The organism is Ferroplasma sp. (genome assembly GCF_031200575.1).
Taxonomy (GTDB): Archaea; Thermoplasmatota; Thermoplasmata; order Thermoplasmatales; family Thermoplasmataceae; genus Ferroplasma.
Genome location: NZ_CP133597.1, coordinates 1,380,636 through 1,495,978, shown reverse-complemented (window position 1 = coordinate 1,495,978; position 115,343 = coordinate 1,380,636). Strand labels below are relative to the sequence as shown.

The 115,343-nt window shown below is 39.2% G+C and carries 98 protein-coding genes, 3 tRNA genes, 2 pseudogenes and 1 CRISPR repeat array (2 of these 104 cut by a window edge); of the genes and pseudogenes, 57 read left to right on the top strand and 46 right to left on the bottom strand.

The window, feature by feature from the left end; all coding sequences use genetic code 11:
- Together RE471_RS07915 and RE471_RS07910 are read left to right on the top strand one after the other, a co-directional pair.
- A protein-coding gene (locus RE471_RS07915; RefSeq protein ID WP_309214305.1) for a TldD/PmbA family protein crosses the window boundary here: on the top strand, window positions 1-220 show its end. 1,160 nt of this gene lie to the left of the window's left edge; the window shows 220 of its 1,380 coding nt (coding positions 1,161-1,380); the start codon falls outside the window, past its left edge; it ends in the stop codon at window positions 218-220.
- A 4-nt stretch (window positions 221-224) separates the two neighbouring features.
- Window positions 225-1,514, top strand: a complete 1,290-nt coding sequence (locus RE471_RS07910; protein WP_309214304.1) for a TldD/PmbA family protein — start codon at window positions 225-227, stop codon at window positions 1,512-1,514.
- Here RE471_RS07910 and RE471_RS07905 read toward each other — a convergent pair.
- On the bottom strand, window positions 1,511-3,904 hold the full coding sequence (locus RE471_RS07905; RefSeq protein ID WP_309214303.1) for a M1 family metallopeptidase: 2,394 nt from the start codon (window positions 3,902-3,904) through the stop codon (window positions 1,511-1,513). The two genes, RE471_RS07910 and RE471_RS07905, sit on opposite strands and share 4 nt — an antisense overlap.
- A 149-nt stretch (window positions 3,905-4,053) precedes the next feature.
- On the opposite strand from RE471_RS07905, the gene RE471_RS07900 reads away from it, so the two are divergent.
- The 9 genes from RE471_RS07900 to RE471_RS07860 all read left to right on the top strand — a co-directional run bounded on the left by RE471_RS07900 (window position 4,054) and on the right by RE471_RS07860 (window position 16,708).
- Window positions 4,054-5,100 carry an L-threonylcarbamoyladenylate synthase gene (locus tag RE471_RS07900; RefSeq protein ID WP_309214302.1) on the top strand — a complete coding sequence of 349 codons (1,047 nt, stop codon included), beginning with the start codon at window positions 4,054-4,056 and terminating at the stop codon, window positions 5,098-5,100.
- Window positions 5,090-6,007 (top strand): GNAT family N-acetyltransferase, encoded by a 918-nt coding sequence (locus RE471_RS07895; RefSeq protein ID WP_309214301.1) that lies wholly within the window; start codon window positions 5,090-5,092, stop codon window positions 6,005-6,007. Before RE471_RS07900 ends, RE471_RS07895 begins: the two co-directional genes overlap by 11 nt.
- A 103-nt stretch (window positions 6,008-6,110) precedes the next feature.
- Window positions 6,111-7,055 carry a hypothetical protein gene (locus RE471_RS07890; protein WP_309214300.1) on the top strand — a complete coding sequence of 315 codons (945 nt, stop codon included), beginning with the start codon at window positions 6,111-6,113 and terminating at the stop codon, window positions 7,053-7,055.
- Between the two features lie 61 nt (window positions 7,056-7,116).
- A tRNA-Gly gene (locus RE471_RS07885) sits at window positions 7,117-7,189 on the top strand.
- A 90-nt stretch (window positions 7,190-7,279) separates the two neighbouring features.
- Window positions 7,280-7,615: a Rieske (2Fe-2S) protein gene (locus RE471_RS07880; protein WP_309214299.1), complete on the top strand. Its 336-nt coding sequence runs from the start codon at window positions 7,280-7,282 to the stop codon at window positions 7,613-7,615.
- Window positions 7,616-8,036: 421 nt separating this feature from the next.
- On the top strand, window positions 8,037-8,891 hold the full coding sequence (locus RE471_RS07875; protein ID WP_309214298.1) for a xanthine dehydrogenase family protein subunit M: 855 nt from the start codon (window positions 8,037-8,039) through the stop codon (window positions 8,889-8,891).
- Window positions 8,888-9,367: a 2Fe-2S iron-sulfur cluster-binding protein gene (locus tag RE471_RS07870; RefSeq protein WP_309214297.1), complete on the top strand. Its 480-nt coding sequence runs from the start codon at window positions 8,888-8,890 to the stop codon at window positions 9,365-9,367. Before RE471_RS07875 ends, RE471_RS07870 begins: the two co-directional genes overlap by 4 nt.
- Window positions 9,364-11,370: a xanthine dehydrogenase family protein molybdopterin-binding subunit gene (locus RE471_RS07865; RefSeq protein ID WP_309214295.1), complete on the top strand. Its 2,007-nt coding sequence runs from the start codon at window positions 9,364-9,366 to the stop codon at window positions 11,368-11,370. Before RE471_RS07870 ends, RE471_RS07865 begins: the two co-directional genes overlap by 4 nt.
- 241 nt (window positions 11,371-11,611) lie before the next feature.
- Complete coding sequence (locus RE471_RS07860; RefSeq protein ID WP_309214294.1) at window positions 11,612-16,708, top strand: ATP-dependent helicase; 5,097 nt, start codon at window positions 11,612-11,614, stop codon at window positions 16,706-16,708.
- A 20-nt stretch (window positions 16,709-16,728) separates the two neighbouring features.
- Here the strand turns inward: RE471_RS07860 and RE471_RS07855 are convergent, their stop codons facing one another.
- Window positions 16,729-16,890, bottom strand: coding sequence for a hypothetical protein (locus RE471_RS07855; protein ID WP_298277717.1), 162 nt, complete (start codon window positions 16,888-16,890; stop codon window positions 16,729-16,731).
- A gap of 29 nt (window positions 16,891-16,919) precedes the next feature.
- Window positions 16,920-18,194, bottom strand: a complete 1,275-nt coding sequence (locus RE471_RS07850; protein WP_309214292.1) for a DUF4147 domain-containing protein — start codon at window positions 18,192-18,194, stop codon at window positions 16,920-16,922.
- Window positions 18,195-18,375: 181 nt separating this feature from the next.
- Here RE471_RS07850 and RE471_RS07845 point away from each other — a divergent pair, with 181 nt between their 5' ends.
- On the top strand, window positions 18,376-19,887 hold the full coding sequence (locus RE471_RS07845) for an APC family permease (protein ID WP_309214291.1): 1,512 nt from the start codon (window positions 18,376-18,378) through the stop codon (window positions 19,885-19,887).
- On the opposite strand, the gene RE471_RS07840 is transcribed toward RE471_RS07845, so the two are convergent.
- The 4 genes from RE471_RS07840 to RE471_RS07825 form a co-directional block, all read right to left on the bottom strand.
- Entirely contained in the window at window positions 19,888-21,042 is a 1,155-nt protein-coding gene (locus RE471_RS07840; RefSeq protein ID WP_309214290.1) for a nicotinate phosphoribosyltransferase, read from the bottom strand.
- Window positions 21,035-21,586 carry an isochorismatase family cysteine hydrolase gene (locus tag RE471_RS07835; protein ID WP_309214289.1) on the bottom strand — a complete coding sequence of 184 codons (552 nt, stop codon included), beginning with the start codon at window positions 21,584-21,586 and terminating at the stop codon, window positions 21,035-21,037. The genes RE471_RS07840 and RE471_RS07835 overlap by 8 nt, the downstream gene beginning before the upstream one ends.
- Before the next feature lie 71 nt (window positions 21,587-21,657).
- Window positions 21,658-23,028: a cysteine--tRNA ligase gene (gene cysS, locus RE471_RS07830; RefSeq protein WP_309214288.1), complete on the bottom strand. Its 1,371-nt coding sequence runs from the start codon at window positions 23,026-23,028 to the stop codon at window positions 21,658-21,660.
- A gap of 67 nt (window positions 23,029-23,095) precedes the next feature.
- Window positions 23,096-24,214 (bottom strand): glycosyltransferase, encoded by a 1,119-nt coding sequence (locus RE471_RS07825; RefSeq protein ID WP_309214287.1) that lies wholly within the window; start codon window positions 24,212-24,214, stop codon window positions 23,096-23,098.
- Between the two features lie 397 nt (window positions 24,215-24,611).
- On the opposite strand from RE471_RS07825, the gene RE471_RS07820 reads away from it, so the two are divergent.
- From RE471_RS07820 to RE471_RS07770, 11 genes are all read left to right on the top strand, one after another.
- On the top strand, window positions 24,612-24,983 hold the full coding sequence (locus tag RE471_RS07820; protein ID WP_309214286.1) for an ABC transporter substrate-binding protein: 372 nt from the start codon (window positions 24,612-24,614) through the stop codon (window positions 24,981-24,983).
- 132 nt (window positions 24,984-25,115) lie between these two features.
- The gene (locus RE471_RS07815; protein WP_309214285.1) at window positions 25,116-26,606 is read left to right on the top strand and encodes an ABC transporter substrate-binding protein; all 1,491 of its coding nucleotides are present in this window, start codon (window positions 25,116-25,118) and stop codon (window positions 26,604-26,606) included.
- A 72-nt stretch (window positions 26,607-26,678) separates the two neighbouring features.
- Window positions 26,679-27,947, top strand: a complete 1,269-nt coding sequence (gene lysA / locus RE471_RS07810) for a diaminopimelate decarboxylase (RefSeq protein WP_309214284.1) — start codon at window positions 26,679-26,681, stop codon at window positions 27,945-27,947.
- Between the two features lie 76 nt (window positions 27,948-28,023).
- Entirely contained in the window at window positions 28,024-29,823 is a 1,800-nt protein-coding gene (locus RE471_RS07805; RefSeq protein WP_309214282.1) for an amino acid permease, read from the top strand.
- A 91-nt stretch (window positions 29,824-29,914) separates the two neighbouring features.
- Window positions 29,915-31,594, top strand: coding sequence for an AMP-binding protein (locus RE471_RS07800; RefSeq protein ID WP_309214281.1), 1,680 nt, complete (start codon window positions 29,915-29,917; stop codon window positions 31,592-31,594).
- An 11-nt stretch (window positions 31,595-31,605) separates the two neighbouring features.
- Window positions 31,606-31,812, top strand: coding sequence for a hypothetical protein (locus tag RE471_RS07795; protein ID WP_309214280.1), 207 nt, complete (start codon window positions 31,606-31,608; stop codon window positions 31,810-31,812).
- 527 nt (window positions 31,813-32,339) lie between these two features.
- Window positions 32,340-32,555 carry a transposase gene (locus RE471_RS07790; RefSeq protein ID WP_309214279.1) on the top strand — a complete coding sequence of 72 codons (216 nt, stop codon included), beginning with the start codon at window positions 32,340-32,342 and terminating at the stop codon, window positions 32,553-32,555.
- Between the two features lie 10 nt (window positions 32,556-32,565).
- Window positions 32,566-32,964 (top strand): transposase, encoded by a 399-nt coding sequence (locus RE471_RS07785; RefSeq protein WP_309214278.1) that lies wholly within the window; start codon window positions 32,566-32,568, stop codon window positions 32,962-32,964.
- 43 nt (window positions 32,965-33,007) lie between these two features.
- Window positions 33,008-33,136 (top strand): hypothetical protein, encoded by a 129-nt coding sequence (locus RE471_RS07780; RefSeq protein ID WP_309214277.1) that lies wholly within the window; start codon window positions 33,008-33,010, stop codon window positions 33,134-33,136.
- Window positions 33,137-33,140: 4 nt separating this feature from the next.
- Complete coding sequence (locus RE471_RS07775) at window positions 33,141-33,437, top strand: transposase (protein WP_309214276.1); 297 nt, start codon at window positions 33,141-33,143, stop codon at window positions 33,435-33,437.
- A gap of 143 nt (window positions 33,438-33,580) precedes the next feature.
- A complete protein-coding gene (locus RE471_RS07770; RefSeq protein WP_309214275.1) occupies window positions 33,581-34,468 on the top strand; it encodes a DDE-type integrase/transposase/recombinase in 888 nt (295 codons plus the stop codon).
- An 85-nt stretch (window positions 34,469-34,553) separates the two neighbouring features.
- On the opposite strand, the gene RE471_RS07765 is transcribed toward RE471_RS07770, so the two are convergent.
- The 6 genes from RE471_RS07765 to RE471_RS07740 all read right to left on the bottom strand — a co-directional run bounded on the left by RE471_RS07765 (window position 34,554) and on the right by RE471_RS07740 (window position 39,562).
- Window positions 34,554-37,625: a S41 family peptidase gene (locus RE471_RS07765; protein ID WP_309214274.1), complete on the bottom strand. Its 3,072-nt coding sequence runs from the start codon at window positions 37,623-37,625 to the stop codon at window positions 34,554-34,556.
- A gap of 84 nt (window positions 37,626-37,709) precedes the next feature.
- Complete coding sequence (locus tag RE471_RS07760; protein ID WP_309214272.1) at window positions 37,710-37,874, bottom strand: hypothetical protein; 165 nt, start codon at window positions 37,872-37,874, stop codon at window positions 37,710-37,712.
- 88 nt (window positions 37,875-37,962) lie between these two features.
- A complete protein-coding gene (locus RE471_RS07755; protein ID WP_309214271.1) occupies window positions 37,963-38,709 on the bottom strand; it encodes a DDE-type integrase/transposase/recombinase in 747 nt (248 codons plus the stop codon).
- Window positions 38,642-38,890, bottom strand: a complete 249-nt coding sequence (locus RE471_RS07750) for a hypothetical protein (RefSeq protein WP_309214270.1) — start codon at window positions 38,888-38,890, stop codon at window positions 38,642-38,644. The genes RE471_RS07755 and RE471_RS07750 overlap by 68 nt, the downstream gene beginning before the upstream one ends.
- Window positions 38,891-38,909: 19 nt before the next feature.
- Window positions 38,910-39,179, bottom strand: a complete 270-nt coding sequence (locus RE471_RS07745) for a transposase (RefSeq protein ID WP_309214269.1) — start codon at window positions 39,177-39,179, stop codon at window positions 38,910-38,912.
- Window positions 39,180-39,310: 131 nt separating this feature from the next.
- On the bottom strand, window positions 39,311-39,562 hold the full coding sequence (locus RE471_RS07740) for a hypothetical protein (protein WP_309214268.1): 252 nt from the start codon (window positions 39,560-39,562) through the stop codon (window positions 39,311-39,313).
- A gap of 312 nt (window positions 39,563-39,874) precedes the next feature.
- Here RE471_RS07740 and RE471_RS07735 point away from each other — a divergent pair, with 312 nt between their 5' ends.
- Complete coding sequence (locus tag RE471_RS07735; protein WP_309214267.1) at window positions 39,875-43,735, top strand: ABC transporter substrate-binding protein; 3,861 nt, start codon at window positions 39,875-39,877, stop codon at window positions 43,733-43,735.
- A gap of 262 nt (window positions 43,736-43,997) precedes the next feature.
- Here RE471_RS07735 and RE471_RS07730 read toward each other — a convergent pair whose 3' ends face one another.
- From RE471_RS07730 to RE471_RS07715, 5 genes and pseudogenes are all read right to left on the bottom strand, one after another.
- Window positions 43,998-44,159, bottom strand: a complete 162-nt coding sequence (locus RE471_RS07730) for a hypothetical protein (protein WP_309214266.1) — start codon at window positions 44,157-44,159, stop codon at window positions 43,998-44,000.
- A 66-nt stretch (window positions 44,160-44,225) separates the two neighbouring features.
- A pseudogene (locus RE471_RS09965) lies at window positions 44,226-44,270 on the bottom strand (hypothetical protein); the annotation flags it as partial.
- A 32-nt stretch (window positions 44,271-44,302) separates the two neighbouring features.
- Window positions 44,303-44,899 (bottom strand): transposase, encoded by a 597-nt coding sequence (locus RE471_RS07725; RefSeq protein WP_309214265.1) that lies wholly within the window; start codon window positions 44,897-44,899, stop codon window positions 44,303-44,305.
- Between the two features lie 197 nt (window positions 44,900-45,096).
- The gene (locus RE471_RS07720; protein ID WP_309215755.1) at window positions 45,097-45,591 is read right to left on the bottom strand and encodes a transposase; all 495 of its coding nucleotides are present in this window, start codon (window positions 45,589-45,591) and stop codon (window positions 45,097-45,099) included.
- 11 nt (window positions 45,592-45,602) lie between these two features.
- Entirely contained in the window at window positions 45,603-46,079 is a 477-nt protein-coding gene (locus RE471_RS07715) for a transposase (protein WP_309214264.1), read from the bottom strand.
- A 249-nt stretch (window positions 46,080-46,328) separates the two neighbouring features.
- Here RE471_RS07715 and RE471_RS07710 point away from each other — a divergent pair, with 249 nt between their 5' ends.
- The 7 genes from RE471_RS07710 to RE471_RS07680 all read left to right on the top strand — a co-directional run bounded on the left by RE471_RS07710 (window position 46,329) and on the right by RE471_RS07680 (window position 54,279).
- Window positions 46,329-47,318, top strand: a complete 990-nt coding sequence (locus tag RE471_RS07710) for an ABC transporter permease (RefSeq protein ID WP_309215754.1) — start codon at window positions 46,329-46,331, stop codon at window positions 47,316-47,318.
- A complete protein-coding gene (locus tag RE471_RS07705) occupies window positions 47,315-49,495 on the top strand; it encodes an ABC transporter permease (RefSeq protein ID WP_309214262.1) in 2,181 nt (726 codons plus the stop codon). The genes RE471_RS07710 and RE471_RS07705 overlap by 4 nt, the downstream gene beginning before the upstream one ends.
- Window positions 49,492-51,609 carry an ABC transporter ATP-binding protein gene (locus tag RE471_RS07700; RefSeq protein WP_309214261.1) on the top strand — a complete coding sequence of 706 codons (2,118 nt, stop codon included), beginning with the start codon at window positions 49,492-49,494 and terminating at the stop codon, window positions 51,607-51,609. Before RE471_RS07705 ends, RE471_RS07700 begins: the two co-directional genes overlap by 4 nt.
- Window positions 51,610-52,095: 486 nt before the next feature.
- Entirely contained in the window at window positions 52,096-52,368 is a 273-nt protein-coding gene (locus RE471_RS07695; RefSeq protein ID WP_309214260.1) for a hypothetical protein, read from the top strand.
- On the top strand, window positions 52,356-52,622 hold the full coding sequence (locus tag RE471_RS07690; protein ID WP_309214259.1) for a hypothetical protein: 267 nt from the start codon (window positions 52,356-52,358) through the stop codon (window positions 52,620-52,622). The genes RE471_RS07695 and RE471_RS07690 overlap by 13 nt, the downstream gene beginning before the upstream one ends.
- Window positions 52,585-52,872 (top strand): hypothetical protein, encoded by a 288-nt coding sequence (locus tag RE471_RS07685; RefSeq protein ID WP_309214258.1) that lies wholly within the window; start codon window positions 52,585-52,587, stop codon window positions 52,870-52,872. Before RE471_RS07690 ends, RE471_RS07685 begins: the two co-directional genes overlap by 38 nt.
- A gap of 474 nt (window positions 52,873-53,346) precedes the next feature.
- Entirely contained in the window at window positions 53,347-54,279 is a 933-nt protein-coding gene (locus RE471_RS07680) for a hypothetical protein (protein WP_309214257.1), read from the top strand.
- Window positions 54,280-54,382: 103 nt separating this feature from the next.
- On the opposite strand, the gene RE471_RS07675 is transcribed toward RE471_RS07680, so the two are convergent.
- The 4 genes from RE471_RS07675 to RE471_RS07660 all read right to left on the bottom strand — a co-directional run bounded on the left by RE471_RS07675 (window position 54,383) and on the right by RE471_RS07660 (window position 59,232).
- Window positions 54,383-55,039 (bottom strand): acetate uptake transporter, encoded by a 657-nt coding sequence (locus RE471_RS07675; protein ID WP_309214256.1) that lies wholly within the window; start codon window positions 55,037-55,039, stop codon window positions 54,383-54,385.
- Window positions 55,040-56,962 carry an acetate--CoA ligase gene (gene acs / locus RE471_RS07670; protein ID WP_309214255.1) on the bottom strand — a complete coding sequence of 641 codons (1,923 nt, stop codon included), beginning with the start codon at window positions 56,960-56,962 and terminating at the stop codon, window positions 55,040-55,042.
- 196 nt (window positions 56,963-57,158) lie between these two features.
- Window positions 57,159-58,277 (bottom strand): aminotransferase class V-fold PLP-dependent enzyme, encoded by a 1,119-nt coding sequence (locus RE471_RS07665; RefSeq protein WP_309214254.1) that lies wholly within the window; start codon window positions 58,275-58,277, stop codon window positions 57,159-57,161.
- Between the two features lie 256 nt (window positions 58,278-58,533).
- Window positions 58,534-59,232 (bottom strand): hypothetical protein, encoded by a 699-nt coding sequence (locus tag RE471_RS07660; protein ID WP_309214253.1) that lies wholly within the window; start codon window positions 59,230-59,232, stop codon window positions 58,534-58,536.
- Window positions 59,233-59,300: 68 nt separating this feature from the next.
- Between RE471_RS07660 and RE471_RS07655 the strand changes: the two genes are divergently transcribed.
- Window positions 59,301-60,098 carry a class I SAM-dependent methyltransferase gene (locus RE471_RS07655; protein ID WP_309214252.1) on the top strand — a complete coding sequence of 266 codons (798 nt, stop codon included), beginning with the start codon at window positions 59,301-59,303 and terminating at the stop codon, window positions 60,096-60,098.
- Window positions 60,099-60,101: 3 nt separating this feature from the next.
- Here RE471_RS07655 and RE471_RS07650 read toward each other — a convergent pair whose 3' ends face one another.
- The 4 genes from RE471_RS07650 to RE471_RS07635 form a co-directional block, all read right to left on the bottom strand.
- On the bottom strand, window positions 60,102-60,572 hold the full coding sequence (locus tag RE471_RS07650; protein WP_309214251.1) for a pyrimidine dimer DNA glycosylase/endonuclease V: 471 nt from the start codon (window positions 60,570-60,572) through the stop codon (window positions 60,102-60,104).
- Between the two features lie 114 nt (window positions 60,573-60,686).
- A tRNA-Ala gene (locus tag RE471_RS07645) sits at window positions 60,687-60,758 on the bottom strand.
- Window positions 60,759-60,798: 40 nt separating this feature from the next.
- Window positions 60,799-62,085 (bottom strand): cation:proton antiporter, encoded by a 1,287-nt coding sequence (locus RE471_RS07640; protein ID WP_309214250.1) that lies wholly within the window; start codon window positions 62,083-62,085, stop codon window positions 60,799-60,801.
- 1 nt (window position 62,086) lies between these two features.
- Window positions 62,087-62,806: an NAD+ synthase gene (locus RE471_RS07635; RefSeq protein WP_309214249.1), complete on the bottom strand. Its 720-nt coding sequence runs from the start codon at window positions 62,804-62,806 to the stop codon at window positions 62,087-62,089.
- A 306-nt stretch (window positions 62,807-63,112) separates the two neighbouring features.
- Here RE471_RS07635 and RE471_RS07630 point away from each other — a divergent pair, with 306 nt between their 5' ends.
- Entirely contained in the window at window positions 63,113-63,313 is a 201-nt protein-coding gene (locus RE471_RS07630; RefSeq protein ID WP_309214248.1) for a DUF3311 domain-containing protein, read from the top strand.
- Window positions 63,313-64,812, top strand: a complete 1,500-nt coding sequence (locus RE471_RS07625) for a sodium:solute symporter (protein ID WP_309214247.1) — start codon at window positions 63,313-63,315, stop codon at window positions 64,810-64,812. Before RE471_RS07630 ends, RE471_RS07625 begins: the two co-directional genes overlap by 1 nt.
- A gap of 2 nt (window positions 64,813-64,814) precedes the next feature.
- On the opposite strand, the gene RE471_RS07620 is transcribed toward RE471_RS07625, so the two are convergent.
- Window positions 64,815-65,162 (bottom strand): hypothetical protein, encoded by a 348-nt coding sequence (locus RE471_RS07620; RefSeq protein ID WP_309214246.1) that lies wholly within the window; start codon window positions 65,160-65,162, stop codon window positions 64,815-64,817.
- A gap of 147 nt (window positions 65,163-65,309) precedes the next feature.
- Between RE471_RS07620 and RE471_RS07615 the strand changes: the two genes are divergently transcribed.
- Complete coding sequence (locus tag RE471_RS07615) at window positions 65,310-67,565, top strand: thermopsin family protease (protein ID WP_309214244.1); 2,256 nt, start codon at window positions 65,310-65,312, stop codon at window positions 67,563-67,565.
- An 8-nt stretch (window positions 67,566-67,573) separates the two neighbouring features.
- Here the strand turns inward: RE471_RS07615 and hemA are convergent, their stop codons facing one another.
- Window positions 67,574-68,776: a glutamyl-tRNA reductase gene (gene hemA, locus RE471_RS07610; protein WP_309214242.1), complete on the bottom strand. Its 1,203-nt coding sequence runs from the start codon at window positions 68,774-68,776 to the stop codon at window positions 67,574-67,576.
- Between the two features lie 127 nt (window positions 68,777-68,903).
- Here hemA and RE471_RS07605 point away from each other — a divergent pair, with 127 nt between their 5' ends.
- Window positions 68,904-69,131, top strand: a complete 228-nt coding sequence (locus RE471_RS07605) for a hypothetical protein (RefSeq protein WP_309214241.1) — start codon at window positions 68,904-68,906, stop codon at window positions 69,129-69,131.
- Between the two features lie 43 nt (window positions 69,132-69,174).
- Window positions 69,175-69,247: transfer RNA gene (locus RE471_RS07600), tRNA-Asp, on the top strand.
- 138 nt (window positions 69,248-69,385) lie between these two features.
- Here RE471_RS07600 and RE471_RS07595 read toward each other — a convergent pair.
- From RE471_RS07595 to RE471_RS07570, 6 genes and pseudogenes are all read right to left on the bottom strand, one after another.
- Complete coding sequence (locus tag RE471_RS07595) at window positions 69,386-69,634, bottom strand: hypothetical protein (protein WP_309214240.1); 249 nt, start codon at window positions 69,632-69,634, stop codon at window positions 69,386-69,388.
- Window positions 69,631-69,885: a hypothetical protein gene (locus RE471_RS07590; RefSeq protein WP_309214239.1), complete on the bottom strand. Its 255-nt coding sequence runs from the start codon at window positions 69,883-69,885 to the stop codon at window positions 69,631-69,633. Before RE471_RS07590 ends, RE471_RS07595 begins: the two co-directional genes overlap by 4 nt.
- A 1,779-nt stretch (window positions 69,886-71,664) precedes the next feature.
- Window positions 71,665-71,907 carry a hypothetical protein gene (locus tag RE471_RS07585; RefSeq protein WP_309214238.1) on the bottom strand — a complete coding sequence of 81 codons (243 nt, stop codon included), beginning with the start codon at window positions 71,905-71,907 and terminating at the stop codon, window positions 71,665-71,667.
- A gap of 23 nt (window positions 71,908-71,930) precedes the next feature.
- On the bottom strand, window positions 71,931-72,392 hold the full coding sequence (locus RE471_RS07580; RefSeq protein WP_309214237.1) for a GNAT family N-acetyltransferase: 462 nt from the start codon (window positions 72,390-72,392) through the stop codon (window positions 71,931-71,933).
- A gap of 239 nt (window positions 72,393-72,631) precedes the next feature.
- Complete coding sequence (locus RE471_RS07575; protein WP_309214236.1) at window positions 72,632-74,437, bottom strand: ribonuclease H-like domain-containing protein; 1,806 nt, start codon at window positions 74,435-74,437, stop codon at window positions 72,632-72,634.
- A 103-nt stretch (window positions 74,438-74,540) separates the two neighbouring features.
- Window positions 74,541-75,676: pseudogene (locus RE471_RS07570) on the bottom strand (IS256 family transposase).
- Between the two features lie 153 nt (window positions 75,677-75,829).
- On the opposite strand from RE471_RS07570, the gene cas3 reads away from it, so the two are divergent.
- The 7 genes from cas3 to RE471_RS07535 all read left to right on the top strand — a co-directional run bounded on the left by cas3 (window position 75,830) and on the right by RE471_RS07535 (window position 87,066).
- Window positions 75,830-78,163 carry a CRISPR-associated helicase Cas3' gene (gene cas3, locus RE471_RS07565; protein WP_309214235.1) on the top strand — a complete coding sequence of 778 codons (2,334 nt, stop codon included), beginning with the start codon at window positions 75,830-75,832 and terminating at the stop codon, window positions 78,161-78,163.
- Window positions 78,160-80,430: a type I-U CRISPR-associated protein Csx17 gene (gene csx17 / locus RE471_RS07560; RefSeq protein ID WP_309214234.1), complete on the top strand. Its 2,271-nt coding sequence runs from the start codon at window positions 78,160-78,162 to the stop codon at window positions 80,428-80,430. Before cas3 ends, csx17 begins: the two co-directional genes overlap by 4 nt.
- Window positions 80,423-81,457 (top strand): type I-U CRISPR-associated RAMP protein Csb1/Cas7u, encoded by a 1,035-nt coding sequence (cas7u, locus tag RE471_RS07555; RefSeq protein WP_309214233.1) that lies wholly within the window; start codon window positions 80,423-80,425, stop codon window positions 81,455-81,457. The genes csx17 and cas7u overlap by 8 nt, the downstream gene beginning before the upstream one ends.
- A gap of 15 nt (window positions 81,458-81,472) precedes the next feature.
- Window positions 81,473-82,849: a type I-U CRISPR-associated protein Csb2 gene (csb2, locus tag RE471_RS07550; RefSeq protein WP_309215753.1), complete on the top strand. Its 1,377-nt coding sequence runs from the start codon at window positions 81,473-81,475 to the stop codon at window positions 82,847-82,849.
- 1 nt (window position 82,850) lies between these two features.
- Window positions 82,851-84,473 carry a CRISPR-associated endonuclease Cas1 gene (gene cas1, locus RE471_RS07545; protein ID WP_309214232.1) on the top strand — a complete coding sequence of 541 codons (1,623 nt, stop codon included), beginning with the start codon at window positions 82,851-82,853 and terminating at the stop codon, window positions 84,471-84,473.
- A 6-nt stretch (window positions 84,474-84,479) separates the two neighbouring features.
- Entirely contained in the window at window positions 84,480-84,764 is a 285-nt protein-coding gene (cas2, locus tag RE471_RS07540; protein ID WP_309214231.1) for a CRISPR-associated endonuclease Cas2, read from the top strand.
- A gap of 287 nt (window positions 84,765-85,051) precedes the next feature.
- Window positions 85,052-85,896: a CRISPR direct-repeat array (repeat unit 36 nt; unit sequence GTTTCCATGATAGAAATATTATGGCTCCATTGAAGC).
- 78 nt (window positions 85,897-85,974) lie between these two features.
- A complete protein-coding gene (locus RE471_RS07535; RefSeq protein ID WP_309214229.1) occupies window positions 85,975-87,066 on the top strand; it encodes a TIGR04053 family radical SAM/SPASM domain-containing protein in 1,092 nt (363 codons plus the stop codon).
- 1 nt (window position 87,067) lies between these two features.
- On the opposite strand, the gene RE471_RS07530 is transcribed toward RE471_RS07535, so the two are convergent.
- From RE471_RS07530 to RE471_RS07520, 3 genes are read right to left on the bottom strand one after another with little or no spacing between them, the layout of a single operon-like run.
- Window positions 87,068-88,141 carry a radical SAM protein gene (locus RE471_RS07530; protein WP_309214227.1) on the bottom strand — a complete coding sequence of 358 codons (1,074 nt, stop codon included), beginning with the start codon at window positions 88,139-88,141 and terminating at the stop codon, window positions 87,068-87,070.
- A 5-nt stretch (window positions 88,142-88,146) separates the two neighbouring features.
- Window positions 88,147-88,890 carry a precorrin-3B C(17)-methyltransferase gene (gene cobJ / locus RE471_RS07525; RefSeq protein WP_309214226.1) on the bottom strand — a complete coding sequence of 248 codons (744 nt, stop codon included), beginning with the start codon at window positions 88,888-88,890 and terminating at the stop codon, window positions 88,147-88,149.
- 35 nt (window positions 88,891-88,925) lie between these two features.
- Complete coding sequence (locus tag RE471_RS07520) at window positions 88,926-89,786, bottom strand: DUF929 family protein (RefSeq protein WP_309214224.1); 861 nt, start codon at window positions 89,784-89,786, stop codon at window positions 88,926-88,928.
- A 577-nt stretch (window positions 89,787-90,363) separates the two neighbouring features.
- Between RE471_RS07520 and RE471_RS07515 the strand changes: the two genes are divergently transcribed.
- The 5 genes from RE471_RS07515 to RE471_RS07495 all read left to right on the top strand — a co-directional run bounded on the left by RE471_RS07515 (window position 90,364) and on the right by RE471_RS07495 (window position 95,488).
- Window positions 90,364-91,362: an aldo/keto reductase gene (locus RE471_RS07515; RefSeq protein WP_309214222.1), complete on the top strand. Its 999-nt coding sequence runs from the start codon at window positions 90,364-90,366 to the stop codon at window positions 91,360-91,362.
- 201 nt (window positions 91,363-91,563) lie between these two features.
- Window positions 91,564-92,853: an MmgE/PrpD family protein gene (locus tag RE471_RS07510; RefSeq protein ID WP_309214220.1), complete on the top strand. Its 1,290-nt coding sequence runs from the start codon at window positions 91,564-91,566 to the stop codon at window positions 92,851-92,853.
- Window positions 92,846-93,685: a methylisocitrate lyase gene (prpB, locus tag RE471_RS07505; protein WP_309214218.1), complete on the top strand. Its 840-nt coding sequence runs from the start codon at window positions 92,846-92,848 to the stop codon at window positions 93,683-93,685. Before RE471_RS07510 ends, prpB begins: the two co-directional genes overlap by 8 nt.
- Before the next feature lie 43 nt (window positions 93,686-93,728).
- A complete protein-coding gene (locus RE471_RS07500) occupies window positions 93,729-94,343 on the top strand; it encodes an MBL fold metallo-hydrolase (RefSeq protein ID WP_309214217.1) in 615 nt (204 codons plus the stop codon).
- A gap of 29 nt (window positions 94,344-94,372) precedes the next feature.
- Window positions 94,373-95,488: a citrate synthase gene (locus RE471_RS07495; RefSeq protein ID WP_309214215.1), complete on the top strand. Its 1,116-nt coding sequence runs from the start codon at window positions 94,373-94,375 to the stop codon at window positions 95,486-95,488.
- A 2-nt stretch (window positions 95,489-95,490) separates the two neighbouring features.
- On the opposite strand, the gene RE471_RS07490 is transcribed toward RE471_RS07495, so the two are convergent.
- From RE471_RS07490 to RE471_RS07480, 3 genes are all read right to left on the bottom strand, one after another.
- The gene (locus tag RE471_RS07490; RefSeq protein WP_309214212.1) at window positions 95,491-96,231 is read right to left on the bottom strand and encodes a metallophosphoesterase; all 741 of its coding nucleotides are present in this window, start codon (window positions 96,229-96,231) and stop codon (window positions 95,491-95,493) included.
- A 123-nt stretch (window positions 96,232-96,354) separates the two neighbouring features.
- On the bottom strand, window positions 96,355-97,374 hold the full coding sequence (locus RE471_RS07485) for an S-adenosylmethionine:tRNA ribosyltransferase-isomerase (RefSeq protein ID WP_309214210.1): 1,020 nt from the start codon (window positions 97,372-97,374) through the stop codon (window positions 96,355-96,357).
- Window positions 97,371-98,009: an SDR family NAD(P)-dependent oxidoreductase gene (locus tag RE471_RS07480; RefSeq protein WP_309214208.1), complete on the bottom strand. Its 639-nt coding sequence runs from the start codon at window positions 98,007-98,009 to the stop codon at window positions 97,371-97,373. Before RE471_RS07480 ends, RE471_RS07485 begins: the two co-directional genes overlap by 4 nt.
- 231 nt (window positions 98,010-98,240) lie before the next feature.
- On the opposite strand from RE471_RS07480, the gene RE471_RS07475 reads away from it, so the two are divergent.
- The 3 genes from RE471_RS07475 to RE471_RS07465 all read left to right on the top strand — a co-directional run bounded on the left by RE471_RS07475 (window position 98,241) and on the right by RE471_RS07465 (window position 103,206).
- A complete protein-coding gene (locus RE471_RS07475; protein ID WP_309214207.1) occupies window positions 98,241-99,383 on the top strand; it encodes a pyridoxal phosphate-dependent aminotransferase in 1,143 nt (380 codons plus the stop codon).
- A gap of 30 nt (window positions 99,384-99,413) precedes the next feature.
- A complete protein-coding gene (locus RE471_RS07470; RefSeq protein WP_309214206.1) occupies window positions 99,414-101,714 on the top strand; it encodes a hypothetical protein in 2,301 nt (766 codons plus the stop codon).
- A gap of 259 nt (window positions 101,715-101,973) precedes the next feature.
- Window positions 101,974-103,206, top strand: coding sequence for a glycosyltransferase (locus RE471_RS07465; RefSeq protein WP_309214205.1), 1,233 nt, complete (start codon window positions 101,974-101,976; stop codon window positions 103,204-103,206).
- 16 nt (window positions 103,207-103,222) lie between these two features.
- On the opposite strand, the gene RE471_RS07460 is transcribed toward RE471_RS07465, so the two are convergent.
- The 4 genes from RE471_RS07460 to RE471_RS07445 form a co-directional block, all read right to left on the bottom strand.
- Entirely contained in the window at window positions 103,223-104,386 is a 1,164-nt protein-coding gene (locus RE471_RS07460) for an alpha-hydroxy-acid oxidizing protein (protein ID WP_309214204.1), read from the bottom strand.
- Window positions 104,387-104,440: 54 nt separating this feature from the next.
- The gene (locus RE471_RS07455; RefSeq protein ID WP_309214203.1) at window positions 104,441-105,268 is read right to left on the bottom strand and encodes a radical SAM protein; all 828 of its coding nucleotides are present in this window, start codon (window positions 105,266-105,268) and stop codon (window positions 104,441-104,443) included.
- 5 nt (window positions 105,269-105,273) lie between these two features.
- Complete coding sequence (locus tag RE471_RS07450; protein ID WP_309214202.1) at window positions 105,274-106,503, bottom strand: Nre family DNA repair protein; 1,230 nt, start codon at window positions 106,501-106,503, stop codon at window positions 105,274-105,276.
- A gap of 65 nt (window positions 106,504-106,568) precedes the next feature.
- Window positions 106,569-107,228, bottom strand: coding sequence for a helix-turn-helix transcriptional regulator (locus RE471_RS07445; RefSeq protein WP_309214200.1), 660 nt, complete (start codon window positions 107,226-107,228; stop codon window positions 106,569-106,571).
- A gap of 103 nt (window positions 107,229-107,331) precedes the next feature.
- Between RE471_RS07445 and sufC the strand changes: the two genes are divergently transcribed.
- The 4 genes from sufC (at window position 107,332) to RE471_RS07425 (ending at window position 113,735) form a co-directional block, all read left to right on the top strand.
- On the top strand, window positions 107,332-108,075 hold the full coding sequence (sufC, locus tag RE471_RS07440; protein ID WP_309214199.1) for a Fe-S cluster assembly ATPase SufC: 744 nt from the start codon (window positions 107,332-107,334) through the stop codon (window positions 108,073-108,075).
- A gap of 5 nt (window positions 108,076-108,080) precedes the next feature.
- Window positions 108,081-110,591: a SufD family Fe-S cluster assembly protein gene (locus RE471_RS07435; RefSeq protein WP_309214198.1), complete on the top strand. Its 2,511-nt coding sequence runs from the start codon at window positions 108,081-108,083 to the stop codon at window positions 110,589-110,591.
- A gap of 33 nt (window positions 110,592-110,624) precedes the next feature.
- Entirely contained in the window at window positions 110,625-111,839 is a 1,215-nt protein-coding gene (locus RE471_RS07430) for a SufD family Fe-S cluster assembly protein (RefSeq protein ID WP_309214197.1), read from the top strand.
- 72 nt (window positions 111,840-111,911) lie between these two features.
- Window positions 111,912-113,735 carry an amino acid permease gene (locus RE471_RS07425; protein WP_309214195.1) on the top strand — a complete coding sequence of 608 codons (1,824 nt, stop codon included), beginning with the start codon at window positions 111,912-111,914 and terminating at the stop codon, window positions 113,733-113,735.
- Window positions 113,736-113,737: 2 nt separating this feature from the next.
- Here the strand turns inward: RE471_RS07425 and RE471_RS07420 are convergent, their stop codons facing one another.
- Both RE471_RS07420 and RE471_RS07415 read right to left on the bottom strand, forming a co-directional pair.
- Window positions 113,738-114,703: a hypothetical protein gene (locus RE471_RS07420; RefSeq protein WP_309214194.1), complete on the bottom strand. Its 966-nt coding sequence runs from the start codon at window positions 114,701-114,703 to the stop codon at window positions 113,738-113,740.
- A gap of 201 nt (window positions 114,704-114,904) precedes the next feature.
- Entirely contained in the window at window positions 114,905-115,240 is a 336-nt protein-coding gene (locus RE471_RS07415; protein ID WP_309214193.1) for a winged helix-turn-helix transcriptional regulator, read from the bottom strand.
- 66 nt (window positions 115,241-115,306) lie between these two features.
- Here RE471_RS07415 and RE471_RS07410 point away from each other — a divergent pair, with 66 nt between their 5' ends.
- On the top strand, window positions 115,307-115,343 hold the 5' end (the start) of the coding sequence (locus RE471_RS07410; RefSeq protein WP_309214192.1) for a trypsin-like peptidase domain-containing protein. It continues 923 nt past the right edge of the window; only the first 37 of its 960 coding nucleotides appear in the window; its start codon is at window positions 115,307-115,309; its stop codon lies beyond the right edge, outside the window.

Here is a 115,343-nt window from a genome sequence, read left to right as displayed (position 1 = left end):
AGGAAAGGAGGCGTACCTGATCGAAAATGGAAAAATCACATCTATGGTGCGCAGGCCTGTGCTGGAAACCAATACCGTAAACTTTTATTCATCCCTGGATGGTGCCGGTGATGACCTGGTTTTCCATGCTGGAATATGCGGCAAGGGGGATCCAGAACAGGGTGTGCCTGTGTGGATGGGGGGACCCCATCTCAGGCTCAGAAATATGTATATGAAGTGATCCGGTGGAAATTGATAAATTTGTGAAGAATCTGGGTAAAATATGCGATGAGTTTGCCATAAATGTTACGGATGGTACCACAGAGGAGGTAAGGTTTTCGGAAAACACCATTGACCTGGACAGTGAATGGTCAAACCCATCATACACCGTTTTTGCTGCAAGGGGCAAGAAAATTGTTGAAACATCACTTGACAGCCTTGAATCGTGGGAGGGCAAGCTCAGGGCACTCTCAAATATGCTGGAGAATGCTCCTGAAAATCCAGATTTTTATGGTATAAATCCGGTAAAATTCAGCTATCATAATATTCAGGAATACAGAAATGCAGATATACATGGAATGGCAGGAGATATGATTCATGGTGCCCGGGACGGCGGGGCTGACAGGGCAGCAGGATTAATATATCTTCACAACCTCAGAAACCGTGTAATAACTCCATGGAACGACCAGGAATACTCAGAATCATCACTTGAACTTGTAGTAAGGGCATTTAAGGGAAGCAACAGCGGTCAGGAAGCCCTCCATTATGGAATGGACTCCATGGAATCGGCAAATCCTTATGGGGCAGGCATGTCAGCTGCGAGAACAGCAACACTTACGGATAAAAAAGCATCCATAGATGAGGGGAAATACGATGTTATATTTTCCCCATACACCATGGGGACCGTGCTTTCCTACAATATGGAATTCCTGTCATACTACAGCATAAATGCTGGGCTTAGCCCATTTCTGGATAGGGCGGGACAAGTGGTGGCGTCAAAAAATGTCACCATTTTCGATGATCCCCTGGATAAAAGGGGTGCCGGCTTCACACCGGTAGACCAGGAGGGGACAGCAACATCCCGTGTAAATCTTATAGAAAATGGAATCCTGAAGGGCTACCTGCATTCGTATTCAACAGGAAGGCAATCAGGCAATCAAAGCACCGGTAATGCCGGAATAATTCAACCCATGCCCTGGCAGATTCACATGGCCGGTGGAAGTGGAAATCCGGATGATATGATAGCCGGCATGAAGAAGGGGCTTCTTATTAACAACTCATGGTATGCAAGATTCCAGGACGAGAGCAATGGCACATTCTCAACGGTACCCAGGGATGGCATATTCCTTATAGAAAATGGCGAGGTATCAGGAAGTCTGGAGGGAATCAGGATAAGCGATTCAATTCTGAATATACTGATGCATGTAAGGGAACTGTCCAGGGAAGAAAAATATGTAAAATGGTGGGACGAGATCCATGCATCAATTATGCCATATGCCCTGGTTGAAAATGTAAATATATCAAAGGGATTCTAATTTTTTCCCATTCTTTCTATGAAATTTATGTAGATGTTCAGGTACTCCATGCCTTTTTTGATTCCCCTGCTGATCTCACGTATATTTATTTTGTCCAGTTTTTCCTGGATTTCATCAGGGTGGTTGAGCCCTATAAACGGAACCACTGTTTCTATGACCCTTGATGAATATCCGGAACCTGCAAAAACGTTCTGTATGCCTTCTATGATGTTTTCCAGGTTATTGTATATGTATTCCCTGGCGCCAGGGTTGGCAGCTGCAAGCATATAATACCTGAGGGAATCCTGCATCTTGATTTTTCTATTTTTTATTGCCTCCTCTATTGTTCTGAAATTGTCCTCTCCACCAAGCATGGCCATGGCCTGGATTACCTTCACCCTGTCCTCGTCCTGGTCAAATCCTTCCAGAGTCTCCAGCATTGATTTCGCATCATTGTGCACTATGGCCATGGATGTAAGCACAGCAAGCCTCATATTGGGGTCTGTATCGTTCAGTGATTTCTCAAATCTTGAAAGCTCCTCTGCATAGCCCTTATTTATTATGGCATACCTGTTTGCCAGCACGCCCCTTGCAAGTGAAATATTTATGTTTTCATTTTCCCTTCTCTCTCCCAGGACTTTCAACCTGGAAGAAAGGTATTCCATATTTGCATTAACTATGTCCCTGTTTTCTGGATATATGGAATAAAGGGAAAACAGTTCATTTGATATTTCCCTGATAATAAGCGGGTCAGCCAGTTCCATGAACTTTGCTGTCCTGGATAAATAATCCCCAAATGATATTTTTCCTGCAAGGAGGAATGCATGTAAATCGTTAAGGATTCCAAATATGTCCTTGTTGTCAAGAATCGATATATTTTTTATTATATTATCATATAATGAATCTGAGTACATAACCCTATAAAATCCAGTTTCACTGTCATTGAGTTTGATAAATCCCCTGGCATCATCTATCTCTATTGAGTCAGAATCAAATATCTGGCTCCTGATCCCTGATGTGTATTTCATTGTCAGCGGTATTTTCCACTGTGCGTTCTGTTTCTTTCCATTGAGAAGGAACCTGTACTGGTTCAGCTTTAGTTTTCCATTATCCTCCCTTATCTCTATTACAGGGTAGCCTATATTCTGTATGAACGATTCCATTACCTTCCTTACCGGGCGGTCTGATACCTTGGATATAAATTCCCAGAGGTCGGATCCGGAGGCATTCCTGTACTTGAAATTTTCAAGATACTGGTGTAGACCCTCCCTGAAAACATCATCGGTCACGAAGGCATTTATCATTCTGAGTATGCTGCCTCCCTTGCCATAGCTGATTTCATCGAATATCTGGGAAATATCATCAGGGTGTTTTACCTCAACCTCTATGGGATGTGAATTTACTAGTGAATCCCCTTCCAGTGCTCCTGCAGTTTCACTTACAAGAAAATCGGCAAACATATCGTAATCGGGCTCGAGCTGGTTCATTGCCTTGTATGACATGAAAGTTGCAAAGCTTTCATTGAGCCACAGGTCATCCCACCAGTTCATTGTAACCAGGTCACCGAACCACTGATGTGCAAGTTCATGGGCTATTACCTCCCCAACAGCTTTTTTCACAGACGCGCCTGTGGAGGATGATACATTCAGATAAATTTCCCTGAATGTTAATGCTCCCCAGTTCTCCATTGCACCTGCAGCGAATTCCGGCACGGCTATTAGATGTTCCTTTGGAAGGGGATACTCTATTCCGAAATAATCCTCATAATACTCTATGGATTTTTTGGCGATTTCCAGGGGATAATTAGATTCTGTTAAATGGCCCTTCTGGGCTGCAAGTATTATCTTTTTGCCTCCCGGAATGTCCACTGACCTTTCATCGAATTTTCCGATTCCGAGGTACAGCAGGTATGTTGACATTACCGGAGTTTGCATAAATTTTACCACCTTTTTGCCATTCTTCTCCCCTGTGGAATCAACCGGCATATTGGAAATGGCATCAAGGTCTTTATTGATTGTTACAGCAATATCAAAAGTGGCCTTGTATGCAGGGTTGTCTATGCAGGGAAAAAACCTTCTTGCGCCTGTGGACTCAAACTGCGTTGTAAACATATCGCCACTGCTGGTCTTTGCAAGATAGAATCCCTGAAGCTCCTCAGGTATTTTGCCTGTGAAATCAATTTCAGCCACAGAATCTTTTGTTATTATCCCGTCAACCACAATCTCCTGATTCTGCTTATATTCCTTGAAATTTTTTATGCTGTTGTTAACCTTGATTTTTTTAATGTTCAGATTTACCGAATTGAGTATCAACTTCTCCTCATTGCCCGTGAAGTGTATTATCTCATGGCAAGAATAGGCATATTTTTCACTGTCTATGTCAATATCTAAATCATAACTATAAATCTGCATGGTGCCATATCATATGGTTGCATATAATTTTTGCCAATGCATGAAAACATAAAAATTGTGATTTTTCATGGCTTTTCATGCATAATTAAAAATTTCATTATTCCTGCCCTCCCAGTTTAAGGTTAAATAATATTCTGCAATTTACAAACATGACCGAAATAATAAAAATTAACAGTGAAAATTACCTTAATTCAATAAATAACTGCGCTGAAACAATAAAGTCTGGTGGCACTGTTGTGTTTCCAACAGAGACCGTCTACGGCCTCGGTGCTGACGCATTTAACCCGGATGCATGCAAAAAGATATTTGTGGCCAAGAAGAGGCCTGCGGACAATCCCCTAATAGTTCATATATCTAGTATGGAAATGCTGGATCTGGTAGCTTACATAGATGATGATTTAAGGGATAAAATGAAAAATGTATGGCCATCTCCTCTGACACTTCTCCTGAAAAAGAAAGATGCTGTACCTGACATCGTAAGCGCAGGGCTTGACACGGTCTGCATAAGGTTCCCTGACAACAGGATAGCCCTTGACCTGATCAATGCATCAGGCCCAATAGCTGCACCAAGTGCCAATATTTCAACCAGGCCAAGCATAGTTGATTCCGAAACTGCCATAAAGGAGCTTGATGGCAGGGTGGATGCTATCATAGATGCAGGGAGGGTAAAGTACGGGGTAGAATCCACAATCATAGACTGCACCGTGAAACCCTACAGGCTTCTAAGGGCGGGGGCCTTCACAGTTGAGGATATAGAATCAATGATAGGCCCGGTATATGTGGATCCCCTGGCCAGGGGTTACAGCCAGTCAAAGGTTGCACTTACCCCGGGGCTGAAATACAGGCATTATGCTCCATCAAAGAAAATGTTCCTGATAGAGAATGAAGGCGATTTCATCAGGTTTATTTCATCAGACAGATCTAAAGACTTTCTTGTACTCTGCTCTGAAAAAAATTCACATTATGCATCCGGAGAAACCCTGGTGCTGGGAGATGATATCTACGAGGTTGCTCATAATTTATTCTATGATTTCAGGGTCCTTGACAAATCGGGTAAAAAATACGGTGTAATTCAGTCATTCCCAGAGTCAGGCATAGGCTTTGCTGTTATGAACAGGATAAGAAAGGCCAGCTTCCTCATTATAAAGGATAAAGAAAATATAGATAAAATATATGAGGTAATAAATGAAGCTTGACAATTACAGGTTGAACTGGGACGTTATACTGAAAAAAGAGATCGACTTTCTCTCAAAGAAGTATCCCGATATAGATATAAGAGGAAGCTATACCAGTATAATCAACCTTCTTAATGAAAATAAGATAAAATCCAGAATAATACTGAATAAGAATGAATTTATAGGTTATGCATACGTAATGGATTCCTCGGATAAGAGCGACAGACTCTATGCAGATATAGGATTTATATCCCCGAAAAAAATTACGGAGGCAAGGCTCAAGGAACTTTTTGACTGGCTTATAGAAATAGCCAGGGAATCCAGAAAAAAGCTGATGCTGAACCAGATTTTCAATGGGAATGAAATTAGCGAGAAATATCTTGAAACTTTAGGATTCAAAACCATTATAAGAAAAAGGATGGTGCTTGATTTAAATAAATATTCCTACAGGAAAACTGTAGAAAATTATGACATAACAGGAATAGAGGGCCTTAACATGGACCTTTACTCCGATGCAGAATATGAGGCATTTAAATACACATCTGACAAATACCTGTTCAGCGATAAAAGGGAGGACAGGATTCAAACCGTAAAGAATCTGTTCAATGGAGAATACGGTGAAATTATTCCGGAGGTTTCATTTATCATGAAAAACAAGGGCAGGATAAGCGGTGGCGTTGTATCGTCCAGGCTCGGCTTTGACAGGGCATTCATAGTGTCAATATTTGTGAAAAGGTCCTACAGAAAAAAGGGAATAGGGAAATACCTTCTTTTCACTGCCCTTAACAGGTTCAAGGCACTCTCATTCCATTATGTATTCCTCTGGGTCAACGCCGAAAATTTTGCAAGGGATTTCTATGAACGCTATGGTTTTGTCTATGACGATTATCCTGATGAGGTAATATATTATCTGCCCTATAAAAAGTAATTTGCATTTTCTATGCAGCCGAACACTTTATGGGCTAATCATAATGCAACCAAGCATCTCAAAATAAACAAAAATTTAAGTCCAAGTGATAAATCAGTTTCTTATGGAATTATTCAACTATGCCTATCTTGGCATATTCATGGTCGTACTTGTTTACCTTCTAACCAAAAATCGGGAATCTTTCCTCCTCAAAATAGCCGTGTCCATACCGATTATGGCTATCATGGTGTACCTTACTGGAACCTTTTACATACTGCCAATATACCTTATTTCCTTGATGGTAAGTACATACCTTTACACGGTATTCTTCTACTTTCCATTTGCGGTTGATTTTATACTTATTGTCATGGCAATATTCGGCAATTTTGTTCCTGTAAGGTATGTTTTCGCGGCAATATCAATATCAATCCTTCTATCCATGTTCCTGGATAAGAATATGAAAAAATACGATCTGATGAACAATGAGAAAAAAGGCAAGGATATCAAAAGGGAAACATATAGGGACTACTTTCAAATATCCACCGGTGTAATTACCATATTAATATTTTTTCTGGATGGGATAAAGGGAAGGGTACTGGTACTTCTTGCAGTTCTGCTCATATACCTTGCAGGAAATATTCTGTACCTTAATAATAAAAACAGGCTGGCAGATATTGTGTACCGCATGGAAAGGGAGGACACAAAACTGGGATTAGGATCCATGTACCTCGCAGCAGGATTTTTGCTGGTTCTTGCATTTACAAGGTCACTTCCGTTAATATATATTTCTGCATTCATGATAATGATTGGGGACTCTCTCGCCACAATTATAGGGATGAAAATAAGAAGCAGAAAGCTATTCTACAACAGGAAAAAATCTATAGCGGGCTTTCTGGCAATGTTAATTCCTTCCTTTGTCTTCGGCATATTCTTCTTTATCTATTTCTATTCTGCGATATATGCCCTGGGAGGGACCTTCGCAGAATCCATATCCAATAAAGTGGCAGACGACAACATAACAATCCCTGTATCGATTGTTGTGCTGCATCTAATAATATCAATGCTTTGAAATAGGTACTGCCGCAGGCTAATGTCAAAATATATATACCCTGTTGTATTTTAGAGTTAAAGCGAGTGTGGTGTAGCCTGGCAACACGCGAGCTTGCCAAGCTCGTGCCCCGGGTCCAAATCCCGGCACTCGCATATGAAGTTATTTTTAAGATCCTCTGTTTCTTCTTTTGGATATAAACAGAAGCGCTTAAATACTCAAATTTTTATATTAACTTGATAGTCATGGAATGGAAAACGGTATGCAGCATTGACAAATTAAATAACGGAAGCCACGAAAGTTTTGAAATTGATGGAAAGAAATTCCTTGTATCCCGGATAGATGATAAATTATATGCCATTGACGGCCTCTGTTCCCATATGGGCGGAGACCTGGGAAAGGGCAAAACTGAAAATAACAATGTCATATGTCCAAAGCACCACGCTGTATTCAACCTTAAAAACGGCCATGTGATGAAAAATATCAACGGTTTCTTCCGGGCAATGACCAGAAAGGAGGCCATGGATCTACATGCATATGAAATTAGGGAAGAAAATGGTAATATTGAGATCGGAATTTAATCCCTACTTATTTTAAGATGCCATTATTAAATCATTTAAAATAGATATTATGAATAATTCAAATAACCATTTATACAATTAACTCTTTTCTTGATAATGAAAGCATTGAGAAGCATGAAACTTACCCTGGAAAAAGGATAAAGAGAGGAGTATTCAGGTCAGCAAATGGAATACTTATGCATGCTGACCTACAGGCTTCATACAACATTATAAAAAAAGCAATCCCTGAAGCTTTTGCCAACGGGATAGGGGGTATTGGATTGTATCCAGGAAGTTTGAGCATCAAAGAGATGATAACTTATAAAGAGGTTTGTTAACATGGTTAACAGAAATCGTAACCTTATATAATCACTAAATTCTTCATTTAAAAAATGAAATGGTTCTTCCATAACGTTTTTATACAATTCTCTATTGTATTACTATGTTTCCCGACAAATTTGATTACTATGCTCCGAAAAGCATAGAGGAGGCTGCAAAATTTTTAAGCGGACACGAGGATGCGAAGGTGCTTGCCGGCGGGCAGAGTCTTATACCGCTGCTGAAATTGAGATTTACATCTGTTCCAGAGATTGTGGACATAGGAAGGATAAAGGGCCTGGACGGCATAACATTCCAGGGAAACTACCTGGAGATTGGCTCTATGGTATGCACATCTGAAATAGCTGAGAATTCATCCATAAGGAAGAAGTTTCCAGCCCTCAGTGAGGCTGCGGGGCAGATAGCCGATCCACTTGTAAGGAACAGGGGAACCATAGGCGGTGATATCTGCCACGGCGATCCTGCAAATGATTTTCCGGCTGTAATGCTGGCAATGGATGCAGAATTTGAAATCTCATCAGCCACCAGGAAGAGAACAGTGAAGGCTGAGGACTTTTTCGTTGATACATTCTCAACTGCACTTGAACAGGGTGAAATACTGACAAAAATAAAAATACCCGATACAGGCTCATCAGGGAGATATATGAAATACAAGAAATATGCCGGAGATTTTTCAATTCTGGGAATTGCAGTAAATCTTTCCATGGACGGAAAAAAGGTCAGAAAGGCTGGAATAGGGCTCACAAACTGCGGCCCCACAGCATTGAAGGCTAGGGAGGCTGAAGAGTACCTTGCAGGCAAAGAGCTGAGCGATGACAATCTTGAAAAGGCCTCAGAACTGCTTCTGAAGGTGACGGACTTTGTGGACGATGACAATGGAAGCGTTAAGTTTAAGGAAAAACTGCTCAAATATCTGTTTATAAGGGCAGTTAGGGGAATAGGAGGTGTACCGAAATGATGGTTAATGTTAAGGTGAACGGAAAGGAGTACAAAAAAGATGTTGAGCCAAGAACTCTTCTTGCTACATTTATCAGGGATGATCTTGGCCTCACAGGAACACATATAGGGTGTGATACCACCAACTGCGGGGCATGCACTGTATTAATGGATGGAAAGGCTGTGAAGTCATGCACGGTCCTGGCAGTCCAGGCAGATGGGCATGAGATAGAAACAATAGAGAATGAGGGAGATACAGAACTCACAAAGGTGAAGGAAAGCTTTGTGGAGGAGAACGGGCTACAGTGTGGGTTCTGCACTCCAGGAATGATCATGACAAGCCTTTACATGCTCAGGAAGAACAAAAACCCCAGTGATGATTACATAAAAAGCAGCCTTGCAGGCAATCTATGCAGATGCACCGGCTACGTGTCAATTATAAGCTCCATAAAGAAGGCAAATGAGAAAATAAATGGTAAGGAGGCGGTTGCCAAATGACATATCTTGATAGGTTTGCAAATGGAAAGGGCAGGTACCTTGATGATATAAAGCTCGATAACATGCTCTATATGTCAGTTGTGAGAAGTCCATACGCCAGGGCAAAAATCAGAAGTGTTGAGGGCGGGCTGACCTCGAAGGACCTGAAGGCGTATTACACTATTGCAGAGGGTGACCACAGGGAGCCAGTGCTTGCCATTGACGAGGTGAACTACCAGGGGCAGGCTGTTGCTGCCGTATTCGGGAAAAACAGGTATGAGGCTGAGGATTTGCTTTCAACAGTAACGGTGGATTATGATCCACTTGAAGCAATATCCAGCATTGATGACGCAAAGAAAAAGGCACCGATTTATCCTGACAGAAAGGATAACGTCCTGGCAGTGGAGGATGTCGGGGTAAAGTTCAGTGAAAAGGATATTGATTATGATGTGAAGATAACCGATACAATACTTCTTGACCGCGTATCTGCAAATCCCATGGAAACAAGGGGAATAGTTGCCGATTACAGGGATGGGATACTGAATGTATACCTGCCATCACAGTCTATCGTCAGGTCGAAAACAGGAATAGTAAAATCCCTTGGGCTGCCTCCAGAGAAAGTTAGGGTTTTCCTGATTGACAACGGCGGTGCCTTCGGTGTAAAGGCCCTATTCTATCCGGAATACATAATTGCATGCTACGCATCCATGAAGTATGGAAAACCTGTCAAGTGGCAGGAAACCAGGACAGAGCACCTGCAGGCATGCCATGCCGGGCGTGGAGTTGAAGGCACCCTAACCCTCTATGCAAAGAAGGACGGTACAGTTACAGGGCTGGACGGTGAGGTGCTTCTTGACAACGGGCCATATCTTGTTGATGCTGCGGCTGTTGACCTGGGGAATGTAATACATGAGGTAACCGGCCCGTACCACATAGAAAAGGCACACCTCACAGGAAAGTATGTAATAACAAACAAGGCTCCCAATGGATACTACCGCGGTGCTGGAAAACCGGAGGCATCCATATTGATGGAAAGGATGATGGACCTGCTGGCTGATAAGCTGAACATGGATATAGCAGACATAAGGCTGAAAAATGCACTGGAGAAGCCATTCAAATCACCACTGGGGCTTGAAATGAGATACCCAACAAAGCCATTCCTGGAAGATGCACTCAGATACTTCAATTACAGGGAACTGGCGAAGAAAGAGCACGTGGGCATATCACTTTTCATACTGGATGAGGATACTGCACCTGGCGAAAGTGCAAGAATTATTGTAAAGGATGGAAAGGTGCACACATACCTTGGGGGGAATGTTTCAGGCCAGGGCCATGAAATGTTTGTAAAAAGCATACTCAGCGAGGAGCTGGATATAGAGCAGGACTCCATATCACTGGACCTTCAGGATACCGAAACACTGCCGAAAGGCGTCGGGACATGGGGATCAAAATCCGCCATGACACATGGGTCTGTGCTTATGCAGGCTGCCGAGGAGCTGAAAAAACAGGTTGAGAAAAAATACGGGAAATACTCTCCTGAAATACTGCTATCACATGACTTTGACCAGACATCATTCTATAACTTTGACTACAACGACAACCAGGTAAACTTCAATATTGTTACCTCAAAAATCAATGAAATGGGTGACTTTGAATACCTGAAAATCGGGGCTTACTATGACCTTGGAAAGGTGCTGAACCTTGCAAATGTAATGGGGCAGACAGAGGGAGGCGCACTTCAGGCCATTGGAGAGGTGCTTTCTGAAACACTGAGATACTCTGAGGAGGGGCAGTTAATGACAACCAGCATTACCGATTCCGGTGTACTTACAGCAGAACATACCCCTGAATTTGACATCAAAATCGTGGAAAATCCCTCGGTGCTCAAGGATGGCGCAAAGGGCCTTGGAGAATCTCCCATGATAGGCATACCGGAAGGCCTTGCCAGGTCACTGGAGACACAGATACACAAAAGAATAAATGTAATGCCCATAAGCAGGGAATTGCTCTTCGACAGTTTATAATTTTATTCTTTAACTCTTTTCTTGATACCGTAATTAATCTTCTATGCTTCTGCCGTGCATGGCTGTTTATAGTGAAGGAATCAACAGGCTGATCACCAATTCACAAACTTATGTAATAGGTAAGTTATATCGGTCACTGGTAGATGCAATAGGTTATGCTATATCCTATTAAAGATTCCCAGAAATCCACTTTCTCATAAATGTTAAATATAAATATGAATTATCTTACGGATTATCGCCGATGATATACAGAAATGAATTTAGAGTAGAGGAGGCACTGCCTTTCCTCGATGACATTGTTGCAGAATGGTTCAATAATAAGTACAGTGACCTTAGTGAACCCCAAAAAAAGGCAATTCCACTTATTCATGATAAAAAAAACGTTCTGGTTTCATCCCCAACAGGTACAGGAAAAACCCTTACAGGATTCCTTTCAATAATAAATGAACTGTTCAAGAAGGCCAGGAACGGTGAACTGCAGGAAAAAATATACTGTGTTTATATTTCACCACTGAAGGCTCTGGCAAATGACATTAATAAGAACCTTAATGAACCGCTTGATGAAATTTACGACCTCGCTGCAAGAAAAGGCATCAAGGTTCCACCAATAAAGGTGGCTGTAAGATCTGGGGATACAGCCCAGAGCGATAGAAATAGAATGCTCAAAAAACCGCCCCATATAATCATAACCACCCCTGAGTCCTTTTCCCTGGCCATAACCGCAACAAAGTTCAAGGAAAAATTTACCGGGGTGGAATACGTCATTGTTGATGAAATCCATGAGGTGTCATCCACCAAGAGGGGTTCCCTGCTCTCCCTGAATCTTGAGCGCCTGGAGAACCTATCACCTGGTTTTGTCAGGATAGGATTATCTGCAACCCAGGCCCCGCTGGACCTGATCGGGACATATCTCTGCGGCTATAACGGCGATAAAAGAAGGGAATTCAGCATAATAGAGGTGAATACCAATAAATACCTGGATTTGAAGATCATAACACCGGTAAAGGACCTTACCCTGGTAAGCTATGAGGTGGCAAATGAAAAAATGTACGATATACTGGTTGACCTGGTCAACAGCCATAAAACCACGCTTATATTCACAAACACAAGGAGCTCTACAGAGCATGTTGCCATGAGGCTAAAGGCACGTGGCATAGAAAACATAGAAGCCCACCACTCTTCACTGGGAAAACAGACAAGGATCGAGGTGGAAAACCGCCTTAAGGACGGTGATTTAAAATGCGTAATTACATCCACATCCCTTGAGCTGGGCATAGATATAGGCTATATCGATATGGTCATACAGATAGGAAGCCCGAAATCTGTTTCAAGGGCGCTCCAGAGAATAGGCAGGTCAGGCCATGGTGTTAGGGACCTCTCACTGGGCAGGTTCATTGTTTTCGACCTTGACGACCTCATGGAATGTGCAGTCATGACAAAGGCGGCATATGACCATGAAATAGATAAGGTCACGGTGCCGGTAAACCCACTGGATGTGCTTTCACAGGGAATAATAAGCATGTCCCTGGAAAAGGCATGGGGCGTTGATGAGGCCTATTCTGTAATAAGGAATTCATACGCCTTCCACACCCTGGAATACGAGGATTACCTCTCAACCCTGAGCTATCTCTCCGGAAAGATAGAGGGAAATACCCTTTTCTCCAAGATATGGTATGATGAGGATGAAAAAAAATTCGGCAAGAAGGCAAGCACCAGGATGATTTACTTCATGAACGTGGGAACAATTCCAGAAGAGGCTAATTATAATGTTGTCAATGAAAAGGGCAGGATGCTGGGGCAGCTCAGCGATAAATTTGTTGAGCGCCTGAAGGCTGGGGATATATTTGTCCTGGGCGCAAAAACATACATGTACCTCAGGGTGTCCCGGAACAACATCACAGTAAAAACAGCAACTGGAATGAAGCCCACAGTGCCATCCTGGACCGGAGAACTGCTTCCCAGGAGCTATGACCTGGGGATACTCATCGGGGAATTCAGGAAGGAGCTTTACAGGAGGATACAAAATGGCGAGGAAACAGAACAGTGGCTCATGGAAAATTACCGTGTGGATTCTTTCGGGGCCAGAAGCCTCATATCCTATGTTAAGTCCCAGGGGGAGTTCGCCATACCGGCACATGATTCTCTCTACGTTGAGGGGTATATAGACAACGACCTTTACAGCATTATATTTCATATTCCACTGGGCAGAAGGGTTAACGATGCCCTTTCAAGGGCATACGGCCTTGCTGTATCAAATAAATATGGATTGAATACAAGGATAAGTGTTAATGACAATGGATTTACACTAACCCTGAACAGGAGGGTCCCTATTAAGGACGTTGTCACATTGCTTACCCCTTCAAATTTCAGGGACCTTGTTGACCGTTCAATAGTCAACACAGAACTCTTCAAGCAGCGTTTCAGGTACTGCGCCACAAGATCCCTGATGGTTCTGAGGAAGTACAAGCAGACCGATATATCTGTGGCAAGGCAGCAGCTGCGCAGCGACCGCCTGCTGAGAACCCTTGAGGCAATGAATAATTTTCCGGTAATAAAGGAAGCCTTCAACGAGGTAAAGTATGATGTCATGGACGTTGAACGTGCATCATGGTATGTGGATGACATAATATCAAAAAAGAAGTTTACAGTGCGTGATTATTCCACAGAAACAAGCCCATTCTCATATAACCTCATACTTTCCGGAGTATCAGACATAGTTCTCATGGAGGACCGTTCAAAATTGCTCAAGGATTTAAGGAGCAAATTGCTGGATAAAATCTACGGGACAGAGGGCATTGATTTTCTAATAAAAGATTCCAAGCTGGTTGAAAATTACTTCAAAAATAAAATACCGGCTGTAACTGACAGGGAAAGCTATATGGAATTTGCAAGGCATTTCCTTTACATCGATCCATTCAAGAAAAAGTATAATTCACCAATTGAGTACAGTGATACTGATATTGAGGATATAACTGAGGAATTAATAAAATCCGGCACCATCAATTACTGCTTTATACGATCTGACCAGTGGGTATATTCAGAATATTACCCTGTTGTATACAGCCTGTTTAAAAGGGATGTCCAGCTGACCGAACGGGACATGGAGATTTATAATTCACTAAATGACACGAAGTTCAGTGAAATAAAGAAGTCAGGCTTCAGTGAACAGGAAATCAGGGATAGCCTGATTAAGCTGGAGTCCGCATACATGATTAGAAAGGAAGTACACGGTGACAGGCAGTACTATATAAAGAATGAAACCATTCCGGAGATACCCGGGGATGCCATGGATACCGCAGTTACAAGGATACTTTCCTCATACGGTCCACTCTCCATGGACGAGCTGCTGATCAGGCTACCAGTAAACAGTGAAAGGCTGGAAGAAGCCCTGAATGCCATGGTAAAAAAGGGTAGTGTAATATATGATTACATTACACCAATATTCATGAAGCAGTACATGATGAAATCAGATTTCGATGCCATTGTGAACAGCACCGATGAGGACATTTCCAGAAAGAGAATATTAAACTTCACATCCACCGTTCCTGGCGTTGAGGATTATTTCAGCAAATATGGATTTGCCTTTGACCTCTTCGATATACGTGTCAGGGTTAAAAATTACAGGAGGGAAGAGGTTGAAAGGCTGCTGGCATCAGGTGATATTTACTATGCCAGGGCTATAAAAAACAGGTATGTTTACATATCCAGATGGCTCATGGACGTACTTTACAGCCTCAGGGAGGAAAAAAGCAGTGAGATAGAGGATCAGGTGCTGGCATTGATAGGGCGTGGAATAGACACCGATGATAAGATAATAGAAATGACCGGCATGGATGGAAAAATTATAAAGAGCGTAATAAAAAATCTGGAGTTCCGCATAATGGTAATCCCTGCAAAATCAGGCGCGTGGGAAATTTACAGACCTGAAAAGGATGTTGACACCGGTAAAATTATTGAAAAGTACGGCCCCGTGACATCCAGGGAGCTTTCCAGATTTTTCTGGTTCAACCCTGCCCGCATTGATTATTCCAGATTTCCACCCTACTATTACAGGAACGAAATCTATTACGGCAGTGTGGAAACAAATCCCGAACGTGGATCGCTTATAGTCATGAAAAACGACCCGGTGTCCATATACCTCGGCAGGTACGTAAGGAATGACGACTTCAATGCACGCTTCATTTTTGAGGGAACCGAGGAATCAATGTTCTACATGCAGGAAAAATCTCCAGGAATATGGATCGAAAATTTAGATTTTGAAACAGGGAAGATCACTGAGTTCCTGGAGACACTTGAATCTGTTTCAAATAGAATAGGTGCTGATTCCATAATTATAAACAGCCCTAATCTCGATCTGCTGAGGGAGGGGGAGGCAAGGGGCTACAGAAGATCAGACAATGTAATCTATATAGGCAATTTCGATGTTATAGCTGCAAACACGGATAATCTCCTTTCCATGGCGGTATACCGTTACAACTCATGCAAGACCACCATGAATTACAATGCACTTAGCAGGATATTCCTTGGGATAAGGAGTGATATGGAGGCATACTATACGGGAATCAGGAGCCTGGAGCTGACAAACTACTATAATTCCATGCTTATCTATAATTTTGACGGGCCATTCAATGTACCCGCACTGGGAACCAGGAACGTCATTGCACTTTACAGGGCAATAAAAAGGCGTGACCTCACAGAAGCCGAGGAAGAAGTATATAAATTCCTGATATCTAAAAGCATGTCAGAAAATGAACTTATAAAATCCATGAAAATGAATTCCCTTCTCATCAAGGAGTCCATAAAATCCCTTTACAAAATGAATGCGATTGCCAAGGATAAGGGAAGGCGTTATATAACAATAAATGATGAATACAGCAAGCTTGAGGCAATAGAAATTCTCTTAAGGGAGCTTATAACAAGAATAGGATTTTTTGATATTTCTGTATATACAGAGCTTACAGGCCAGCAGGACTACGCCGAGTATAACCTCTGCGTCAGGAAGCTTTCAAGGGAGAAGGTAATAAGGGAAGCTCTTGTGCCATCGGAGAGCAGGATAATATATATCCCATACGGAATGAAGATGGAAAGCCATATGGGAAATGTCTCACGGATCATACCGCCCAGGGATATCATTGCATTGATATTTGCAGGGTATATCAGGTCTAAATACCATTCAACCAGCAATTACCTGTACTTTACCAACGGTGCCGTAAAAATGGCGGTATCAGTAAAGAAGAGCGGGAAATACCTTACCATCAAGAAGATAACAGGTGATTCCAGCTACAGGGACATGGCAAAAACAGAATTTAACAGCGCGGGATACATTCTTTCAAGCTAAAAATCAATCTTAAAAGGAATTTATGGTGAGAACTCCTCCTGAAGTTCAAGTATAACCTCATTTATTACCTCTTCCAGGGTGAGTCCACTGTATTCCCTGAGACCTCCCATGTCGGTCCTCAGCCTAGCACTGTAACCCTTTTCATCCTTTTCAAATTCTATATTACAAAGCAATTCTTCCATGCCAATCACTCCATAATTACAGCCAATATTTAAAAATTGCCATTTATGCCTGAATAATAACCTGCCATTATATCTGAAACATTGTTTCCCGTGCGGCCTGTTATTATAGTTCCGTGGCATAGAGAGAGTGCAGAATTGCTGTCGTTGTTCTGCAGGTATCTCTCAAGTTCAGGAATCCTAGTTTCCTGGTCCACTATGCCTCCGGCGGCCGTGCTCTTTCCATCGATGCCGTCCGTGCCCATGGAGCAGAATGTGCATTCTTCACCTGTTTTCATGGCCTCAAGCAATCTGAGGACAAGTTCCTGGTTTCTTCCGCCGGAACCATTTCCCCGGACATTTACAGTTGTTTCGCCGCCGAAGACAAACCAGAAGCCCCTGCCCTTTAGGCTGTATATATTCCTCAAGAGGGATATAATATTCTGTGACACGGGTTTCACATCGCCGTTGATGTTGCTTCCCAGGTTAACCTTTTCTTCCCCTATCCGTGAGAAAATTGCATTTACAAAATCATTATTGCGCAGAATAATATGGTTTTCTATTGAGGAATAATATTTATCATCCAGGCTGCCGGAAACATCACTCCCTTTCAGGAGTGATACAAGATTTTTATTGGTTACATATCTGTCAATCAGTTTTGAGATGTCTTCCACCGGTTCCGGCCTCACCAGTGGCCCAGATGCTATGATGCCCATATCATCGTATATAACATCTGATATGATATAGGATACAACAGATGCAGGATACAGTATTTTTGCCAGCTTACCGCCCTTCACCGAGGATAGCATGGACCTTATCCTGTTCAGGGTGTATATATCCCCGTCATTATCCATGATTTCCCTTGATACCTCCATTATTTCATTTATGCTTATTCCCGATTCAGGTATTTCGAAAAGTGACGATCCACCCCCTGATATGAGCACTATTATGAGATCATCCTGCGAGGCATTCCTGACTCCTGAGAGAAGCTTCTCTGAGGAATCCACAGTAAGCTGGCTTACATAGGGATGTGTACCTCTCAGTATTTCCAGCTCCGGAAACTGGGCCGGCGGATTTTCGTCCTCAGGAATTATTATTCCAGCATAGCAGAGTTTTTTTATAATATAATCCCGTATGCCAGCGTACATGTTGTAAGCGGCTTTTCCGAATCCTATTACGAATACTTTATCATATTTTGCAATGTCAGCATGGAAATTATTTTTAATAGCTTTCTCTGGTGTAAGCTCATTCATTACATCCTCCATTATTCCAAGGATATACCGCCTTTTTTCTGTGGTTCCTATCTCATCCATGTTGGCAATTTTCATGAAAATGTATACATGCAGGGTTTTTAACCTTTTATTATTCACATTAATTGAGTCAGACCATATGGAATGGGTGCAGCATGTTTCCAGAAAATATATATTTATCATATAATTCGAAATTCGAACGCCACGAAAAAACGAATGGTGACAAAAATTAAAATATAATCCAGCTATTAAGTGTTACGTGATAGAAGAGGAGGCTTTTCGTCCTGAAAAGGAATATAAACACCTTGGTTATAATCAGTTATCATTGAGACATGCAGTGTCACAGGCAATTGGCCTGAATGCACCTGGAGGGACGATCGTCCTCTATGTTGCCGGCACGGCAGCCCTGTTGACATTTACATTTTCAAAATATCCTGACGGTGCTTTTTCTATTCCACTTATACTGTTGATGGCTCTTATTGTTTATTCCATGATGAGCTATTCATCATATGAATTCTCAAAATACCTTTCCAGTTCCGGCGGATACTATACATTTGTGGCCAATGGCCTGGGACGCGGGGCAGGGCTTACAACTGCCCTTTCGTATATAAGTTACCAGATTCTGAGCTTTACCGGTTTCGGCATCCTTGGATTCATTGGATTTGCCTATGCAATTCTGCCCAGTATCGGAATTACCGTGCCATACGTGAATATTTTGTGGATTCCTGTTACCGTTGCATTCATTTTATTTGTAAGCATCCTGATTTATAAGGGCATAAAGCCTTCCCTGAAATATGTCTCATATGCGATACTCATTGAGGTAATATTTTTCATTTCATCATCAATTTATCTTATAGGTGTGAACCATGCTTCTTTATCAATTAAGCCCTTCACTGCAATACCTGTGGGCGGAAATTTTTTCATTCTAGTAGCCATGATGGTTTATGCAATAGGGTCCTTCGTTGGCGTTGGGGGCTCAATACCAATTGCTGAGGAAACCAAGAACCCTAAAAAAAACGTTCCCAGGTCCATAATTGCCAGCATTTTAATACTGGGAATAACCATAATACTGGCATCATATGCCGAGGTCATATCATGGGGATATGTAAATATGTCCAGTTTCGGTACCGGGTCGGGCATCGGTGCCTACCCTGTTCTTTCAATTTATAAGGACGGATTCGCCGGGCTCGGCGTAATACCGTTTGTCGTTCTTCTCATTATAGTAATAAACTCATTTTTCACTGCAACTGTTTCCCTGGGAACAAATGCTTCACGTGTTATTTTCTCACTGTCAAGGGAAGGTGTAATACCTGAAAAGCTGTCAAGGACCAATTTAAAAGGGGTTCCAGTTTATGCAATTATTTTCATTACAGCTGTCTCCATTGCAATTGTACTCACCACGGGCATATCCTTTGAACTGCTGTATCCCGGAAAAATTATAGATGCCCTTCTGTATTCCTCTGTATTTCTCCTGGTGCTGGAATCGCCCATATCATATATTGTCCATATACTGACAAACACATCACTTCATATGTATCTGAAAAAAAGGGGCATGAAAACACATGTATTCAGGCATATAATCATACCGGGAATATCCAGCATCACTCTTGTAGGGGCAATAATTGCAGCTGTTTATTTTGACCTCAGCGCCCCATATATATACGGCGTCTACGGTTCCCTTGTCTGGGTGGTTGTCATAGCAATTACAGTTGCTGTAATGTATACAAAATACAGGAAAAATCTGGATAATCTCGGGGATTTCTCCCTCTGATTACACAATATTATTTATTTCCTCAAGCGACCTCTTCCGGATTGTGCCCAGGTCTTCATTAACAATTGCCTTTCCATTTTCCATATAGTTGACAAGGAGATTTTCCATGATATTTCCACAGGAGCACTTTGGAGCATCAGATGATGCCTGGACCATCACCTCATGGCATTCCCGGCACCTGAATACATTTTTTATTCCTGAAAACTTTCCCCGCTTGGTTATATCCCTGCCATCTATGTTTACAATATCCATCCCGAAATCAACAGGCTTTGCAGATGATATTGATGTTCCTATGCCGAATGATTCAACACCTGCATCGATTAATTCAGGTATGTCCTCCAGCTTTATGCCACCTGATACCATTATTTTCACATTTCTATGGTTTCTGATGTCAAGCTCCCATCTTATTTCCCTGATAAGGTTTGGGAAATTGCCCCTACGTGAGGATGGGGTATCAAGCCTGATATAATCTATATCAGGGAACTCCTCTGCAGCCTTTATGGCAGCAAACTTCTCATCCATGTACGTATCAATCAGGAATACCCTGAAATCAGAGTTTTCATACTGCACCTTCCATGCATCATGGTCTCCCAGTATGAGCGACAGTGCATGTGGCATTGTGCCCGATGGCCTGATTCCAAGCACCTTCGAGCTGAATACACCTGAAACCCCTGATGCACCTCCAATGTAGGAGGACCTGTCAATCATGGCGGATATTGCAGGATGCATTCTCCTTATTCCGAATGATATGAATGGTATATTCCCAAGGGCTTTTTTTATCAATGAAGAGTATGAGGAAATGCCGGAAGCCTGGCAGAGGAATCCCAGAAGTGGCGTCTCAAGCTCGGCAAAGTCAAGGTACCTTCCCTGGATCCTGACGAAGGGCACAGGTATGCCATTTACATCCCTGGGTTGAATTACGGTGCCCTCAGGTATTGCATCCACCCTTACACCCCTTGACTTCAGTAGGGAAATGACGTCATTCAGACCGGTGAAGTTAATAAAATTATACACAGATGACTGTGTTGTAACCTCCATGGTAACAGTTGGGTTTGAATGCATCAGTTCAAGGTATTCCTTTGTTTTCTCAAAATATACATCGGTAACCTCCCCGCTCATTATGTCAGAATCGTTAGCCATTACGAATTTATTCATTTTTAAGTACCTCTTCTTTCAGGTTCTGTGAATTTATAGCCTTATATCCATAATTTATTTTAATGTTGTTCAGGGAAGAGACCTGCCTGGAGCTGTCTATGCACGCGCATAAATCTGAAACAACCTCCACATCATAATATCTGTAAAATGCACCGGCACAGGTATGCTCAACGCAGATATCGGTTGAAATGCCGAATATATATATTTTCTGAATTTCGAGGGCCCTCAGGAGTGAATCAAGGTCCGTATCATAAAATGCATTAAAATGCCTTTTAGTTACTGTATAGTCCGGGATCCCTCCCAGCTCCTGCACAATTTCAGAACCCCATGTCCCGTGCAGTGCATGTTCGCCCCATACCCTGAATTCAGGGTCATTTTTAATGTGGTCATCTCTTGCGAATATCACCGGTATTTTTCCCTTCAGGCCATTTAACAGGGTTTCTGCATTTTTTACTGCCGCCACGGCTATGGCATTCCCGAATTTTCCTGTAACAAAGTCATTGATCATATCAACAACCAGGATGCATGATCTGTTCTGATCCATAACATGGAATAAATAATATATATTAATCCTTTATGAACTGCGAATATAAGATAATTTAAAGTTCAATGCACTCAGGAACGTGACCAATAGGTAGTTTTGTCACCATTATCCTCGATATAGATATTATTTTCCTGAAGCTTTTGCCTTATATAATCCGAGATCTGGTAGTTTTTTTCCTTTCTTGCAATATTTCTCACGTCCAGTGCCATTTTGATTATTTTATCAGCATCCGTGTTTGAGCTGTACAGAATGCAAAGGAATGAATCCACGTATTCAAGAACATTTGTGGCCTCTACAGCTGATTCACTGCCCATATTATCCAGATTTTTATTGAGATCGGAAACAAATGAAAGAAGCTCCCTGATAAGGGAACGTGTATCGAAATTCCTATCCATAATTTCATTCAGTTTGTGAATTATTTCCTTGCTCTTGACCTCATAAACTCCAGATGTTTTTCCTATATCCTTGAGTTTCCTGTACAGTATATTTATTTTTTCTACTGAATTCCTGGATTCTTCCATGAGCTGCTCTGAGTAGTCTATTACCGTATTGTAGTTTGAGTTCACCATGGCGAGTCTGAGAACCTCTGGCCTGTATCTCTCAAGAACATCTGCGGTTTTTATGAAATTTTTCAGGGATTTTGACATTTTTTCACTGTTTATGTTTACCATTCCCGTATGTATCCAGTAGTGTGCCAGATACTTCTCACCGCTGATGGATCTCATCTGTGCAATTTCAGCCTCATGATGCGGGAATATAAGGTCACTGCCGCCACCATGGATATCATATTTTGTTCCGAAATACGCCTCAGTGATTGCCGTGTCCTCTATGTGCCATCCAGGCCTTCCCCTTCCCCATGGAGATTCCCAGTAAGGCTCTCCCGGCTTCATCTTTTTCCACAGGGCGAAATCCTCAGGATATTCCTTTTCCTCATTAATTGTGCCCCTGGCATTTGCCCTTATCTCATCCATATTCTGGCCTGATAGTTTTCCATAGTCACTGAATTTTCTTACTTTGAAATAGACACCATCGGCAGTTTCGTAGGCATATCCTGCCTCCATAATCCTTTTAATCTGGCCTATTATTTCATCTATGTAGAGGCTTGCCCTTGCATAATAATTTATGCTGTCTATTCGCAGGGACTTCATTACAGATAGGTACTTCCTGAAATAATAATCTGATATGTCGCTGTATTTCTTTCCCTCCTCATTTGCCCTTTTGATAATTTTGTCATCAATATCTGTAATATTCTGAAGATAAAATACAGAATACCCTCTGGCCCTGAGGTATTTAACCATGACATCAAAGAATATGTTGGTTCTTGCATGGCCTATATGCGAATCATCATACACTGTCGGCCCGCATACAAACATATGTACCCTTCCCGGATGTTCTGGAACGAATTCCTGATCCTCCCCACCAAATGTATTGTGAATTATCATCCAGGTCATATCATTGTATAATAAATAAATTTAATCTAGCGAGAATTTATTCATGTTTCACGAGGCTTTATATTTTCTCTTTTAAAGCCTTCCATTTGCTGTACTCCCCCATAATTATTCCAGAAGCATCTCCATCACCCTCTTTTTCCAGCATTTCGGACCTCAGTTCTTCAACGGACCTGGACATTGATTTCAGAGCTTCCCTGTTTGAAGCAATTTGCTTAATAATCGAAACGTAATTTTTACCGCCATCAATAATAAATGCATCCTTTATGTTATATTCAGAAAATCCCCTGGCCCCTATTTCTGTTGTAATAATAGGTATGCCATGCATTATGTAGTCTACCATTTTTACATTTCTACCTCCACCCTCAAATACTGGATTCAGGGCCAGAAAGCTGGACGACAGGATTTTATTCTTTTCAGCCTCATCAATCATTCCATGGAATTTTACATTGCCAGGGACATGGGGAAATCTGTGCAGGTTTACGTTTCCAATTATGCTGAACTGGAATTCAGAAAGCTCCCTGGCTATGGACAGTATAAAATTAACAGCCTCTATGTTTGGGCCGTAGATAGAACCTATAAAGACAATGTTCCTTGAATTTTCTCCATTCCATTGAAACACCCTGTTTCCCAGTATATGTGTTGCAAGATAGATGTTTTTTGCATTGAAGGTTTTAGTAAAGTAATCCATATCCCTTGGGGATACTGTTAGAATTAAATCAGAAGAATTTACAATGTCTTTTTCAAGGTTTAGTGTATATTCGTAATATTTGTTATTTTTTCTTAGGAGAGACTCTGCATTATGGGCATCGTATACTATAAATTTTCCTTTTAGGGAATCCTTAAAGAGCGAATACTGCCATGGGCCTTCCAGTACAACTATATCCGATTTAGATATTATTGATTTTACAGATTCTATGTACCTTCCCCTGACAAACTGGCCTCTGGATAAAGCGATTTCAAGATACCTGTTGCCCTTTACAATTGCATAAAGGGTGGTGAGTATTGACCTGTACTCTTTTACGTTATCTTTAATATTATCCTTTATTATCATTCCCCCTGTGGATACGATGGTTGTGTTATAACCTTTTAAAAGATTGTTTGCCCTGAGGGCATATGCTGAAATATACGGAGGGTAAATTTTTCCATGGCATATCTGAACCATAACAGGGTTATTCATGTTTCTGTATATCGTGGATGTTATAAAACTTAACAGTAATGTGCCTTTGCAACTCCACTTTATTACAAAAACAATACTGAGAATAGTATTTATTGATAAATAATATGAATTTTAAATTTGTTTAACTGTTTTAGCATACTGTAAAATTATACCATTAAATTTTGGTTAAAACAAAATTTCGATAACTTAAACCGGCATTATCGGATTTTTTAGGCTACGCATATTAATTATAGGAACAACTATAGGTAAAAACGGGAATTTCGTCTAACATTATAACTTTCCTGGATAGCATAAAATAAGAAATTACAATGAAAAGCCTTTATATATAGAATGTGGAATATCACAGATTTATTTTCTGTATAGCAAAGTTTAAATATATTTATAAATTGTCTAATTAATGAAAAATAGTTTGAAGGTAGTAATAGTAGTTATAGTGGCTATTATTCTGATCGGAACCGCATTTTTGGTGTTATACCATCCGACAGAACAGTTCACTGATACAGCTCAGACGGCAGCCCCGGAGCAATTGGATCCGGCAACAGGTTTCTTTACAACTAATGGACCTCTATTCTCAGCGGTGTTTAATACTTTAGTTGAGTTCAACGGAAGCTCAACAAGCGTTGTCCCTGTTTTAGCCAACCATGTTTATAATCCAAATGACAAAAACTATACTTTTGACATAAGGTCGTATGCAAACTTCAGCAATGGACAGCAGTTGAATGCATCCTCAGTATGGTTCTCATTTGAAAGGGGAATAATAATGGGCTAGGGCCCTTATGCATCTGATTACTCTGGGATACTGTTCAATGGGACATGCTATGCAAACACAAGCATAGGAATAGCCCTTCCCAATGGAACAATACCTGCACTGGAATCAGCAGGCTATAAAATAACAGGCAATATGTCCCAGCAGTACAAGACAGCAGCCATGGACCTTGACAATATACTATCACATTTCAATTACAATGCAACTGAAATGAAGGTAATGTCATATCCGGGGCAGGCACTTGTTGTCAACTCAAAGGACAATGTATCAATAAACACCATGGTTCCATATGCTTACCTCCTGCAGGATATAGCAGGATGGTGGGGAGACATAGTGGAACCCAGCTACGTGGATGCACACGGCGGGGTTACATACAATACTACAAACTCATACCTTGATGCAAACGGCGTAATAGGTTCCGGGCCATATATAATATCCAGCGTTGGAAAAGGTTTCTCAACCATAGTGCTGAAGGCAAACCCCAACTACTGGGTAGATGGCCATAACAGCAGCGTTCCTGCAATAGCACAGCCTGCACACATAAAGACAGTGGTAATAAAGTACGGACTATCTCATGCTGACAGGCTGGAAGACTTCGACAGGGGGATATCACAGATATCCACAATAGCCCCAACATCGTTCAAGCAGATGATAGATGGTTACCACATAGCAGCTGACAGGAATAGCTCACTCGTGAAGTCATATAAAACAGTAGGAAACTTCTACATATCAATGAACGTGCATGATGCATATACAAATAACACCCATTTCAGGGAGGCACTGTATGATGCACTGAACTATTCGGCTGAGCTTGCCGTATATGACAATAACTATAACGGCACACCAGAGGCTTATGAGGAGCTTGGCCCATTATCACCAGTATATGGAACAGCATATTATAATCCAAATCATTATCCACTACCAACACAGAATTTAACAGCGGCTGTACAGAACTTGACATTGGCAGGAAATGAAATGCATTTCTATGTTAAACTACCCAACGGCACGAAAATAGGTGATACATCAGGTACGGCTCTTACACACACATTCCACTTAACTGGTATATCGCCTTTCAATACTGTAGAGACATCCGAACTGACTATTGCAGTTGATTCTTTTGCGAAAATAGGTTTAGCGTTTACAACAACAGGTGTGACTGAATCAACTGTAAGTGGATGGACAAACGCATCAGCAACGCCTCATTTTGTAGACCTTGGTTGGTTACCTGATTATCCAGACCCAATAGGACAACAGTTAATACCTGTATATGATACAGCTGACGGAGGAGCATTTGGAGGTAATGATGCATGGGTAAACAATACAACATTAAATCACATATTTACCTATCTTGATTTCGTAAATACAACAGTACAGCAACATGATATGTACAATGTTCAGAATTTAACATACGATCAGTACGCATATATGTGGGTCCCAATGCCCAACGATGTATTCTTTGTAGCTCCAGATGTACATGGATTTGTATTCAACTCCATAACCTCATCATACTTCTACAATATGATGACCGTTAGCGGAAAGCTTACCAGCTCTGTGGGCTTTATGAGCATATACACACTGGTGGCAAACATAGAGATGGCCATAACCGATATGGCTCCCAAATTTTAATTTTTATTTTTAAAATATTTTAAATAGTATTATTCAAATTTTTATAGATAGATTTATTTTGATTATAACTTTATGCAGAGTATGACTTTATCATCAAATTATCCAGAACTGTCCCCTAAATATGATTTTTACTCTGATATACCAGTAACATATTTAGCTAAAAAATACGGAACGCCGATGATTGCTTATAGCATGAAAAGATTGCAGGATAATATATCAAGATTGAAATATGCCTTCTTAAATTCCCAGATTAAAATTCATTACGCAGTAAAGGCAAATTACAATCCATACATAGTTTCCAGAATAATTAAAAATAGCGTGGGGATAGATGCGGCAAACCTAAATGAGGCAAAACTTGCTATTCAGCTAGGGTCTCATGCATCAGACATTATAGCCACGCCCAACAATCTCTCCGGAAGAGAACTTCTGGAGCTATCAAAATTAAATATAGCCATAAACTTCGACCACGAGGGGCAAATGCAGCTCATAAAGGATAGCCTGCCTGAAACTGTTTCCTTCAGGATAAATCCCGGCATTGGCATGGGAGAATTTGCCGGAATTACAACAGCAGGACATAATGTAAAATTTGGAATTTCTCCGGAAGATGCAATTAAGGCATATGCATCTGCAAGAAAATACGGTGCGAAAAGATTCGGCATTCATATGATGACAGGATCCAATGTCCTTGACCCTGAATTTTTTAAGGAATCCACCGAAAGATTTTTTTCAATTGCAACGAAGATATCAGATTCCCTTGGAATTGAATTTTCCTTTCTCGACATAGGGGGTGGATTCGGCGTACCATATAATTTGTATACTGAACCCCTGGATATTGATAAAACTGCCGGTTACATAAAAGATAATTTCTTAAAATACAGGAATAGAGGATATTTTAAGGGTTCCGACCTTATAATTGAACCAGGGAGGTACATAATCTCTGATGCGGCCATACTCATTTCTGAAATAACATCTATGAAAAACTCTGATCACAGAATCATTGGCCTGGATACAGGCATGAACACAATGATCAGGATACCGCTATACGGGGCCCATCATGAGATTAAGATATCCGGATACAGTGATCAGGATTACAATACCATATTCGATGTTGTGGGACAGGTATGTGAGAACACAGATTATCTTACACATGATATTTTACTTCCAGAGGCACATATAGGTGACCTGGCAATAATACTAAATGCCGGTGCCTACGTCTCTTCTATGGCATCCAACTACAACCTTCTGGGCAGCCCAGCAGAGGTTGCCATAGAGCGAGGGAAGGATAAACTCATAAGAAAACACAGCACGCTGGACACCATGCTCCATGGATTCCTGATGTAAACATCAATGCAGTTTACATTTTAATTCGTATTTCGTATAAACACATTTATATACGTATAATTTAATTAAGGTCAAAATGAATAATTCAGAGGTTTCCAATAGCAATGCAAATCAGAAATTGAAGAAATCATTATCCTCTGTGGATATATTTCTTATCAGCTTCAGTGGAATGGTGGGGTCCGGGTGGCTTCTCGGGGTTCTGGCCGGCCCAGCATATGCAGGGCCTGGAGCCATACTCACATGGGTTGTTGCAGGTGTATTTTTCATTATACTTGCACTGGTATTCAGCGAGCTGGGCACACTTTTCCCATACAGTGGCTCGCTGGTACGTTTCAATGAGTTTTCCCACGGCCCGGTCAGCAATTTCTACCTTGGATGGGCTTATATGATCGGGGCAATAGCAACACCACCGGTTGAGGCAGCTGCACTGACAGGGTTCCTGAGCAGCTATATACCGGGAATATACAATTCAACCATATCACTCCTGACACCAGCAGGCGTTGGCCTCGCACTGGCCCTCCTTGCCATATTTATTATAATCCAGTACGTAGGTGTCAATATATTCGGAAAATCCAACGCTATCATGACATGGTTTAAGATGGCAGCAATTATCCTTACAATAATATTCGTATTTGCCTTCATATTCCACGCAAAGAACTTCTTTGCACTGCCTCACGGATTCCTTCCGTATGGTTCATCCTCCATATTCGCTGCTATGGTGCCTGCAGGCGTAATATTCTCATATGAGGGTTTCAGGCAGGGGCTTGATTATGCAGGAGAAACCAAAAATCCCAAAAGGTCTGTGCCCCTTGGCATGATAGGAGCCATGCTTGCGGCCATGGCAACGTACATACTGCTTCAGATAGCCTTTATAGGTGCCATAAACTGGAAAGCCGCAGGAGTTCCTGTTGGCGACTGGAGCGCCCTTCTTTCCTCAACATGGTCTGCAAACCCATTTTATTATGCGTTCAATTCAACCAATGTTTATCTCCTTGTGGGATTTTCTATATTCCTGATTATAGTTGCGGTAATATCATCTGCAGCAACCCTGGGGGTTTATGTAGGTTCATCGGCAAGGTCCCTTTTCGGCATGGCCAGGATGAACTATATACCTGATTTCTTCGGAAGGATACATCCCCGGTTCAGGACACCATGGATATCCCTGGTGGTAACCTTCATAATAGGTGCAATGTTCCTGCTTCCATTCCCCAGCTGGTATGCCCTTGTTGGAATAAACTCATCGTTCACTGTATTTGCATATCTGGCTGCGGGAATTACAAATACCTCACTGAGAAAGACGGCGCCTGATATGGAGAGGCCTTATAAAACGCCATTTCTCACAGTAATGGCCCCCCTGGGATTTGTTATTGCCTCTTTGCTGGTATACTTCTCAGGATGGAGCATAGTCTCCCTTCTTCTTTTAATAGTGGATGGGGGATTTCCCATATTCATCCTGAGCAACTATGGCAGGAAAACATTCGGGATTTCACTTAAAACAGCATCTCTTTTCTCACTGGTATACTGGATAATCTTCATACTCATAGGCATTGTATATGCACTTTCCCTCCTTCCATTCTTTGAGTACTTCGCTGTATTTTCTGCTGTAATTATAGTTACTCCACTTGTGCTGTACAGGTTATCAGGCGGGAAAGCATTGCTGCATTTAAGGGCCTCAATATGGGTTGTGGTATACAGCATCCTGCTGGGCACAATGTCCTATTACGGCTCCCTTGGAATAAATATAATACCCTATCCCTACGATTATATCATATTTGCAATAATGAGCCTTGCAATATATTTCATTGCAATAAATACCGGATACCACACCGATAAGCTGAAGGAGTACCAGGCAACAGGTGGGGTTACCGACGAATAAATTTTCTTTAATAATTTATTATTATTTTGATGTGATTTATATATATTTAGGGAAAAAGCAACATTTATAAGCATTTTATTCTTATATTTTTATGGAATTTCTGGATTTTTACCGTGAATTTATAAATTCTGACACAGCCGTGAAAAATCAGATGCTGGGCAACCTGAAAACCATGGAAGGAAGCACTGACATAAATTTTGTTACAGATGTTTTTGAGCAGCTTTTCGCTAAACTGGAGAAAGATGCAGTTATATATGTAAACACCACCACAGGAATGGAGAAAAGAATTTCCTACAGGGAATTCGTAAAGAATTATAATAAATTCATTAACTTTCTTCGGTCTAATGGAATAAAGAAAGGCTCTAACATATACATAATGGCAGGGCCTGTACCGGAACAGTGGACTGTCATGATGGATGCATTGAAGGCAGGCTATACTGTTATACCTACCGCACCGAACCTGACTGAGTATGAACTGAATTTCCGTTTCTCACAGGACCCTCCGGATGTAATAATCTCAGATGAGAACAGTGCCTCAAAGCTGGAAAAGTCACTTAAGGGGAAACCACTCCTCATTATTGTAGGGCATAGAAAGGGGTGGAATAGCTTTGAAGATGTTGATAAAATGCCACCGGATGCTGAGGGAGAAAGGCTTTCCACTGAAGACATATTCGTAAAATATTTCACCTCCGGTACTACTGGAATGCCCAAGGCAGTAAGGCACAGTGCGATATTGTATCCACTGGGGCAGCTGAGCACCCTAACAGCTATCGGAATAAAAAGCGATTACATACACTGCAATCTCAGTTCCCCTGGATGGGCAAAATTTGCCTGGAGTTCATTCTTTGCGCCGCTATGCGCCGGTGCAACAGTGCTTTCCATAGATTATTCAGGGAGGCTGGATTCAGCCGCATATCTGAGGCTCATATACAAATACAATGTAAACTCCTTCTGTGCACCTCCCACAGCATGGAGGCAGTTCCTTTCCCTAAAGGACGTAGATGTCTCACTGGGCAATCTCAGGGAGACTGTCAGTGCAGGAGAACCATTAAATGGGGAGATCATCAACAGATGGAAGAATCGATACGGAACCTTAATAAGGGATTTCTACGGGCAGAGCGAATCTACCGCAATGCTGGCAAACCTCTCAGGAAATAAATTAATTCCCGGTTCCATGGGGCTTCCACTTGGCTCCTATAACATAGCCCTGGTTGACGATGAAATGAATGAAATAACTGAACCGGATACCATAGGCAACATGGCAGTGAAAGATTACAGGGGCACATTCGGTCTTTTCCTGGGCTACTCAGACAGCGATAAAAACAGCCAGGTATTTATTAATAATTATTACCTCACTGGTGACCGGGCCTACAGGGATGCCCAGGGCTATTATTACTTTGTGAGCAGATCGGATGATGTCATAAAAACCTCCGATTACCGTGTTGGCCCATTTGAGGTTGAAAGTGCCATAATAAAAAATGAAGCTGTTCTTGAATCTGCTGTCATAGGTGTCCCTGACCCGATGAAATATGAAAAAATAAAAGCCTTCATTGTCCTGAAAGAGGGATACAACCCGGATATTGAAACAGCAAAATACATACATGAAACTGTAAAATCATTCCTGCCATACTATAAACAGCCAAGGATCATAGAATTTACTGAGGAACTTCCCAAAACAATCAGTGGAAAGATAAAGCGCCATGAGCTCAGGGAAATAGAGCAGGAAAGAAGGAATAACAATGTGGCAGTGGATCATGAGTTCAGGCTTTGAAAAGGTACTCAATGGAAAATAGAATGACAATGAAGAACAGTGATTTGTTTTACAACATGGATGAGATTATTGAATCAACATTCCTCATGCATGAAATGGATTCTGATACTTTAAGGGAGTTCCCGCTTCAGAGGGAGTTTACAGTATATTTATCCAATGGAAATCCTGTCAACCTTATAATTCTCTACAATCCTGATAATAAAAGGAGAAATTCATAGCATCAGACTATCTTTCAGGTAAAGAAATGATAAATGCATGGAGCATAAGATGGTCAATAGAAAACTTTCATATGGATTCAAAGGCTTTATGTTTGGGAGAGTACCAGGTACGGGATAGTGAATTGTCGCTTATACACGCGAGGATCACTAGGTGGCCTATACCCTCCTGTCCATTATGACCAGACCATCAGGGAAACTGTTTGGAAGGATTTTAAAGACAATAGGTGAATGTTTCAGGGCTATAAAGGAGATTCTAATTCTAAAAAATAACTATAAATCGAAGTTATTTTCAGGATAAATGTATTTTATCCCGAATTGAGTTCCTTGTATAATGATTTTAACCATAACTCCATTATGGCCATGATCAGGGAGTACTGTGAGTTCCTTGTGGTTTAATCCACTATAAATAGTCTGTATTTACCCTTTTCATATTCATGTATGCTGATATGATATATTGTGTTTAATACACTGATAATAAGCAAGACTGCTAAGAATATGGAAGGATATAACAGGTCAGGAGAGAATATATGATATATATTGGAATAGACATAGCCAAGAGAAAGTTTGATTACTGCATTATAGACAGTGATTTAAACAGGATAAGGTCTGGCATTATATCAAACAACAGTAATGGCTTTAATGAGATGTTAAACATTATAGGAAACTATGGCAATGCAAGGATAGGAATGGAATCAACTAACATATACCATTTAAATTTATACAAGCTTTTTAATTGGCCATAACTTTAATCCTTTGCTGTTAAACTCAATAGAGACAAAAATAATAAAGAAATCAAGAATAAGGAAGAACAAGACCGATAAAATAGATTCAGAAGCTATAGCAAGGTATCCTATAATATCAGGGAATAATACTGTTAATATGTTTAATTATCCTGAATTAAAGGAATATGCAAATACATATTTCAGGATAAATAAGAAGATAACAGCAGTTAAGAATGCCTTAATCAGGGATTTAGATTTACTGTATCCGGGAATGCCATCAATAATAGATATAAATGCAAAGTACCTTAATGAAATAATAAGCAATATTGATAATATAAAGAATGGCAATTATAAAATAAAGTACATAGATACAGGAAAGAATGCAATACTGAGCATATCAGGCAATAACAGCAATGCAGTAAAAATATGATATAAAAATAAATATTGATGCAATTGCATTATTGAACAAACAGTTGAATGAAACATTAGCAATAATGGAAGGTATATACAATAATATAGATTCAAAGATAAAGACAATGTCTGGAATAGGAATAATAACAGGTTCAGTTATTTTATCAAATATAGGTGATATAAACGTTTGATAGTGTGGTAAAATTAAGGGCATATACAGGAGTGGTCCCTGTAACTAAACAATCAGGCAGATATAATACATCATCACACATATCTAAGAGTGGCAATTCTATAATAAGGCATACATTATACCTTTCAACTATATCAGCAATAAGGTTTAATCCTGTTGTCAAGAGGTATTATTGCCGTAAAAAGGAAGCAGGAATGAGTGGAAACGAACTAATAATATCCTGTTCCAATAAATTATTGAATATCATATATTCCGTATTGAAGAACAATCAGGAATTTAAGGATCCTGAAGCAAGAAATTAAAACTTCTATAATAATCTATTCGTGATTTGCAATAGCATTAGCTTAAGCTATGGCAATAAAGTAAAATAAATAGAAAATAGTAAAATTAATATGATATACTCTTTAAAGACCACTTAAATATAGATAGAAATGCTCAACCCAGGGTGAAGTTAAACAATAAGAAATTAAAATACATAATAAATCAGAAAAAGAAAGGAGTATCATCTGCTGAATTAGCAGCAATATACAGGGTAAGTACAGGATATATCAATAAGATCTATTACAATTACATCAACTACGGTAAAACAGAGTTATACAGTCCTGGAAGGAAGACAAAGGTTATAGATGAATATACTGAGGAACTCATAATAGGTATAAGAAATACCCATCCACTGTCAGGGCCTATGGCAATAGAGAACTGCCTTATGGAATCAGGAATTAAAGTATCCCACAATATTATATACAGGGTATTGTTGAAATATAATATGGTAGACCAGAGTATTAACAGGAAAAAGCAGAGGAAGTATGTAAAGCATGAGAGGAAGCACAGCAATACACTGTGGCATATTGACTGGTCTAATTACAGTGATAAAGAGAGGCTAATCATCATAGAGGATGATGCTTCAAGGTTCATAGTGGGATTTAGAATATATGAAGAGGAAACAATAGGCAATACAGTAGAAACACTGGTGCATGCAATAGGGTTATACGGTAAATCATTAGAAATATTAACAGACCATGGTACACAGTTCTTTTCAAATGGAAAGAATGGTATACATGGAGACCATAATAAGTTCCAGGAATACCTTGATAATAACAATATAAAGCATATATTAGGAAGGGTGGATCATCCACAGACCAATGGGAAGTTAGAGAGGTTGAATGGTACAGTAAAGCCATTGAAGCCATACTTCTCCACCTGGGAGGAGGTAATATATTACTATAATTATAGGAGAAGGCATATGTCATTATCCATAGATGGAAGGCCGGTTGTAACACCTGCCATGGCATATGAAGAAAAGGGAGGTAAGTTAAATGTTAAGGAACAATAGATATATATGGGAACTAATTACAGGATAAATGCAAAAGCATTATAATTAGTACAACTTAGATGGGTTAAAGTTTTATCAATAGCATTTACTTGTCCAAATTAAGTTTTGTGTATGTCTTAATTTCCTCCAGCGCAAGTTCAATGCCTTTTTCTAACTGTGGGTCCTTATTTTTAAGGAAATCCTGTGGCATATACTCAACATTTATATCAGGATCGGTTCCATAGTTTTCCAGGCCATATTTAACGTCGGAGAACCACGTTGCAAACTGTGGCTGTGTTACAATCGTTCCGTCTAGCAGCTTAATTTTAGGATTTATTCCGACAACCCCGCCCCATGTTCTGGTGCCTATAACTTTACCAAGATGCATGAGTTTGAATACATGAGTTCCTATGTCGCCATCGGACCCAGCGTATTCATTTGTGAGTGCAACCAGTGGTCCATCAACCGAATCAACAGGATAGGGTGTAATAATCCCACGCCTTGGCACGTCATATCCTATTCTTCTTCTGGCAATTTTTTCCAAGAGGAGCTGTGAAACAAAGCCACCACCATTGAATCTTAAGTCAACAATTAATGCTTCTCTGTTGGATTCACGGTCGTAAAGCCGGAAAAATTCGTTATAACCATTCATACCCATATCAGGAATATGTATGTAGCCCACCTTCTCCCCTGTAATTCTATGCACATATTCTCTATTAGTTTCAACGAAATTGCGGTATCTCAAATATTTTTCATCACTCAGGGTTTTTACAAAATAACTTTTTATGTTATTATTTCTCTGAATTTCTATCCTTATAATTTCCTCTGAATGGTTTAATAATGCCCTGTCAGGATTATAATCCTCGTTCAGTTCTATACCATTTATGGATTTTAAAATATCATTTTCTTTAATATCAGTATAAAGCAACGGGGATTTCTCATTTTCATTAGATAAATCACCACTATATATTTTCTTTATTATATACTTTCCACCCTCGTAGGTGTAATCTATGCCAAGTTTCCCTATTGTTTTTGATTCAACTTCAGATAAATCTCCTCCGATCTCATAGGAATGGGAAGTGCCATATTCGCCCTGCATTTCACGCAAAATATCTGAAAGTTCAAATCTGCAGCTCACCTTATCTAGGAGTTTTTTATATTTAATATAAGGTTCATCGCCCATCATTCTGAGCTTTTCCTTACTCCAGAAATTTTCATTTATGAGTTTATAAGCATCGTATAGCATATTCTTCCACTCTTCCTTGGGGTTAACTGTCAGCTTCAGCCTATCTATATTTATGTCCTCATCCTTTTTCGTGCTTATTTCTCTTTTTAGAAATTTATTCCCTGGTTTTCTAATCATAAGATATTTACCATTTCCAGAGACGCAGAAGCTAACAGTACCCTCCTCATATGATTCGGCTTTATTGGTTTTAAAGCTGAACAACTGTAATTGCCCAGATTTTTCTCCATTGTTGAATAAATAACTTTTCATGGCTCCTTCAACAGGCATATGAAGTAAAAGTACACCACCATCAACAGGGTAAATATCAACATAATCCATAGCTTCCACAGGAAATACCTGGCTAAATCTAACTATATCATTAAGTAAATATTTATCTTCCACTTTTTTGGCAAGATCTTCTGGGATATCTGAAAAAATCGGCATGCTGTTTCCTTTCAACGATAATGCATATGGTTTTGTTATAGCAGGGTATCCTAAGTTAAAAACAAGCTGATCCATGACAGGATCAAGTGATCTCTTTGATAGGTAATACAAATAATTATCGTCCATGCTAAAAACCGGCTTGAAGTCTACCGAACCTGATGTGGTACATCTGTATAACTTTTTATCTACACTGTCATATATTTTTATATAACTGCTACCATTGTATCCGAAATAAGCCGATTCCGGGAACGAATATGCCAGAAGCCTTGAATCGTTGGACCATGAACAATCAACCAAGGTATCAGATTGGCTTTCATCGATTTTTTCTATTTTGTCGTTATCCAGAGCCAATATAAATAACTCAAATCTGTTGTTAGAAATTGCAATTTTTTTGCCATCTGGAGAGACTTTCATATTTACAACAATTCCTTTATCAAAATTGAAGCTCTTTATGATTTCATTGTTTAAACCGTATATTAAAATCAAATTCTCATTTTCAGAGTATCTGTAAATGATTAAGTCATTTCTTGATATTTTTGCTATCTGGTTTTTCAAAGGGCTTACAGTTACTATCGGACCGCCTTTTATACCGGTATAGATAACCTGGCCACGTGCTGTTAAAGCCATCATTTCACCGGAATAATTCAAATCATATCCTGTTAAATAGTCTACAGCTTTTAACATCCTCATCTCAGTATTGACCGAAGGTATATTTATTTCAATATTGAGTTCTGATACATTACCATCACGTATTAAAAACAATGAACCGGCTTTCTGAAAAATTATGCTTTTCCCATCAGAATTTGCATTTCTAACATAGTAATCTCCGAAATCAGTTATTTTTATCAGTTTTCCTTCGGTTGACATGGAATAGATATTTCCTGATCCCTCGTGATCAGAAATAAAACATAATTTATCATTGTATATCATAGGTGAATTTACGTTGGATTCTAGGTCAACTAATATTTTGAAATTCCCTTTTTTCCCGGAAAGTATCTTCCCACGTGTGCCTCCTCTATAATGCTTCCAATGTGGCATATCTATTGTATTCCTGCCTAGAAATATATTGTCATCGTTGTATATGATGTTCAGAGCAGGTCCCAAATTCAACGCATATAAATTACCGTTTTCCACTCTATAAAGCATGGGAGTTCCGAAAGGATAATAGGCATCTGTAGATACAATTAATTTATTCTCATCGTCAAAACCAGCAATAGATGTGTACATTCTCCTACTCACGCTTTTGCCGAAAACATATGTAATTCGTCTAAGTTTCCCAGAATCAAGTTCAACTGAATATATATCGGAATTATCAGCTGATTTTCCAGTCATCAACCTAAAGTACACTAATTTTTTATCGGGGCTGATCCTTGGAAATGTGACTATACCTAGATTATTTGTCAGTCTTTCAGGTACTTTCGTTGTCAGATTATAAGACCAAAGATCGTTATCATTCACAAAGACTATCATATCATCCTTAATGTCAGGATACATTAGATATCTGTACATTCTTATGTATTTGTAATAAATATATAAAATGATACGGCTGGCACAATTTATTGTAATTAAAATTTATAAAGTGTGTACATGATATCAAGATGTATGTTCAAATGCCCCACCACCAGACTTCTCCTCCGCGTCTGCAGCATTTTCTGCTGAATTTTCTTGTTCCTCACTTAATAAAATCTTTTTTCTATCTTTAAGATACTTTTCCTGCTGCTTCATCTCCTCCTGTTCTTTCTTTTTATATTCATCCATTAAATCACCTTATTATCTATTGTTTAATCTATTAGTGCTATTTAATATTGATGTTGGATAGTGATTCTTAAACAAAAATCTTTCCATTTCATGAGACATTGAGCATCGACCTCCTATAATAATTATGCTTTCTCCTTCTGTAGCCATCCTTTAAATTCTTTAAGAATGCTCTGTAATACTCCCTGAAGCTGCTGTCATTGTTCCATTTGTCAAGAAACTGCAATGGTGAATAGTAATCTAATGTGGAATGGGGCCTTATACTGTTATAATCATGGAATGCATTCTCTATTATTTCCTTGCCATCATTGAAATTATTGATTTCATTGATCCATATATAATCTGTCTTTTTTGAATTATGGAATGATTCAATATCTCCATTCTCCTCAGGTGTTTCCCTTTCTATGTATTCATGGTTAATCCCCATTGTTTTCAAATAATTATTGAATTCCCTAGAGATATACTGTGGACCATTATCTGTTCTTAATGTAATATTCTCTGGTATTATACCATTGAACTTCCGCATAATGGAATCATCCATGGCATTTATTGCATCCCTCGAAGTGCATGATGTATTATAGCTATAGCCATACCATTCTTTAGAGAACACATCCTTTATGCACATTAAATATGCCATTCCATTGTTTGTTGGAATATATGTTATATCTGTTTCTATGAGCATTTTAGGCCTGTCGGCTCTTAACAGCTTCAGTTCCCTTCTATTCTTATGGCTATGCACTGGCAAGGTTAGATTATTATTTTTCATTATCTTATACACGGTCTTCTTGGCTATTCTTGTGCCAGAATTCCTTAATAATGTATATCCTGTTATAGCCATAGGTTACTCTTTCCCTGCATAGCTCTATTATTTTACTAATAATGCTGCTGTCAATCCTTGTTATATATCTGCTGTCTTCAATGCTTTCATGCTTCTTCCTGTAACAGTATGTTATTCTATTTATTCCAGAATAATAACATGCATTTTTTATTTTTATTCCATTATTATCCATTTCATCCACTGAACTCACCTTTTCCTCCTCATGTAATTTTTTTTAAAATTATATTTGCTATGGTCATTTCACCTATTATTGCCTTTAGCTCCTCATTCTCTTTAATTAATGCTTTATCAGGGTCCTTTCCCTCTAATCCCTTTCTTCCTCCTTCTAAGAACTGATCCTTCCATTTATAGAACATTGAAACTGCTATTCCATGGTTCCTGCATATCTCTGATATGGTAATATCAGGATTCTGGAATGATTCCATTATAATACTGTAATTCTCCTCACTACTCCATATTCTTCCAGGCATTTAGATTGCCCCCCTTATATATTTATATAAATTATTCATTATATATCTCTTTAGATGTGTATAAGTTTAAACTATCCATAACCACTTTATATAGTATATTATCCTGACAGGAAGAGGCACTACTTCTCCTTTTACACAGCTATAAATGTAAATGAAGACAATGTAAGGGAAATAGCAGAGATATACCGGGAGAGGTGGGGAATAGAGAACGGCCACCTGGAGAAGAAGGATGCAAAGGAGAAGACACATTCACCTGATATGGGTGTAAGGCATTTCCTCTTCCACCTCTCAATCCTGCTGTATAATATGTGGGTTCTTCTTAATCTTATTAGAAGAACAGCAGGATCTGGATGGATTACTCTCATGGACTTTATCATCTCCATGGGAAGAAGGTGCAATATGATTATAAACAGCAATGGATGAGTAATAGTAGGGCGAGGCAATGAATTACTGGTATTCGATGTGCATTGATAGCTTCAGCCATGGAGCTAAAACACGTTTCTCCTCCTGAACTGGGTAAAATATCCATTTATGTGTTACTCATAGCACTACAGTCATGGCAGTTCATGCATCAAACGGATAGAATAACATAATGTTTTCATGTTAAAGGGCTATGTTTCACCATCTGCTATTTACATATGCGGAGAGTCTGATTGTAAAGTAAAGTTTATATATAACTATATATTATATTTTTAATGAATAAAAAGGGTATTTTAGGAAGCAAGAAATTAGTTATAGCTTTTGCTATAATTGTGGCATTGCTGTTTTTGATGGAACCTCTCAGTGGTAATATTGGGGGCAACGCCACTCAAAATTCTGGGTTGGTATCTGGAAGTGCAGGTCAGACGGCATTGCCTGTAAGTGCATCACCAGCAGTCCCCACATCAGCTAATGGCACGTTAAAACTTGCACAAATAGGTAATCCTGATCACGTTAACTATTACGAGGCAGCAACTGTATGTGACTTTTACATACTTGATTTATTGTATAGTTCTGCAACTACAGAGCTTCCGAACGGGAGCTTAATATATTGTTTGGCAGATAACTATACAGTTTCAAAACCAGCAACACCTATAACAACTTTTGATCCACTAACTGGTGCAGATTCAAGTGTTTATGAAATATATACAGTGCATATAAGACCGGGTGTTGAATGGAGCGATTACAATTCAACAAACTCAGCTGACACATATATATATTCTAACCACACATCATTTACAAACGATACTGGCGTTTCATTTTCACATACATATAAACAGGTATATAACGCAACTTCAGGAAAATATCAGGCAGCAGTACCAATTACAATGAGAACAGAATATGTGCAGGCTGCAGACTTCATATTATCATGGAAACTATTGAACAGTGCTGAAGATCTATCTGGGGAATATGCACATGTAGTAAATGTAATGCCATTGAATAATCTCACCGTTGAATATTTCCTTAATGGACCAAGTGGTATATTTGTTCCAGATACTCTGGAAACGCCTATACTACCATATCACATATGGGTATCACATGATTATGCTTCGGCAGGGAGTGGACTGTGGAATGAAACAGCATCATCATCAACTTTACCTAGTTCAGGTGCATATAATGAATGGGACATGGGGCATAGCGGAGCATTCGGTACAGGAAATGGGCTATATCCGGGACTTGTTGGTACTGGCCCATTCATGATGAATGGTGGATTTGGCGAACCCGTAGGGCATTTATTTACCAGCGATTACTGGTCTGTTTATGTTAATCCGCATTTCTTTTTGAGAACTATTAGTAATAGCATAAATGATGCATTACCAGTTAGCCCTAATCCTGTATATGATGTAAGCCAGTTTGCTCCAAAAATATATAGTGTAAATGTATCTATTTACGCTAGTCCTTCAGGAGCTGTTGGGGCTTTAAGTACCGGGAAAGTCGATGCAATAGAAAGCGATTTATCTAGTGAGTTTTTACCAACAGTTGAGGGGATTCCTGGCGTTAATGTACTGGAAAAACCTTCTACTGGATATGCATATTTCAAATTTAACTCATATGCAGATGACGCACCATACAATATTACTGCATTCAGACAGGCATTGAGAATGGCATCTCCCCTTGGTTACATACAGTCGTCAATTTGTGACGGGTATCTTACGCCAGGTTATTCTACCATACCTGCAATAGATTCTCCTTACTACTATTCGGCTGTACCATCATTTTCATATAACCCGTCAAAGGCTAATAGCACCATAGCCAGTATACCGGGAATGACATATAAGGGCGGGCATTGGTATTATAAAGGCACAGAGGTAACAGCGACAATACAATCTCCATCCTCATCCCTTATACCACAGATATTTACCGGTTACGAGGCCATCGCTTCAGACTGGGATAAGATAGGTATAGCTACTACAATCGAGTCTGAAAGCTTTTCAACTGAGATTACACATTTAGATGCATATGATAACGCTGGTGCGAGCCCGTCTACATCCTATAATATAATAACGCTTGGAGTATCTGGTCTCCTTGGAGATACGGCTGTAGATGTAATAGATGACTACAACTATTCCTCCTCTATAGGCACAGGAGACTATCAGGGGCCATTTTCTGGCATGAATGTAACCACGCCATTAAATAGTATATTCAATATACCTGATACATACATGACTGGCAAACAGATAGATTCGTTAATGACTAATTTAACCAATATAGCAACTTCTTCCTCTAGCGTCCGCACAGTTGTGTCTGCAATGGACGTGATGCAATATATAGAGGATAATGAGTCTACTATGATGCCTATTGGATACGGGCCCAAGGACAATATAGCATGGCAAACCAGTACATTTACGGGCATAACTGACGTGCCGTCAGATATAAACGGGTTCTGGTATTATAATGAAATGTCAGTTCATCTGAAAAGCAAGCCCACGGTAATATCTAAACCAACTGCACATGTAGTGGTTACTGGGTATGCGAATCAGACTGTATATACCGATGGACAGTACGGTCAAATAACTTATATAGCCACTAACAGTTTGAACGGAAATCCTATATCCGGGGCTAAGGTGACAGTTACAGAGGAACCATCACTGCTGAATATAACTTCGTACACACTTACCACTAATAGCCAAGGTATGGCAGTGTATAAATTCCAGGTCTCGCCTGATAACTCCTTCATTAATGTACTTGGATACAATGGATTAGTACCGGTGACAGCTACAGTGGTTCCTACTAACACAAGCATAGCCTCTGGAATAGGAATAGTCAACGTAAATGATCTACCTCACAGTGTAGCATACAAAGTATCAGGACCTTCTGCAATCTCTGGAACTGGATATAATTATTACAATATAACAGTATATAATCCGATAACAGGTAAACCTATCTCAGGTTATGAATATACTATACAGGCTATGCGGGCAGCCATTACAATGAAAAGAACGTCTTCGGTCCAAAGCATCTCTAATGTAAGTACTTACAGTGCATTATGTGATTACACAGAAGTATCTATACCAGTAAATAGTACATACAATAGCACTATGATGACATCTATAACGGGCCAGACTGGTGCAAATGGAAACATATCTGTGTTAATTGCCGTAAATTCAACTTTCAATTATACACTGAATGGGGCTAATGTATTACAGTATATATACCTAGGAGATTATGCTCTAGACGCCCCGGTATACGGTGAAGCTCCCTATATGGTAATCGGTGAGGTGACATCCTCAGAGAATCCAAACGGGTATGGGTCCGGGGAACCAGTTGAACTTCCAATAGAGCTGGAGAAATCCCCAAATAGTTATGCTATATCAGTAAGCCAGAAACAGATATCTTCTAAAGTAACAGAGCTGATGTATAAGGTAACTGATAATGGGAAAGCTGTTGCAGGATACAGTTTGAATGTAAGCTCTCAAAATGCGCTGGGTGCAAACAGAGGTTACTTCCTGAATTCAAATATGTCAATGTCAAACCCGAATGGTTTGTTATTAACAACCTGTGGGCCTGCTACTGGCAGTGGATTTGAACCTGCTATACATTTAGTAACCAATGCAAATGGAATCGCATATGCGAATTTCACATCAGAGTTCTATCAGTACAACAAGACTACTGGAGTCATAATGCCAGAAACTGTTAATAGTTCGATACTCCCATATGATGAATTCCAGATAACCGCGTATGGAGATGGAGCTGTAGCAATCCAAACTACTAATTTACAACAAAATCAGATAGAATATATGTATAATGTGACATTTGCAGAAAGTGGATTGAGATCTGGAACCACATGGTCTGTAGCACTAAATGGGGTCACTGAAAAGTCATCCACCTCCAAAATAGTATTTGCAGAGCTAAATGGAACATATGTTTATAAAGTGGGAAACATATCTGGATACAAAATACTAAAGAATAGTTCAGGTAATGTAACCATAAACGGCTCTAACCAAACTGTGGATGTTACATTCAAGAGTATATCCAATTATACAGACTATTACATCATAGGTGGGGTAATAGCTGCCATAGTTGTCATTGGACTTGGACTCTTCTTTATAACAAAAAGAAAAAAACAAAAGACATAAGATATTTTATAAATTTTTTATTTTTTTCATAATTACTAAAATTTGAATTTTATTTTTCATAATTGTGTTCCGTTTATAATTAATTTCCTATCTTATCATACGTATAAGTATTACATATTAATCCTCAAAAAACGGTTGTATCTCATTGAGAGAAAAAATGATTGCCAAGGTATGCCATGAAAGGTTTCCAAGGATTCTGGAGAAGGGGCTTTCCATGTGATTCCAGTATGATTGTGAGTCTTTGAAAGAGGCCAAAAATTAATCAGTATAACAAAGTAGACTCGCTATATATAAATTCATCAGGATTGGCTGTTTCACCTCTTTCCCTTTCAATGTATCTTACATTGTTTTTTAACATTGCATAGATTGTTTCTGCTAATATTCTTGCTATTATAGATCTTTTCTTTCCCAATCTTCTTACCATGCTAAGATATTTTGATTTAAATTTCCTTGTATACTTTATTAATGAATGTACTGTTTCAACCAAAAAGAATCTTAATAATGATGGACCATGCTTTGTTATATGGCCCTTTATTGCCTTTTCACCAGATGAATGCTCCCTAGGTATTAAACCGGTGTATGATGCAAATCTTTCCTTAATAAATGATATGTCATTATTAAGGATCTTAAGACTATCTTATCAGAATAATTAAGATTGTTATAATTATTTTCAATTTCCCTTAATCCCTTCTTACCGAACGGGTCTGTAGCCTTAATTATTATTCCATAGGATGTTAACAGTGCATGTGCCTTATTCTTCTTTAATGTTATCTCCCCTCCAAGTGAATGCCTGTACCTTACCAGGGACCTTACATTCTCTATATCTCCTGATAGAATGTATATCTCCTTCATTCCTCCCTTCCTGAATACATCTGCAAGCTGGAATGAATCCTCCCTGTCTGTCTTCTTGCAGTTATTTGCTATTTCAGGAACCTTTGCAGGATTTATCAGGTGAACCTTATAGCCAAGCATTGACAACTCCTTAGAGAGATACTTGCCTGATGTTGATGATTCTATTACAATATCATGATCCCTGTAATTAAATAAAAATCCATTAACCACCTCTATATTATTCTCCATATTCCTCTGGACAATAAGAGCCACATTATCCTCCATAGCCGTAGCATATACGGAACGTTTATGTACATCCAAGCCGCTTACCATTTAATCGCCTCTGATTCTGTGAGATTTAGAATCGTAGACTCGACAAACTCCTATTCACCTTATTAGATGTTAATGAGGTAAGAAATCGAGTCGAAGGGCGGCTATTCTTTCTAACGGCCTCAAGGGTCAAGCTGCATAACAACCGCCTTCGATTCTCACAGCTATATCGTCATATAGCTGAGGCTAAATAAGGTTTTTCATGATTTCTTTCCTTGATGTTCTCCAGGGAATGATGTGTATGAATATAATGAATCATACCACTTATACAGCATGTCAATGGATTTATTTAATTTCATTTCCTCCATTCTATCTATTGCTATCTTAAACAGTGATTCATCCATTAATGCCTCTGGCACTAACTTTGATATATTCTTCCACTGTTCCCTTTCCATGGTCTTCCTTAAATTCCTTATGAAATGGAAATGGCAGTACTGCCATAATGATCCTGGGAACGATTCCTTAATAGATTTCATTATACCATTATGACCATCTGATATTACAGATTTAAGACCTGTCAATCCCCTTTCCTGGAGCTTGAAGAAGAAATTATTCAAGTCCAGCTCATCCTCTGAATTATAAACATCCATGGAAAGAATCTGCCTTATTCCATTGCTGTTTACAACTATTGATGTGTATAATGCCATTGGTCTGTATTTACTATTTTCCCTGACTTTAAAGTATATTGCATCTATGTACAGGTATCTTATTTATCATCTATCCTTGTTTCCAGGAACTCTTTAACCTTGGCATCAAGTTCCTTATTCAGTGATGATACATACTCAGGAGATACATTTACACCCAGATTATTTATTATATTGTTTACTGACCTGGTTAATACTCCATTAATGTATGACTCAGCTATTACAGAGTCTAAAGCCTTTTCTACAGTTGAATACTTGTCAAATACAGTGGTTGTGAATAAACCTGACCTTATATCAGGCTTGTCTAATGTTAATTCTCCATCCACAGTCTTTAATTTCCTCTTCTTTGTCCCATTCCTGTATCCTGTCCTTTTATTATTCCTTTCATATTTATCAGCATTTAATTGTTCAATGGCCTCCTGATCCATTACATTGTTTAAAAACCATGTAATCAATTCCTTCTTTCCCTCTTTTCTATCATTTATGAAAAGCTTTATTAGTTCTTCTATACTTATTAATTGACTCTTTGCATTTGTCATTTTGTTTACCTCATTATGATATTGCAAAGAGTCATTTTCAATTTACAGTGAAAGTATTACATTATCACTTCATTCTTGGCTTGTATTCTCTTCTTATATTTTTATTGGGCATACATAGGAAATATTTAAGGAGCAATATAAAAAGAATATGGAGAGAAGCCTTTTAATATAAGACATTGGTAATTAAAATAATAAATTCGCTTTCCAAAAGGTTTTTATAAATAATATGAATTGCACCATTGATACTTGATGAATGTGTACCTTATTAGTAGAAAAGTATTACAAGCAGTATTTTTGATATTGTTTGTAGTAGTAATCTTATATGTCCTATTACGGTTAATGCCTGGTAATCCTGCCGAGTTATATATCCGTAATTTAAAGCATCCTACTAAAGCAGCCATAAATAGTATTTACAAAATGTATGGTATAAATCCTAATAATAAATTTGCCCTTAGTTCATTTTTAGTATATTTGCACCAAATGTTCACATTTCATTTCGGCTATAATCCGGCTGAATTAAGCCAAAGTATTTACTCAATGATAGCAACTGCACTTCCATATACACTGATCATCTTTGGAGTTGCGTCAGTTGGCTCATTCGCTATTGGTATACCATTAGGGATAGTAACTGCATTTATTAGAGGGAAAAAATCTGAAGGCCCTACATTAGTCACTGCAACAATATTAAACTCCATCCCATTTTTTGTAATGGCTATAATAGTATATCTAATTTTTGCTGTTTATTATCCTATATTTCCATTAGCTGCTTCTCATTATAGATTAGGGCCATTTCTTAGATCACCTTCATTCAGTGGTTTTCTTGTTTTATTACACTATTTTGCAATGCCAATTCTAACTCTTTTAATTATTGAAATTATGGGCCACTTAATTACTATGAGGAGTATTATGGTATCCGTATTAGGAGAAGATTTCATACAAACGGCTAAGGCTAAAGGGGTAGCTCAATCGTCAATTATGTTTCACCATGCCGCAAGAAATGCTATGGTTCCAGAATCAACCCGAATGGCTCTCGAGTTTGCCCTTCTTATGAGTGGTGCAGTGATAACAGGTATAATTTTTGAAATACCGGGTATGGGCATACTATTATATGATAACATTTTGATTGAGAATTATCCTGTTATAGAAGCATCATTATTTATCTTATCTTTAGTTGTTATTGTGTCGTATTCTTCAGTAGATTTTATACACGCATGGTTAGACCCAAGGGTGAGAGTATGAAAACGAATAAAAAAATTTTAAAGGATAACATTCAGTTTAAATTAAAGAATTTCGGAAAACAATTTAAAGTCTTTTATAGATCATGGTACGGTAAAGCCGGTTTTTATATATTAATAGCATTTATAATAATTGCGCTACTCGCTCCTGTACTCGTACACGGTAACCCTTTTAGCGCTGTTCCATCGGAAGACTATTTTAAACCACTAACTATAGAGGATAAGAAACTAAATTTTACCGTGGAAAATAGCTTGAATCAGATTTCTGCTTCAGTTGGCGAACACAAGGCAGGTAACTATTACCTATTTACTGGTGGTAAAACTGGGGGGCAGTATGGGATATTTGCAATTACAGCGAATGATAGTGGAAAGAGCTGTTTACTATTTAAAACCAATGGCTCAATCACTAGCTTGAAGGCTTTCTCTCCTGAGAATCCAACAACTTTATCATTTGAAACTGATATTTTTGCGTCGACAAATAATAGCTTATATGTTTATCAGGCGATATGTTCTTCTTCTGGAACTTCAGTTAAAGCAAACCAGATTGCACAGGCTTCTGTTAATGGAACAATCATAACAGCAACTGTCAGTACAAACAATTTAAGATTCGTACAACCCCAAGCTATAACTGATGAATTTATGGGACCTACAAATACCTCAACAGTATCCCCATACGGTTCATATACATATGCAGTAATACAAAATAATACTGGTAGATATTTAAATGAATATTACAGTTATAACTTACATGAATTGTGGTCTCACAAGCTAGAATTAGCTGGCACACCTCATATTTACTTTTTGGGTGATAATTACTTAACCACTTCACGTCCGATCGTTATAGTTACAGAGGGGAAAAGTGTTGCTGCTTATGAAGTAAATGGTAGCATGGAATTTAATGCCAGATACTCTTTTGATGTAGGGAAACTTGAAATTCCTAGAGCCTACCAGGATGTAGCCGGAACTCATGATGCTTTTACAGCATCAAATAATTCGCTATATACTATAAACTTAAAGAATGGATCGATGAATAAGATATACACAGCTTCTAAAGACATAAGTTCGGTTGGTGTAAGCAGCGGGTCTAGCGGTTTTCCATCAGATCTAATTATATCCTCTGGTAATTATTATTATGCGCTAGAAAAATCAAAAGCAGGGGTATTACAGGCTGTAAATCAAATTAAATTGCCCTTCGGTGTTAATAATATTGAATATTATCATAGTGGTAAATTCTTGCTTACCAATACTACTACTGGGCAAATGATATATTTAATAAGCCCATTCCAAAAATATCCATATTCATGGCATTCCAATCTAAAAGCACCTATAGGTACTCCAATACTCTTTGAAGAACCTTATGGATTTAAAGTTGGAAAAAACGTCACAGATGCAGAATCTCCTACTATTGCATATTTAAATGGTAATAATATTATTTTTGACAGTTTTGAGGGGATTCCTATAGTAATAGGGCCAACCTTACATACTGTATCAGGTATCCCGTTACCATTGGGAACTAATATAGCCCATGATAATGTATTTGCATTATTTATTGATAGTTTCCCACCAGATCTTGAAGTGGGCTTTGCGGCAGGAATTATGACCATACTAATATCATTGGTGGTAGCAATGTTTATTGGGTATTATTCTGGACTGGTGAGTTCTTTTATGGAAACTTTGGCACTTTCTATATTCCTAATACCAACATTACCGTTATTCATAGTACTCGCATCTGTATTGGGTCCATCACTTCTTAACCTCATATTCATATTTTCATTGCTTGGTTGGCCGTTTGTAACTTTCTCCCTTATAGGTATTGTAAGAAGTGTTAAAACGAGGACATTTGTAGAATCGGCCAAGGTATCAAATATGAAGACATTGAGCATAATGAAACGTCATTTTATCCCAAATATGGGGACATTGCTGGTATATCTGACTGCGATTAATATTGGGGGTGCTGTTGCGGCTGTCTCTACTTTTGAAATTCTCGGTCTAGTTAGCGTAGCTATACCTACATGGGGCGGAATGCTTAGTTCATTTCTAGGAGATTTCTATTCTATATCAGTTTATCCGTATGCTACTATACCTCCAATAGCGGCACTCACCCTATTCATACTGGCGTTTATATTCATTTCTAGGGGTATAGATGAGGTCGCAAATCCAACATTAGGTGGTAGAAAATGATCGAACAAGAAGAAAGTATGTATCATAGAGGGAGTGTACTCCTTGATATTAAAAATTTGAATATTGACTTTAAGGTTTATGGTGGTCTGGTTAAGGCTGTTAGAGATGTTAATCTACAAATAAAAGAGGGGGAATCACTCGGCATACTTGGAGAATCAGGTTCTGGAAAAAGTACCATCGCCCTTGCAATCTTGTCACTCTTACCTGAGAATGCTATAACTACAGGGTCAATATCGTTATATGACGATAAATACGTTGACAGTAGCACAAAACCTAAGGATAGGAAAAGAATGAAAATTCTAGACCAAAAATTAAGAAATATGAGATGGAAAGATATTTCCATGGTTTTTCAAGGGGCAATGAATTCATTTAATCCAGTATATACTATAGGTCGCCAGATAGGGGAAGTATTCAGGCTACATACAGATTTGAATAAGCAGCAGATAGATAAAAAGATTGTCGAACTTCTGAAAGACGCGGGGCTCACTCCTGCTGTTAAGGATTCATACCCACACGAACTATCTGGAGGAATGAAGCAGAGAGCTGTTATAGCTATGGCTCTTGCCCTGAATCCCAAAATTGTTATAGCAGATGAACCAACAACTGGTCTGGACGTAATAACTCAGGCTGAGATTATTGCAACTTTGAAGAGGTTAAAACAAACAGGAAGAATAAAATCTTTCATTATAATATCCCATGATATTGGTGTAGTATCACAGTTAGCAGATAAAATCGCTGTGCTTTATGCAGGAGGCATAATGGAATATGGAACCGTTTCTGACATATATAAGAATTCACACAATCCCTATACAATAGAATTACTAAAGAGTTATCCAAACTTATCCAATGCGAAACAGCATGTTGAAGGCATACCTGGAAGATTGCCCGATCCGTCTAGATTACCTATTGGCTGTAAATTCGCAGACAGGTGTTACATGAAAGATTCTATATGTACAACTGAAGAACCTGAGCCGCAGTATATAGATAGTGTACATTACAGTAGATGCTATTTTGCCAAAAATATCAAAGAGAACTACCCAAAACCTCCAAATTTCGGGCATAATTACATTAAAAATACCAAATTAATAGAGGTAGAACATCTAACTAAAAATTTCGATTTAAAGAAAAATATTATTTCTTCTTTATATTCGAAGGAGAAACCAACAGTACATGCAGTAAGCGATGTAAGTATGGAGATTAGGGAGGGTGAAATAGTAGGCCTGGTGGGTGAATCTGGATCTGGCAAAAGCACACTTGCACGTCTTTTGATTGGTCTTTTAAAACCAACTTCTGGTGATATTAAATATTACCTCGATGAAAATAATGTTGTATATGTAAATAAAATGAAGCCAAATCATAAAGATTACATAGAATTTAGGAAAAATACTCAGATGATATTCCAAGATCCATTCGATTCATTAAATCCAAAAATGACAGTTTTCAATACGGTTTCAGAGCCCATGATAGGAAATCATATAACTAAGGATGTCATGGAAATGCAAGAAGCAGTAAAATTATCAATTGCTAACGCTGATCTTTTCCCTGTAGAATCATATATGGATAGATTTCCGTATGAGCTCTCAGGAGGTGAAAAGCAGAGGGTTGGAATCGCCAGAGCAACAGTTATAAACTCTAAATTTATCGTAGCCGATGAACCCACATCAATGCTTGACGTATCTTTAAGGGCTTCATTCATGAACAGACTTAATAAAATAAGGATAGAGCGCGGAATGTCGATTTTATATATTTCACATGACATTGCTTCTGTTTACTACCTCGCAGATAGAATTTATGTAATGTACCTAGGTTCCATGGTAGAAGGTGGAAAAGCTGATGACATTATAAAATTACCACTACACCCATACACTAAAGCATTAATAAAGTCTGTTCCAAACCCTGAACCGTCATGGAATCCAGGCCATATTGACATCATAGGAGAAATAGGCAATTCCATTGATATCCCGAAGGGATGCAGATTTTATGATCGCTGTGTATATAGGCAAAATATATGCAAAAACACTGTACCACCTATAAAGTCACGTGGAGATCACTGGTATAAATGTCATTTTGCTGAAAACGAATTAGAGCATTTAAAAAATGAACAATACAGCTAAAATCAGACTAAAATTTGCGATCATCCCACTTATAATTTTATTAGCTATTATGCTGGCACCGTTACCATTTTACTTTTATAAATCCTTTGATTATCGCGGTACAATGCCATTAATTATTTTTTTATCAGCTTTTATCATATTCTTTTTCGGGGCCTGGTGGGATTTCGGTGCTAGAAATTATCTTAGAGAGGTTATGGAAGAGGGAAAACCAGTAGGAGAATTTGATGTTAAGTATATAAATCGTCAGCAGTTAATAATGACACTAATTTTTATCATAGATGGATTTATTTATATATGCGTTGCCTTGGTTATAAATTATCTTTAGTTTTTGTATGTAATATTAACAATACTTTTGCAAAATGAACCTTAAAGTGAAAAGATATAACCATAATTGAATATTTGCAAGATATTAGTCTAATTTCAACAATTCCTGTAGCTAAACTTACTAAACGAATAGGTAAATTTTCTGATAACATGACATGTGGAATGAAGAGGTCTGTGAGGAAGCACTTCAGGGAATACCTTCCCGGAATAATGATCCCTCCTGAGAACAGGAGGAAGAGCATCTCAAACATATCATCACCTGTATCTGAGTACGATCAGATCACAATCAACAGGGCATTCCACGGAATAGATTCACCACTACTGGAACAGAACTATATTGGATCTCTGAAAACAATAATAGGAAACCATAGGGTTATGTTCATAGGTGACGATCACTGCTGGATCATCCAGGATCTAAGACTATGGAGTATGTAGGATGGTTCTTTGACCATGCATCAGGAAGCAATGTGCTTGCACACCAATCCGTTACCTCGGTACTGTACGATATTGATACTGATGCATTCTATCCATTCCTTACAGGGCTTTACCTTAAGAGGGCACAGTCAGGAAAAGAATTTAAAACAAAGCTTGAGATCATGGAAGACATATTCAATACAGCAGAAAACAACTTCAATGTGGCAGGGAAGGTTGTTGATTCACGGTACTCAAGTAAGGTTCCCTGGAAATAACTATGTTACAGAACTTAAAGCCAACAGGAAGGCATCATTTTATGATATGGTAAGGATATCAGTGAAGAACAGTGATTTGTTTTACAACATGGATGAGATTATTGAATCAACATTCCTCATGCATGAAATGGATTCTGATACTTTAAGGGAGTTCCCGCTTCAGAGGGAGTTTACAGTATATTTATCCAATGGAAATCCTGTCAACCTTATAATTCTCTACAATCCTGATAATAAAAGGAGAAATTCATAGCATCAGACTATCTTTCAGGTAAAGAAATGATAAATGCATGGAGCATAAGATGGTCAATAGAAAACTTTCATATGGATTCAAAGGCTTTATGTTTGGGAGAGTACCAGGTACGGGATAGTGAATTGTCGCTTATACACGCGAGGATCACTAGGTGGCCTATACCCTCCTGTCCATTATGACCAGACCATCAGGGAAACTGTTTGGAAGGATTTTAAAGACAATAGGTGAATGTTTCAGGGCTATAAAGGAGATTCTAATTCTAAAAAATAACTATAAATCGAAGTTATTTTCAGGATAAATGCAAAAGTATTGTTCTGATTTATTATGTATTTTAATTTCTTATTGTTTAGTTTCACCCCGGGTTTAGCATTTCTATCTATATTTAAGTGATCTTTAAATACGAACTCAATTAGGGATAACATAAAAATATTTACTTATTGAAATATTTTTATACTTTAATCTTATGGATTATTTATGCTTATCCATGAAAATCTAGGGATAATAGATACTGAATGTGTGATTGAACTTAATATTAAATCGCTCATGGCAGAAAACCTGAAAATTATTGGGAAAACCTTTACAGTATTCATTAAAAAAGAGCCGGAAGGCATATTCATGCAAACATTCATGGATAGCTCCCTTAAGGAAAAACTCATGCTCAATCCCGATGCCTTCCAGAGCATATCAGGATATCTTTCCTACACAGAAAAATTTGAAAATCCAGCAATACTGGAATTTATGGAATCCCTTGTGAAAATAAAAACTGCAATGTTACACCAGCCCTACCTGAAGGATGGGAAATTATACATCCCGGTTTCATACAGGCACACTTTTTCCAGGGAAATATCTGATGCGATTCTTCCAATGACAGTAATCCCGGGAATGGTTACAGATGTGGAAATACACCCAGTAGGTGGCACCCTGGAGATCCTGCAGAGGAGGAACAGGGAAAGGCCCGTAAAGGTGCTGAGGTTTTCTGTTTCTGCTGGTGCACACACAGACAGAAATCTCATATCAGCTCTGGAAGAGGTAGACTCACTGGGAAGGGTTGTGAATGATTACGGGTCCGGCGATAAGTTCCATATTGCAGTGCTTACAAAAAAGCCCCTTCCATTGAATGTATCCATAGAAAGCATACCGGGCATGGAAATGGCATACTGGGTAAATTTAGAAAGCCCGCTTCTGGGCAAATTGCTGAGGAAAGCCAATTCACGTGGGATATACCTTGATATAAACTTTATCAGGATTGAAAATGGCAGGATTATTTTCACCCAGTTTGTCCCGAAAATGATGGCGATGAGCTACATACAAATATTATATAATACTTCCTTAGAGGAGATCAAAAGAAATGATGTTGCAGTTGAGCTTGTAAGCGATCTGAGCGATTATATACTTCAGTATATATAAAATTAAAATAATATGTAATTTATCCCGCCATCTATTTATATCATATCAATTATAACGAACTCAAAAAAATATTCTATAAAAAATTAAAAATTCCCTGCTATACCTATTTTTTTATTATAGCGGGGCCAACCGGTATGGAACCTTCCTTTATGGAGTTACTGACTATTGCGAAACTTGTATAGACTGCGAAAAAGGCTGTTAAGAATCCGAAGGCACCACCAAGTCTTGTAAGTACTGTTAATGAATAGTATGAACCGAAGCCAAGCGTTATAAAAGCAAGCCAGAGGAACAGGAATGTCAGGTTGAGTGAAAGGTTTAGCCTCAATGTGTTTATCCACATATAGAGAGTAAATAATCCCCAGAGTATTAGAGCTATACCGAGTCCAGTTGCAGGTATCGTTATAATTTTAAGGCTGGCAAACAGTACAAGAAAACCATAGAAAAACCAGAAAGAGCCATAGCTTGTGAAGGCAGTAAAACCGAAGGTGTTTCCACGCCTCATCTCAAATGCACCAGTAAGCAGCTGTGCGAATCCACCGTATGTAAAAGCGAGAGGCATAACTACAGAAACAGAAGCAGCAGAAAGAATCCCTGCGTTCACAAAGCTCAGGAGAAATGTGGTGAAACCAAATGCTGCCAGACCCAGAGGGGCAGGATCCGCCAGAAATGATTTATTGATCTGGTTTACATTCAACAAATCTTCCTGTCTCATTTTATTCATTGCCTGTTCTTCAGATTTTATATCCTTATTGCTTTCCATTTAATCATCCTCCTTTCTTATAAGATCCATTGCCTTTTTAATTTCTTCAACAGATGCCTCATTTTCCAGGGTGCTGACATCGCCAGTTACCTGGTTCAGGTACACTGCCTTTATTACACGCCTCATGATTTTTCCAGACCTTGTTTTTGGAAGGGCATCAACTATGTGTATTTCCTCGGGAACCATGATGGGGCCAAGTTCAGATCGCATCCTCTTTTTTATGCTTACAATGGTGTCAACATTCTTATCATAGCCATCTTTTAGGGTTATGAAAGCGATTATAGTATCGCCCTTGACGGTATCCGGCTTTCCAAAGACTGCTGCCTCTGCAACTTCTTTCATGGATACAAGACCATCCTCGATTTCTATTGTTCCGATTCTGTGGCCTGAAACCTTCAGTACCTCATCGCTTCTTCCCAGGAGCCAGTAATAACCCTCATTATCTTTAATTGCATAATCGCCCATTAGATATAGATTCTTGAATTTGGAAAAATAGGTTTCTACATATCTTTTTGGGTCGCCATTTACGGTAAGCATCAACCCTGGCCAGGGTTTTCTCAGTACAATGTATCCCTTTTCACCTACTTTCACCTCATTTCCCGCTTCATCCAGGATGACGGGATCAATGCCTGGCATGGGGAATGTGGCAGAACCGGGCTTCAGGTCAGGCATTCCAAGTGCCATGGATGGTGCTATGGTGAATCCTCCTGTTTCTGTCTGCCAGTATGTATCTATTATCGGGCACCTGCTCTTTCCAATTTCTTCATAGAACCAGTGCCATGCTGCAGGGTTTATGGGCTCTCCAACAGTGCCCAGCACCCTCAGGGATGATAGGTCATGCATAAGTGGATATTTCTCCCCGTACTTCATTAATAATCTTATTGCGGTTGGGGATGTATAGAGCATATTTACACCGTACCTTTCCACAATGTCCCACATCCTGTCAGGTTTTGGGTAATCTATTGCACCCTCGTACATTATGGATGTTACACCCAGTAACAATGGGGCAAACACAATATAGCTGTGCCCTGTTATCCACCCTATGTCTGCTGCACACCACCACCTGTCCTCCTCTCCGGGGTTGAATGCCCACCTCATTGTATTTGCAACCCATACAGGGTATCCACCATTTCCATGGACTATTCCCTTGGGCTTTCCTGTGGTTCCTGATGTATAAAGTATGAATAATGGGTCACTGGAATCCAGCTCCTCTGGCTTAACATAACCGTCCTGCAGTATTTCGTCATAGTAATAATCTCTGTCCTGAACCATATCGATTTTATTGTGTACATTTTTCACAACTATAACATTATCCACACCGTTGCTGAGTTCTACAGCAGCATCAACAATTTTCTTGAGCTGGATTATATTTCCCTTTCTGTAGCCACCGTCAGCAGTGATAACTGTCTTTGAATTAGAATCATTAATTCTCTGCGCCAGCGCCTCCTCGCCGAATCCTGAGAATACAACATTGAATACAGCCCCGATTCTGGCACATGCCAGCATGGCTATGGGTGCCTCAAGTATCATGGGAAGATATATTGTAACACCGTCACCCTTCTTAACTCCAAGGTCTAATAATGCCTTGGCAAATGCGTTTACCCTCCTGTAAAGTCCAAAATAAGTTACAACCTTTTCCTCTCCATGCTCAGGAATCCATATATACGCGACCTTGTTCCTTTTTTCAGTGCCCATATAACGATCAAGGCAGTTATATGACATATTTGTCTTCCCATTTACAAACCATTTATAAAATGGCTTATCAGTTTCATCTAGCACCTTTGTATAGGGCTCGAACCAGTCTATTATCCTGGATTTTCTATTCCAGAATGATTCCGGGGACTCCAGCGATTCATTATACTCCTTCAGGTATCCTGATAGGGTAACCTTATATTTTTCATCCATTGGCAATGTTTCATTCATATAAAATACAATCTGTGGTGGTATTTAATTTTTCTGGATAGTTAATAAGTGCACCATAATGATATATATAGTCATTGAGTAATTTATATCACTTATTTCAATATTGAAGTAGTGTAACTTTTATATACATATATAAATGTTTATATTAATAAATACATCGTCAATAAATGTACCAACATGGTTAACTGAAATAATTTTATGTGAAAAATTCTTTTTTTATGGAAGCCACAGCCCTGTCAATTTCCTCAAATGTATTGTAAAAGTGCGGAGCAATCCTCAGTGATTCCGCCCTTGCAGATGTGATGATTCTATATTTCTCCTTCAGTATTGCCTCTGCCTCAGGGGGATTTTTCATGGGTATTGCCACAATATTGGCAGATTCCTCAGATGTTGATGTGGCAATGCCCTGCCGGTGAAGTTCGTCCTTCACATGCTGGAACAGCCTTCTATCTTCATTTTCAATTTCATGGTAATGATTCAGTATGCATTTCATTCCCTCAATAGATGCGTATACTGATGGGATGGACCATGTTCCATTCTCAAATTTTTTTGCACCCCCCGCGTATTCTACTTCCTCTGATCCGAATTTAAATGGGTTCTTCTGCGAGAACCATCCTATATCAGCCGGCAGAAGCTCCCTTCCAGCCTCAGGATTCACATACAGAAAGGCAATTCCGGAAACACCCAGGAGCCATTTCAGATTGCCCGATGCCAGGAAATCTATTTTGCTTTTTTTCACATCTATGTTTACACCACCAAGTGACTGGTAATCATCCACATATATGTATGAACCCTTCTCATGGGCAATTTTTGAGATCTCACCAACATCCTGTCTGAAGCCGTTAAGGGATGATACATGAATTGCTGTTGCCATTAATGTATTTTCATCAATGGCATTCTCATAGTCACCGGGATTAATTATGCCATTCCTGTTCCTGATGGTTTTTACGTTAGTCCCGTATTTCCTGTATGCCTGCAGGGCAAAATTTGTTGTTGGGAATTCCAGATCGCTGGTGACTATATTGCTTTCCCGGCCAAATGTGAAGGAGCTCATCAATGCATTCAGCGCAGATGAAACGGAATAAAGCACTGCAACATTTTCAGGTTCTCCATGTATTATATCGGCAAACAGCCTCCTGGCCTCATCTACCTTTCCTGTCCACATCTCCCAAGGATTTCCAAGGGTAATGACATCATCTGCATATCTATCAAGGGCAAGCCTGACACTTTTGAGCATTGGTGATTTTGAGCAGGCAGCGAGGTGGTCTATTTCATCCAGCCCGTAAAACTCATTCCGTATTTTTTCCTTATTCATATAAATCCTCCGTGAAATCTATTTTTAAAATATATCTTTTCTTGATAAATATATAGGCAACAGCACATATTCCATATGCGAGGATTACCAGCGGCCCAGATCAATGGGAAATGTTAGGGAAACCACAGAGTAATAAATGGCCAGCACCACTATTACAGTGGATATGGATGGCATTGACCACCTATTCACAAATATAGTTATAAAATCTCTGGGAAACAAGATAGTTGTGCCAGAATAGGCATGAATACTCATGGTTTCATTCATTTTCAAGCTTAATTAGCCCGGTGCCATTTACCGGGACTGCACCGGAAACTCCGTATTCCATTAGGGTTGATGAGATGACTGCAATTCCACCTGGCATTGGTGCAGTATACATTTTAAGGTAATCTTCCCTGCCGGTGCCTCTGTAGAAATTTTTATAGTAAATTGTGCCGCTTCTTGAAGACTTCCCGATGGCCAGAATTATAAGATTCAAGGAACTAACGGTATATTTTTCAAGATCATCAACAGATTCTATGCCCTTTTCATTGATATATGCCAGTGCAGCCTCTGTATCATTGTATATGCCATGGATGCCGAGTTTTCCCATTATGGAATCTTTATCAACAACACCGTTATGGGCCATGAATATAACGCTTTCGCCGTTTGATTCCATAAATGGGTGCTCAAATACTGGTGTAACAAGTTCCTTATCATGCGCGTTCAGTGCGTGGAAAACCGCATAAATTTTCCCTGTAAATTCTGGAAGCGGAATTTCCTCGTCGTACACAGGTTTTCTGGACCTGAAATAAAATAGGTTATCCATGCCATAAATAACCACGCCGTAACCATCACTATGGTTTGAATAGCCATACTTTGCACCAATTATATCATTCCTTGATGCCTCCCTGAGAGAGTAATACAGCTTTCTAACATCATCCATAGAATTGCCGGTGTATCCGAACATCCTGCACATGCAATTTCAACGCAAGCCTGCTGATAAATTTTTCTGATCTGGATATACTGGAATCCTGAATTTTAAAAATGGCATACTTTATATTTATAATCATATATTCAACCATGGTCAATCAGGAAGACAATATAAACCTGGATTACTGGTACAGGGAATGGGAAAAACAGCAGAATGCTCTTATCAGCATGCGGGAGGAACGCTTTGATTTTATGCTGGATGTAATGGAGTCAAAATTTTCAGGAAAAATCAAGGCTCTGGACCTTGGGTGTGGACCTGGATCATTCAGCAGGAGATTTATGGAACGGTTCCCTGGTGGCATGGTAACAGCCATGGACTATGACCCGGTACAGCTTAAAATATTCAGGGAGACATTTAAAAGCAGCAGGGTAGAAATGCTGGAGCGTGACCTCAGGTCGGATACCTGGGATTCAGGAATTGCACCGGGAAAATACAATGTTATATTCAGCACAACCGCCCTTCACTGGCTTCCGGCGGATAGGTTAATGACAGCCTATAGGAAAATTTACCGCCTGCTTGCCACTGATGGCATATTCCTGGATGGGGACCATTTCAGATCAGATAGCATTCCAGAAAAAATTGATGAGATATACAAATTCATAAAAAACAGATATCAGGAAAATGGCCTCAGTTCAGGCGCAATGGACTGGGATGCATGGTGGAATAATCTGAGGGGAACAGGATGGGCACCAGATCTTTTCCAGATAAGGGATGAAAGATTCGGCACCGGAGGGCATGACCAGAAAGTCAGCATGGAAGAACATGTGGAATTCTTGAAGGATGCAGGATTCTCCATAATAGATTTCCCATGGAAGTATACAAATAATATGGTTCTCCTCGCCATGGTGTAGACTCTAAATTTTTATATCTTTTACCCTCTCCCAGTTTTCAATATTTCCCTCTACCTGAATAAACAGACTGCAGGTAGCTGGCCTGTCTATGCCTTTAACTCTGTTGAAATTCTCCTGGGACCTTGTTTTCAGCTTTGATAATAAAAGCTTGAATTCATAGGTGACCTGGCCTGCAGTAACCGGTATGTGAAAATCCCTATTGATCATGCTGTATTCCAGCTTACTCTCATTGAATGAATAATTCCGCTCTTTTGATTCCAGAAAAAGGTAGTAAATATACGTGTTGATAGCCGTAACCGGTTCTCCTGAGAGCTTAAACCTGCTGATCTGTGGATGGTTTTTATATCCTTTTGTGAGCCCGTATAAAACATTTCTTGCCAGTAGCGATTCCCTCCAGCATGCTAAAAGGCCCTGCCTGTCCAGGTATGAAAAATCAATAGACCATAATCGCATTGCAGGTGTATCTACAGGCACTAAAAATATATTTGCATCTTATTAAAATATAAATTATAGAACATTTTTATAAATCGTATAACTGAAAAATATTTGCAATGGGTACAAATCCCTAGCATCCTGTCCAGGGAGTAATGGACTCAAGGGGATTTGAACCCCTGCCCTCTTCCATGCCAAGGAAGCGATCTACCGCTGATCTATGAGCCCTGCTTGCAGTATCACAATATAAGGTATAAATTTTATCATATCAGTGCTTTATTTCCCCAAGTAGAAGCCTGCCGACATAAGGCACATAAACTGTCTGAAGAATTATTGAAATCAGGACAACAAAGGATACAGCAGCATAAATAACAGTACCATACTTTATAAGCAGTGGTATATGGTCTGCCTGCCCTATAACAAATGGTACCGTTGAAAGCACAACAGGAACGACTCCCCTTGGGCCAACAAGAGACATAAAGGTCTTTGTCCTGAGATCGAATTTTATTACGTTCTTGCCCATATCTGAAATTCCTATGGAGATGAATACAGCCAGGGGTCTGATCACGAATATTACAAGAAGGGCAATAATGAATCCCAGCACTATATAGTTGAATATCTGGGTCCTGGTAAGTATACTCCCCAGAAGTATGAATATGATGGACTGTGCCATGAATGATAAATTCTCATTGAAGTTTGTTTCCCTGTTCCAGAATATGCTCTTATCTGAATAGTTTCCCACTATTGCGCCGGTGGCAATTATTGCAGGGAATGGTGTTATGCCAGCGGCCTCAAGGGATGTAAACTCAAAGAGCACTATTCCCAGTGTAAGGGCAATTAAGAGGGATTCAAAGTTGAAGTACCTGTTTAGATATATTATAAAAAATCCGAATGCAATGCCGACAGCGGCCGGTATCAGTATCTCAAGTATGAGGAATGCACCGGAACCCAGTATCAATCCTGTATGTGATGTAAGCAGTGTGAAGAATGAGGAATAGGAAACATCTGGAGCTATGATGCCGATTCCAATGCTGAGCAGTATAATTCCTAATGGGTCATTGAAAAGGCTTTCTCCTATGAGAGTTCCCGATATGTCATCCCTTATGTTCAGCTTCCTGAATGTGGGTATTAATGATGCCGGGTCAGTGGGCGATATAATAGCCCCGAATATGAATCCAACAATGAACGGCGCACCTGTCAAAAGGGAAAAGAATATGCCGGCACCAACAGCAGTGATTACCATTCCTATGGTATCCAGGGATACTATCTTTGTGAAATATTTCCTGAGTATCCTGGGGCTGAAATTATGTGACTCGTAGTATAATATTATTACCAGTCCCAGCATTCCGATGCCAATGGTTGCGAATGATGACAGCATGTATATGGCAAAGCTATGCTTGATGAAACCAAGCAATGGCCCGAAAACTAGGCCCATGATGATAAGCACTGGTATATACACCATGGATGATTTCCTGGATATTGGGATTGAAAATGCCGCAACTATGAGAATGAAGCTGATTTCATAGTAATCATATGTAACCGGTGATATAATCATTTCAGCTCATAGACCTTGGCATTTCCCTTTTATGCATAGACCTTAAATATATTTCAACCAGCTTTTCATAATTCCCACGGAGAATATGCAGATCAAATACGTCTTTCAGTACCCTGTCGATTTCATCATATGTCATGTTAAGCTCATCCTCATCGTACTGGTTATCCCATAGCCCAGCAGATGGTTTTTTGTGGATTATGGGTTCAGGCACCTTAAGGATTTTAGATATCTCCCTTACATCTGTTTTGTATAATGTTTCAATAGGCTCAATGTCGCATGCACCATCACCATATTTTGTGTAATAGCCAAGCAAATATTCCGTGCGGTTTGTTGTCCCTATTACCAGGCCCCCCAGCTTATTGGCATAATAATAGAGTATATTTGCACGTATCCTAGACCTAATGTTCCCCTCGATCCTTTTATCATCTGAATCCAGCAATTTCCTGTAGGATTCAACAATACTCTCAATATTTATTTCATCTATGGCTATTCCTGTGGATTTTGATAGTAAGCGGACATGATCATAATCCTCCTTTTTCGTAAATTTATCCGGCATGAATACTGCCTTGATTTTATCGATGTCAATGGACGTGGCCAGCAGTGTTATTACCAGGGAGCTGTCAATGCCAGAACTTATTCCAACAACAGCATATGCATTTCCGATTTTCTCCCTCAAAAACTCCCGTATTGCTTCAATTTTCTTTATGTTTTCATCATTCACATTAAGATAATAAAATGGGATTAAATAAATATTTAGCTGAATTTACTGCCATATCTTACCGGGCATGATAAAGAAATATTCAATTTTTTGCTATTTATCTGTCAAAAATGTTATTAAATATGTAAATTTCGTGTCAATCATTCACACTCTTAAATAATATCTAAATAATAGTATATGTATGTAAAATATGTCTAATAATAATATATAAATATTATGTAATAATATTAAGTTGAAAAAAAATTGGTTTATCTAAGAATAATAAACTTAAAATATAAGTAATTGTTAAGCTATAAAATAAATCCTGTATTGAAATTCATACTTTTAGCACTTCCATACTTTTTTATGGTGCTTGGAGTTGGAATATACGATAGAGTAAATCCTGAGCTTGGAGGCATACCATTCTTTTACTGGTACCAGCTTGTCTGGATTTTCATAGCAGCGGCCCTGACGTTTACGGTCTATTCCATAGAGAATAGCGAGAAGAAAAGGAAGAAGGTGGCGTCCTGATGTTTACAGATCTTGATTTAGCCCTGTTCTTTGTGATAATTTTCATAGTCCTCTTTGCAGGGTATATGGCGTACTTCTGGAGAAAGCCCAAGGATATGGATGCCAGTGGAGAATGGAGCCTTGGAGGAAGAAGATTCGGCACTGTTGTCATGTGGTTCCTGCTTGGGGGAGATTTGTACACCGCATATACGCTTATAGCAGTTCCTGGTGCAGCAGCCACTTCAGGTGTTGGTGGCGGTGCATTTGCAATGTTCGCCATAGCCTACGGTGTAATGATATATCCAATAGTTTACGCAACCATGCCCAGGCTCTGGAACGTGTCCAAGAGAAGGGGATACATAACTGCATCGGACTTCGTTAAGGACAGGTTCTCATCCAGGTCACTGGCAATGCTCATAGCACTGACCGGTGTTCTGGCAGAATTACCCTACATAGCACTGCAGATAACAGGAATAAAATACGTCCTTGCAGCACTTTCACTGCCAATTACAGTGAGCCTGATAATAGCCTTCCTCCTTGTGGCAGGATTTACATTTGTCAGTGGTATGAGGGGCCCTGCACTTACATCCATACTGAAGGATTCCATAATATGGGTTGCAGTAATAGTCATAATTATATACATACCCATAAAGCTGGGTGGCTTCGGGGCAATATTCCACACTGCAGGGACAATAAGCCCGAACCTTCTGAGCATAAATCCTGTAATCGATGTTGGTTACACAACCCTGGCACTGGGTTCAGCACTGGCACTCTTTCTGTATCCTCATGCCATAACCGGCACACTGGGATCGAAGGACACAAAGACCATAAGGAGAAATGCCTCCCTGCTTCCACTATATAACGTCCTCTTAATGTTCGTTGCCATAGTGGGAATAATGGCAGTGGTGTATTTTAATGCATATCCAAAGGTCAGCAGTGAGGCACTTCCATTGCTGGTGCTTCATATATTCCCTGCATCATTTACAGCCTTTGCATTCGCAGCAGTGGTTGTGGGAAGCATAGTCCCGGCATCCATCATGGCCCTTGCATCAGCAAACCTGCTTACCAGAAATGTTTACCTGGAATACATAAACCCGAAGGCTTCAGACAGGAGCCAGACAAACCTATCAAGGATACTTGTTATGGTTGTAATCATAGTGGCACTTCTATTCTCACTGGTACCGGCTGCCTCAGGGGAAATTGTATACCTTCAGACCATCGGCGGTGCATTTATAATGCAGACGCTTCCGGCTGTTTACCTTGCACTGTACACAAGGAAATTAAACAAATACCCGGTTGCTGCTGGATGGGCAGTTGGGCTCACCACAACCATAGTGCTGCTTACAGAACTGGACTTCAAATCCTCCCTGTATAAGAACCTGGATTTCGTTTATATAGGAATATTTGCACTTGTCCTTAACCTGGTAGTTGTTGGAATAGGCATGGCTGTGATGAAGGCTATGAACAAAGTTAAGGATGAGGGAATCATAGAAAATTCCGAGTTCGAGGACATAGAATAAAATTAATCTTTTTTTTCATCTAAATATATTTTAATTTTGTACCTTATGCAATCCATGAACCTATCATGGTGGTCATTTCTTTTTTTTGCAATGTAATCTAAAATTTCAGGATTTTCTATTATTGTCTCCGTATCGTTCTTCATAAGTGAAATCATTTTTTTCGGATCCGGGATGCTTTTCACCTTTCTTTCCCTCACAAGTTTATCCAGGAATGGTTCTGTTTCTATAATCCAGTCCTTGATAATTTTCTCGATGTCATCCTTTCTCACTGCCAGGGTTCTTGCTATCTGTTTCACAGGCTTATTCATGCATCTCAATCCCGCAACTGCCTCCTCCAGTTTTCTGTTCATAATAATGTATTGCATGAGAATACATATATGTCACTGTCTTACCATGTCCTGCACTAAAATCCTTAATATTAAAGGATTTTCAGGCGTTATTCATAATAATATTAAAGCCTCTGGAAAAGTTTTTATATAAATATCTATTATATTTTCATGAAAAAGATATTAGCAGTTATAGTAGCCATAATATTTGTGGCACTTGCAATGGCTGTGGTGACGTCACAGGGAACCACATCCACGGCAGCGTCTCCCGCTGCAGCACAGACAGCTTCTGCACAGGGGAGCAATGCAAGATTGCTTGCTATTGAGAAGAGCCTCGAGGCAAAGGGGATACCCATGAAGGATGCCAGTTTTCCTGCTATGGTAAACCATGTCACCATGGAAAACGGTGTTGTGGAGCCTTCATATTTAAGTGCACCAGCTCCGATGGGAATTGGTTTCTACGGGACACAGAACGTATCAGGTCATCTGGTTGGATACAACCTGACAACGCCCAGTGTCATGGCCAGCATAAACATAAACAACATGAGTGATTTCTACCTGCTGAATGATGGCCCTACCAGTGAAACATTCCAGCTGAACTCTGTCCTGACAAACGTTACATTATTCGGGAACTCAACATACACATTCTGGACGCAGAACGTTGCATTCTACTCTGAGAGGACGCAGACAATTGAATTCCTGACAAACATATGGAACTTTTCATCACCGGCAGTGGAAATCAGCAGCAATGTTTTCCATTCATATGGTGGAATACTTGACGCACCCACATTCTACTATGCCATAGGCCCAACAATACACGTGACAACCCCATTTACACTCAACCTGTACCTGAACTCCACTGTTGTGGACAGGGACAGCGCCGTGTTCTTCAATTATTCCATAGCAAGCGATAACCATATACAGTCAGGAAGCTATGACTATGCAATATTTAACTCGACATACGGCCAGCCTGCTAATTACACTGCACCGGCACCAACATACCTTGCCAGCGGTACACATGTAACACCAACAGGATTCATACCATTTGATTTCGAAATAATGGTCGGCGGTCCGGGAGGAGGAAGCACGACATCCATATATGATGTAAATGCAACAATGAACCTGAAATACCAGGATGGCAACAGGTATGTGAATGTGCCATCTGCATACGATGTTGGATCTGAAACTGGAGAGACATCTGAGGGAGTTGCAGTTTCATGGGACAATGATACAGCATACCTTACTCCGGGGCCATCCATGGTCTATGGAATGTGGAACATATCATCCAGCAATGCCATGGCACATTACTCCGGGACGGTAGGTCCATCCAATGCATTCATGTTTGTATCACAGGGAAGCACATTCAACATTGCAACTGCTGCATGGGCACCCCTATCATTATCAGGGCATTACAGCTTTACACTTCCAGCCGGAAGCTATTCTGCCACAGCCCTACTGAGTGACTACAGGGAGGCTTACTTTGCACCGGGAAGCAATGTAATGCTTCAGCATGATTACAGAATGGGAATATACACGCCATTATACGCCTTTGACAATGCACAGATTGCAAATATATCCATGCATGGAAATGGAACACCTGGAAATCCCTATATCATGGATAACCGCCAGGTCATGCCCATAAGCCCGCTGTTCGAGGAATTCAACGACTATGCATTCCCTGTATTTGCAGGTGTCCTGCTGAAGAATACCAATGCAAGTGTTGTGATGGCAAATATGCCTTCGATGTACATAGGCTATACCAGCACGAACCCCACATATGAATTATATGTTTCATTCTATGGCTTCCCTAACTACAATTTCCTTAACTATGAAATGTACAATGCCTCGAATGCAACACTATGGAAGTCAAATGACGTTACAGGGTACTTCTCAGCATCGCTGACTGGATTCCCGGTGGCGAATGTGCTTATCTGGAATTCCACCAATGATCTAATAGGTGGAAATTACTTCAATGTAATGGACAGTGGCCTGCTTGCATACAAGAGCCCGGATGTGACCATATGGGGAAACTACTTTGTAAACTCAACAATGACAGACAACTCAACCTTCCAGGCAATTTCAAATATATGGGGCGCACCACTGGGAGTTGCAGAATTCTCCTCCGGAGATACAATATACAATAACTACTTCACGGTAACCATAACAGCATACAGCCCGGACTATTCCATATACTCTGACAACACTGCAATGTACATAAACCACTGGAATATAACAAAGCAGCCTGCATTCATCGCCCATTACGTAAATGGATTTGCACTCCGGGGAAGCATAGCATTTACCTTCTACCAGGGAGGGAATTACTGGTACAACTTCAACGGGGCAATACCCTACAACAATGACGGGCTCATAGCATATGGCGGGGATTATGTCCCCCTGCAGCCCTTCTTCCTGTTTTTCTGGTGGTAAAATAAAATTTATTTTATAATTTTTTTATCCTTCTTTGTTAATATTCTATCCAGCATTGTATCATATTCTCTTAAAATATAGGAGTAATTTTCATTGTTTTTGATGAAGTTTTTCATGGAACTGGTATAGGGGGCCAGAAGCTTATTCGTAAATGAATTCATCATTATTTTTATTACCTTTTCCTGGTCATCTGTAATATTTATTTTCCTCTTTAACTCATCTATTTCCTCATTCATGATTTCTCCTGAATAGCGGTAGAACAGTGATATGATATCATCAGATTTCATCTGATTTATCCTGTCCTTATAGATTTCGAGCTCCCCATCAATGATCTCCCTGCTTCTCTGTATCTCCATCCTTCTCTGGCCCTTTGTCTCCGATGAGATTCTGTATATCATATCCAGGTCATATAATGATATGTTATCAGGAAGGTTTTTTTCAATGTTGGGAGGATTTGAAAGGTCCACCATTATTTTGGGTTTTTCTATATTTTCTACATGTGATTTTCTGATTATATAATTTTTAGAGGAGGTGGCTGTAATTATTATGTCATTTGATTCTATGAGCTCATGCACTTCTGAAAGGTCTGTATATGAGGCACCGTAAAGGATTGCAAGGTTTCTTGCATGCTCTGGTGACCTTCCGGCCACGGTGACTGATGATCCGGACCCTGATAAGTAATTCAGAAGGGAAACCGCCATCTTGCCTGTTCCCACGATTGCAATTTTTTTATTTTTAAGTCCATAATTCTTTTCCACTATATCCAGGCTTATTGTTGACAGGGATGTTTTACCATGTGATATATCTGTCCTGGTCCTTACATCCTTCCCCACAGAAAGTGCTTTCTGGAATGTATATGAAAGGAACTTGTCCATATGCTTCCTTTTACTGGAGAGATCGTATGCAGTCTTGATCTGGCGTAAAATGTCGTTTTCCCCCAGGGCCATGGATTCAAGCCCGGATGAGACCATAAACAGGTGCCTGATAGATTCTGGGTATTTAATATAGATGGGGTTTTTAGAAATAATAGGAACTTTTCCATTGCCTGAAAAATAAATTTCAACACGGTTGCACGTAATTAAAAGTACATATTTTCCTATTCCATTCTCCTCCATGATATTTTCAAAATACGAGGGGTCATGCTTGATGATTTCACTGAATGCTTCCGGGGTATCTTTATAGTTCCAGGATAATAACTCTATATCACCCATATGAATGTGAATACTAAATTGTTATATAAAGCAATTGGTAGTTAAATTATATAGTAATAAAGTATTTTGTGATAAACAGTATATATTGATAATAAAAGCGTAATAGCTTGAATGGAATATCTAATAAATGGATAAAATTGACATGGAAATTAAGGAACTGTTCGAGGAGAAAAAAAGGATGCCTGCTGGAAAGTTCCTTGTTATTCTCATATCTATTATGGGAACCAATGCAGTCCTTGTTCTGCTCTCTATGTTTACCTCAGTAATTTATATTAGAATGATTCTTGTATCGATCTCAGGGATACTGATAACTGGATTCTTTATATGGTTCTTCTTCAGATTCTACAGAAAATAAAAAATGTTTATATAAAACGATAGAATTACGGGAATACAACGCTGCCCCGATAGTGTAGCGGCCTATCATACAGGCCTGTCGAGCCTGTGACACGGGTTCAAATCCCGTTCGGGGCGCATTTATAAGTATTAAACTCCCTGTAATACATTGATAGAAATATCTTAGCCCTATTTATATACTCCCGATCCTGTTTTTGTAATATAAAAATAATATTATATAATTACTGGATTATATTATACTTAAAATAAATATTATTATTCCTCAGATCTGTATTCATGTCTCCTGGCCTTATCCACCAGGTACAGTCGATACACTGCAAAGAATCCATTTCTCTGCATAGATTTAATCCTCATTCTTCCCGGGCATTTCCAGGTAAAGTCATATAAATCGTATTTGTCAAAGTTATCGGTTCCAGTGGATCTTATGTATTCCCGGATAAGGTAATCGAATTCCTGGAAGATCTTTCCCCTGGGCCTGAACTCCTCTAATGTGGCCTGCATCATTTCTTATCCCTCAATGTTATTATCCAGTCCGGGCCCTTATCTACTATTGCAAGATCTTTCATGGCCTTTATAATTTTAGTGGCCTTCTTCTCATCTACCCCGGATCTCTTAACTATCTCTTCCCTGGAAGCTGGTCCATCTTTAAGGGTCCTTATTATTTTCTTCCAGTCTTCAGGAAGGTCTAAAAACATTTTCCCCTCCTTAATCATCCGGATCATCTCCTGGATCTTCTTCTGGGTATTCCGGTTCATATGGTCCATCCGGGTAATCAATCTCGGGCCCCTCTCCTGGATGGAATGGAATGTTAAAAGGAAAAGTACTCCCAATACTGTCATTTAGAGAGATGTTATAGGTTTCAGGTAGAATTATACCCCTAAGTGCCTTTATTTTAGAAAGTATATAAAGAAAAGTACTTTTTCTATCAAAAACATAAGTATTCAGGCTTATTTTTTTGTTAGGATAGAGGGGAAAAAACAATAGAGGCTGTTTTATTGAGGGTACAAACTACAGAGACATTAGGGTTTAGCGTACCTGCGAATAAGATAAATACCCTTAAAAAGATATATGCTGATCAAACATTGTTTGATATATATGTAGAAAATATTAAAAAAATTATAGAAGAGAAAAGTAAGAATAAAAATAAAGGAATATCTAATAAATTAAAAACCTATAGATTAGAAGTTCCACCTTTATTCAATGACATTAATCAAAATCTTGAACTCTAGGAAAAATATAAGAGTATAATTTCTGGTTTTTCATTTCATTCATCTTTCATAGGGTATGCTTTATTAGAAATTGAGTGGCATTATTGCGTGCATAACATCCCTCTTCTCTCTACATATTTATATTCTAATGATAAAAACGTTACAGTTGGTACTTTTGACATTTTACGTGTATTCAGGTATTATAAAGAATCCTTCAAAATCTTGTTTGAATTATCAAATAAAGCGAATATAAATGATGATTTTCTTTATTAACATCAGAAAAATATTAACCCTTAGTTATTGAAAAATAAATAATATAAATTTTTTCAAAAATCATGAAATATTTATTTTCCTGATTATTACTATTTGTAATCACGTTTAAATCTAAAACTCCAGTGTCGGGTACCAAAAAGTGATAGGGACTGACTCTGAGCCTTTATTTTACAGGATTAAACCCCATTCAGTCCCGACCGCCTTATATCCTTTATTCTTTTTCTATTTTTAAAATGTTTTTGAACATAGGAAGCAACTGGGACTCGTGAGGTCTGGAGCCTGTATTTTCTAAGCTCATCTTCAGTCCCGGGTATTTTCACAAAGTAGGGACTGATCGGGACTGCAAAGAAGTTCAAGAGCATGCTTATAAGTATAAAAATAATCTTATAAAATTCTAAGCTATGAAGAATATTTTATTGGGTTTCCAAGCGATTGATGATTTAGATTTTATTAATATAAAAATAGTGAAATATTTAACTATTATTAGAATAATTCACGGAAAACCAGTACTTTCAATGTTATTATATAACAATTCATTGTTTGGCCCATGGCCATCCGGATATCTGTTTTACCGCTTCCCAATCCTGGTCCATGTTTTCCTTTTACTCTTAATTAGTTAATATTATACATTAAATACAAGTGAACGTGAACACTTTGTTTTTAAACCTTTTATTTTACGATATCTGCAAGTGTTCACTGGGTGTTCACTTTAGATTTATTCTTAATTATATAATAGTAGGAAAGCAGCGGCAGCCATATCAGATTTTCATTATTTTATCTTTGATTTCACTGAGTTTCCATATATCTGATATTGTTCTGATATCAGATTTAAGCCACAAATACTGGTTCAGAACTAGATTTGTAAATACCTTTATTTTTATCCAGATAATTCCATGTCCATTTTTTAATGATAGGCCTGTGTAACACAGAATAAAATGTCTGGAACATTCACGGAATCCCATTAAGATGAATGCATATTGAAGCAATGCATACATGAAAATTCAGAACATATCATAAAATCACTTCAATGGGTTAACAACAAAGGTTCACCATTCAATTCTGGACAATTTTTTCATCCCTTTCTTTGTTAATGTGTTCCCTGTGCCCGGGAACTGCATAAACCCCGGAAGCCGTATCGGCCCTCATTGAATTTATTGTCATTTTAATATTTTTATCATTGCTTAAAATGGATTCTATAAGCCTAGATCTGCTTATGCCCTCTCCATCAGACAAAACATCTAATGCGTTTTTAAGCTCTCCATTTATTGATATAGATATCTTTTTTATTCCTACCATAGTATTACATGTTGTAATATTATTTAAACATTGTCATCTATTTTCTTTTTCATGGGGAATAACCGCCCCCACTCTTCATTATAATAAGGCTCAGCATAAATTTCAAAACCACGGTTCTTATAAAATTCTACCTTATTCTCTACAGCCTCCAGATAGATTTCTTTAAAATTCAGTTGTTTTGCTATACTTTCTGATTTTATCATCATGCTTGTGCCTAAGCCTGTACCCTGCTTTGTAATATCTACCTCAACCATCTCTATGGTAAACTTATCATTTATAATAATTTCAATTACGCCTACAGGAATATTATTTTCTGTTTTAACAACAACAAGATAATTATCATATAATGAATCATTATAAAAATCCTTCAAGGTATATTCATCCATGGATGAATTACCAGATTTTATTGAGTACTTGCAATCATTTTTACTAATTATATGGTATGTTTTTCCAAGATGTAATTTGTGATATATTGAATTGACCATAAAGCCTAAGCATTTTGGGATATATATTTATTTCATTTCATTCCTGAACTTCTTCAGCATTTCAGGATCCTTTAATATCTCTTCCAGGACATTTTCTAGAAACTAATTCTAAAAACCCGATGGATTTCTACATTATTCCTTTAGTTAAGTCTTTGCTGGTCGGTCTTATACTAGAAATTATAGGTTTTGCCATATAAATAAATCATATAAGAAACAGGTCATAATAATAACACACTCATTTAAGCATGTTGTTTTCGCTCTAACAAAACATGTCTTATAAAATCAACGACATACGATAGAGACTTGACATCATCCTCATTGTATTCTATAAGATTGTTATATAGTTTTTGATCATGCATATTAAGATATTCATTATATAATTGAGGCATTGCGGCACCACTTAGGTCTGGATGTTTGAAAGTATAACCCATCCATTCAGCCAAGTTCTTTAAACCATTACTGGCCGGTATAAATACCGACCTCCTTATAACCTGCAAAATATCTAGATAAACTGGTGGTTTAGATTTGTACCACAATCTATATTCCTTAAGTCTGCTTTCAATAAGTTCATTATCAAAACCCTTCCCAGAAAAAGTGACAATTGCACCTCTTATACCAGATACTATCTGCAGGTATTGTTTTAGTATAGTCTTTTCTTTACTAGGTTCACTGGCAAATAGTGAAATGAGTTTATTTTCTCTCTTGAACCACATTCCAATTAACCATATTTGTGAATTTGACAAAAGCCCAGTTGTTTCAATATCAAGATAAACCTCATCACTAAAGTCAAAGGTTTTAATTGCCTCATCAATAGTTACATTTTTTCTCAGTTCAATTTTATGATCCAAATATTCCCTTGCAATGGTGTGGAGTCTGTCAAAGCCGACATTATTTATCATTACTCTCTTTCCCCTGCTTAAGGGAAAATTTGCAAGTTCCTCTATAGTTTTAATGCCCATATCAGTAAGTGTTCTTGAGCGTATGGATCCAACATCCTTCAATTTCATAAGTTCTATAATTTGGATTTGCCGAGTTTCTTTAAAATCTTTAATTAATTCTTCAAATTTTATAAGGTCTTCTCTATTAATAGAGACGTTATCTACAGGACTTGTATATTCCATACCATATCTTGAAAAAAATATCCCGATTTCAGAAATATCTGGAAATTTATATATTTCGGATTGGCTGAAGAAATAATTTTCCATGGGATATTCACCCTCTTTATATCTTTCGTGCAAAAATCTCCGCCCCATCTTCATCTCATTTAAAACATATGGTATTAGAAGATGGGAGTGTTCTTCATTATAGAGCCGGAGCAGGAAGTAATATCCCACTATTTGGGCTAAGTCGTAATTTGTTATTCGTAGATTTCGGGATGTTTTTAAATCTATAAGTGAGGTAGAAGTGATTATATCGGCATCAGCCCCACGAACCAACTTTGAATAATCTCCAAAATCTGGATTTAATACTATGAATTTGCTATTGGCAAATGTTTCAGAATTAATAAATTCCTCTGATTTTGAAATCATTGAAATAATATCATCTATTTCTTCCTCAGTTGGCGCAGGCATGAGTTTATCCTTTGGTACAGGAACAGAAGGGAGTTTGCCTTCTCTATAAATCACGTCCAGATAGCTTAATCTGTAGCACATCTCTACTAGTTTCCTCAAATTCTTATCGCTAGGATTTTTGTAATATTTTTCCCTTGCAGATTTTGTATAATCCATTGTTCGTTGACCGGTGTCAGCCCAATTAATAAGTAAAAGGTGATGTGGTGAGTCGGCTCCATCTCCCACTTGGAATTTAGCCAATACCATATTACTTAAGCCATTCTGTGCAATCCATCCACTTTCAATTGCCCATGGATATTTTCTCTTTAACTCAAATCTAAACATATAATCAAAAGCAGTTCCAACCATAGACGGATTAACATTATTAGAAAATGTTATATTTTTAGTATCTGGTATTTTTGGACGAGTCTTTATGCGTGAGACTAGGAAATTTTGAATTTCAGGGCTTTCCTTAATTATGCTAGTTAAGCTCATAACTATATTATCTCCATTTAATATAAATATCTTTTTTTAAATAACTATTATAATAAGTGTTGCATTACCGAGATTTTCAGAACGTGTACCATATTTTGCGTATTTATAAAGGGTACCTCTTATTGAACATCTCTTTAATCTCATCATTGCATTTATAGCATCTCTCATCTTCCTGAATGCATGCTTTGAATTGAACTCTATGGATTTCAAATAGAACATCTTCATTGCAGAGCCCCCATCAGGGAATGATGATATTACCTTTACCCTCCTTCTTATCTCACCATTCAATCTCTCTATCTCATTTGTAGATTTAAATGAATTCCTTATTTTAGAGGTATAAATATAGAATCTCAATAACTGACCGAGCTTTTTCTCAGTATTGTATATTACATTTGGATGCCTATTCTCCCATTTATCCTTAATTTCATTGAATCTTGCTATTGCCTCCTGCTTATTGCTGCATTTAAACATTTTATTTGCATCTTCTATTATTTCCATATCCTTTTCCTTTACCTTGGATTTCAATCCCCTGGAATAGTGTATTGTGCACAGCTGGAAATCACTTCCCGGGTATATCTTCATTATATCCTCATCTAAATCTGTAATTCCATCTGCTATGAATAACAATGATTCCTTCAATCCCCTTCTGTATAGGTCTTCTAAAACGTCCTTGTAGTTATTATGTGACTCCTTTATTGTTAAATAGAATCCCAATATCTCATACTCTCCTGATTCCTTAATACCTAATGCAAATATTGCAGGATCCTTGTCTACTGTTTCCCTCCTTAAGTAGAAGAACAATCCATCGAACATTACAGCTATGTAATTTTTGTCAAGCTTCCTGTTGACAAACTTATTTACCTCTTCCAGTGTTAAGTCTGTTATTCTGGATATTGATCATGGAGAGTACCTGTTATTGAATATATCCTTCAATATAGCTGATATCCTCCCTGTGGATACTCCATTTGAGTACATTGATGTTATCAGTTCCTCAAGGCCTACCCTGTTATTATCTATTACTGCACTGTGGAATGTATTATCCCTGTTCCTTGGCACTGATAATTCCTTTAATTCACCGTGTTTGGTCTTTAAATTCCTTTTATAGAAGCAATTCTTTATTCCTGGATTCTCCTCTAAATATTGGTCATGCTCTATTCTCATAAGTGCTTCCAGCTTTTCTTTAACTGTCTGTTCTATTATATCTTCTACATTCGATATGTTTATATTGTCATATTCAATATTTTATTACCTCCTTTTTGTTCAAAAGAGGTATTTCTCCCTGTTATTTAATGATCATTTCATTATTAACAGGGGGTTTATATTTACACAAAATATGGTACACAACCAACTAAATATTTATATATATTTAACTGATAGTACAGTTGATGATGTTTGATTGCTTATAAAAATTATAGTGAATTTTTTAAATCAATAACTGAATTCTCTCCATATCCATTTCAGATTCGATATTCTGAAGATGATTACACTATACTGAATGCATTTACAGGTTCTGGAAAAACAGAAACTGTTTTGTTAGATTGGTTATGGAAAATATATTCTCATAAGGAGAATACTCAGAAACGTTTAGTCTACTGTTTACCTATGAGAACTTTAGTAGAGCAAACGTATAAACGAGCTAAGAAATATATAAATAAATTTAATGAGATATCAGAATCCACCATTAGAATATATTTACTGGAAGGTGGAGAAGATAATACTTTATGGGACATATACCCTGAAGATTTCATTGTGTTAGTTGGAACTCAGGACATATTGCTTTCAAGGGCATTAAATAGAGGATATGGTGCAAATAAGTTTAGGTGGCCGATGGACTTTGGCTTACTTAATAACGACAGCTTCTGGGTATTCGATGAGATACAATTAATGGGTGATGCCCTAAAAACTGGCACACAACTGCAGGGTTTTAGAAATATAATCGGGGTATTCGGCTCTACCAAATCCTTATGGATGAGTGCCAGTTTATCTCCAGATTCTATCTCAAGCGTTGATTTCAAGGATGAACATAAAATTCTTGAAATATCTAAAGCTGACCTTGCCGATAAAACTTTAAACAAAATATATAGGGCAAACAAGCATATCCAATTCCCAGATGTAAAAGACGCATGTATAGAGGATATGGACAAATTAAGCAAGTTTGTATTAGAAAATCATAAAGGTAACTCCATTGTTATTTTAAACACAGTTAGTAAGTCAATAAATCTATTCTGTTCTCTATCAAAATTGAAAAAACAAATCGACAATCATGCAGAGATTATTTTATTGCATTCGCATTTTAGACGTCCTGATAGGGATGTCTTAGCTGAGAAAATATTGGAGAAAAGCAATAGTCGGATTATCATATCAACACAAGTTATTGAGGCGGGAATAGATATTTCAAGTAGTTCCCTTTTTACTGAAATAGCGCCACTCTCATCAATTATACAGAGATCCGGACGTTGCAATAGGTATGGTGAATTTGAAGAATCCACGATATATGTTATTAATACAAGAGATATGGTGCATTATAAGCCAGAGCCATATGAAAAGGATGAAATAATCAATAGCTATAAAATTTTAAAGGATATCGATTCTGGTTCTGTTATAAATGAGGAATTTAGCTCAATAAAACAACTGGACGATATAAAAACAAATTTTGTGATTAGAAAAAAAGACTTACTGGACCTGTATAATACAGATCCGGGGTTATTGGGTGATGATATTGATATTTCAAGATTCGTTAGAAGCGGTACAGACATAAATGCATATCTGTTCTGGCGTAATTTCGAAGACCCAAACATGGAAGATTTACCGCAGAGGGATGAGCTTTGTCCAGTTCCGGTTTTAGAGCTGGAAATTGCTAAAAAAATTAAGGATGTATATACATATTCATGGGTGCTTGGAAAATGGGTTTTGGTGAAAACAGATCGTATCATTCCAGGTAATTTTTATATGATACATTCCAGTTCAGGATTTTATAGTAAAGATATTGGATGGGATATGAAATCTAAAAATGATGTAATGCCTCTAATGAAAATAAAATGTAAGTCAAATAATAATAGGACATCATATGAAGACAATAATTCTTCTGTGAATCAGTGGAAATCAATAAAAGAGCATAGTTTTGAAGTCTATCAAAAAGTTAAGAAAATAATGTCCAACATACCATATATTCAGACTTACCAGGGCGAAATTGAGGAGGCTGCTAAATGGCACGATGTTGGTAAAGCACATGAGGTTTTTCAGGAAATAATAAATCAGAATGATGCGCCTTCCAGCATAAAAAACCATATTGCTAAGGCCCCTAAAAATGAGTGGATAGGTAAATATGAACGAAAATATTTCAGGCACGAACTCGTTTCCGGTTTGGCAGCATTAGAAAATGGTAAAAACGACCTTGTTGCATATCTCGTTGTTGCCCATCATGGCAAGGTAAGAAATTCTATACGTGCAATACCAGATGAAAAAGTTCCACGGGATAGCAATAAAAAATTTGCGCGGGGTGTATGGGATGGCGATAAAATAAAATCTTTTGAATTTTTTAATGGTGAGATCATGAATGATACAACTTTAAAATTATCATACATGGAACTGGGTGAAACTCAAACAGGAGAAAGCTGGGACTATAGAATACTAGAACTCTCTTCAAAAATTGGTATTTTCAAACTGGGATTGATGGAGAATATTCTCCGTTCTGCTGATCAAAGGGCGAGTGGGGGCTTACCATGAAGCTATATTTAGACAACTGCAACCTAGAGCCAATGAGCTCATATATGAAAAGCCTAGGTATATTCAGATTATTATCTGAGCAGAAGTGTGAAGATATAAAGGGATATTGGGAAAACAATAGATTTGTTCTAGACTCCAATATAACAAAAGAGGAAATTATAAAATTCTTTTTAGAAGAATATGTCCCATCATCAGTGATGTCACCATGGAACAGAGGAAATTTTCTATACTTACATAAACAACACCCTAAAAAGAAGGGAGATATATACTCGACAATAATGTCTCAACAATCTCAAAGGTTCAACAAAATAAAATTGGATATTGATAACGTTTATAAAACAAGGGCTTTTTCTTACAGAACAGAAAGAGTTTCAGATTTTTACAATAGATTTCGTGGGGAAATTCAAAATAAAAGCCGCAAAGAGAAAGAGAAACTGACAGTTATTCTTAATAGAATAAATAAAAATTTAAACAATGATGAGAAAATAGTGGATCTTTACACATATGATAAAGATATAAAGGAATGTGTTGATGTATATGAAAAGAAGATAATCAAGACTAGTGAGATTATAGCAGAAGCAAGGGGGACTATGAGTGACAACTTTGTTGAATGGCTTGATACATGTTTGGTTCTAGATACAAACCTTGATAAAATTACAGCTCCTTTATTGGGTACTGGAGGCAATGAAGGCGATCTTGAATACAGTACGAAATTTATGCAATATATCATAATGATGCTAATAAAAATGGAAAATTCCCAAGAACTACTGGAATCCGCCATTTTTGGAACCTCTACTGATAAACTTAAAAATGAAAAAATAGGAAAGTTCTATCCTGGGAGGTCTGGCGGATACAATCAGGGAAATAGTATAGAGAATAAAGATTTTGATATTAACCCATGGGATTTTATCCTTTTAATAGAAGGGCTATTCCTGTGGTCAAATTCTATTAGTAGGAAAAATTCTATCAATGCCAGAAGCTACATGCTTTCTCCATTCAGCGTTAAATTGTTCCCAGCAGGATATTCTTCATCTCAAATACCTGATAACAAATCTTCAGAAACCTGGTTGCCTGTATGGAATCGCCCAACCCATTTAGTTGAATTAAAGTCACTATTCTCCTATGGAAGGGTGGTATACAATGGTTTGTATGCAAAAACTGGATTAGAATTTCTTGAAGCTGTAAAATCTCTTGGTGTGGACAAAGGCATTACTGGTTTTGTTCGATATGTAACACATCAGAGAAAGGGTCAGGGTAATTTCCTTTCAATTCCAGTTTCAAATATATTTGTAGGATATGACCCTAAAGTATTACGGCTAAACAAAATCAACAGAATGATCCAGAAATTCATCCGTGCAAAACTGACTAATATTCCAGAATCACATAAGCAACTTCTAAATTCAATAAATAATGCAGTTTTCAATTTTGCTGCCTACACATCCCCTTATAATGCGCAAAGAATTATTTCAGTCTTAGGAAAAATGGAAATATACGCATCTATCCATAGAAAAGAATATGCTCCGCTTGGACAATTACAGGCTGACTGGATAGACTATTCAAACGATAACAGTCCAGAATTTAGGATAGCGCTATCAATTGCCTCCATTAGAGGGGATGTTGGAAACATAAGAGAACAGCTTGAACCTGTTAACAAAAAGTATAATGGCTGGGTTGACTCTACATGGGTTACTTCATGGATTGGAAATGACCTCCCAAATAAGATGGCAAATTTGATCTACCGTAGACTAATAAAAGCTACTCAGGATGGATTAAAAACAATTCCTTTAGATAGCGTATTCGGGGCAACTATGCAGGATATATCCATGTTTATTGATGGCAATTTAGACGAAAACAAAATTGAAAATTTAATTCTAGGATTATCTATGATCAACTGGGAAAATCAGCAGAAAATACATCTAATATATATGAGATACGAAGGAAACCTTAGAAGGTCAGACTATCCTGTTAATATTAAATATGCTATTTTAAAATCGGTAATGATGCCGGGCAAAAAAGATACTGAGACCGTAATAGAATCGAGAATAATACCATTATTGAAGTCAAACAGGATTAGAGATGCTGCAAACATAGCCCAAAAAAGACTGCTTGTGAATAAAAACCTTTATTCAAATATATCGGTTGCTGATGGTAACTGTGGAATCAGACTCGCTGCCGCATTGCTTATACCACTTAGCAAACATGAAAATCTACTAGAGACCGTATTTGGGCAAAAGTTGCTAGAAAAGGAGATGATAAGAAATGAATAGTATTGAAAATACAATAGAAAACGTAAAAAAAGAGAATAGATTGTTACTGGAAATACCACTGGAACCATTACAGGGTAGTTTTTTTCAACCTACCGGTTTTCCTGAAATAGGTGCAGCAACTTATGAAAGACCTGATGGTACAAGAATGCTGGTTGTTGAAAGTGCTCAGTCTATGGCAAACCACTTTGAAAAAACAATAATAAAGGAAAACACCCCTGATCTAATAGATGAGTTCAATGGTCTTTCTTATATAAAGATAGACTTACAAGATAAAAATAAAACACACATGGCCGCTATAAGTTCACTCACCGAAGCCCATAGGATTAATTCTCCATATATTATTTCTGATAAGGGCTTTGTAGAGAAATTAAGAAAGGAGGCCGGTTATGCTAGTCTCGCTTATCCTGATTATAAAAAGATTGGATACGCATTTTACCATTTTGATATAAATTCATTGATTCATGGAGCATTTATGTCTAATGTTGGCGGAACGTTCCGGGTTCCCAGGGCTCTCAGTTCATATATAGTGGGTGAGGATATTAAAGAAGTAACATACGGTGGTGTAAAATTTTCCACAGTAGATGCTGGTGGAAAATATATGGTGGATAAAGGAATTTCCGATAAGTCAGCATATTCCAATATACCATATTCAAAGACAGATTACACAGCTAAACGTATAACTGCATATGTCAACCTTGATATAAGCCTAATTAAAAGCTATGATTTGGGCGAGGATCCAACAAATCTACTAATTGCACTTTCTCTATACAAAATAAGAGATCTATTTGCCGGAGAACTCAAATTACGGACAGCATGCGATTTAAAGGTTATTGATTCTTATTCTCTGGATAATCTACCCAAAAAAACTGAATTGATATCCTATATAAAAGAATTAATACAAAGGTGTAAAACAAATATGGTAGTTACACAGATAACTGCACAATTAAAAGAAAATAAGAAAAATGATAACAATGATAACAATAAGGAAGAAAAAAGTTCCATTGAAGATGCAAATAATGAGGAGTGATATCATACGGTAACAATCTCAATACGTTTTATCACAGGCGAATATCATGCAACCCCATATGATAGGAATGTAAATGAGGGATCTATCGAGTATCCACCATCTCCTTATAGACTATTGAGAGCATTTATAGATACATGGAAAAGAAAATTAACTTACTGTAACAGTAATGTAGTGATTAGCATTCTTACAAAACTGAGTCAGCTGCCAAGATTTTACCTTCCAAATATTTCTTACTGCAGTGTACCGTATTATTTAAAAACCAATAGTAGCAGTACTTTAATTTATGATTCCTTTGCAGCTATTCTTCCTCATGAAAAAATATATGTTGTATGGGATTGTATTTTCACTGAACCTGAAAAAGAGATGTTTAATAAAATTATCAGTAATGTAAATTATTTGGGGAGAAGTGAATCACTCATTGAAATGCGCCTTGAAGATAAAACAAAGCCAATTAATTGTTTTCCGGTAAATGAAATAACTAATACACATACTATAAGAGTTGCTGTCCCGGAGTTGTATAACGGAACAAAAACTCAAGGTCAATGGATACAAGACTTGGGGATTTCTACTGAAATAGTTTTAAAAAAACATCTAAATAATCCACCTGCCCTGAAATTTGTTTATTATCAATTACCGGAAAATAGTGTGCATGTGCAATATAAAAGCAAACAATTATCTAATATGGGGCGAAAATTTGGTGTAATATACGAACTAAACTCTTCCGTGCTTCCTTTAATTACCGAATCGATTATAATTGCTGAGAGATTCCACAAAAAACTACTTGGTATTTATAAGAAAAAATATAAGAAAATCTCACCAACCCTTTCTGGAATAGAAGCAGATAGTTCCATAATGAAAGGACATAAACATATTTTCATTTCCACTCTGGATATTAATGGAGATGGGAGGATAGATCATATAATGGTTAAATCGTCGACAGCACTCACACTTGAAGAAAGATATGCTCTTAACATTATGAAAAGTATGTATCAGGATAATGGAAAACCTGATATTCAGATGTTTCCAGTTGAATGGCTCAATGACATGACTAGCACGTTGTTTCCTAAAAGCAAAACATATGTCAGTCAGACTCCGTTTATCCTGAACAAGCACTACAGAAAGGGCAGAGGTGATTATTTTGAATGGTTAAAAAAACAGGTAATTGAGGAGCTCTGTTATATAGGATTGCCAGCTCCCATAGAAATACTACCAATAAAAGAAACTACAGGGCAGCAAAGATTTCTATGGCTTGATTTTTATCGAAGTAGAAAAAATGAGGCACCAGGCAGGGGATATGGATTCAGATTACTTTTTAACAGTGAAATTTCAATGCCATTTAACATAGGTCGTTTCTCACATTTCGGAATGGGCTCATTTATACCAGATGATTAAATTGGATGATATTTTTATTCCTTTGAGAATGTTAAACGAATTCGTTTATTGCCCAAGATTGTTCTGGTTGGAATTTGTGGAGAATCAGTTCACAGATTCTGAAGATACAATAAGAGGCAGATTCATTCACAGAAATGTTGACAAACCAAAACCCTTAACTGAAGAAATAGAAAATAAAGGAAAGGCCAGGTCAGTATTCCTCCAGAGTGAAAAATATGGACTTTCTGGGAAGTTAGATTTACTAGAGCTGGAAAATGGTTCTTTTTATCCTGTAGAATATAAAAGTGGAGGTATGAATATTGATGGGTCTGCATGGGATACTGATTTGTACCAAATTGCGGCTCAAGCCCTTTTATTAAGAGATAATGGCTATGAATGCCACAAAGGATACATATACTATGACAAGAACAGAAAGAGGTTGGAGATAATAATTTCCGAAGAACTGTTGGAATCTACACTTTTAAAAATAGCTGAGATAAGGAAATTACTAGATCAGGATGTAATACCGAAACCTCTGGAAGATAGCCCTAAATGCATTCGTTGCTCTCTTGCTGCTATATGCCTACCAGATGAGACAAAGTATCTCTCAATGGGTTATTTTGTTGACCTTAGACGACTCTATCCGGCTAGAGATAATACATATCCAATGTATGTGAGAGAGCAGGGGGCTACTATCGGAAAGAAAAACAATCAATTAATAGTAAGAGGAAAGGAAACTAGTTCTACAGTAAGTCTAATAGACATTTCAAGCCTATCTATATTTGGAAATATACAAATTACTACTCAAGCATTACATGAATTATTGCAACGAAATATCCCTATATGCTATTTTAGCCTTTCTGGATGGTTCTATGGGGTAACAGCCGGTAATTACAATAAAAATGGTGAGTTACGTGTTGCCCAGTATAAAACATCTATAGATTTTAAAAAATCTCTTTCTATATCAAAAGCTATAGTTGCTGGGAAAATTAAAAATTCAAGAACATTGCTTAGAAGAAATGGAAAAACCGATAATAAAACTGCACTCAAAGAACTTCAGAATCTTATAGGAAAGACAGCCATGGTGGAAACGTTTCAGGAACTACTTGGAATGGAAGGAAGTGCTGCTAGAATATATTTTGGAAAGTTCTCAACAATGTTGAAGCGGCCTCTCGGATACAATTTCGAAAATAGAAATCGTAGACCTCCTTTAGATCCAGTTAATGCTTTGCTTTCTTACATATATTCTTTATTAGTCAAAGATGTATTGGTTTCCCTTACCATAGTGGGCCTCGATCCCTATGTTGGGTTTTTTCACAGAATGAAGTACGGAAAGCCAGCCCTTGCCCTAGATCTTATGGAAGAATACAGAGCTATTGTAGGAGATTCGGTTGTGCTAGGTCTTATTAATAATTCAATTATTAAGGAATCGGATTTTATAAGTTCAGGGAAAGCCGTTGCTATTGAAGAAAATGCCAGAAAAAAAGTCATTCAATACTATGAGAATAGAATGGATACATTAATACGTCATCCAATATTTGGATATACAGTGAGCTATAGAAGAACAATAGAAGTGCAGGCAAGGCTATTATCAAGGTATGTGAATGGGGAAATAAATGACTATATACCTCTAACAACACGGTGATCTATAATGAGAAATAATTATATTGTTACCTATGATATCTCAGAACCAAAAAGACTTCGTAATGTCTATAATTTAATGCGTGGGTATGGCAATTCATTACAATATTCTGTATTTTCGTGCGAACTTTCAGGTAAAGAGAAAATGATAATGATTACAGAACTGTACGAAATTATAAAACCATCAGAAGATAGTATTTTGATTATAGACATAGGAAGCAAGAAAAAACACAGCAAAATTGAAACTTTGGGAATAAAAAAAACACAAAAAGAGAGAAAATCAATAATACTGTGAATGGTGAGTATAGAAAAACTCTCCGTGATAGCAGGAGGATTAGGCCCCTATACTTATCAATAATATCAAGTCTATCGAGAGCTCAGGTTCCTTAAGGTTAACCACTGAACACTCGAATCTTTCTATTTGCAGGGTAATTTATTTCTTATCTATTTCTTTTACATAACATTTTTAGGTAATTGTAGATTTATTTTTTAATACTCGAAGAGTTAAACCTATATATGACTTAAAAATTAATATATTCAATGTTTACCTGAGGTAATCTAAATAGAATGGTTCAAATATCTGTTTCCATGATAGAAATATTATGGCTCCATTGAAGCGACATGTACCTTACCCTCCTTACTGCCCTTTCAGTAGGTTTCCATGATAGAAATATTATGGCTCCATTGAAGCACAGCAGGGAGTGTTAATCCCACACATGCAAATGAGAGTTTCCATGATAGAAATATTATGGCTCCATTGAAGCATCTGTAAGCGAGATTAAAACAATTTTCCTCCTATCTATGTTTCCATGATAGAAATATTATGGCTCCATTGAAGCATGAACTGGACGGCATAGGACGGATTGGTTATATATAGTTTCCATGATAGAAATATTATGGCTCCATTGAAGCGGTAATTCAACATCGCCGAATGCGTTTGATTTTCTTAAGTTTCCATGATAGAAATATTATGGCTCCATTGAAGCTTTGCGGTCCCATAGAAGGGAAAAGCAGCTTGTAAGAGTTTCCATGATAGAAATATTATGGCTCCATTGAAGCATAAGAAAGAATTTTGCCTCTTCAATTATAGGGGAAAGTTTCCATGATAGAAATATTATGGCTCCATTGAAGCATCCGCAAAAGAAAGAAATGGGATACTGGCTGGCAGGTTTCCATGATAGAAATATTATGGCTCCATTGAAGCTATTTTCCTGGATATTCCAGAGGTGAGTATTATTATCTAGTTTCCATGATAGAAATATTATGGCTCCATTGAAGCTCAAAAGCATTTTATCATATTTCAAAATATTATGAGAGTTTCCATGATAGAAATATTATGGCTCCATTGAAGCAGATTGTGGTGCGAGGCTGACAACTCATTTGACTGCTGGGTTTCCATGATAGACATATTATGGCTCTCTTTAAGATATTTAACTTTAACTCATTCTACAAACATATTCACACATTTTCCCATTTCTATTATACTCATTTTAAATCGTTATTATATGATAGATTATAACGAAAAGCCCATATTAATATTTTACGAAACTACAAAGGCATGCGGTTTAGCATGCCGCCACTGCAGGGCATCCGCACTAGAGCACCCTCTGCCAGATGAGCTTTCAGATATTGATTCAATATCATTTGTCAAATCAATCACTGAATTCGGAAAGCCCTATCCCGTATTGATTCTAACCGGTGGAGACATGATGAGAAAACGTAACATTGATAATATAATAGAAACCTGTGAACAGTATGGAATACCAGTATCCATAAGCCCGGCTGCAACAGATCTTCTTACGCCGGAAAGAGTTGATTATTTCAGGGAACATCATGTCCTGTCTGCATCCCTATCCCTGGACGGCAACATGGAAATTCATGACTGGCTCCGTGGCCCCGGTGTCTATGAAAAAACCATGGAAAAAATAAAGCTTCTCAATGAAAAGCACATGAAACTCCAGATAAATTCTGTTGTCATGAGAAAAAACATCCGCCAGCTTCCCGGGCTCCTCAAGCTGCTCCTGGATAACAATGTGAAAACATGGGAGGTATTCTTCCTCATCCAGACAGGAAGGGCAATAGATTCAGAGGATCTCACACCTCAGGAATTTGAGGATATTAACCACTGGCTTGTCTTCGCAATGAATTACGGCATGGTAATCAGGACTGTGGAGTCACCCATATTCAGGAGATGCGTGGACGAAGGTTACGATAACTACTCCGGAGAACTCTACTATCACCTCGTTGATGAAACCATAGACCTTTTATGGCTTCCAGACAGAAAGAATGTACCACCAAGAGTCTCAAATACAAGGGATGGTAAGGGCATAATTTTTGTGGGCCATAACGGAGATGTGTATCCAAGCGGCTTCGTCCCGTATAAGCTAGGAAACGTAAGGGAGAAAAGCATAGCGGATATCTACCGGAACAGCTATATCCTGATAAAACTAAGGGACAGCAAAAACTTCGGGGGCGCCTGCGGTACATGCAACTGGTCCGATTCCTGCGGCGGTTCCAGATCACGTGCCTATGCCCACTATGGAGATTTATTCGCCCCAGACCCAGCCTGCATGTATTCCCTGGCCCCAGGGCAATAATTCAGTACATTGCCTCATCCAGGCTGTACACCACCACCGGAATTTTAAGCCTTGACCTCAAAGAATTTCTTATGTTTTCATATTCTTTTACAGCAATTTCCCTGTTGTCCTTTATCCCGTTAGCCAGAAGAACCTCATGGAAATTTCCATATTCCTTTACAGGCGAAATGTATACCATATCTCCCTTAGAGTATTCCATGGACCCAAGGAAATCAACTGTGCTCTCTACATGTTCTTCCCCGAAGCCGGACATAACAATAAGTCCCACATTTATCCCGGCCTCCTTGATTTTCTCTATGAATTCTCTTGCAATGTCCAGTTCCATTTTTTTATTCAGCATTCTTAAAATATCAGGGTTTCCACTCTCTATCCCGATATATATCCTTTTCATGCCCAGTTTATGCAATCTTTCAAAATCAGTGTTTTTTAATGGTGTTGTAAATGCATCTGAAAATGCATAGAATGGCATCCTGAACTCTTTGCCCAGGTATAGCAAAACCTCATCTAATTCAGAAAAATTCATGCTCACTGCATTTGCATCGCCCAGGAATATGCCGTTCATTGCCGGCATGGAATTCCTGAAAAATGACTTCAATGCATCCACTTCCTCCTTTATCTTTTCAATCTTTAATGGCATGTACTTTCTATCCTTATAGAGATTGCAGAAAGAGCATTTATTCCAGGGGCATCCCTCAGAAATTTTAATATAAAGCGAAAAGTACCTGTCAGGGGGGACAATAGGAATTTTCCCACCGTATATTTCCCTGAGCATTTTTCCCCTGGTTTCCAGAAAGCTATAATCTTTTACATATCTTTTTAATGAGGGATACTGCATGGAAGTGGCTTCCACATCCCGGTAGAACGCTGATGCTATGCCAGCTTTTTCCTCTTCCTCCAGGAGCCTGGCGCTCCTCCTGCCACCTATATACCTCAATTCAATAATATCATTCATCCTGGTTCGTCTGTATGTCCTGTCAGAAAGCGAGTAATAAACCATATCAGAATCCATATTCAGGGAAAGCCTCCTCTCCCCGATTTCGATCTTTACAAGCCCATTTCCTTCCTCAGCAAACATTTGGATCACAGCTCATATTTATTCCCATAATTTCTTGGTGTTATCATGTATTTTCCATACCTATATGTCATGGAATTCCCGATTATTACAATTGTAACCATATCCATCTTAATATCCAGGAATTTATCCAGAGTTGATATATGCACCTCCTGCCCATCCCTGTAGGCGTTCCTTACTATACCAACAGGAGTATTCATATTGCGGTATTCCAGCATGATTTCCCTGGCTTTCTTTATTAATTCTGTTCTTTTAGAACTTACCGGATTGTACAGTGCGGTTACAAAATCTCCCTCCGCTGCTGCCCTGATTCTTTTTATTATGTCCCTTTCCTCTGTGAGCCTGTCACTCAAGCTTATGGAGCAGAAATCGTTCATGAACGGTACCCCTAAGAGGGAACCTGCTGAGTTCAGTGCAGTAATTCCAGGTATTATCTCTATGTCTATATCATAATTATGTGCAGCTACCAACTCAATGACTATGCCTGCCATGCCGTATATGCCTGAATCACCACTTGATATAATTGAAACTGTTTTTCCAGATAATACATATTCTATGGCCTTTTTTGCCCTTTCCAGCTCCTCCGTTACCGGCCCGGCTTCCAGTGATTTATTTTTTATTGCCGGCCTTATCAGTTTTATATATTTTTCATAGCCCATTATTATATCGGAATTTTCAAGTACCTTAATCGCTTCCGGGGTAATCAGGTCATAGTTTCCGGGACCTGTGCCAACAACACAAAGTTTGGACATATAGCATAATAAAATTAGATATTATATTACTTTCTCTATTCCACTGCAATCAAATTCTTTTCAAAGCTGTGTGCTGCAGAAATTATGGCACTATCACTGCCCATTTCGGACATGACAGTTGCTGGTGGATAAGGTTGATATGTGTTTGTAGAGGGACTATCTGTCCAGGTACCAGAACCCAGAGTGCCGGTAGGATTGTACATAAAGGAATTTAATATATATGCCCCGTGGGGGCCAGTAATTATAAAGGTTGTCTCAAGATGGCCTTTATAAGTTATATCCGAAGCGTATCTGTTAAACATTTTTGCAACTCCAGCCGGATACGTGGAGTTTATCAGCGAGAGGCCGTATGATTCCAGTGTCTCATTTATTGGAGCATTATTAACCGTACCTGTCATTGTCTGGTTATACATATATAGGGGATAAAATGTTGCCATCTTTCCATGATACTGGAAGCTAAAGCTTCCATTAAAGAGTAACCCCGGTTGTCCCTCCGTGCCTGCAGCATTTGCATAAATATCCTTATTATATGCTTCATGCTCTTCCACATGGCTGTATATGTTTGTGGTGCTATTCATTGCATAGTATAGCGCCCACGAATCTGTTGCCCCGATTGGGCAGCCGTACCACGAAATAAAATAAATTCCTGTACTCCCATTAGAAAGCAGATCATGATCAGATACCTTGTAATATTTATCCGCTGTAATTGTTGCTGGTGGAGAAAAAAAAGGATTGGTAATTGCTATAACCACAAGAATGACTATTACAATAGCAGCTATAATACCTAAAATAAACTGCTTTTTTTTCCAGAATTCCTGCCTGGGCTTTAAAGAGCGCCGGCCGGGTACTGTAGCTGCCCTGTTTTCTCCTTTCTTTATACTCTTCTTATTCGCCAATGACTAAATAAATTATTTTCCATATATATATTTATTGCTTTGGGAGTAATTCTATACTTTTACGTAAATCTTTTTTCCTGTATAACCGGTAAAAATATAATAGGCAAATACAAAACAGGAATTAGGTTAAATTACAGGAAAATAAAAATACTTGGCCTTAGTCAGTAATAGAGAATATCAGCAGGGGCGGCTAGCGGGAAAAAATTAACTATTGTATATGTATAATACATTTACAGGGAGTATAATGAAAATATTAATTACATTATAAATAATAAAATGAAGCAGTAGGTTAAACAGGCAGTGAAACAGATCTGGTTGCCGGCGTTATGATATGTAGCCCCTATCTAACCCTGAAAAAATAAGGAAGCACCTTTTAATGGTTAATAAAACCCATAAAACCGTACATAAATTGGCGGTAAAAAGGAAGATATACAGGTTTGTACGGTATATAAAGAAAATACCAATAGCACGGACCATATGCCTATAGAAGTTCTATCGCTTACCATCTAATATAAGTGGTGTAACAGCACCGATCAATTTTTGACTAATATTATATACATGTAAAGCATAAATTTCTATGAAATATGTGAATTTAGGAAATGCTGGCATAAAAGTATCCACTCTAGGTATAGGAACATGGCATCTGCCTGGTTCCGGCAAATATAATGATCATGGGATTGAATATGTTGATGAGGAAACCTTTTCAAAAATTTTCAAAATGGCTTACGACTCAGGAATAAATTTTTTCGATACTGCAAATATCTACCACGGGAGGGTTGAACATAACGAGGATTGCATTGAATGCACTGGAAATTCTGAGAAAATCCTTGGTAAGATTATTAAGGATTATGAACGTGAGTCACTTGTTATATCAACAAAGGTAAGGGGTCCCATGGCAGGTTATGCAAATTCTTCCGGGTTATCCCGAAAACATATAATGAATCAGATAAAGGAATCATTGAATAGATTGAATGTAGATTATATAGACCTGTATCAATTCCACTGGTCAGATAATGAGGTATCCTTATTGGAAACCCTGAAAACTATGAGCCATATTATCGATATAGATTATGCCCGATATATTGGTATGAGCAATGTTAATGCCAGTGATATAAGTGACTTTATGTACCTATCAGAAATACATAATCTGAACTCCTTCTCGACTATTCAGGAACCATATAATCTATTAAACCGCGGTATAGAGGACAGTAAGCTGATTCCTGCAAAGAAGTACAATCTGGGACTGCTTGCCTATACACCCCTGGATCAGGGCATCCTGGCAGGGAAATATTTAATTAATTATGACAGGAGTTCAAGGATATATTATTATCCCGAACTTAAAACTGAAATAGAAAGAACAGAGAAAAAGGTTAAACAGCTAAAAGAATTGGCTGATGATAAGGGCATCACCCTTTCACAACTTTCCATAGCATGGCTTCTCAAAATGTCGAAAAAGTTGGATGTAAAAATAATTCCATTACTGGGAATAACAAAGCTGCAACACCTTATCGATAATCTGGAAGCCCTAAATGTAAACTTAAAAGATGAGGACATAAAATATATAAACGAGCTCTAATTAGTTAAAGTTGCCTGGAATTCTGGAATATATGTAGAATTAACTATTTTTATTTCAGGGATTAAGTACCACTTTATACATTTATATAGATCATATCATATATTATCCAATGGTTCCTCAGCATATTTAACCTTAAGTTATTCATAGACTTCACCTCTTTCCTTATAAAAAACAATATATTGTTAAACGTAATCATTTAATATGTATATAGAAGAAAATATTGCAGGATTTATAAAAAAACTATCCTATGATAATATTGGCGATGACGTTAAGCATGAGGTCAAGCGGAGGTTCATTGATGCACTGGGAGTTGCATATTCCTCCATGGATTCCCCTGCCGCATCCAGGATAAAGAAGATGATCGGCTTATACCCGGGCAATGCAAAAATAATAGGCATGGGAACATCATCCCCTGATTACTCTGCATTCCTGAATTCCCTATTTATAAGATACATGGACTTCAATGACACATATCTTTCAAAGGAGCCGTTGCATCCCAGCGACATGTTCGGCCCCCTTATATCACTATCCTCAATATTCAATAAGACAGGAAAGGATATCATAACAGCAGCTGCAGCGGGTTACGAGATCGGGACAAGGCTCTGCGATTCCACTTCACTGAGGGCAAAGGGCTATGACCATGTTAATTTTACCGAGATAGCCATGGCTGCAGCCCTGTCAAAGCTGCTGGATTTCAGCGAGGGCCAGATAGTAAATGCCATATCAATAGCGGTTGTGCCCCATGTTGCGCTGAGGCAGCCCCGGGTTGGGGAGCTTACCATGTGGAAGGCAGGTGCTGCTGCAAACAGTGCAAGGAATTCTGTTTTCGGAACACTGGCAACTCTATACGGCTTCACATCTCCGCCGGAGCCGCTGTCCGGAAAGCTGGGATTCAAAAATATAGTTGCACCTGACATGGATTTCTCAAGGCTTGAGGGTAGCAAATCCGATGGAATAATGAGGACCTATGTTAAGAAATATCCTGTGGAATATCATGCCATGGCAGCGGTGGAGGCATCACTGAAGCTTGTTAATGACATAGATATTGACCATGTGGATTCAATCAAAGTTTACACATACGAGGCAGCAGTTTCAATTCTTGCCGATCCTGAGAAATGGCATCCGGAAAACAAGGAAACAGCAGACCACAGCCTTCCATTTATAATTGCATCCACCCTTCTCAATAAGGATTTCTGGGTAAATAATTACAACGATATAAGGAACAAGCAGATAATTTCCATGATGGAAAAGATAAAGGTTACAGAATTAAAGGAATATACTGAACAGTATCCGGAGAAGCTGCCAGTAAGAATCGAGGTTAAATGCCATGGCAAAACCCATGAGAGCACTGTTGAAATTCCCAGGGGCCATTACAAAAACCCCATGACCGACAGGGAGATAGAATCAAAATTTGTAAGGCTTACAGGGATGACTGATTCACTTAAGGACCTCTGGACCATGGAGGGCAGGGAGGTGAGCGAGCTTGTCTAATATCCTGGATAATGATTTTCTCTCAGTTCCCGGGGTGTACAATCCATTTTCTGCCCTCCTGGCAAAGAGGAAGGGTTTCAAAGCAGTTTATCTTTCTGGCGGCGGCCTTACCGCATCTATGGGGCTTCCTGACCTGGGGGTAATAACCCTCACGGAGCTCTCCTCCATGGTAAGGGCCATACATGAGATAACAGATATACCCATAATTGTTGATGCAGATACGGGCTTCGGGGAAACCCTGAATGTATACCGCACAGTAAAACTCCTTGAGGAGGCCGGGGCATCTGCAATCCAGATAGAGGACCAGGTTTCCCCTAAAAGATGCGGGCACCTGAACGGAAAGGAGGTTGTGCCCAGGGACAATATGGTTGAAAAGATCCGGGCTGCTGAGGCTGCAAGGGATAATGCCCTGATAATAGCAAGGACAGATGCAAGGGCTGTAAATGGCATGGAGGATGCACTGGAGCGGGCGAAAACATACGTCATGGAGGGGGCTGATATAGTATTTCCTGAGGCGCTGCTTGACCGTGATGAATTCAGGCATTTTGCAGAAAATACTGATTTTCCACTGCTTGCAAATATGACTGAATTCGGGAAAACCCCCTTCATAAAAGCAGAGGAATTCAGGAAGATGGGGTACCGCATAGTCATATTCCCGGTGACACTCTTCAGGATTGCTGCAAAGGCCATGGATGACGCCCTTGAGGCACTCATGAAGGAAGGAACACAGGAGGGCATAATAAATAATATGATGACAAGAAAGGAACAGTACGAGGTCATAAACTACGATTTTTACCAGAACTTTGACAGCACCATAGCTGATAGGAATTGATCGGGAAAGATAACTTTATAAATATATTATTCTTATTTAAGCCATGAAAATTTCTGATAGCGTTGAAAGGATAGATGGCACCATGGCCAATTCATACTATGTTAACCTTAATGGTGAAAAAATCATTATAGATGCAGGGACGCCTGGATCAGGGAAAAAGATCATTGCCTATCTGGAAAGTAATAGGATAAAGCCGGATGCTGTGCTGGTTACCCATTACCACCCGGACCATACTGGGGGGCTTATGGCACTCCATGCAAAATTCGGCATGGATATTTATGTTCCAGTGGGAGAGGCCGGCATAATATCCGGGATGGAGAGATTTCCACCCAGGCCATTCATGCCAAGGTTTGCCTCAATGGTCATGCATGCAGGGCATGTCAGGGAAATAAAAACCACATCTGAAATTCCCTTTAAGGGGATTGAGCCCCTGAAAACCCCGGGCCATACAAGGGACTCCACCTCCTATATACTATCCGGTGAAAATATCATATTTTCAGGCGACGCGGCTGTTAACCTTAGGGGCAGCCCAGGATATAACAGGGCATTTTCAGCCAGTGGTGAAACTGCAGAGAAATCCCTCAGGGAGATAGAATCACTGCATTACCTGATCCTACCGGGCCATGGAAACCCCATGGATTTCCGGAACAGTGTCTAAGCTTTTATATATTTAACGCATTACAATCCATGGAAGAAATAAGCCCGGGACTGGAAAATGTTTACATAAAGTATACTGAACTGACCTACATTGACGGCAATAAGGGAATTATGCGCTACCGCGGATACGACATAAACGATCTGGCTGAAAAGTCATCCTTTGAGGCTGTATCCTACCTCATGCTCTTTGGCAGGTTTCCAGACACAAAGGAATTAATGGAGTTCAGGGATAAAATCAACTCGCACCTTGTTCTTGATGATTATCTGAAAAAAATACTCCTGGCACTGCCTGAAAAGTCAGACGCACTGGGGATGCTGCAGACATTGCTGTCAGCAAGGGCATCTGAGGAGGTGAGTTATAAATACACCAGGGAAAACGACGTAGAAAAAATACCAGAGATACTGGGACAGGTGCTTTCCATGGTGGCGAACATTTACAGGGTCAAGGAGGGAAACAGCATCATCGACCCGGACCCATATGAAACCTATGCAGAAACATTCCTCAGGGCATGCTTCGGCACAGCTGATAAAAACAGGATAAGGGCAATGGATTCTGCGCTTATACTGTATATGGACCACGAAATACCGGCATCCACAACTGCAGCACTGGTTACTGCTTCAACACTTTCTGACATGTATTCTTCCCTGGCATCTGCAGTAACTGCACTGAGGGGGCCACTGCACGGCGGTGCGGCTGAGGGGGCACACAGGCAGTTCCTTGAAATAGGAAGCCCTGAAAACGTTGACAGATGGTTCAGCGATAACATAGTTAAGGGGAAGAGAAGGCTGGTAGGATTCGGCCACAGGGTTTACAGGACATACGACCCCAGGCTGAAAACCTTCAAAAAATATGCTGATATGCTTGCCACAACAGATGAGCTCAAAAATATACTTGCAACAGCAAAAAAGCTCGAGGAAACAGGTGTCAATGCCTTCGGTTCAAGGGGCATATACACAAACACTGATTTTTACTCCGGAATAGTTTTCAGGGCAATAGGGTTCCCGGTGGACATGTTCACCACCCTCTTCGGGCTTTCAAGGGTATCAGGCATACTGGCACATATCACTGAATATGTGGAAACCCAGGAAAGGCTCATCAGGCCTAGGGCCATTTACAGGGGGCCGGGAGAGCGGAGGATGGAATAAAATCAAACCTTCTGTGCCAGATCGGTTACATAGCCGAAATCCAGAAGGCCGAAATCCTCGGTAATTCCATACGCCCTGAATTTTTTTGAAGCATTTTTCAGCACAGGCGTAAAATGTTCGTTGTTCAGCAATGAATCTGACACATCTGTTCCCGATGAAAAGAAGCTCATTGCCGGGGTAATCAGTATTTTATCATCGTTGTTGTACACAAATGCAGGTATTTTGAAAACACTGCCTATTTCATCCCTGAGCACAATGGAGGGATGCTCATGCCCCAGGATGGTAAGCTTCCTGAATGACATGTCACGGTCACCGTGGTATATGTAATATTTTTCAGTCTCATAGTAATCATAGAGTTCGAGCCCCTTGGACTTCAGGATTGTCATGAGGTAATTATCGTGGTTTCCCCTTATATACACCAGTTCTGTCTCCTTCCTGTACCTATCAATGAAATGGTTAACGTCATCCCATTCCTGTGGCAGGTTTCTGGAGAACTCCTGCTTGAAATCCCCGTTGATGATTATCCTTTCAGGGGAATACCTGTCCAGTATGCTGTCAACCATCTTTTCAACATGGTCCCTCTGGAGTCTCGGCAGGAAGAGCCCGTGCAGGTTCATCTCCTCCTCGAAGCCCAGGTGCAGGTCAGATATCACCACAGCTGAGATATCCTGGAGGTAGACACAGTATAAATCCGAAATAAAAACATCCTTTAATATCTGTATATCCTTCACTGGGTTAATCATTGAATATTACAATATTAATATTTGCGATTCCGGCAGGGATCATGCCTATAAATCCATTTTTCCTTTACAGGTGTGCTGTATTTTATATTGCAGCATACAGGGCATTATTCCATAGCTGTATATTCAGGGCAGTATTAGAGTAGAATCTCCGAATTCATCCCATGTGAAGCCGGAGTCTATTGCTGTTTCATATGCGCTTTCCAGGATCCCTATATCCACGAAACTCTCCAGAAGCTTTATGTGTGATGTTGTTGGATCATGCATTCCTGTAACGAGGCCATCCACCCCTGTTTCTGTGCTGCGATTTATGAATATTTCTGTGTAGCCGCTGCCAGAATGGAAACTGCCATCATATACAGTTGCCAGGGCCCTTACTGCTGTGGTTCCCACGGCTATTATCCTTCCGCCCTGTTCCTTAACCCGGTTCAGTGCAAGTGCCGACTCGCCTGATACACTGTAATATTCCGGAAGAAGCCTGTCCTTTCCGGCAAATTCAGTTGCATCCATGGAACCCAGATTGCAGTGCAATGTTATGCAGACTATATGAACACCATTCCGCTTTAATTCTTTGACAATATCACCAGTGAATGGCCTGGATGCAGATGGATACTCAACGGATCCTGGAACACTGGCATATACATTCCTGTATACCCATTCTGGAAAATCAGGCATATTATTATCATATTTTATATATCTGCCTGCTGACTTTTCTTCCATTTCCAGATTAAAATTATCTGAAACATTTATGTTCCTGTATCTGGGAAATCTTTCCAGTTGTTCTCCGGCATCTATGTACTCCATGTCCGGAAACAGGAATCTCATGCCATTTTCCACCTCATTATCAATACCCCTGAATTCGGCAATGTAACCGTTTTTCCTGTATCCTATGTTTACAGTGGCGTATTTTTTTAGATCAGGGGAATAAAGCCTGAATGATGCCGGAACAGTGATGCTGCTGTTGAATACCAGGGCGTCGCCTGGGTGGATCATTGCTGTGATACCTGTGAATTTGGTCCTGCCATATTTTCCTGATACAGGGTTTATTGATAGAAGCCTTACCTGTTCCCTTCCGAGGCCGTTATACTCATTTGGAATTCCAAACCTAACGGAGGACATTTCAAATATATTTTTCATGCCGTTCATATTTCCATCTCCTGCATGATAGCCGATATAACCCTACGGGCACCCTCATCTGCAGAAATAAGATCTGATGCATCTGACTCAGGGTCTGCCTCACTGTGCATTTCTGTATCCATATCCCCGGGGTTTATGCTTAAAAATACAGGAGAAACTGTCTCCATGGACGCCTGTTTTATTATATAGTCCAGGGCAGCCTTGGAAGATCCGTATACGCCCCATCCTGGATAATTGTTGAATGACACATCAGAGGTTATAAATACAACCATTTTGAGCCCGAAGTACCTTATTGCCTCTGACATGAGATTGAAGTTTGCGAAAACATTTGTTTCGTATACCTTTCTCATGGTAATTACACTGCTCCTGAGAATATCCTGCTTTCTTGCCGCCACTCCGGCTGAAAGTATTAATATATCGGCACCTCCTGCTATGGATTTTGTCCTATCCAGTACACGTACAATGTCATTTTCATACCTGATATCTGCCCTGGTTGTGATATACTTTTTCCCATCTTCCTCTACCTGTGAATCCACCATGGTTCTAGAAAATGTTGACACACCGTAGCCCATTTCGTAGATTCTGCCTGACAGTGCCTTTCCCAGTCCCCTTGAACCTCCGCTTATTATTACATTCTTTCCCATGGTTAAAAAGCCTGATGATATTAATAAATATATTACTTTATAAACTTTATAAATTATATAATATTTAAAGTAAACCTACCAGAATCCATATATTTACAGTTAAAATTTCAGGTATATTTGCAGGCATGAAATCCCACATAGCATTTATCAGGTTCATAACAGCAATACAGGCAGCAGTTTTATTCAGAATATTCCACGACAAATATTTAAGCCATATAGGTATAATCCAGCATGGTATCATCCCGGGTTAATGAAATCAATGAATCAGCAACGGTTAGCATGTCTAACAGGGCCGCCGAATTAAAGGCTGCAGGCAAAACAATATACAATTTCGGAATAGGTGAACCTGATTTCACCACTCCTGAGGAAATAATAGAGTATGCATTCCAGAGTGCAAAGGATGGAAAAACCCATTATACGCCATCTGCCGGCATAATAGAGCTGAGGCAGAAGATAGCTGAGAAGATGAAGAGGAAAAACAACATTCAGGCAGAGGCATCAAATGTCCTTGTTACCCCCACAAAATTCTCGCTGAACCTGGCGCTTTATTCAATAATGGACCCTGGCGATGAGGTTTTACTGCCATCTCCATACTATGTATCATATCCGGATATAATAAAACTCAATGGGGGCAAGACCGTAACAGTGCCTACAGATGAAGACTATGAGATGGATTTTGATTCCATGAGGAAATTTGTCTCACCGAAAACCAAGGTATTCATGTTCAACAATCCAGTAAACCCAACCGGGAAAGTATACAGTGAAAAATCCCTGAGAAAGCTTTCAGATTTCATTCTTGAAAATGACTTATACCTGCTTTCTGATGAAATATATGAGGATCTGGTTTATAAGGGAAAAATGTTCTCTCCCGGGTCTATAGAGGAGATGAGGGAGAAAACCATTACACTGAGCGGTTTTTCCAAGAGCTATGCCATGACAGGATGGAGAATCGGATATATGGTTGCAGACCAGAGCATTATAAAGGCGGCAAATAAGGTCCAGCAGCAAACACTCACATGTGCACCATCGGTTTCACAGTATGCGGCACTTAAGGCACTGGATGATGAGAACAGCGTTGAAACAATGAAGGCGGAATTCATGAAGAGAAGAGACCTCACTGTTTCCCTGCTCAGTGAGATCGATGGCCTGAGCCTTTACGAGCCTGAAGGTGCATTTTATGCCTTCCCGGGCTACAGCTCAAATAAAAACGATGTGGAGCTTGCCATGGATCTTCTTGATAAGCAGAACGTTATAGTAACCCCGGGAAGCCCCTTTGGGGCCTGGAAGCATTTCAGGATTTCCTACGCTGCCTCAGAGGATACAATAAGGGAAGGCATCTCCAGGATAGATAAATATTTTAAAAGCATTCAGTAAATTTATATATAAACACTTATATGGGTTTTCATGGGAAAACTTACGGCCCTAATAGTGGGCTATATATCGGTAACATTCGTATCATATGCTGTACTTTCTCTGGCCTACGGGCCACTGGTAAATTGGCTTGGTCCATATTTTGGCTATCGCTTTCCGCTGATTCTTGGAATAATTTATCTAATAGCAGGGTCTCCTGTCCGAAACAGCATAATTCTTGAAGCATGGGTAATAATAGGTATCATAGTGGGAATTTCGGCCAGGAAGGGACTCCGTGCCTGGGGATCCGCATCACTTGTTTATGCATTCACGACAGGAACTGCATCAATTGCAGCAATGGGCATACTTGGAATATCATTATTCGGGGCAGGCGGCATACATGGCATCTCAGGAGATATATCAGGAACCATGTCAACACTGCTTGCAGCTACAGCATTCGTACCATCCGGCACAAACCTTGCAACAATAGCCATGGAGCCTGTACTCAGAACCATTATTCCCTATATTTCATCAATAGCCGGTTCAGGATCCATCAGTAGCGGTTCTGTTTCATCATCCATTACGCCCATGATTGAGGGAATTGCAATAAGCGCCCTGGAAAATTACATTATTTTTGTGGCAGTATCCATTATAATTGGAAGTGTTTCGTACAGGCTGATCCATGGAAAGAAAAAGATTTCCAGAAAGGCTGTGGCTGCTTCTCTTGCCATTTTTGTTTCCCTCTTATTTGTTGCCATGACGCTGTCCGGTGGAATATATACCCAGGCAACGCCTGATATGGGGGCTCCGTCCGGATCAGCCCAGGCAGTTCCGGAACAGGCTCTCAGTGGGCTGTTTCCTGTGACAGTGCATAATGGAACCGCCTCTGTTGCCACAAACTCCCCTGCATCCCTGTCTGGATCTATTGAAAACGGAAGCAACGATGCCGGCCTGAGCTTAATAACCCCGCAGGGCAATCTTTACAATTTCTTTGCCATGGAAAATACCTCAGGAAGCAGTACATGGGACAGTACAGGCCTTATGTTTGGATCCGTGGCCATAACAGCCAATATGAGCTCCATCATAACAAAAGAATACGGTATAAGCCTCAGTAATTTCGGTGGCTTTGTACCACAGAATATCCTGGTTCTGGGATATATGAATTCAATTGGGGGAGCCAATGCTGCAGTAGTTTCCAGTTCATTGGGAAAAACCATGGGAACCACATTCAACCACATTATTACACTTAAAAACGTTACACTGTCAGGCTATTCACTGAATGTGTACATTTATTCCTCGCCCTCGGGGAACGCTGCCCTTAAGTCTGGATTCATGAAGGCATATGTTGATAGCCACAGTGATAGCATTTCATCCATATTTGCGAGGGATGAGGGGATGAACAATTATGGTCCCTTTGCCATGGCATCGGGTTATGTCAACAGCACCATAGCAGGGAAGGCTGCCGGAATTTCAACCGGAACAGGTGGAATGTATTTCACTGCGGGGATTTTCGGGTACGAACAGTATTTCCATTCGTCAGGTACACATCATACATATAATCTCTCCACACTTATGAACTATAAATCAAAGGTTTCATTCAAGGATTCATCTACGCTTTCAATTCTTGGAATAGGCTATAACAATGGCACCGCCCATTTAACCAGCATAAGCAATTATAAATTCAATATTTATGCTAGCAATGCGACACTGGCTGAAAAAACTCCACTGAATACCAGCGGGTCTGAATTTACCAATGTGCAGTACAGCTCATTCTCGCCCTCCGATGTTGCAGTATCATTCAACGCCGTCTTTCCGGCCAGCATAAGCTACAGGACTTCTGTTACCATGGTTTCATCCAGTGAGGCAAGGATAACAGTCCATATTACCAACAATGATAACAATACTGTAAGGGAATTCAATGCATCACAGGGTGCCTTTGTAAATAATTACGACAGCCATAACGCATCAAGCCTGGTTTCAGGCAAATATATGGAATCAAACCTGACACTGGCACAGGGCCAGTCTGCCAACTTTACCTATACAATGAAGTTATCTGGAATAGGGATTTATGTGATTCCATACACAAACATATCATATAATTTCCTGGGAAAGCCATTCTCCTACCAGACAAATGCAACATATATAGATATGGGCAAACCGGGATACGTTTCAGCAATGAATTCCATGGTCAACAGTGAAGCCTCACAGTACTCGTTCCTGGGTAGTGTCCTTTTCACATTCTCCGGATTTGCATTCTCAGTTATAGATGTTATTCTGCTTGCCATAGTCCTGATTGATGTTGCCATAGAGGCAGGAGGGTTAAAAAAATTAATAGATGAAAGAAAGGGGAAATGAATTTATTATTACCCTGTTAAAATTCCCGCCTTTTAAAATTTATATTTAAAGAAGTTCATATATTTAATCAAATCGACATGCATTTATTTATCCTGAATATGGGTCCTCTGTACCGGCATTATAAAAGACCATGCCGCCTAATCTCATATATGATAGGAATGCCAAAGCCTAAATAAAATTTAATAAAATATCCATAAAACATGATGTTATGCTTTTATGTTTATAATAATATTTATTTAGTGGTAAAACATTATTATAGGTGAAGTTCATCATAATATACCTTGCCCTTCTTGCAGTGACAATCATATCCTTTACATATTATATCCTAAATACGTATTACTCAACGTTTTACAGCAAGGGCCAGAGGGTTGGGGATGTTGACACGTCCAGGGCTACTATAGTAATTCCTGTATTTCGTGAGGACGTAGAGGTGTTCAGGAAGGTTATAGTTTCAATTAAATTGCAGGGCGCACCCTTTATTGTTGTGGGGGATTCCAGCCTTGAGCCATATAAGACCATAGTAGAGGAAAACGGTGGCAGATTCATATATCTGAGTGAGAGGGGTGGTAAGAAAAATGCCCTTGTTCAGGGATTGAAGGAGGTGCATACAGAATATGTGATGTTTGTTGACAGCGATACACTGATCCCTGCAGATACACTAAAAAGCATGCTTTCATATTTTGCCCAGGGGATTGCGGGGGTCGGTGTAAACATACACATTAAAAATGACGGTACCTCGGTAGCATATGCCTCAGAATTTATAGAAAGGCTTACAGAGATGATTTCAAAATCCATGTCCAGGCGCGGCAACGTATACGTTCTGGATGGAAGATGCGCTGCATACAAAACAGATGTAATAAAGCCATTCATGCTCTCGGACGATTTTCTCAATAAAAAACTATTCGGCAGGAAGGTAATGCTGGGGGATGATATGCTCCTTACCAGCTATCTGATAAAAAATAAGTATAAAATGGTAAAGGACTATGACATAACAGTGGAGACAGAGCCACAGCAGGGATTCAAAAAATTTTTGAACCAGCAGATCAGATGGTCCAGGAGGGGATGGTACTTTTTCTTCAAGAATATGAGCGATGGAACTGCAAAAAATGGGGGAAAATTCTACACATTTGAAATGCTTTATATATACCTGATACCCATAATAGGCTTTACACTGTTTATATTCCGTGCAATGTTTTTCCTGCACATTATGGGCCATCTTGATTATTTAAGCATAACCAGCGTATCACATTTTGTTATGTACAGATTTTTCCATTATCATCCAAGGCATTTCATGGCGTTCCTTATTAACGGGATAATGTATGGCCTGGGTGCAGTTGGTGATGTAATATTCGTGGGTGCAATTGCACTGAATATACCTAAGGAGAGGCTAAGGACACTTGGATACGGAGCAATGGGGCTCGGGATCCTGTTCTTTGTGAATCTCTACGGGCTTGCAACATTCTGGAAGCAGTCCGGATGGCTTACCAGATAAAAATAATTTTTAGGTTTTATTGATGTTTTTTGAAAATCATGCGCCTGCTCAGGGAGGTTACAGACTCATATCCGGCAAGGGCCATCTGCAGGTCAAGTTCTGCCTTTAGCTCCCCGATATAGCGTTCAATTCCCCTCTGGCCGGCCACAGCCATGGCATAGCAGTATGGTCTTCCTATGAGAACTGCGTCAGCTCCCAGCGCCAGTGCCTTCATTGCATCCGATCCGTGCCTTATGCCGCTGTCAAAGAGAACCGTGCAGCTTACATTCCTGTTGTCAGTAACTTCATCCAGTGCTTCTATTGTTGATATGGCCCCATCAACCTGCCTTCCGCCATGGTTTGAGATCACAACTCCGTCTGCACCGTATTTTATTGCTGCATTTACATCCTCCCAGGATGAAATTCCCTTAACGATCAATGGAAGATCTGTCCAGCCCCTTATTTTCCTGAAATCACTCCAGGAGAATGCTGGATTTACGTAAACCATGAGGAATTCCTCTATGGCAGAGTTAATATCCTCCTCAGGCGGCTTATCAAGGCGCTTCCTGAATTCTGGGTCTGAAATATAATTGGCTATGCCCTCGCCCTGCAGGAACGGCAGGTATGCATTCCTTAAATCCTGCTCCCTCCATCCCAGCATGGTTGTGTCAACAGTTACCACTATTGCATGATAACCGGAAACTTCTGCCCTTTTCACCATGCTCTTCATTATATTCTCATCCCTGCCGGGGTAAAGCTGGAACCATTTTTCACTCTCCGGGTATTTTTTTGCTATGTCCTCCATGCTGACAGAGGAAACGGTGCTGAGAATGTATGGGACATGCATGGAGGCAGCTGCGCCTGCGCTGGCATACTCAGCATCCCTGTGTATTATGGATTGCACGCCGATTGGTGCCAGAATGAATGGGGAATCCTGCTTTTTCCCGAAAATAGTGACTGACTGGTTTCTCTCCTCCACATTATGAAGATACCTCGGCCGGATTCTGTAGCGGGAAAATGCCCTGATATTCTCTGCCATTGTGTCCTCACTCCCGGCAGCACCCTCTATATATCCCCAGGGGCCATCCTTCAAAGCTTTCCTGGCTGCATTTCTCCAGTCCTCCAAAGATACTGGAAGATCCGAATTTTCATCCATTCCAGTGTAAACCCTAAGCTGAAAATCAATTCCGAACTGTGTCATGATTATCCATTTTTATGATACAGCAAACCTATATAATGGTTGGTCAGTGGGAGGCTAAAATAACTTTCCATACTTCCTTGAAAGCTCGTACTTCCATTCATCCCTTTCCAGTGTGCAGGAAACCCCGTATTCACTGCATATCCTCTTTATGTCATAATCCATTCTGTCCCACCAGGCCTGATCAGACCGCATATATCCGGTACCTGCCATATAGGGCAGGGTTCCGCTGAAATCCTGGAACGAATCATATATAATCCTGATTCCAGTTTTCCCACAGAACTCAACTATTTTTTCTATGCCATCAAGGTTATCGTTTACATTCTGTATAAGCGGTCCAAGGTATAACCATGTGTTAATTCCACTGCGTGAGAGTTTTTGCAGTGCTTCCAGCCGTTTTGCAGGTGCAGGGGCATATGGCTCTACTAATCTGGATACCTCAGGTTTCAGGGATGTTATTGTGATTCCCACGTCCAGGTTTTTTTTATTTTTCTCAAGTATTGCAATATCCCTTAGCACCATTGGCGACTTTGTCTGTATTGTTATGTAAAAGCCGTTTCTTGACAGAATTTCAATTGCTGCGGGAATAATCCTGTATTTCATCTCAATGTACTGGTACGGATCGGTTATTGTAGAAACTCCAACCACCCCCTTCCTGTATATCCTGGCCTCCCTTTCAAGAAGCTGGATTATATTAGTCCTTGCAATAACCCCTGTTCCCCAGTTTTCCCTGACTGCATCCGGGGACATGTCTATGGCATAGCAGTACCTGCATCCATGAAAGCATCCAAGATATGGATTGAATGCGTAATCAAGCTCCTTCATGCCGGATTTTCCGAGGGCATGCTTCGCCTCGATTTCTATAACGTTCCTGCCATTATTCATATAAATCAGTAATTGTCCAGATTTGACACGAGATACTTCAGGTTGTTTGATTTCGCCTTCCATGCCTTTATATCCACGGCCGTGAATCTGGAAACATATTTTATTGCATCATTTACGGTATCAAACCTCTCCGGTTTCGACCTGAAGAGCTCCCGGACATTCTCACGTACATACCAGACACCAACAGGAAGGTTGAATCCCGGGTATATCTCCCTCCAGAGCATGGCAGACCCTGTCCTTTTCATGTCCCTGTATTTTTCCGCCACAGCGAGCCTGGAAGAATAGTAACATCCGCCTATTTCAGGATATGTCTTCCTGCCATGGTATCCTTCATAATCAAGTTCTATTTCAACAGACCTGCCGAAGCTGTTCCATGTGCTTCCAGGAAACCATGATTCACCCCATTCGAACATCCACTGGCCGGGGGCAAGTATTGCAACAAAGAGATTACCCTGAGTTTTCCTTACATATACCTCGAAGCTGTCAATTTCCCTGTAATCTTTGATCTCATCCACCAGCCTGTCAGATATGGCCTTATCGGTTGCAGTTATAGACCATCTAGTTGGGACTATCCTCCTTCTCTTCCCTGTTCCCAGGGAACCTGCGCTCAGGGCCTTTGATATGCCGTTGATGCCCATTCCCCTTTCATAGAGGCTTATAACTCCCTCTGAAGCCCTAAGGTCCTTATCATAGTATAATTTCTCTATCCTGTTGTCTATATGGTAATTTCCAAATTTTATGCTTTTCAGCGGGGATGAAGGACCCATGGGCGTTATATTCTCATCCAGGACAATGTTGTCCCTGAATGATTTTTCAACTGTCATTTCAACATCTACCGGATTTGAAGATAGGGAACTCACCTGTATTTCCTGCAGCCGGTAATCTGGATTTGATGCTGCATCCACAGAAACCTTTATGCCTCCCCGGAGAAGCGATAATCTCCCGGATATGAAGTCATTGAGGTCCTGTGAAAGCCATTTTGATTCATCCTCAAGGTATCCTGTGTTCCCGGAGAATGGGGGAGTTGAGGGATATATGTTGATTTTAGGATATCCATACCTTCCAACAAAGAGTGATGGAGGTGAGGAACCTGATATGGAGTTGCCCCTGAAGGTATAGACCTTTTTAACCCTGTCAACTATGGACACCGGGCAGTATGATAGGCCGCATAACATCTTTGCACCCCTGCATTTAACGCATAGAGAGGGTGGAATCCTGACCATTTTTCCTGGCATATATAATCAACCCAAAGGACTATATTAATTATTTTAAAAAATAGTGACTTTAAATATCAGGCATATCAGTCCGATATGGATATTTCAACCACGCATTTATTATCTCCATCCGGGAAGTTTTCCATGAGCTTGAAGTCATCGCTTACTGTATCTGAAAACATGGATTTCTCAAGGGAACCGCATACCATATCCTTGTTATTTTTTGCCAGTTCATAGAAAACACAGTTATGCCTGATAATTTTTACAGTATCACCATCCACCTCCATCTTTGCATAGTAGCCAAGCCGGTTGAGTATATTCACATACTCTCCAATTTTTTCCAGCTTTTCCTCCCTTGTTAAAGATGCAAGGGCCACGCTGTCTGATGAAACCTCCCTTACCATATCCTCTGCAATTTTCATCAGTATGCCATTCAGCCTTAATGTTCCTATTTCATTCTCAACCTCTTTCAGGAGCATTGATGAGAAGTTTATATACTGCTTAGGAAAGATCTGCATACCCTTCATTGTAAGCTTATAATATTTTTTCGGCCGTCCCGCCTTTGCCCTTACAAAGTATGATGAAACCAGGCTGTGGGTTTCTAGATAATTCAAATGCTCCTTCACCGCATTTTTATTTACCTTCATTATGCCGGAAAGCTGTTCAAGGGTTTTATCCTCGTACAGCAGTGAACTGAGTATAGTTGTTTTACTATTCCCAAGATAATCGTTAATTAATTCCTCCATGGTATCACAATTATATATTATATAGTAATATTTATACTTATACGTATTTTAGTTACTATAGACATAATAAAATGTTTAAATACCTATTTGTAATGAATCTATAATGACAGAAACAGTACTTGAGATCAAAAACCTGAAGGCCGAGGTAGATGGCAAAGAAATATTGAAGGGAATCAACCTTACAGTCAATTCTGGCGAAATTCATGCACTTATGGGACCCAATGGGGCAGGCAAAAGCACCCTTGGAGAGGTACTCATAGGCCATCCCAATTATAAGGTCACAGATGGCAAAATTCTCATTAATGGAAAGGATATAACATACGCTGCTCCCGAAGACAGGGCAAAGGCAGGCCTATTCCTGGCATTCCAGAATCCTATAACCGTGAGTGGCGTCAAAATTTCAACCTTTTTGAGGATGGCTTATAACAATTTATATCCAAATGAAAAAATGCCGTTAAAGGAATTCTTCAATATGGTAAAGGAAGTAATGAAGGACGTGGACATGGACGAATCCTTTATAACAAGGGCAATTAACGATGGTTTCTCTGGCGGTGAGAGAAAGCGCTTTGAGGTTCTCCAGATGGTTATACTGAAGCCAAAAATCGTTATACTTGACGAAATAGACTCCGGGCTGGATGTTGATGCGCTGAAGCTTGTATCTGCAGAGATAAAGAAGATGTACAACCAGAAGGTTGGATTCCTTATAATTACCCATTACCAGAGAATATTGAAAGATATTATACCGGAATTCGTGCATGTGCTGAAGGATGGAAAAATAGTAATGAATGGAGATAAAAACGTATCCGATAGAATAGAGGATGAGGGATACGACTGGATAAAGGAGTGATAAATATGGTGGAAGATTACAATAAAGATGAGGAAATTGAAAAATTGACGGAAAGCCTGAAACATAGCAAAAAGTCTGATTTCGAGTTCCATGATACAATAAATCCTGTGTACTCAACCGGTACCGGGCTAACAAGGAAAACAGTCGAGGAGATATCTGATATAAAGCATGAGCCGGACTGGATGAGGAGGAGCAGGCTGAAGGCTTTAGAAATATTCCTTTCAAAGCCCCTGCCCACATGGGGGCCGGACCTGTCTGGAATAGACTTTGAAAACCTTACATACTACTCAAAGCCTGGAGAGACCAAGGCGAAGAACTGGGATGAGGTTCCGGACAAGATAAAGGAAACATTCGACAAGCTGGGAATACCACAGATGGAGCAGAAATACCTTGCAGGATCTGTGGCCCAGTACGACAGCGAGGGAGTCTACGGAAGCCTGAGAAAGGAATGGGAGGATAAGGGCGTTATATTCACTGACCTTGATACGGCAGTCCAGGAGCACCCTGACCTTGTAAAGGATTACTACTGCAGGGCAATTCCCCCCAGTGACAATAAATTTGCAGCACTGAACGGTGCAGTATGGTCCGGTGGGTCTTTCCTGTATGTTCCAAAGAATGTTACAATAGACATGCCATTGCAGACATACTTCAGGATGAACGGCGAGCAGAGTGGGCAGTTCGAGCATACAATAGTTGTTGCAGACGAGGGTGCAAAGGTACACTACATAGAAGGTTGTTTACCGGAGGACGAACTGGTCAGCCAGGGCGACAAATTCGTCAGGATCGATGAATTGCTTACAGGCAATGAGGTTGTATCCAATACCGGCAATAAAAGGAAAATCACAAGGAAATACGTACATCCCTACAATGGATTCATGTACAAAATCACACCATTATCTCCTGGAAATGCATTCAAGGCAACATCGGAACACCCAGTTCTCAGCATAAAGAAGGAGGAGGTCACATCAAGGATAAGGAACGGGCACAATGAAATTTCAACCAGGAAGTTGATGGAAGCTGAACCCCAGTACAGAAGAACAGATGAATTGTCTGTGGGGGACTTCATTGTATATGTATCGCCTGTGGCTACAGAGGATGATGATTCCATAAATGAATCTATGCTGAAGATTCTTGGACTGTATGTAGCGGAAGGTTCAATATCCTTCAACCAAGCACTGAATGTGGATCAGATGACCTTTTCATTCGGAAAATCGGAAAAGGAGAAAGAAATAGCATACGATTTATATAACACAATAAAGGAATCAGGGGAACAGGTCGATATATTCATGGCAGGAAACAAATACTATACAGTTTCCACATACTCGAAACCACTGATAGAATTCTGCCTGGAAAATGGTGGAAAATACGCTGATAAGAAGGCCTTTTCAGATAAAATCATGAAACTACCTGCGGAAAAGCAGAAATTGTTAATAGACTATTACCTGAAAGGAAATGGCAACGTATATGTAAAAAAGGGCAAGTCAAAAATGATCAGGGCAGACACAGTGAGCAGGGCTCTTGCATTCCAGCTTCAGGAGATGCTTTCAAGGAACAATATATTTGCCAGTATAATGATCAGGCTTGCTTCCAGTGATGAAATCAACAGCAGGGCTATTCAGAGAAAAGAACAGTACATAATAGAATATACTGAAAATATAAAATTCAGCAGGGTAAGGCATAAAAACAACTATTACTACGTTCCCATAAAAAAGGTGGAGCGTGAAGAATACAACGATATTGTATACAACCTTGAAGTGGAAACTGACGACTCATACCTGGTGAAAGGATTCGCAGTTCATAACTGCACTGCGCCAAAATACAACACGAGCTCATTGCATACAGCCATAGTCGAAATATATGCAAGGAAAAACTCCGATGTAAAATATACAAGTGTCCAGAACTGGTCAGATAGTGTTTACAATCTTCCCGTAAAAAGAGCATGGGTTGATGAAAATGCCCATATGGACTGGGTAACAGGAGAGCTTGGATCAAAGGTAACAATGATATATCCCTCATCCTATCTCAGGGGAAGGGGAGCATCAACCTCTAACCTGCAGATAACACTGGCAACAAAGGATACATTCAAGGATGCTGGAGGCAAGGCACTTCATCTTGCGCCAGACACGACATCCAGGATAGTATCCAAATCTATCAGCCTGGATAACGGGTTGACTGCATACCGTGGCCTGGTAAGGATGAACGAGGGTGCCAAGAGGGCAAAAAGCCATGTGCAGTGCGATGCGCTCTTAATAAACAGCGATTCAAAGAACTATACATACCCCTATGATGAGATATATGAGCCAACTGCAGAATTCAGCCATGAGGCAACAGTAGGAAAAATAGGGACAGACGAGCTTACATACCTCAGGTCAAGGGGATTGAGCGAGGATGAAGCATCCTCAATGATAGTCCTCGGATTCATGGATGACATAATGAAGGAAATACCCATGGAATTTGCAGTGGAAATGAACAGGCTGGTCAAGCTGGAAATGTCCAAAATGGGCGCTGTGGGATAAATATATTTTTATCCATTTTTATGGTGATATAATATGATAGAGAATTATTTAGAAACTTTAAATTCAAGATTCCATGATTTCGATATAGAATACAGAAAGCAGGCGTATATAAATTATCTCAGATACCCTGATCCTGCCTATAAGGAGAGTCCAGATAAAAAAAGCTATGTTACCATCACGGAAAAGGACCTTGAGAGGATGGCCTTCGGTGAACTATCGGTATCCATAAAGAAGGAGGAGAAGATCGATAATGAATACGATCTTGTAGTTACCGATTCAGATTTCATTGTCAGCGGCCGGAAAAAGGATGTTTACATGTCCAGTATGAAGGCTGCCTTTACAGAAAAGCCAGATCTATTCCGGGACTACGCTGATAAGCTATTCGGCAAATACAATAAGGAAAACCTGATAAATTTTTCCTATGAAAATGGTTATTTTATCAGTGTCCCGGACAGTACAAAAACTGAATTGAAGATCCAGTCAATACAGGATTCCAATTCCTCATTTACCTTCAAGAATGTTATAGTTGTTGGGAAAAATTCATCAGTTGAAATCACTGACGTATACAGAAAACATGGAGATGGCAATGGAGTCCATGGCAGGAATATTTACATATTCTGCCTGGAGGGATCACATGTAAAATATAACTACATACAGGCAGAGGGGGAGGATACTGTTAATCTCACCTATCTCAGGCCGGTACTCTATGATAACTCTGAAATCAGGATAATAGATGTAAATACAGGGGGAAGCAGGGTGCTTTACAACCATGAAAGTGAGATGCATGCCAACACCACAATGAAATCCTATGGCGTAAACATTTCAAGGGCAGACCAGGAAATGGATATCTGGGATTCCAGCCTGCAGTACGGGAAATACTCCAACTGCGATATAAACATAAAGGGCGTTGTTCTGGACAGAAGCTCCACAATGCACAGGGGCAATATAGATATAGAACCCGATGGAATAAAATCAACAGGATTCTATGGTTCAGCAATACTTCTTATGTCAGAGGACGGAAAGGGCAATTCCAAGCCGGCACTGCTCATAAAGAACAACGATACGAAATCCAAGCATTCATCGGCAATATCCAGCCTTGATCCGGAGCAGATATTTTACCTTAGATCCAGGGGCCTTTCTGAGGAAGAGTCTAAAGATCTAATCATAAACGGATTCATAGGATACATAGCCGATATTACGGATAATGAGTTTCTAAAAAAGCAGCTGAACGATATATTAAAATTATGAATATTTTATTTTAATCTTAGATTCATATAATTGAAAGACAAGCTTTTATAACATTGATATATTAGAGGATGAATGACAGAAACGTCCGCCACCCGTGGTGAATTTACAAGGCATCTAACATTTAAGGACGTATTTTTCCTTTCCTTCGGGGGCATGTCACCACTGCTCAGCATTCTTACCTATGCAGCATATGCCATAACAATTGCAGGTTTTGACGCACCAATTGTAATGGTGATAGGTATGCTTCTGGTACTTATAAATGGGTTGTCAGTTACCCAGCTTTCAAAACGGTTCTCCTCCTCGGGAGGATATTATACATATGCTTTCCAGGCCCTTTCTGCCAGAATCGGATTTGATACAGGCTGGATGTATATATTTTATTCTATATTATATGCACTTGCATATCTTACAGGTGCAATATTTATTATAATAACTGTCCTGGGAATTTCTGAATATTATGCATTTCTCCTTATAATGGTCCCATCTGTTACATTCCTGCTGGTGGGCATCAAGTTATCATCAAAATATGCATTGTATGCAGTTGCCATTGAAATAGCACTTATGGTAACCATCGTATTTTTCTCATTTGTCATGACCAGGGGGGCCGTATACATACCCAATCCTGCAATTTACCATATTTCAGGTGGGGATTTCGCCCTGGGCATACTATTTGCCATGGGAATTCCCACAGGATATGGATCCATTGCGCCTGTCTCAGGTGAGATCACAAATCCAAAGAAGGTAGTTGGCAGGAGTGTAATTTCTGTGATTCTTATTGGCGGGACCCTGGCCACACTTATGATATATGCCTTTGCAAATTTAATACTTCAGAACCATATTATAATACCGGTAAGCGATAAGCTTCCTGTTATCGGGATAATCCTCAATGATTTCGGGAAATATGGCATATATCTTTACTTCGCTGTTGCAATAGCAACCATAAACGACTCCATTCTAGCCATTCTCTCCTTCGGGTCTGCGGCATCCAGGACATTTTTCAGGATGGGCTATGACAGATCATTCCCACAAATATTTGCAAGGAAGGTCAAGGACAATCCATTGGTAGCAACAGGCTTTGTCAGTGCCATAATGATTGCACTTCCACTTTTCATCCTGCATTATATAACCGCAGAGACGGCATTTATATTCCTTGGAACCATATCTGCACTGGGCGGCCTATTCATACATGTAAGTGCCAACTTTTCACTGATACGTGTAGGTTTGAGAAGGGGAAAGAGGCTGATGTCCCGTGCAAAAGCAGGAGTATTTTCATATCTTTCTGATTTTAAGGAGGTTATACTGGCCCTTGTAGGGGCTATAATAAGCTCCATAGTGCTTATATATTCAGCATATTCTACGGTTTCCTGGTATACCTCATTGTTCCTTGTGTGGATAGTGGTGGGATTCGTATTATCAGAGGTAAAGGCCATAGTTACCAAAACCTCTGATGATACCCTGGATATAAGCAAGGAGGGTAAGATACTGGCGGAGAACCTCATGAATATTAAGGTGATGGATGCACGGATTCCGGGGCTGGACGTCATTGTTGGCATAAACGACACATTGCAATCTGCACTTGAGAAACTCCTCTCAAAAAATATACCCTATGCCATAGTTGTGGATGAAAATATGAAGCCGGTTGGAACCCTTTATGTCATAGATATCCTGCTTCTTCCCAAGGAGGCCATAGAGCGTGGAAAGGTTAACCAGCTTCACCTGGAGAAGGTAGTAAATATAAACGTCAACGATGAGGTTACAGATGCTGTAAGAATATTGAAGGAAAATAATGTAAATATACTTTCCATAGTAGATGGATCAGGAAAATGCACAGGAACAATCACTGAAAGGGAAGTTCTCTTAAAACTGGCAAGCACGGAAAAGCCCGTAGTGGATTGAATTCATTCTATATTCCGTATACGCCTTTCTGCATTCTGCCTCTGCCTTTCCTTGAATCTGTTATACTGGTACTTTGTCATGGTACCTGGTGGATCATAGTCATTTTCCTTCTCAATGAGGGAAATCAATGCCATTCTGTTGCCGTTTACTGAGAGTATTTTCCTATCAATATCCCTGTAAGAGGAAATAGATTTTCTCATAATGATAAATGGAAGGCTGAATATTGCTATGAATATAACTATCTGAGAGGGTATTATGTATGCCTCATCTGCAGGCGGGAGATTCATTCCCAGTATGTAGGTAGCCAGTACCAGGTCTGTAAGTATAACAAACGCCCCGAATATAGCATAAAGCATATTCCATGAACGTCCCAGTTCTTTGTTATAATACTTTTCCAGCATGAGCATTTCAATTTCTTCATCATTCAGCCTTGAAAATGCGCTGCTGAATATTAGTATGCTCCAGTCATTGCCATCTGTTGCTGTACCCAGAGCCGGGCCTGCTGCATTCCTGATGTATACTTTATGATTGCTGTTGCCTGTAAGGGATGCCAGTCTCTCTGAAAGTTCGTTGCTATATTCGTCTCCATCTCTTATGCCTCTGGAACTCCTGAAGGTAATATAAAGTGGAAGTGACAGTAATACAAGGTCTATGGGAACCAGCAGTGCAATAGATGCGATGCTGTGTATTGTAATAAGGGCCATTATGGACTCAAACATTATAAGGGCAAAAATGAAGACTATAGCTGTGTATTTTATAGTCCTGTGCGTATCCTTAATTGTCTTTCTTATGGCTGAATATACTGCACCAGTAGAAAGCGCAGTTAGCACCAGTGGAACTATAGCGAGGCTAAAAAAGTTTCTTTCATATGATGGAAGTGATAATACAAGAAAGGTAAATATGAATACAAATGCAAATGTTGCAATCAGAATCAGCGCGTACCTTTTCCTGCTCATAAATTGAACCATAATTAAGGAACGTATAAATATATATAAAATTTTTTCGTATGTCTTATTCAGGGCACCTGCAAAAAAATCTATGGGCAGACAGGGAAATTATGATTCTGGTTAGCCATTATTATATCTGTAGAATTGCAGGATGTATATATCACCTGCAATGCACATATTTTAAGGTCTAAAAATAGGAAATTTTTACTATTATTTTCAACCTCACTGCTTATCAGGCAGATCTTCTATGAAAGAGGCAAGGCTTACGCACATGCTATAAAATTCTCTACCTTTCTCAGTAAATGAATAGTTAACCCTCACAGGCTTTGCCGGTATTATAACCCTTTCCAGCAAGCCATATTTTTCCAGAATTGATAATGTAGCCGATAAACTGGTATTATTGATTCCCTTTACCTCCTTTTTTATTCTGTTGAAGCCCGCGCCATTGAATTTTCCAATTGCTATTAACACCGGCACAGTCCACTGCCTCATTATTTCTGAGTATTTTCTGGCGTATTCCTGTCCCTTCCCGATTTCCCTTAGCTCTAGGTAAGTCAATTTGAATTCACCTGGTATATTTTATATAACTTTCTGATATATAAATATGTTTTGCATTATAGAATTATGGAAGGAATAGAAGCATTAAATAAAAATATGGTGG

Excerpts from the sequence above, each read along its gene's own strand:
- RE471_RS07905 (WP_309214303.1), bottom strand. The coding sequence starts at position 3,904 with ATGCAGATTTATAGTTATGATTTAGATATTGACATAGACAGTGAAAAA.
- RE471_RS07900 (WP_309214302.1), top strand. The coding sequence starts at position 4,054 with ATGACCGAAATAATAAAAATTAACAGTGAAAATTACCTTAATTCAATA.
- RE471_RS07895 (WP_309214301.1), top strand. The coding sequence starts at position 5,090 with ATGAAGCTTGACAATTACAGGTTGAACTGGGACGTTATACTGAAAAAA.
- RE471_RS07890 (WP_309214300.1), top strand. The coding sequence starts at position 6,111 with ATGGAATTATTCAACTATGCCTATCTTGGCATATTCATGGTCGTACTT.
- RE471_RS07880 (WP_309214299.1), top strand. The coding sequence starts at position 7,280 with ATGGAATGGAAAACGGTATGCAGCATTGACAAATTAAATAACGGAAGC.
- RE471_RS07875 (WP_309214298.1), top strand. The coding sequence starts at position 8,037 with ATGTTTCCCGACAAATTTGATTACTATGCTCCGAAAAGCATAGAGGAG.
- RE471_RS07870 (WP_309214297.1), top strand. The coding sequence starts at position 8,888 with ATGATGGTTAATGTTAAGGTGAACGGAAAGGAGTACAAAAAAGATGTT.
- RE471_RS07865 (WP_309214295.1), top strand. The coding sequence starts at position 9,364 with ATGACATATCTTGATAGGTTTGCAAATGGAAAGGGCAGGTACCTTGAT.
- RE471_RS07860 (WP_309214294.1), top strand. The coding sequence starts at position 11,612 with ATGATATACAGAAATGAATTTAGAGTAGAGGAGGCACTGCCTTTCCTC.
- RE471_RS07855 (WP_298277717.1), bottom strand. The coding sequence starts at position 16,890 with ATGGAAGAATTGCTTTGTAATATAGAATTTGAAAAGGATGAAAAGGGT.
- RE471_RS07850 (WP_309214292.1), bottom strand. The coding sequence starts at position 18,194 with ATGAAAATTGCCAACATGGATGAGATAGGAACCACAGAAAAAAGGCGG.
- RE471_RS07840 (WP_309214290.1), bottom strand. The coding sequence starts at position 21,042 with ATGAATAAATTCGTAATGGCTAACGATTCTGACATAATGAGCGGGGAG.
- RE471_RS07835 (WP_309214289.1), bottom strand. The coding sequence starts at position 21,586 with ATGGATCAGAACAGATCATGCATCCTGGTTGTTGATATGATCAATGAC.
- cysS (WP_309214288.1), bottom strand. The coding sequence starts at position 23,028 with ATGATAATTCACAATACATTTGGTGGGGAGGATCAGGAATTCGTTCCA.
- RE471_RS07825 (WP_309214287.1), bottom strand. The coding sequence starts at position 24,214 with ATGAATAACCCTGTTATGGTTCAGATATGCCATGGAAAAATTTACCCT.
- RE471_RS07820 (WP_309214286.1), top strand. The coding sequence starts at position 24,612 with ATGAAAAATAGTTTGAAGGTAGTAATAGTAGTTATAGTGGCTATTATT.
- RE471_RS07815 (WP_309214285.1), top strand. The coding sequence starts at position 25,116 with ATGTCCCAGCAGTACAAGACAGCAGCCATGGACCTTGACAATATACTA.
- lysA (WP_309214284.1), top strand. The coding sequence starts at position 26,679 with ATGCAGAGTATGACTTTATCATCAAATTATCCAGAACTGTCCCCTAAA.
- RE471_RS07805 (WP_309214282.1), top strand. The coding sequence starts at position 28,024 with ATGAATAATTCAGAGGTTTCCAATAGCAATGCAAATCAGAAATTGAAG.
- RE471_RS07800 (WP_309214281.1), top strand. The coding sequence starts at position 29,915 with ATGGAATTTCTGGATTTTTACCGTGAATTTATAAATTCTGACACAGCC.
- RE471_RS07795 (WP_309214280.1), top strand. The coding sequence starts at position 31,606 with ATGGAAAATAGAATGACAATGAAGAACAGTGATTTGTTTTACAACATG.
- RE471_RS07790 (WP_309214279.1), top strand. The coding sequence starts at position 32,340 with ATGATATATATTGGAATAGACATAGCCAAGAGAAAGTTTGATTACTGC.
- RE471_RS07765 (WP_309214274.1), bottom strand. The coding sequence starts at position 37,625 with ATGTACAGATATCTAATGTATCCTGACATTAAGGATGATATGATAGTC.
- RE471_RS07760 (WP_309214272.1), bottom strand. The coding sequence starts at position 37,874 with ATGGATGAATATAAAAAGAAAGAACAGGAGGAGATGAAGCAGCAGGAA.
- RE471_RS07755 (WP_309214271.1), bottom strand. The coding sequence starts at position 38,709 with ATGGCTATAACAGGATATACATTATTAAGGAATTCTGGCACAAGAATA.
- RE471_RS07745 (WP_309214269.1), bottom strand. The coding sequence starts at position 39,179 with ATGCCTGGAAGAATATGGAGTAGTGAGGAGAATTACAGTATTATAATG.
- RE471_RS07740 (WP_309214268.1), bottom strand. The coding sequence starts at position 39,562 with ATGGAGATGATAAAGTCCATGAGAGTAATCCATCCAGATCCTGCTGTT.
- RE471_RS07735 (WP_309214267.1), top strand. The coding sequence starts at position 39,875 with ATGAATAAAAAGGGTATTTTAGGAAGCAAGAAATTAGTTATAGCTTTT.
- RE471_RS07730 (WP_309214266.1), bottom strand. The coding sequence starts at position 44,159 with ATGGTAAGAAGATTGGGAAAGAAAAGATCTATAATAGCAAGAATATTA.
- RE471_RS07725 (WP_309214265.1), bottom strand. The coding sequence starts at position 44,899 with ATGGTAAGCGGCTTGGATGTACATAAACGTTCCGTATATGCTACGGCT.
- RE471_RS07715 (WP_309214264.1), bottom strand. The coding sequence starts at position 46,079 with ATGACAAATGCAAAGAGTCAATTAATAAGTATAGAAGAACTAATAAAG.
- RE471_RS07710 (WP_309215754.1), top strand. The coding sequence starts at position 46,329 with ATGAATGTGTACCTTATTAGTAGAAAAGTATTACAAGCAGTATTTTTG.
- RE471_RS07705 (WP_309214262.1), top strand. The coding sequence starts at position 47,315 with ATGAAAACGAATAAAAAAATTTTAAAGGATAACATTCAGTTTAAATTA.
- RE471_RS07700 (WP_309214261.1), top strand. The coding sequence starts at position 49,492 with ATGATCGAACAAGAAGAAAGTATGTATCATAGAGGGAGTGTACTCCTT.
- RE471_RS07695 (WP_309214260.1), top strand. The coding sequence starts at position 52,096 with ATGAAGAGGTCTGTGAGGAAGCACTTCAGGGAATACCTTCCCGGAATA.
- RE471_RS07690 (WP_309214259.1), top strand. The coding sequence starts at position 52,356 with ATGGAGTATGTAGGATGGTTCTTTGACCATGCATCAGGAAGCAATGTG.
- RE471_RS07680 (WP_309214257.1), top strand. The coding sequence starts at position 53,347 with ATGCTTATCCATGAAAATCTAGGGATAATAGATACTGAATGTGTGATT.
- RE471_RS07675 (WP_309214256.1), bottom strand. The coding sequence starts at position 55,039 with ATGGAAAGCAATAAGGATATAAAATCTGAAGAACAGGCAATGAATAAA.
- acs (WP_309214255.1), bottom strand. The coding sequence starts at position 56,962 with ATGAATGAAACATTGCCAATGGATGAAAAATATAAGGTTACCCTATCA.
- RE471_RS07665 (WP_309214254.1), bottom strand. The coding sequence starts at position 58,277 with ATGAATAAGGAAAAAATACGGAATGAGTTTTACGGGCTGGATGAAATA.
- RE471_RS07660 (WP_309214253.1), bottom strand. The coding sequence starts at position 59,232 with ATGTGCAGGATGTTCGGATACACCGGCAATTCTATGGATGATGTTAGA.
- RE471_RS07655 (WP_309214252.1), top strand. The coding sequence starts at position 59,301 with ATGGCATACTTTATATTTATAATCATATATTCAACCATGGTCAATCAG.
- RE471_RS07640 (WP_309214250.1), bottom strand. The coding sequence starts at position 62,085 with ATGATTATATCACCGGTTACATATGATTACTATGAAATCAGCTTCATT.
- RE471_RS07625 (WP_309214247.1), top strand. The coding sequence starts at position 63,313 with ATGTTTACAGATCTTGATTTAGCCCTGTTCTTTGTGATAATTTTCATA.
- RE471_RS07620 (WP_309214246.1), bottom strand. The coding sequence starts at position 65,162 with ATGAACAGAAAACTGGAGGAGGCAGTTGCGGGATTGAGATGCATGAAT.
- RE471_RS07615 (WP_309214244.1), top strand. The coding sequence starts at position 65,310 with ATGAAAAAGATATTAGCAGTTATAGTAGCCATAATATTTGTGGCACTT.
- hemA (WP_309214242.1), bottom strand. The coding sequence starts at position 68,776 with ATGGGTGATATAGAGTTATTATCCTGGAACTATAAAGATACCCCGGAA.
- RE471_RS07605 (WP_309214241.1), top strand. The coding sequence starts at position 68,904 with ATGGATAAAATTGACATGGAAATTAAGGAACTGTTCGAGGAGAAAAAA.
- RE471_RS07595 (WP_309214240.1), bottom strand. The coding sequence starts at position 69,634 with ATGATGCAGGCCACATTAGAGGAGTTCAGGCCCAGGGGAAAGATCTTC.
- RE471_RS07590 (WP_309214239.1), bottom strand. The coding sequence starts at position 69,885 with ATGAACCGGAATACCCAGAAGAAGATCCAGGAGATGATCCGGATGATT.
- RE471_RS07585 (WP_309214238.1), bottom strand. The coding sequence starts at position 71,907 with ATGGTAGGAATAAAAAAGATATCTATATCAATAAATGGAGAGCTTAAA.
- RE471_RS07580 (WP_309214237.1), bottom strand. The coding sequence starts at position 72,392 with ATGGTCAATTCAATATATCACAAATTACATCTTGGAAAAACATACCAT.
- RE471_RS07575 (WP_309214236.1), bottom strand. The coding sequence starts at position 74,437 with ATGAGCTTAACTAGCATAATTAAGGAAAGCCCTGAAATTCAAAATTTC.
- csx17 (WP_309214234.1), top strand. The coding sequence starts at position 78,160 with ATGAAGCTATATTTAGACAACTGCAACCTAGAGCCAATGAGCTCATAT.
- cas7u (WP_309214233.1), top strand. The coding sequence starts at position 80,423 with ATGAATAGTATTGAAAATACAATAGAAAACGTAAAAAAAGAGAATAGA.
- cas2 (WP_309214231.1), top strand. The coding sequence starts at position 84,480 with ATGAGAAATAATTATATTGTTACCTATGATATCTCAGAACCAAAAAGA.
- RE471_RS07535 (WP_309214229.1), top strand. The coding sequence starts at position 85,975 with ATGATAGATTATAACGAAAAGCCCATATTAATATTTTACGAAACTACA.
- RE471_RS07530 (WP_309214227.1), bottom strand. The coding sequence starts at position 88,141 with ATGTTTGCTGAGGAAGGAAATGGGCTTGTAAAGATCGAAATCGGGGAG.
- cobJ (WP_309214226.1), bottom strand. The coding sequence starts at position 88,890 with ATGTCCAAACTTTGTGTTGTTGGCACAGGTCCCGGAAACTATGACCTG.
- RE471_RS07515 (WP_309214222.1), top strand. The coding sequence starts at position 90,364 with ATGAAATATGTGAATTTAGGAAATGCTGGCATAAAAGTATCCACTCTA.
- RE471_RS07510 (WP_309214220.1), top strand. The coding sequence starts at position 91,564 with ATGTATATAGAAGAAAATATTGCAGGATTTATAAAAAAACTATCCTAT.
- RE471_RS07500 (WP_309214217.1), top strand. The coding sequence starts at position 93,729 with ATGAAAATTTCTGATAGCGTTGAAAGGATAGATGGCACCATGGCCAAT.
- RE471_RS07495 (WP_309214215.1), top strand. The coding sequence starts at position 94,373 with ATGGAAGAAATAAGCCCGGGACTGGAAAATGTTTACATAAAGTATACT.
- RE471_RS07490 (WP_309214212.1), bottom strand. The coding sequence starts at position 96,231 with ATGATTAACCCAGTGAAGGATATACAGATATTAAAGGATGTTTTTATT.
- RE471_RS07485 (WP_309214210.1), bottom strand. The coding sequence starts at position 97,374 with ATGAACGGCATGAAAAATATATTTGAAATGTCCTCCGTTAGGTTTGGA.
- RE471_RS07480 (WP_309214208.1), bottom strand. The coding sequence starts at position 98,009 with ATGGGAAAGAATGTAATAATAAGCGGAGGTTCAAGGGGACTGGGAAAG.
- RE471_RS07475 (WP_309214207.1), top strand. The coding sequence starts at position 98,241 with ATGGTATCATCCCGGGTTAATGAAATCAATGAATCAGCAACGGTTAGC.
- RE471_RS07470 (WP_309214206.1), top strand. The coding sequence starts at position 99,414 with ATGGGAAAACTTACGGCCCTAATAGTGGGCTATATATCGGTAACATTC.
- RE471_RS07460 (WP_309214204.1), bottom strand. The coding sequence starts at position 104,386 with ATGACACAGTTCGGAATTGATTTTCAGCTTAGGGTTTACACTGGAATG.
- RE471_RS07455 (WP_309214203.1), bottom strand. The coding sequence starts at position 105,268 with ATGAATAATGGCAGGAACGTTATAGAAATCGAGGCGAAGCATGCCCTC.
- RE471_RS07450 (WP_309214202.1), bottom strand. The coding sequence starts at position 106,503 with ATGCCAGGAAAAATGGTCAGGATTCCACCCTCTCTATGCGTTAAATGC.
- RE471_RS07445 (WP_309214200.1), bottom strand. The coding sequence starts at position 107,228 with ATGGAGGAATTAATTAACGATTATCTTGGGAATAGTAAAACAACTATA.
- sufC (WP_309214199.1), top strand. The coding sequence starts at position 107,332 with ATGACAGAAACAGTACTTGAGATCAAAAACCTGAAGGCCGAGGTAGAT.
- RE471_RS07435 (WP_309214198.1), top strand. The coding sequence starts at position 108,081 with ATGGTGGAAGATTACAATAAAGATGAGGAAATTGAAAAATTGACGGAA.
- RE471_RS07430 (WP_309214197.1), top strand. The coding sequence starts at position 110,625 with ATGATAGAGAATTATTTAGAAACTTTAAATTCAAGATTCCATGATTTC.
- RE471_RS07425 (WP_309214195.1), top strand. The coding sequence starts at position 111,912 with ATGACAGAAACGTCCGCCACCCGTGGTGAATTTACAAGGCATCTAACA.
- RE471_RS07420 (WP_309214194.1), bottom strand. The coding sequence starts at position 114,703 with ATGGTTCAATTTATGAGCAGGAAAAGGTACGCGCTGATTCTGATTGCA.